General features: G+C 65.6%; 93 protein-coding genes and 2 pseudogenes (1 of these 95 cut by a window edge). 50 read left to right on the forward strand and 45 right to left on the reverse strand.

The genetic code is table 11. The annotated features are described in order from the left end of the window. Together ACT53M_RS06800 and ACT53M_RS06805 are read right to left on the reverse strand one after the other, a co-directional pair. A protein-coding gene (locus ACT53M_RS06800) for an FAD-binding protein (RefSeq protein ID WP_476232410.1) crosses the window boundary here: on the reverse strand, window positions 1-950 show its 5' portion. Its footprint begins 706 nt before the window's first position; only the first 950 of its 1,656 coding nucleotides appear in the window; it begins with the start codon at window positions 948-950; the stop codon falls past the left edge of the window. Between the two features lie 5 nt (window positions 951-955). Beyond that, the gene (locus tag ACT53M_RS06805; RefSeq protein ID WP_476232411.1) at window positions 956-2,278 is read right to left on the reverse strand and encodes an aromatic ring-hydroxylating oxygenase subunit alpha; all 1,323 of its coding nucleotides are present in this window, start codon (window positions 2,276-2,278) and stop codon (window positions 956-958) included. 169 nt (window positions 2,279-2,447) lie between these two features. Between ACT53M_RS06805 and ACT53M_RS06810 the strand changes: the two genes are divergently transcribed. From ACT53M_RS06810 to ACT53M_RS06825, 4 genes are all read left to right on the forward strand, one after another. Further along, window positions 2,448-3,455 (forward strand): acyl-CoA dehydrogenase family protein, encoded by a 1,008-nt coding sequence (locus tag ACT53M_RS06810; protein WP_476232267.1) that lies wholly within the window; start codon window positions 2,448-2,450, stop codon window positions 3,453-3,455. Further along, on the forward strand, window positions 3,452-4,390 hold the full coding sequence (locus ACT53M_RS06815; protein WP_476232269.1) for a DMT family transporter: 939 nt from the start codon (window positions 3,452-3,454) through the stop codon (window positions 4,388-4,390). The genes ACT53M_RS06810 and ACT53M_RS06815 overlap by 4 nt, the downstream gene beginning before the upstream one ends. A 134-nt stretch (window positions 4,391-4,524) precedes the next feature. Next, window positions 4,525-5,667, forward strand: coding sequence for an oxidoreductase (locus ACT53M_RS06820; protein ID WP_476232271.1), 1,143 nt, complete (start codon window positions 4,525-4,527; stop codon window positions 5,665-5,667). Continuing rightward, window positions 5,664-6,239, forward strand: coding sequence for a nuclear transport factor 2 family protein (locus ACT53M_RS06825; RefSeq protein WP_476232273.1), 576 nt, complete (start codon window positions 5,664-5,666; stop codon window positions 6,237-6,239). The genes ACT53M_RS06820 and ACT53M_RS06825 overlap by 4 nt, the downstream gene beginning before the upstream one ends. Before the next feature lie 13 nt (window positions 6,240-6,252). Here the strand turns inward: ACT53M_RS06825 and ACT53M_RS06830 are convergent, their stop codons facing one another. Continuing rightward, window positions 6,253-6,990 (reverse strand): IclR family transcriptional regulator, encoded by a 738-nt coding sequence (locus ACT53M_RS06830; protein ID WP_476232275.1) that lies wholly within the window; start codon window positions 6,988-6,990, stop codon window positions 6,253-6,255. Between the two features lie 260 nt (window positions 6,991-7,250). Between ACT53M_RS06830 and ACT53M_RS06835 the strand changes: the two genes are divergently transcribed. Beyond that, entirely contained in the window at window positions 7,251-8,033 is a 783-nt protein-coding gene (locus ACT53M_RS06835; RefSeq protein ID WP_476232276.1) for an enoyl-CoA hydratase-related protein, read from the forward strand. 30 nt (window positions 8,034-8,063) lie between these two features. On the opposite strand, the gene ACT53M_RS06840 is transcribed toward ACT53M_RS06835, so the two are convergent. Then, window positions 8,064-8,888, reverse strand: a complete 825-nt coding sequence (locus ACT53M_RS06840) for a helix-turn-helix domain-containing protein (protein WP_476232278.1) — start codon at window positions 8,886-8,888, stop codon at window positions 8,064-8,066. Between the two features lie 176 nt (window positions 8,889-9,064). On the opposite strand from ACT53M_RS06840, the gene ACT53M_RS06845 reads away from it, so the two are divergent. The 3 genes from ACT53M_RS06845 to ACT53M_RS06855 are packed head-to-tail and all read left to right on the forward strand — an operon-like array spanning window position 9,065 to window position 11,492. Beyond that, window positions 9,065-9,823 carry an SDR family oxidoreductase gene (locus tag ACT53M_RS06845; protein WP_476232279.1) on the forward strand — a complete coding sequence of 253 codons (759 nt, stop codon included), beginning with the start codon at window positions 9,065-9,067 and terminating at the stop codon, window positions 9,821-9,823. Window positions 9,824-9,834: 11 nt separating this feature from the next. Further along, window positions 9,835-11,010: an acyl-CoA dehydrogenase family protein gene (locus ACT53M_RS06850; RefSeq protein WP_218018034.1), complete on the forward strand. Its 1,176-nt coding sequence runs from the start codon at window positions 9,835-9,837 to the stop codon at window positions 11,008-11,010. Beyond that, window positions 11,007-11,492 carry a MaoC family dehydratase gene (locus tag ACT53M_RS06855; RefSeq protein WP_476232281.1) on the forward strand — a complete coding sequence of 162 codons (486 nt, stop codon included), beginning with the start codon at window positions 11,007-11,009 and terminating at the stop codon, window positions 11,490-11,492. Before ACT53M_RS06850 ends, ACT53M_RS06855 begins: the two co-directional genes overlap by 4 nt. Window positions 11,493-11,562: 70 nt before the next feature. On the opposite strand, the gene ACT53M_RS06860 is transcribed toward ACT53M_RS06855, so the two are convergent. The 3 genes from ACT53M_RS06860 to ACT53M_RS06870 form a co-directional block, all read right to left on the reverse strand. Then, on the reverse strand, window positions 11,563-12,774 hold the full coding sequence (locus ACT53M_RS06860; protein ID WP_476232282.1) for a cytochrome P450: 1,212 nt from the start codon (window positions 12,772-12,774) through the stop codon (window positions 11,563-11,565). A 23-nt stretch (window positions 12,775-12,797) separates the two neighbouring features. Next, the gene (locus tag ACT53M_RS06865) at window positions 12,798-13,604 is read right to left on the reverse strand and encodes an enoyl-CoA hydratase/isomerase family protein (RefSeq protein WP_476232283.1); all 807 of its coding nucleotides are present in this window, start codon (window positions 13,602-13,604) and stop codon (window positions 12,798-12,800) included. A 98-nt stretch (window positions 13,605-13,702) separates the two neighbouring features. Next, window positions 13,703-14,626, reverse strand: a complete 924-nt coding sequence (locus tag ACT53M_RS06870) for an NADP-dependent oxidoreductase (protein WP_476232285.1) — start codon at window positions 14,624-14,626, stop codon at window positions 13,703-13,705. A gap of 189 nt (window positions 14,627-14,815) precedes the next feature. On the opposite strand from ACT53M_RS06870, the gene ACT53M_RS06875 reads away from it, so the two are divergent. From ACT53M_RS06875 to ACT53M_RS06895, 5 genes are all read left to right on the forward strand, one after another. Next, window positions 14,816-15,235, forward strand: a complete 420-nt coding sequence (locus ACT53M_RS06875; protein ID WP_476232287.1) for a carboxymuconolactone decarboxylase family protein — start codon at window positions 14,816-14,818, stop codon at window positions 15,233-15,235. Next, the gene (locus ACT53M_RS06880; protein ID WP_476232289.1) at window positions 15,232-16,230 is read left to right on the forward strand and encodes an SDR family NAD(P)-dependent oxidoreductase; all 999 of its coding nucleotides are present in this window, start codon (window positions 15,232-15,234) and stop codon (window positions 16,228-16,230) included. The genes ACT53M_RS06875 and ACT53M_RS06880 overlap by 4 nt, the downstream gene beginning before the upstream one ends. A gap of 90 nt (window positions 16,231-16,320) precedes the next feature. After that, on the forward strand, window positions 16,321-17,211 hold the full coding sequence (locus ACT53M_RS06885; RefSeq protein WP_476232290.1) for a crotonase/enoyl-CoA hydratase family protein: 891 nt from the start codon (window positions 16,321-16,323) through the stop codon (window positions 17,209-17,211). 50 nt (window positions 17,212-17,261) lie between these two features. Next, window positions 17,262-18,368 (forward strand): NAD(P)H-dependent flavin oxidoreductase, encoded by a 1,107-nt coding sequence (locus ACT53M_RS06890; protein WP_476232292.1) that lies wholly within the window; start codon window positions 17,262-17,264, stop codon window positions 18,366-18,368. A 47-nt stretch (window positions 18,369-18,415) separates the two neighbouring features. After that, the gene (locus tag ACT53M_RS06895) at window positions 18,416-19,060 is read left to right on the forward strand and encodes a TetR/AcrR family transcriptional regulator (protein ID WP_476232293.1); all 645 of its coding nucleotides are present in this window, start codon (window positions 18,416-18,418) and stop codon (window positions 19,058-19,060) included. A gap of 29 nt (window positions 19,061-19,089) precedes the next feature. Here the strand turns inward: ACT53M_RS06895 and ACT53M_RS06900 are convergent, their stop codons facing one another. The 4 genes from ACT53M_RS06900 to ACT53M_RS06915 all read right to left on the reverse strand — a co-directional run bounded on the left by ACT53M_RS06900 (window position 19,090) and on the right by ACT53M_RS06915 (window position 22,133). Further along, entirely contained in the window at window positions 19,090-19,407 is a 318-nt protein-coding gene (locus ACT53M_RS06900; protein ID WP_084581278.1) for a 2Fe-2S iron-sulfur cluster-binding protein, read from the reverse strand. A gap of 13 nt (window positions 19,408-19,420) precedes the next feature. Continuing rightward, window positions 19,421-20,350, reverse strand: a complete 930-nt coding sequence (locus ACT53M_RS06905; RefSeq protein WP_476232294.1) for an electron transfer flavoprotein subunit alpha/FixB family protein — start codon at window positions 20,348-20,350, stop codon at window positions 19,421-19,423. Window positions 20,351-20,377: 27 nt separating this feature from the next. Further along, entirely contained in the window at window positions 20,378-21,124 is a 747-nt protein-coding gene (locus ACT53M_RS06910; RefSeq protein ID WP_476232296.1) for an electron transfer flavoprotein subunit beta/FixA family protein, read from the reverse strand. Between the two features lie 112 nt (window positions 21,125-21,236). After that, window positions 21,237-22,133, reverse strand: a complete 897-nt coding sequence (locus ACT53M_RS06915; protein ID WP_476232297.1) for a helix-turn-helix domain-containing protein — start codon at window positions 22,131-22,133, stop codon at window positions 21,237-21,239. Between the two features lie 257 nt (window positions 22,134-22,390). On the opposite strand from ACT53M_RS06915, the gene ACT53M_RS06920 reads away from it, so the two are divergent. Continuing rightward, the gene (locus tag ACT53M_RS06920) at window positions 22,391-24,688 is read left to right on the forward strand and encodes a TonB-dependent receptor (protein ID WP_476232298.1); all 2,298 of its coding nucleotides are present in this window, start codon (window positions 22,391-22,393) and stop codon (window positions 24,686-24,688) included. 45 nt (window positions 24,689-24,733) lie between these two features. Then, window positions 24,734-25,447 (forward strand): alpha/beta fold hydrolase, encoded by a 714-nt coding sequence (locus ACT53M_RS06925; protein ID WP_476232299.1) that lies wholly within the window; start codon window positions 24,734-24,736, stop codon window positions 25,445-25,447. 74 nt (window positions 25,448-25,521) lie between these two features. Here the strand turns inward: ACT53M_RS06925 and ACT53M_RS06930 are convergent, their stop codons facing one another. The 4 genes from ACT53M_RS06930 to ACT53M_RS06945 all read right to left on the reverse strand — a co-directional run bounded on the left by ACT53M_RS06930 (window position 25,522) and on the right by ACT53M_RS06945 (window position 31,592). Continuing rightward, the gene (locus ACT53M_RS06930) at window positions 25,522-27,873 is read right to left on the reverse strand and encodes a TonB-dependent receptor (RefSeq protein ID WP_476232301.1); all 2,352 of its coding nucleotides are present in this window, start codon (window positions 27,871-27,873) and stop codon (window positions 25,522-25,524) included. A 70-nt stretch (window positions 27,874-27,943) separates the two neighbouring features. Beyond that, window positions 27,944-29,023: a Zn-dependent alcohol dehydrogenase gene (locus tag ACT53M_RS06935; protein WP_476232302.1), complete on the reverse strand. Its 1,080-nt coding sequence runs from the start codon at window positions 29,021-29,023 to the stop codon at window positions 27,944-27,946. 70 nt (window positions 29,024-29,093) lie between these two features. Next, on the reverse strand, window positions 29,094-30,497 hold the full coding sequence (locus ACT53M_RS06940; RefSeq protein ID WP_476232304.1) for an aldehyde dehydrogenase family protein: 1,404 nt from the start codon (window positions 30,495-30,497) through the stop codon (window positions 29,094-29,096). A 465-nt stretch (window positions 30,498-30,962) separates the two neighbouring features. Next, complete coding sequence (locus ACT53M_RS06945) at window positions 30,963-31,592, reverse strand: TetR/AcrR family transcriptional regulator (RefSeq protein ID WP_476232305.1); 630 nt, start codon at window positions 31,590-31,592, stop codon at window positions 30,963-30,965. Between the two features lie 394 nt (window positions 31,593-31,986). Here ACT53M_RS06945 and bktB point away from each other — a divergent pair, with 394 nt between their 5' ends. Continuing rightward, the gene (bktB, locus tag ACT53M_RS06950; protein WP_476232306.1) at window positions 31,987-33,165 is read left to right on the forward strand and encodes a beta-ketothiolase BktB; all 1,179 of its coding nucleotides are present in this window, start codon (window positions 31,987-31,989) and stop codon (window positions 33,163-33,165) included. A 105-nt stretch (window positions 33,166-33,270) separates the two neighbouring features. On the opposite strand, the gene ACT53M_RS06955 is transcribed toward bktB, so the two are convergent. Both ACT53M_RS06955 and ACT53M_RS06960 read right to left on the reverse strand, forming a co-directional pair. Next, the gene (locus ACT53M_RS06955) at window positions 33,271-34,521 is read right to left on the reverse strand and encodes an MFS transporter (RefSeq protein WP_476232308.1); all 1,251 of its coding nucleotides are present in this window, start codon (window positions 34,519-34,521) and stop codon (window positions 33,271-33,273) included. A gap of 263 nt (window positions 34,522-34,784) precedes the next feature. After that, entirely contained in the window at window positions 34,785-35,564 is a 780-nt protein-coding gene (locus ACT53M_RS06960) for a thioesterase family protein (protein ID WP_476232309.1), read from the reverse strand. 249 nt (window positions 35,565-35,813) lie between these two features. Between ACT53M_RS06960 and ACT53M_RS06965 the strand changes: the two genes are divergently transcribed. Next, window positions 35,814-38,396, forward strand: coding sequence for a TonB-dependent receptor (locus ACT53M_RS06965; RefSeq protein ID WP_476232311.1), 2,583 nt, complete (start codon window positions 35,814-35,816; stop codon window positions 38,394-38,396). Between the two features lie 261 nt (window positions 38,397-38,657). Here ACT53M_RS06965 and ACT53M_RS06970 read toward each other — a convergent pair. After that, window positions 38,658-39,392: pseudogene (locus tag ACT53M_RS06970) on the reverse strand (IS5 family transposase). A 151-nt stretch (window positions 39,393-39,543) separates the two neighbouring features. After that, window positions 39,544-39,663 (reverse strand): annotated as a pseudogene (locus ACT53M_RS06975) (transposase); the annotation flags it as partial. 249 nt (window positions 39,664-39,912) lie between these two features. Here ACT53M_RS06975 and ACT53M_RS06980 point away from each other — a divergent pair. From ACT53M_RS06980 to kynA, 9 genes are all read left to right on the forward strand, one after another. Then, the gene (locus tag ACT53M_RS06980; RefSeq protein ID WP_476232312.1) at window positions 39,913-40,890 is read left to right on the forward strand and encodes a LysR substrate-binding domain-containing protein; all 978 of its coding nucleotides are present in this window, start codon (window positions 39,913-39,915) and stop codon (window positions 40,888-40,890) included. Between the two features lie 271 nt (window positions 40,891-41,161). Further along, complete coding sequence (locus ACT53M_RS06985) at window positions 41,162-43,486, forward strand: TonB-dependent siderophore receptor (protein ID WP_476229111.1); 2,325 nt, start codon at window positions 41,162-41,164, stop codon at window positions 43,484-43,486. A 16-nt stretch (window positions 43,487-43,502) separates the two neighbouring features. Further along, the gene (locus ACT53M_RS06990) at window positions 43,503-45,290 is read left to right on the forward strand and encodes an ABC transporter ATP-binding protein/permease (protein ID WP_476232314.1); all 1,788 of its coding nucleotides are present in this window, start codon (window positions 43,503-43,505) and stop codon (window positions 45,288-45,290) included. Beyond that, window positions 45,287-46,639, forward strand: a complete 1,353-nt coding sequence (locus ACT53M_RS06995) for a TldD/PmbA family protein (protein ID WP_476232315.1) — start codon at window positions 45,287-45,289, stop codon at window positions 46,637-46,639. Before ACT53M_RS06990 ends, ACT53M_RS06995 begins: the two co-directional genes overlap by 4 nt. Further along, entirely contained in the window at window positions 46,636-48,084 is a 1,449-nt protein-coding gene (locus ACT53M_RS07000) for a metallopeptidase TldD-related protein (RefSeq protein WP_476229114.1), read from the forward strand. The genes ACT53M_RS06995 and ACT53M_RS07000 overlap by 4 nt, the downstream gene beginning before the upstream one ends. Before the next feature lie 31 nt (window positions 48,085-48,115). After that, window positions 48,116-48,463, forward strand: coding sequence for a thioredoxin family protein (locus ACT53M_RS07005; RefSeq protein ID WP_476232316.1), 348 nt, complete (start codon window positions 48,116-48,118; stop codon window positions 48,461-48,463). After that, window positions 48,460-49,068 carry a hypothetical protein gene (locus ACT53M_RS07010; RefSeq protein ID WP_476232317.1) on the forward strand — a complete coding sequence of 203 codons (609 nt, stop codon included), beginning with the start codon at window positions 48,460-48,462 and terminating at the stop codon, window positions 49,066-49,068. Before ACT53M_RS07005 ends, ACT53M_RS07010 begins: the two co-directional genes overlap by 4 nt. Continuing rightward, complete coding sequence (locus tag ACT53M_RS07015; protein ID WP_476232318.1) at window positions 49,065-51,092, forward strand: M3 family metallopeptidase; 2,028 nt, start codon at window positions 49,065-49,067, stop codon at window positions 51,090-51,092. The genes ACT53M_RS07010 and ACT53M_RS07015 overlap by 4 nt, the downstream gene beginning before the upstream one ends. After that, complete coding sequence (kynA, locus tag ACT53M_RS07020) at window positions 51,089-51,922, forward strand: tryptophan 2,3-dioxygenase (RefSeq protein ID WP_476229118.1); 834 nt, start codon at window positions 51,089-51,091, stop codon at window positions 51,920-51,922. Before ACT53M_RS07015 ends, kynA begins: the two co-directional genes overlap by 4 nt. Before the next feature lie 49 nt (window positions 51,923-51,971). Here the strand turns inward: kynA and ACT53M_RS07025 are convergent, their stop codons facing one another. The 3 genes from ACT53M_RS07025 to ACT53M_RS07035 all read right to left on the reverse strand — a co-directional run bounded on the left by ACT53M_RS07025 (window position 51,972) and on the right by ACT53M_RS07035 (window position 56,869). Continuing rightward, window positions 51,972-54,698, reverse strand: a complete 2,727-nt coding sequence (locus tag ACT53M_RS07025) for a M16 family metallopeptidase (RefSeq protein ID WP_476232319.1) — start codon at window positions 54,696-54,698, stop codon at window positions 51,972-51,974. 408 nt (window positions 54,699-55,106) lie between these two features. Beyond that, complete coding sequence (locus tag ACT53M_RS07030) at window positions 55,107-56,099, reverse strand: FecR family protein (protein WP_476232320.1); 993 nt, start codon at window positions 56,097-56,099, stop codon at window positions 55,107-55,109. After that, window positions 56,096-56,869 (reverse strand): RNA polymerase sigma factor, encoded by a 774-nt coding sequence (locus ACT53M_RS07035; RefSeq protein WP_476232321.1) that lies wholly within the window; start codon window positions 56,867-56,869, stop codon window positions 56,096-56,098. The genes ACT53M_RS07030 and ACT53M_RS07035 overlap by 4 nt, the downstream gene beginning before the upstream one ends. Before the next feature lie 78 nt (window positions 56,870-56,947). Here ACT53M_RS07035 and ACT53M_RS07040 point away from each other — a divergent pair, with 78 nt between their 5' ends. The 3 genes from ACT53M_RS07040 (at window position 56,948) to ACT53M_RS07050 (ending at window position 64,953) form a co-directional block, all read left to right on the forward strand. Next, a complete protein-coding gene (locus ACT53M_RS07040; protein ID WP_476232323.1) occupies window positions 56,948-60,058 on the forward strand; it encodes a TonB-dependent receptor in 3,111 nt (1,036 codons plus the stop codon). A gap of 262 nt (window positions 60,059-60,320) precedes the next feature. After that, window positions 60,321-63,191 (forward strand): M16 family metallopeptidase, encoded by a 2,871-nt coding sequence (locus tag ACT53M_RS07045; protein ID WP_476232324.1) that lies wholly within the window; start codon window positions 60,321-60,323, stop codon window positions 63,189-63,191. 127 nt (window positions 63,192-63,318) lie between these two features. Continuing rightward, entirely contained in the window at window positions 63,319-64,953 is a 1,635-nt protein-coding gene (locus tag ACT53M_RS07050; RefSeq protein ID WP_476232326.1) for a peptide-N4-asparagine amidase, read from the forward strand. Here the strand turns inward: ACT53M_RS07050 and ACT53M_RS07055 are convergent. Next, window positions 64,950-66,698: a DUF6055 domain-containing protein gene (locus tag ACT53M_RS07055; protein ID WP_476232327.1), complete on the reverse strand. Its 1,749-nt coding sequence runs from the start codon at window positions 66,696-66,698 to the stop codon at window positions 64,950-64,952. The genes ACT53M_RS07050 and ACT53M_RS07055 overlap by 4 nt on opposite strands. Before the next feature lie 516 nt (window positions 66,699-67,214). Beyond that, the gene (locus tag ACT53M_RS07060) at window positions 67,215-68,051 is read right to left on the reverse strand and encodes a type 1 glutamine amidotransferase (RefSeq protein WP_476229126.1); all 837 of its coding nucleotides are present in this window, start codon (window positions 68,049-68,051) and stop codon (window positions 67,215-67,217) included. A 99-nt stretch (window positions 68,052-68,150) separates the two neighbouring features. On the opposite strand from ACT53M_RS07060, the gene ACT53M_RS07065 reads away from it, so the two are divergent. Continuing rightward, on the forward strand, window positions 68,151-68,726 hold the full coding sequence (locus ACT53M_RS07065) for a DUF3237 domain-containing protein (protein ID WP_476232329.1): 576 nt from the start codon (window positions 68,151-68,153) through the stop codon (window positions 68,724-68,726). Here the strand turns inward: ACT53M_RS07065 and ACT53M_RS07070 are convergent. Beyond that, window positions 68,711-69,451, reverse strand: a complete 741-nt coding sequence (locus ACT53M_RS07070; RefSeq protein ID WP_476232330.1) for a GntR family transcriptional regulator — start codon at window positions 69,449-69,451, stop codon at window positions 68,711-68,713. The two genes, ACT53M_RS07065 and ACT53M_RS07070, sit on opposite strands and share 16 nt — an antisense overlap. 136 nt (window positions 69,452-69,587) lie before the next feature. Here ACT53M_RS07070 and ACT53M_RS07075 point away from each other — a divergent pair, with 136 nt between their 5' ends. The 6 genes from ACT53M_RS07075 to ACT53M_RS07100 all read left to right on the forward strand — a co-directional run bounded on the left by ACT53M_RS07075 (window position 69,588) and on the right by ACT53M_RS07100 (window position 77,151). Beyond that, the gene (locus ACT53M_RS07075) at window positions 69,588-69,734 is read left to right on the forward strand and encodes a hypothetical protein (protein ID WP_476232331.1); all 147 of its coding nucleotides are present in this window, start codon (window positions 69,588-69,590) and stop codon (window positions 69,732-69,734) included. A gap of 33 nt (window positions 69,735-69,767) precedes the next feature. Then, entirely contained in the window at window positions 69,768-71,138 is a 1,371-nt protein-coding gene (locus tag ACT53M_RS07080) for a glutamine synthetase family protein (protein ID WP_476232333.1), read from the forward strand. Between the two features lie 4 nt (window positions 71,139-71,142). Next, the gene (locus ACT53M_RS07085; RefSeq protein ID WP_476232335.1) at window positions 71,143-72,444 is read left to right on the forward strand and encodes an NAD(P)/FAD-dependent oxidoreductase; all 1,302 of its coding nucleotides are present in this window, start codon (window positions 71,143-71,145) and stop codon (window positions 72,442-72,444) included. A 36-nt stretch (window positions 72,445-72,480) separates the two neighbouring features. Beyond that, window positions 72,481-74,820 (forward strand): TonB-dependent receptor, encoded by a 2,340-nt coding sequence (locus ACT53M_RS07090; RefSeq protein ID WP_476232337.1) that lies wholly within the window; start codon window positions 72,481-72,483, stop codon window positions 74,818-74,820. A gap of 122 nt (window positions 74,821-74,942) precedes the next feature. Next, on the forward strand, window positions 74,943-75,977 hold the full coding sequence (locus ACT53M_RS07095; RefSeq protein WP_476232339.1) for a hypothetical protein: 1,035 nt from the start codon (window positions 74,943-74,945) through the stop codon (window positions 75,975-75,977). An 88-nt stretch (window positions 75,978-76,065) separates the two neighbouring features. After that, window positions 76,066-77,151 carry a serine hydrolase domain-containing protein gene (locus ACT53M_RS07100; protein WP_476232341.1) on the forward strand — a complete coding sequence of 362 codons (1,086 nt, stop codon included), beginning with the start codon at window positions 76,066-76,068 and terminating at the stop codon, window positions 77,149-77,151. Window positions 77,152-77,186: 35 nt separating this feature from the next. On the opposite strand, the gene ACT53M_RS07105 is transcribed toward ACT53M_RS07100, so the two are convergent. From ACT53M_RS07105 to ACT53M_RS07120, 4 genes are all read right to left on the reverse strand, one after another. Beyond that, entirely contained in the window at window positions 77,187-78,626 is a 1,440-nt protein-coding gene (locus ACT53M_RS07105) for an NAD-dependent succinate-semialdehyde dehydrogenase (protein WP_476232343.1), read from the reverse strand. Next, complete coding sequence (gene gabT, locus ACT53M_RS07110; protein ID WP_476232345.1) at window positions 78,623-79,912, reverse strand: 4-aminobutyrate--2-oxoglutarate transaminase; 1,290 nt, start codon at window positions 79,910-79,912, stop codon at window positions 78,623-78,625. The genes ACT53M_RS07105 and gabT overlap by 4 nt, the downstream gene beginning before the upstream one ends. Window positions 79,913-79,986: 74 nt before the next feature. Further along, entirely contained in the window at window positions 79,987-80,949 is a 963-nt protein-coding gene (locus ACT53M_RS07115; protein ID WP_476232347.1) for a LysR substrate-binding domain-containing protein, read from the reverse strand. After that, window positions 80,949-81,137 carry a hypothetical protein gene (locus ACT53M_RS07120; protein ID WP_476232348.1) on the reverse strand — a complete coding sequence of 63 codons (189 nt, stop codon included), beginning with the start codon at window positions 81,135-81,137 and terminating at the stop codon, window positions 80,949-80,951. Before ACT53M_RS07120 ends, ACT53M_RS07115 begins: the two co-directional genes overlap by 1 nt. Window positions 81,138-81,211: 74 nt before the next feature. On the opposite strand from ACT53M_RS07120, the gene ACT53M_RS07125 reads away from it, so the two are divergent. Then, the gene (locus ACT53M_RS07125) at window positions 81,212-81,475 is read left to right on the forward strand and encodes a transposase (protein WP_476232350.1); all 264 of its coding nucleotides are present in this window, start codon (window positions 81,212-81,214) and stop codon (window positions 81,473-81,475) included. Between the two features lie 180 nt (window positions 81,476-81,655). Here ACT53M_RS07125 and ACT53M_RS07130 read toward each other — a convergent pair whose 3' ends face one another. Both ACT53M_RS07130 and ACT53M_RS07135 read right to left on the reverse strand, forming a co-directional pair. After that, window positions 81,656-82,096, reverse strand: coding sequence for a hypothetical protein (locus ACT53M_RS07130; RefSeq protein ID WP_476232352.1), 441 nt, complete (start codon window positions 82,094-82,096; stop codon window positions 81,656-81,658). A 90-nt stretch (window positions 82,097-82,186) separates the two neighbouring features. Then, a complete protein-coding gene (locus tag ACT53M_RS07135; RefSeq protein ID WP_476232354.1) occupies window positions 82,187-82,873 on the reverse strand; it encodes a Crp/Fnr family transcriptional regulator in 687 nt (228 codons plus the stop codon). A 113-nt stretch (window positions 82,874-82,986) separates the two neighbouring features. Here ACT53M_RS07135 and ACT53M_RS07140 point away from each other — a divergent pair, with 113 nt between their 5' ends. Then, entirely contained in the window at window positions 82,987-83,481 is a 495-nt protein-coding gene (locus ACT53M_RS07140) for an Mpo1 family 2-hydroxy fatty acid dioxygenase (RefSeq protein WP_476232355.1), read from the forward strand. Here the strand turns inward: ACT53M_RS07140 and ACT53M_RS07145 are convergent. From ACT53M_RS07145 to ACT53M_RS07165, 5 genes are all read right to left on the reverse strand, one after another. Beyond that, window positions 83,478-84,104, reverse strand: coding sequence for a TetR/AcrR family transcriptional regulator (locus tag ACT53M_RS07145; protein ID WP_476229147.1), 627 nt, complete (start codon window positions 84,102-84,104; stop codon window positions 83,478-83,480). The genes ACT53M_RS07140 and ACT53M_RS07145 overlap by 4 nt on opposite strands. Window positions 84,105-84,166: 62 nt before the next feature. Continuing rightward, entirely contained in the window at window positions 84,167-85,438 is a 1,272-nt protein-coding gene (locus ACT53M_RS07150) for a D-arabinono-1,4-lactone oxidase (protein WP_476232356.1), read from the reverse strand. Beyond that, the gene (locus ACT53M_RS07155) at window positions 85,435-86,583 is read right to left on the reverse strand and encodes an MFS transporter (RefSeq protein ID WP_476232358.1); all 1,149 of its coding nucleotides are present in this window, start codon (window positions 86,581-86,583) and stop codon (window positions 85,435-85,437) included. Before ACT53M_RS07155 ends, ACT53M_RS07150 begins: the two co-directional genes overlap by 4 nt. A gap of 14 nt (window positions 86,584-86,597) precedes the next feature. After that, window positions 86,598-88,844, reverse strand: a complete 2,247-nt coding sequence (locus tag ACT53M_RS07160; protein ID WP_476232359.1) for a TonB-dependent receptor — start codon at window positions 88,842-88,844, stop codon at window positions 86,598-86,600. Between the two features lie 55 nt (window positions 88,845-88,899). Continuing rightward, window positions 88,900-90,135: an amino acid deaminase/aldolase gene (locus ACT53M_RS07165; protein WP_476232360.1), complete on the reverse strand. Its 1,236-nt coding sequence runs from the start codon at window positions 90,133-90,135 to the stop codon at window positions 88,900-88,902. A 167-nt stretch (window positions 90,136-90,302) separates the two neighbouring features. On the opposite strand from ACT53M_RS07165, the gene ACT53M_RS07170 reads away from it, so the two are divergent. Continuing rightward, complete coding sequence (locus tag ACT53M_RS07170; RefSeq protein ID WP_476232361.1) at window positions 90,303-91,709, forward strand: coniferyl aldehyde dehydrogenase; 1,407 nt, start codon at window positions 90,303-90,305, stop codon at window positions 91,707-91,709. A 21-nt stretch (window positions 91,710-91,730) separates the two neighbouring features. Here the strand turns inward: ACT53M_RS07170 and ACT53M_RS07175 are convergent, their stop codons facing one another. Next, window positions 91,731-91,889, reverse strand: a complete 159-nt coding sequence (locus tag ACT53M_RS07175) for a hypothetical protein (protein WP_476232362.1) — start codon at window positions 91,887-91,889, stop codon at window positions 91,731-91,733. Between the two features lie 29 nt (window positions 91,890-91,918). Further along, entirely contained in the window at window positions 91,919-92,632 is a 714-nt protein-coding gene (locus tag ACT53M_RS07180; RefSeq protein ID WP_476232363.1) for an outer membrane protein, read from the reverse strand. Window positions 92,633-92,886: 254 nt separating this feature from the next. Here ACT53M_RS07180 and ACT53M_RS07185 point away from each other — a divergent pair, with 254 nt between their 5' ends. From ACT53M_RS07185 to ACT53M_RS07205, 5 genes are all read left to right on the forward strand, one after another. Then, window positions 92,887-93,072, forward strand: coding sequence for a hypothetical protein (locus ACT53M_RS07185; RefSeq protein WP_476232364.1), 186 nt, complete (start codon window positions 92,887-92,889; stop codon window positions 93,070-93,072). 96 nt (window positions 93,073-93,168) lie between these two features. After that, complete coding sequence (locus ACT53M_RS07190; protein ID WP_476229157.1) at window positions 93,169-93,378, forward strand: hypothetical protein; 210 nt, start codon at window positions 93,169-93,171, stop codon at window positions 93,376-93,378. A 123-nt stretch (window positions 93,379-93,501) separates the two neighbouring features. Next, window positions 93,502-94,017 carry an RNA polymerase sigma factor gene (locus ACT53M_RS07195; RefSeq protein ID WP_476229158.1) on the forward strand — a complete coding sequence of 172 codons (516 nt, stop codon included), beginning with the start codon at window positions 93,502-93,504 and terminating at the stop codon, window positions 94,015-94,017. A gap of 91 nt (window positions 94,018-94,108) precedes the next feature. Continuing rightward, complete coding sequence (locus tag ACT53M_RS07200) at window positions 94,109-95,086, forward strand: FecR family protein (protein WP_476232365.1); 978 nt, start codon at window positions 94,109-94,111, stop codon at window positions 95,084-95,086. A gap of 16 nt (window positions 95,087-95,102) precedes the next feature. Further along, window positions 95,103-97,523 (forward strand): TonB-dependent receptor, encoded by a 2,421-nt coding sequence (locus tag ACT53M_RS07205; protein WP_476232366.1) that lies wholly within the window; start codon window positions 95,103-95,105, stop codon window positions 97,521-97,523. Here ACT53M_RS07205 and ACT53M_RS07210 read toward each other — a convergent pair. The 3 genes from ACT53M_RS07210 to ACT53M_RS07220 all read right to left on the reverse strand — a co-directional run bounded on the left by ACT53M_RS07210 (window position 97,511) and on the right by ACT53M_RS07220 (window position 102,330). Beyond that, window positions 97,511-98,479 carry a glycerophosphodiester phosphodiesterase family protein gene (locus ACT53M_RS07210; RefSeq protein WP_476232368.1) on the reverse strand — a complete coding sequence of 323 codons (969 nt, stop codon included), beginning with the start codon at window positions 98,477-98,479 and terminating at the stop codon, window positions 97,511-97,513. The two genes, ACT53M_RS07205 and ACT53M_RS07210, sit on opposite strands and share 13 nt — an antisense overlap. A gap of 94 nt (window positions 98,480-98,573) precedes the next feature. Then, window positions 98,574-101,078 carry a TonB-dependent receptor gene (locus tag ACT53M_RS07215; RefSeq protein ID WP_476232369.1) on the reverse strand — a complete coding sequence of 835 codons (2,505 nt, stop codon included), beginning with the start codon at window positions 101,076-101,078 and terminating at the stop codon, window positions 98,574-98,576. 94 nt (window positions 101,079-101,172) lie between these two features. Further along, window positions 101,173-102,330 (reverse strand): ROK family protein, encoded by a 1,158-nt coding sequence (locus tag ACT53M_RS07220; protein WP_476232370.1) that lies wholly within the window; start codon window positions 102,328-102,330, stop codon window positions 101,173-101,175. 41 nt (window positions 102,331-102,371) lie between these two features. On the opposite strand from ACT53M_RS07220, the gene ACT53M_RS07225 reads away from it, so the two are divergent. Then, on the forward strand, window positions 102,372-103,688 hold the full coding sequence (locus ACT53M_RS07225; protein WP_476232372.1) for an MFS transporter: 1,317 nt from the start codon (window positions 102,372-102,374) through the stop codon (window positions 103,686-103,688). A gap of 12 nt (window positions 103,689-103,700) precedes the next feature. Here the strand turns inward: ACT53M_RS07225 and ACT53M_RS07230 are convergent, their stop codons facing one another. The 4 genes from ACT53M_RS07230 to ACT53M_RS07245 form a co-directional block, all read right to left on the reverse strand. After that, window positions 103,701-104,801: a hypothetical protein gene (locus ACT53M_RS07230; protein WP_476232373.1), complete on the reverse strand. Its 1,101-nt coding sequence runs from the start codon at window positions 104,799-104,801 to the stop codon at window positions 103,701-103,703. Between the two features lie 2 nt (window positions 104,802-104,803). After that, on the reverse strand, window positions 104,804-107,398 hold the full coding sequence (locus ACT53M_RS07235) for a TonB-dependent receptor (RefSeq protein WP_476232374.1): 2,595 nt from the start codon (window positions 107,396-107,398) through the stop codon (window positions 104,804-104,806). 94 nt (window positions 107,399-107,492) lie between these two features. Beyond that, a complete protein-coding gene (locus ACT53M_RS07240) occupies window positions 107,493-108,428 on the reverse strand; it encodes a FecR family protein (protein WP_476232375.1) in 936 nt (311 codons plus the stop codon). Next, window positions 108,410-108,898, reverse strand: a complete 489-nt coding sequence (locus ACT53M_RS07245) for an RNA polymerase sigma factor (protein WP_476232376.1) — start codon at window positions 108,896-108,898, stop codon at window positions 108,410-108,412. Before ACT53M_RS07245 ends, ACT53M_RS07240 begins: the two co-directional genes overlap by 19 nt. Window positions 108,899-109,156: 258 nt before the next feature. Between ACT53M_RS07245 and ACT53M_RS07250 the strand changes: the two genes are divergently transcribed. From ACT53M_RS07250 to ACT53M_RS07270, 5 genes are all read left to right on the forward strand, one after another. Continuing rightward, entirely contained in the window at window positions 109,157-109,468 is a 312-nt protein-coding gene (locus ACT53M_RS07250; RefSeq protein WP_476232377.1) for an STAS domain-containing protein, read from the forward strand. Beyond that, the gene (locus tag ACT53M_RS07255) at window positions 109,465-109,833 is read left to right on the forward strand and encodes a response regulator (protein WP_476229171.1); all 369 of its coding nucleotides are present in this window, start codon (window positions 109,465-109,467) and stop codon (window positions 109,831-109,833) included. The genes ACT53M_RS07250 and ACT53M_RS07255 overlap by 4 nt, the downstream gene beginning before the upstream one ends. Beyond that, window positions 109,830-111,821, forward strand: a complete 1,992-nt coding sequence (locus tag ACT53M_RS07260) for a chemotaxis protein CheA (protein WP_476232379.1) — start codon at window positions 109,830-109,832, stop codon at window positions 111,819-111,821. The genes ACT53M_RS07255 and ACT53M_RS07260 overlap by 4 nt, the downstream gene beginning before the upstream one ends. Window positions 111,822-111,825: 4 nt before the next feature. After that, window positions 111,826-112,341, forward strand: coding sequence for a chemotaxis protein CheW (locus tag ACT53M_RS07265; protein WP_476229396.1), 516 nt, complete (start codon window positions 111,826-111,828; stop codon window positions 112,339-112,341). Window positions 112,342-112,345: 4 nt separating this feature from the next. Beyond that, the coding region (locus ACT53M_RS07270) for a methyl-accepting chemotaxis protein (RefSeq protein WP_476232381.1) at window positions 112,346-113,439 on the forward strand (1,094 nt) is incomplete at its 3' end.

Here is a 113,439-nt window from a genome sequence, read left to right on the forward strand (position 1 = left end):
CCGGGAATCCACACCGCCTTGTCGAGATTGTCGGTGTCGGCGCCCAGCGCGATCGCCTGTTCCAGCATTTCTCCGGTGTCGCCGGGATTGGCATTGGTCCAGCCGGTCGAGGTAGGCGTGCGGTGGTAGCGGTCGCGCATCGCCTGGTTGCGCGCAAAGCCGCCGATGTTCAGCAACACGCCGTCGCGTGCACAGATCCGCCGCCTCTGGCCATCGATTGCCGCGACGACGCCGATTACGCCGCCGTCCTCGGACAGGATGAATTCCTCCACACCGGCTTCGGTGCGGATGTCGACGTCGTTCTGTAGCGCGGCATAGAGCATCTGCGCCTGGATCGCAGTCCCGGCACTGACCAGATGCTTGCCGGTGATCCGCATCCGCATCATGCGGAACGCCAGCGCCAGCGCGGCAAGGCGCCCTTCCCAGGTCCGTTTCGCGAGCGACACGCGGTGCATTTCGCGCCGCTTGAAGGGGACCGGGAACGGCCCCTTGCGCAGCCGCGCCTCCCATTCGCCGAGCTTTCGCGTATCGAACAGCGTCATGCCGATCGATCTGCCGCGCGGCGCGCCGCCGGGACGGTCGTCATAATAGTCGGACCAGCCGTCGAAGCGGCGGAAACGAACGCCCTTTCGTTCGAGATATTCGACCATCTCGGGGCCGGTTCGCAGATAGGCCTCGGTACGGGCCGGGGTTACGCCCTTGCCGCCGTTGCCGACGGTGTGCGCCAGATATTCCAGTCCGCGCTCGTAGCTGTCCTGAATCCCCTCACGCCGCAGCAATGGATTGTTCGGGATCCACAGCACGCCGCCCGACATGGCGGTCGAGCCGCCGACCTTGTCGGTCTTCTCCAGTATCAGCGGCGTCTTCCCGGCATCCTTGACCGCCAGCGCTGCGGCGAACGAGCCGCCGCCGGAGCCCACGATCAGGAAGTCGACCTCCTCGTCGAACATCTGCTTCACGCCATGAACTCGTGCAGGGCGCGGTGAAAGTTGGAAACCGCCAGTTCCTGCTTCGGGTTGGTCCGCGATCCCTTGAATCCCCGGCTCTTCATGCCCTGCTGGAGATCGGCCATGTTCTGGAAGTCCTGGGTCAGGATCAGGCCCCAGTCGGCGATGCTGGTGATATCGGGCCGGACCGAAAGCGTCGGGCGGGGCTCCTTGCCCTCCGGATAGCGCTCCAGCGCATAGACATCGAAGATGCAGCTGTCGGGATCGTCCCCGTTCGGACGTGCGCGATAGCCGAGCAGATGGCAGGGACCATGGAGGAAGACCATGTTGGGGAAGATGTGCCACGACGTGCCGGCCTTGCCCATCGCCTCCGGGGTCAGGTCGGCGGGCCAGCCCGCGCCCCCCGCCTCATGCTCCTCGCGGTTGAAACGCATGAAGGCGCGGACAACCTCCATCGGCTCGGCGTCCGCAGGCATTTCCGCGCGCAGGCGCTTGGCGGCACGCAGCGTGTGCTCCGTCATCGTCGTGTCGAGCGTCTCGAGCAGCTCCTCGAACACGCGGACCACGGCGTCGCGGACGTCCAGATCCGCCGGCGGATCGCCCAGCCGCGGCGACGGCAGGCCAAGCGGCCGGCCAGGGCCATAGCCGAACATGCCGTGCAGACCGTGCTTGCGGCTGATCGTGTAATCCGAGGTGAATGCGAGCAACTGGCGATGCGTCGTCTGAACGTGATAGCCTTCCGAAAAGGCTTCCAGCGCCACTTTCCAGTTGGCCGGAAGCACCGCCTGGCGCCGCCATTTATAGCGCATCTTGCCGATCTCGAACATGTCGAGATATTCGGGCGCGGGGTCGAGCCACTCCAGCAGCGGCGGCGTCTCCGCGTCGGGACACACGAACACCCAGCCGTTCCACGTATCGACGCGGACCGGCTCCAGCGCGATCTCCGCATCGTCGAGCGTGCCGTCCCAGTCCGCCCGATCGATCACATCGACCGAACGACCGTCCAGGTCCCATTTCCAGCCATGATATTTGCAATGGAACCGTCCCATCCGGCCACAGCCGCTGGTCAGCTTGCGCCCCCGGTGCGGGCAGACATTGAAGAACGCCTTCAACTCTCCCGCGGCGGTCCGCACGATCGTGATCGACTCGTTCGCGATCTCATAGGTGATGAAGTCGCCTGGCGCTTCGAGCTCCTCCTCGCGCCCGGCCATCTGCCAGGCGCGAGTCCAGAGCCGCTCGCGCTCGAGGCGCGCGAAATCCGGCGAGATATAGTCGCTCGCCGGCACGAAATCGTCGCGAACGGGAGAGGTGGCGGATACGGCGGTAAGCATGGTCAATAGGTCCTTCGCCTGGGGCGTCCCTTTGGGCACAAGCTATGGCGCTCGCAGGGGCCGGGCAACCGATCCCGCACGCACTGCACATATGTGATCGCGCGCGCGCACCGGTGGCGCCGGCACGCGATGCCGATAACAGGGAAGCGAGCGCGGGAGAGTAGCAGCGATGGACCAGGAACGTACCGACCGTATCGAGATGATTCGCGACAGCGCCTCGGCGGTGGTTTCCGCCGACGGCGACGTGTCGCGCGTACGCGGCCTCCGCTTCGGTGATCGCGATTTCGATGCGGCGACCTGGCAGGAAATGCTCGCGCTCGGCTGGATCCCGCTGCTGGTGCCCGAAAACGCCGGCGGTGCCGGGCTCGGCATGGGCGAATATTGCGCGCTCGCCGAAATCATGGGGCGCGGCCTGGTTCCCGAGCCCTTCGTCGCCGCGGTTCCCGCCGTCGCCGCCCTGCCGGACGCGGCGCGCGACGCGGTGCTGGGCGGCCAGAGCCTCTACCTGCCGGCGCTGGGCGGGAACATCGCAGTGCGTGACGGAAGGCTGTCCGGTCGCTGCACGGGCGTCCTGTCGGCGCGCCATGCCGATGGGTTCCTGATTTTGGCGGATACCGGCTTCTGGGTCCTCGAGGCCGGCGACGTCACACTGACCAGCGTCGGCGCACAGGACGGGCGGACGATCGCCACCATTACCATGTCCGACTCGCCGGCGCGCCCGGCGACGGGCGACGGATTGGCCGCCGAACGTCTGCGCCTGGGTGTCGCAGCCGAATTGCTGGGCCTCGGCCAGCGCGCGTTCGACATCACGCTCGACCATCTGCGAACGCGCCAGCAGTTCGGCCGCGCGATCGGCAGCTTCCAGGCGCTGCAGCATCGCTGTGCGGATCTGCTCGTGCAGATCGAACTGGCGCGCGCCGCAGTGGATGCCGCCGCCCGTGCTTTCGACTCGGGACGCGAACGCGATGCGATACGGCAGGCAGTCTCCCGAGCGAAGGCCCGCGCCGGAGACATGGCGATGCTGGTGACACGGCAGGGCATCCAGCTCCACGGCGGCATCGGCTTCGCCGACGAAAGCGACATCGGCCTGTATCTCCGCCGCGCCATGGTGCTGGTGAACCAGGGGGGAAGCCCCGGCTGGCACCGCAAGCGCTATGGCACGCTGTTGGCCGCGTGAGCGCCCTCGCGCCACAAGCAGCATCCGGGCCGGCAGCTGCGCAGCGGGACCATACGCTGCGCGGCGCGATGTGGATGCTGGCCGCGGCGATCACCTTCACCCTCGCCATGTCGCTGGTGAAGTTCCTGGGGAACAGCTATCCCCCCGCCGTCCAGACCTTTTGTCGCCAGGTCGTGAGCCTGGTGGTGCTGCTCCCCTTCATCCTCGCGGCGCCCGGACGCGTGCTGCGCACCGCGCGCCCAGCCTATATGCTCAGCCGCTCTGCAGCGAGCAGCCTAGCACTGATCCTCGCCTATACATCGTACCAGCGGCTTGGGCTGGCGCAGGCGAACGCGTTGTCGTTCACCCGCATCCTGTTCATGGTACCGCTGGCGATGCTCATCCTGCGCGAGCATGTCGCGCCGGGCCGCATGCTCAGTACCCTCGTCGGCTTTGGCGGCGTCGTCGTCGTGCTGCAGCCCTGGAGCGCACACTCCATCCTCGACTGGGGGGCCGCAGCGGGGATCGGCGCGGCGCTGCTCGCGGCCTGGGCGCTGATCGGCGTCAAGTCGATGACGCGCGACCACAGCCAGCTTACCCTGCTCGCCTGGTCGGCGATTCTGGGCGTGCTCTTCACCGCGCCCGCGGCCGCGCTGGAATGGAAGACGCCGCACGGCGTGGAACTGATGCTGCTCGGCCTGATGGGGGCGCTGTCGACGGTGACGCAGGCCTGCTACATCAAGGCCATGTCGATGGGCGAGGCCACCGCCATGGCGCCGATCGACTATACCCGGATCGTCTTCGCGTCGCTGTTCGGCTTCGCCTTTTTCGGCGAGGTCCCCGGTGGCGCCACGTTGATCGGGGCGGCGATCATCATCGGCGCCGCGCTGGCGATCACGCTGCAGGCCCGCAGGCGCATCGTACCCCTCGAAGCGGTTCTCACGGAAACGCCTTGAGTCGCACTCCCGCTGCGGCCGTCGACCGCGGCATCGACACTTTCGGGCATCCGATATGCGATGCTTCGCCCCCGAGCGTTCCAATCGGCGCGCCTCGCCTCGCCATGCGGAGCGCCCGCCCATAGGGTGACATCATGCTGAAATCCTTGCTGACCCCCTTGCAGCTTCGCGGCGTGACGCTCGCCAACCGCGTCGTGATGTCGCCCATGTCGCGCTACTTCTGCGCCGGGGGTGTGCCGACGCGCGACGTCGCCGACTATTATCGCCGCCGCGCCGATGGCGGCTTGGGCCTGATCATCACCGAGGGCGTTTCCGTCGACCATCCCCGCGCCGTCGACAATCCGGGCATCCCGCGGTTGCACGGTGAGGACGCGCTCGCCGGCTGGCGCGACGTGGTCGATTCCGTCCACGCCGCCGGCTGCCCGATCTGGCCCCAGCTCTGGCATCAAGGGCCGATGTGGAACGTCGAATTCGCCGGCGCACACGCAGCGGACACGGCGGCCCTGCGCCCGTCAGGCATCTGGGGTCCGCCCGACGGCGTGATCTCCGTCCATCCCGAGCGACGCGTGCAATCGCTGCCCGAAACCGCGCCGATGCGCGAGGAGGAGATCGCCGACGCCATCGCCGCCTATGCGGCGTCGGCGCGCAATGCGGTGGCGGCGGGCTTTGACGGTATCGCCGTCCACGGCGCCCATGGCTATCTGATCGACAGCTTCCTGTGGCAATATACCAACCGGCGTGCCGATCGTTGGGGAGGCGCCCCGGAGGCGCGGGCCCGGTTCGGCGCGGAAGTGATCCGGGCGATCCGTGCGGCGGTGGGCGAATCGGTGCCGATCGCGCTGCGGATCTCGCAGTTCAAGATGCAGGATTACCGGGCGCGCCTGGCCGATACGCCGGAGGAGCTGGCCGAACTGCTCGGCCCGCTGGCCGATGCCGGCGTGGACCTGTTCGATTGCAGCCAGCGCTTCTTCGATACGCCGCTGTTCGAGGGATCGCCGCTGAACCTCGCCGGCTGGGTGAAGGCGTTGACCGGCACGCGGACGATGACCGTCGGCGGCATCGGCCTGGGCAAGAGCGGCAAGCCCGCCGCGCATATCGATCGCGGCCAGCCGTCGGACAACAACCTGCCCAGCCTTGTCGAGCGGTTCGATCGGGGCGAATTCGACCTGGTGGCAGTCGGACGGTCGCTGCTGAACGATCCGGAATGGCTGCGCCGCGCGATCGAGCAGCGGGACTTCCTGCCGTTCGATCCCGCCAATCTGGAGCGCTTGGCGTGAGCGGCGCCGACCTCGCCGCCCGCATCGACCGGATCGAATCGCAACTCGCCATCCAGCAACTGCCGATCCGCTACGCACTGGCGATCGACGCGCGCGACATCGATGCATGGCTGGCGCTGTTCATTGCCGATGTCGACTGCGGCGCTGCAGGAAAGGGCCGAGAGGCACTACGTACCACGATCGAGCCGGGCGTCCGAACCTTCTACCGCTCGATTCATCAGATTTGCGGGCATGCCATCGACTTTGTCGATGCCGATCACGCGACAGGCCGCGTCTATTGCCGCGCGGAGCATGAGGATCGCGGCCGCTGGTACGTGATGGCGATCTGCTATTTCGACGAGTATGTGCGCCGCGACGGCGAGTGGTTCTTCACCCGTCGCCGCGAACGCCATTGGTATGCGGCGGACCTGCTCGAACGTCCCACCGCACCGTTCCGCGGCTGGCCCGGGCACGACCGCAACGCCCCTCGCCTGCCGGCCGCCTTTCCGAGCTGGAGCCGCTTCTGGGCAAAGGTTCCCGACGCCGAGATCGCGACGCTGACGGCGATGCCGGTGGAGAGCGAAACGCGGTGAGACGAAGGGCTTCCTAGCGCGCGAAACGCAGCATCCCGGCAGTCTTTTCCGCGACCTCCGTCAGAACGCGGGAGACCTCCTCGATCCGCTTGTCGAGACGGCCTGTCGGTCCCGCCACGAGCAGCGCAATGCGGCGCCGGTCGAAATCATCATTGCCGGGCAGCGCAGCGGCAATGCCGACCGCGCCGAAAATACCCTCCTGGATGCTGACAGCATAGCCGTCGCTGCGGATGCGTGCCAGCTTCGCTCGCAACCTGTCCGGATCGGTGAGGGTATTGGGGGTAAGCTGCAGGAACTCGGTCTGCGCGATATAGCGTTCCTGCGTGGCGGGCTCCTCATAGGCGAGGATCGCCTGGCCCGCGGCGGTGCAATAGAGCGGCCGGCTCGACCCCAGCGACACGCTGTACCGCACCGTCTGGCGACTATCGACCCCTTCAATATAGGTCACGGTCATCGTTTCCGGATCGAGGCGGGTCAGCACCGCCGTTTCGCCGGTGCGCTCCAGCAATTCCTCGATCGCCTCGTGCAGCACCGGCGACATGCTGGGCCGCGATGCGAGCATTGCGTGCGCCATGCGATAGGCTGCCCCGCCCAAGCGATAGCGCTGGTTGAGGACGGTCAGGTGCTGCGACGCGACCAACCCCTTCAGCATGTTGAGCAGGCTGCTCTTGGGCGTATCGACCAGGAGCGCCAGTTCCGACAGCGATATGCCGTCGCGGCGATCCGCTACGGTCTCCAGTACGCTGAGCACCCTGCCTACGCTGCGGGGTGGATCCTGTATCGGCCGACGATGGTCCTGCACTGGAAGCTCGGCCAGGGGCACCTATTCCTCCGGATTTTCTTTTGCCAAACTCTACGATGTCGCATCCGATGCGCAAGCCGCGCTTCTCATGCCATCGCGGATATGAAGACGTCGGAAAGCACATACGCGATGACGGACAGATGGTTCTTGCCCTTGTGCCCATCTCCTAGGCACATCGCTGGAAACGGCAAGAAGGTGCGGTAGCGAACATGTCGGAACTGATCGAGACGCGAGACGGCCGGGTCGTGACCCTGATGCTGAATCGGCCCGACTCGATGAACGCGCTGACGGACGGCCTGATCGATCAACTGATCGAGGCCTATCATCGTCTTGGACGCGACCAGGACGTCGGCGTCATTGTCCTCACCGGCGCCGGCAAGGCATTTTGCGCCGGCGGCGACGTGAAGGACCTTTCGGGTCGCGCCGAGCGCACGCTGGAGAAGCGCATCGAGGATCTTCGGCACAAGCAGAATGTTGCGCTCGCGATGCATCGTTGCCCGAAGTTGATCGTGGCAGCCGTCAATGGTGCTGCGATGGGCGCCGGCATGAGCATGGCGCTGGCGGCCGATTTCCGCATCGTCGCAGCCTCGGCGACGTTCGGCACCGCCTTCGCCGCCGTGGGCTTCTCGGGCGATTTCGGGATCAGCTGGACGCTGGCGCGGCTGGTCGGGCCTGCCAAGGCGCGCGAGCTCCTGATCCTCAATCCCCGCCTGAAAGCCGAGGAGGCAGACCGGCTCGGACTGGTCACACGCTTGGTCGAGCCCGAGCGCCTGGCTGAGGAAGCAGCGGCCTTCGCGTCCACGCTGGCAGCGGGTCCGCTGATCGCCTGGAGCATGATGAAGCGAAACCTGAACTTTGCCGAGAGCAACGACCTGACAGCGACCCTCGACCTGGAAGCAGCCAATCAGAGCCGATGCGCAATGACGGAGGACCATCTCGAAGCACGCAGTGCATGGATCGAGCGGCGCCCGCCGAACTTCGGCGGGCGTTGAGGATGCCGGTCGAGTCCGTCACGGGGCCGTTCAGCCGGCGACGGCCTGCAGCTGGTGCAGCACTGGCAGCACCGCGCGGTGTCGGTTTGCCTGATTGCGAAACGCCAGCGTGCCGGGGGGCGGGTATGCGCCGTTCAGACGCGCGATACAGTCACGTGCGATGCTGATCGTTTCGGCCAGATGCTCGGCAAGCAGGCCGGACCGGTCGACGATGGCGATCGACACGCTTTCGACACCGTCGCTGGACGGCGTGGTCATCGCCAGCATGGCGGTCCCGCTCTCATCCGAGAACACGTGGCGATCACGACGGATGTCGGCGATCCGGGCGATCAGTTCGGCGGGCGGCACCACGTCGGCGAGATCGGCCACTTCCGCATTCAGTCGGTGGATCAAGGCGCGGACCTGCCGGTCGTCGAGCGAGGCCATCAGGCTCAGCCCCACTGCGGAATGCAGGAGCGACGTCGCGCTGGCGAACACGTCGTCCACCGACATGTCGGTGGTCGTGCATGCAGTCATCCATTGCAGTTTGTTCGCATTGCGTCGTGCGATCCCGACCGCGAAATTGGTCCGGTCCGCGATCTCGCGCGCGACCGTCAATACCGGCCCCTCCTGGAAGAAGGGTTCGCCCAGCCAGCAGCCTAGCAGCGGCAGACGGTGCGTCGGGAGGAATGCCCGCTCGTGCGCATCATAGCTGAGATAGCCGACGGCTACTAGGCTGCGCATCAGTGCCGAGGTGCTCGACTGCGGATAGCCGAGATCGTTCGCCACGTCTCCGACGGTTGCCGCCCCGCGGCGACGATCAAAATATTCCAGAATCTCGAGCACGCGGACGGCCGATTTCACGACCTCCGGCATACGATGCTTGCGAGCGGCGGCCCTTGGGGTGGCAACGTCCATGTCGTTTCCTCCATCTCCTAACGCTGGTTCCAGTGGTTCCGCTGCGCGGCCACAATTCTGTTTACAGAACAGCGTTCATGTATATGAACACTGCCGAGGGACGGTGTCAACGTCCGATTTGGAGAGCAAAATATATGCGCGGTTTGGACGGGAAGGCGATCATCCTGACGGGCGGAGCGAGCGGCATCGGTCGCGACGCGGCCATCCGTCTCGCGGAAGAGGGCGCGACGGTCGGCATTTTCGACCTTAACGAAGCAGGCGCGCAGGAAGTCGTCGACAGCATCGGCGCCGATCGTGCCGCCGCCTATCGCGTCGACATCAGCGATCGCGAGCAAGTCGCAGCCGCCATGGCGGCATTCGAATCGCGCTTCGGGCCGACTCAGGGCTTGGCCAATGTCGCGGGCTGGGACTCGGCGCGCCTGTTCATGGACACCGATCCTGCCGTCTGGGACAAGGTGATCCGCATCAACCTCTATGGTCCGCTGGTGATGCATCACATCATCGTGCGCGGCATGGCCGAGCGTGGTTTCGGGCGGGTCGTCAACATCTCGTCGGATGCGGGCCGCGTCGGCTCCTCCGGCGAATCGGTCTATGCCGCGTGCAAGGGCGGCATCATCGCCTTCACCAAGACGCTCGCGCGCGAGCTGGCGCGCAACGGCGTGACCCTGAACATTCTGTGCCCGGGGCCGACCGATACGCCGCTGTTCAGCGACTTCACCAAGGACATGCCGGGGGGCGATCGACTGGCCGAAGGTCTCGCCAAGGCCATTCCGCTGCGTCGCCTGGGCCGCCCGGATGATTACGCCGGAATGATCGCATTTCTGTTATCCGACGACGCGGCCTTCATCACGGGGCAAACCATCAGTATTTCCGGTGGTCTCACAATGGCCTGATGGGCGGTTCCATGACACAGATGAATGCCCTGTTCGCGTTGGGCGAGCAGCAGATCGCGGTACGTGATCTCGTTCGCCGCGTTGCGCGCGAAAAGGTGGCCCCCCGGGCTGCCGAAATCGACGCGACCGCGGAATACCCGCAGGACATGTTCGACCTGCTGAACGAACTCGGCCTGTTCCTGCTGCCCTTCCCCGAAAGCTATGGCGGGGCGGACGACCTGCTGTCCGGTTGCGTCGCCGTCGAGGAACTGGGGCGGGTCTGCTACAACACCGCCTATATCCTCTTCATGCAATGGCTGCCGATCGGTGCGATCATCGGCGGCGGCACGGCGGAGCAGAAGGATCGCTACCTGCCCGATCTGGCGGCGGGTCGGACGCGCGGCGCCTTCTCGCTGACCGAATCGCAGTCCGGATCGGACGTGTCCGGCATCAAGACCCGCGCCGTTCGCGACGGCGCGGGGTACCGGATCAGCGGCAACAAGATCTGGTGCACCAACGCCGCCAAGTCGGACTTCGTGCTGGTCGCGGCGAAGGTCGACGGTGCGGACAAGGCGGGGATCAACTTCTTCATCGTGCCCACCGACACCCCGGGGTTCGAGATCGGCCGCAAGGAAGACAAGAGCGGTGCACGCGGCGTGCCGTCGAACCCGCTGTTTCTCGACAACGTCGTCGTCGGCGAGGAGCAGCGGATCGGGCCCGAGGGGGATGGCTTCCGCTGCGTCGTCGAAGCGCTGAACAGTTCGCGCCCGATCGTCGCCGCACGCGGCGTCGGGCTGGCCCAGGGCGCCATCGACCACGCGACCGACTTCATCAGCACGCGTCGGGCGTTCGGGCGCACGGTCTCCGATTTCCAGGGCATTCGCTGGATGATCGCCGACATGGAGATCCAGACGGAAGCCGCGCGCCAGCTCACCTATCGCGCCGCGACGATGGTCGACGCCGGGATCACCGGCCAGGCCATGGCCAAGGCCGCGGCGATCGCCAAGACCTTCTCCAGCGACACCGCGATGAAGGTCGCGACGGACGCCGTCCAGCTGTTCGGGGCCGCCGGCATCTCGGCGGAATATCCGATCGGGCGGTATTTCCGCGACGCCAAGGTCTTGCAGATCATCGAAGGCACCAACCAGATCCAGCGCAACCTGATTGCGCGCACGATTCTGGGACGCGAACAGGAAGCGCGATCATGAAAAATACGAACGACGACTATCCGGTGATCGGCCTCGGCTGCGCCTATGAAGATCTACCGCTGGGACGAAAATTCCGCACGATCGGCCGGACCTTGTTCGAAGCCGATCTGGTAGCCTTCACAACCTGCACCGGCATGACCGAAGTGCTGTTCACCAACCTCGAATTCCTGAAGGCCGAAAGCGACATCAAGCGCCAGGTAATCCCCGGCGCGATGGTGTTCACTTTCATCGAAGGGCTGCTGGTCCAGTCGACGATGCAGCACACGGGGTTCGCGTTCCTCGGCATGGACTTCAAGATCGAGGGGCCCACCTTTGTCGGGGACACGATCCACGCCGAATGCGAGGTGATCGAGAGCCGGCGCAGCAGCAGCCGCCCGAACCGTGGCCTGGTCCGCACCCTGAATCGCGTCTTCAAGCAGGACGGCAGCCATGTGCTGACCTACACCCCGCTCCGCATGGTGAAGGCGCGCACCACGGGCTGACGCGGACTGCCAAGGCCGGTAAACAGAAAGAGGGCGGGATCAGACGATCCCGCCCTCTTTCCCTATCCGGTCACCAGACCAACGGCAGATGCTCGAAACTGCCGTTGACGCCGGTCTTGAGCCGCGGCGCATCCGCGGGATCGAGCGCGAAGTCAGGAATGCGCGTCAGCCATTCCTCGAGCAGGATCTTGAGCTCGAGACGCGCCAGCATCGAGCCGGGGCAGACATGCGGCCCTGCGCCGAACGTGGTCTTGCTGCCCGACTTGCGGGTAAAATCGACCGTCAGCGGATCCACATACTCCGCCGGATCGACCGCACCAAGGGGTGTGGACAGCAACACCCGATCCCCGGCGCGCATCTCCACGCCGTGAAAGTCGATGTCTTCGACCACGCCCCGCGCCGGGTTGGTGAGCGCGAAGCGGCGGAGAAATTCCTCGACAGCCGGCTGGATCAACGCAGGCTGCTCGATCAGCTGGCGGCGATGCGCCGGCGAGCAGGCGAGGAACTGCATGATGTGCCCCATCATCGATGCGACCGTATCGAGCCCGCCGATCAGCAACAGCGTCGACAGACCGATCGCCTCGTGCGGCGTGATCGGCCGGCCATCGATCTCGGCCGTCGCGATCCTGCTGATCAGATCCTGGCCCGGGCGGGCCGCACGTTCCATCACGTGGCGTCCGGTATATTCGAACAGCAGCTTGATCGTCTCTTCCTTGGGGCCATCGGCGACGACCTGCGCATTGGCGAGCGGCAGCAACGTCAGGCGATCCTCTTCGGGGAGATCGACCATGCGCATGAAGATCTTGATCGGCAGATGCTGTGCGAAATCCTTGATGAATTCGCAGCCGCCGCGCGGCTTCATGCCGTCGATCAGTTCGATCGCCAGCGCCCTCGCCTCCTTCTCGCGCTCCTTCAATGCCGAGACGATGAAGGCGGAGGCGAACAGCTTGCGAAAGCTTTGCTGGACCGGCGGGTCGAGTTCGATCGGCGCGAGCTTCGGCGCCTCGGGAGGGCGGTTCGGGTTGAGGCTGGCCCCCTTGGTCGACGTGAACCGCTGATAGTCGCCAAAGGCTTCGGAAAGATGATCCCGGCGCGTCAGGATCCAATGACCGCCATTATACGGCGACCAGAAGATGTCGGGCGCCTTGGCGCGCACGGCGAGAAACGCCTCGTGATATTGCTCGTCACCCGTGATCGGACGGTAGGCGTCGAAATCGACGACCAGTTCGGGCGGAACGTGCGCGGGCACGGGATATTTCTGGGCAGGGGCTTTGGAGGTCATGGGCTTGTTCCTGCTAAGGGAGGTCAGACAGCGCTGGTTTCGGGCCAGGCCGGGCTGCGCTTCTCCCGGTGGGAACGCACCCCCTCCTGCGGCTCGAGGCCGGCAAATCCGAGGAATTCGAGCGCCAGGCTGGCGTCGAAGGTCGGCCCCATCTGGCGCAGCCAGTTGTTGAGCGAATGCTTGGTCCAGCGGATGGCGGATTGCGCGCCGGTGGCGAGCCGCGTCGCCAGTTCTACCGCCTTGTCGTCCAGCTCGCTGTCCTCGACCGCCAGCGAGATCAGACCGATGTCCGCGGCCTGCTCGCCGAGCAGCGTATCGCACAGCAGCAGCCAGTATTTGGCCCGCGCCATCCCGCAGAGGAGCGGCCAGATGATCGCCGCATGATCGCCGGCCGCGACGCCCAGGCGGGTATGGCCGTCGATGATCCGGCAATCCTTCGTCGCCACCGAGATGTCGGCGAGGATGCCGGTGACGAGCCCCGCCCCCACCGCCACGCCGCGCATGGCGCTGACGACCGGCTTGTTGCAGTTGATGAGGTTGTAGACGATCGCCCGCGCTTCCTTCCAGCCGCGCGCGCGCGCCTCGGGATCGTTCATCAGATCTTCCACCATCGCGAAATCGCCGCCGGCGGAGAAAAACCGGTCGTTGCCCGTGATGATCGCGGCGTTAACGTCGGGATCGGCGTCGAGATCGTTCCAGATCTCCGCCAGTTCCCAGTGCATCCGGTGATCGGCGGTATTCATCTTGCCATTGTCGAGGCGGATGCGCAGCACCTTGGGGTGCGGGCGGTCGAAACTAAGTCGTTCGTATTTGGCGTAACGATCGGTCATCACATGCTCCGGAAACGGGTCAGGCGCCGGTGATACCATGCGCCGCCCGCACCGCACCGGCGCGGCACCGCATTTCATATTCTTGATGCGTGCGCCGATCAGGGTATCAGCACGACCTTCCCGCCACCGGATCCGGCATCCACCAGCCGCTGGGCATCGGCAGCCTGCGCCAGGGGGAAGCGCGCCGCGATCGCCACGTCCAACGCGCCGGCACCCGCTGCCTGGGCCAGCCGGGCGAGCCGATCGGCATCCGCGTGCACGCCGAAAAAGCTGGGCGTGCACGGCAGCCCCTCCGCCGGGATGGGCGTGGTGGAGACGGTGCGGATCCGCCCGCCGGCCCGCACGTGCCGGCAGAGATCGGCAACCAGCGCGCCGCCCACGGTATCGGCGACATGATCGAACGGCGCGCCGGTCCATGCCTGCTCGCCCAGCACGATCGCCTGCGCTGCGCCCAGTGCGACCGCAGTATCGACATGCTTCGCGCGGACCGCCGCCACCACCCGGGCACCCCGCGCCCGCGCCGCGTGGACCGCGAAGCGGCCAACGGCGCCGGTTGCGCCCGTCAGCAACACCGTCTCGCCCGGCTGGACATCGAGCTGCTCCTCGATCAGCTGCACCCCGGTGAGCCCGGGAGTCGGCAATGCGGCCGCCACCTCGAACGACAGCGTGTCGGGGATCGGCGCGGCGGACGTAGGTGCGACGGCGGCATATTCGGCATAGGCACCCTGCACCAGCGCATCGAGCATCAAGGCCACCCGCGTACCCGGCGGCATCGCGGCGTCTTCTGAGTGCACGACCTCGCCGGCGACATCGTAGCCCGGAACCTGCGGGAATTGCAGCGGACGGGAGCGGGCGAACATCCCGGAGCGCCATTTGCCGTCGGCCGGGTTAACTCCGATCGCGCGCACCCGGACGAGCATCTGCCCAGGTTGCGGCACCGGGCGAGGCAGCCGCGCCTCACGCAGCACAGAGGCATCGCCGTAACGGTCGAACACGATCGCCCGCATGGTTTCCGCTGACATACGCTGCCTCCTTGGATGCTGTTCGCGACACCGTGACCGCCGCGACTACGCCATCACATAGAAGCGGCCGCACCTGTATCGATTCCGGCATCACAAACCTGATGAGTGCCGCGTGCATTGCGCATGCGTGTCGTCCTTCGCCACATAGGGCCGGCACGGTCACCGGTGCACCCAGGAGAGAGAAGCAGAATGACGGACTATCGCGCCAGCGGACTGGCAACCTTCACCGCGATGATGGGCGAAGAGGTCGCGCAGCGGCTGGCCAGCCAGGCCGATGCCGGAGGATTTCTCTCCGGGACCTCGGCGCTGGCACTGGATTTCGCGTTCGGCGGCGTCTGGTCGCGGCCCGGGCTGGAGATGAAACAGCGCAGCCTGATCGTCATCGCGATCCTGATAGCCACGCGCCAATATTCCGAGCTGAAGAACCATGTGCGCATCGGCATCCGCAATGGCCTGACCGCGCGCGAGATCGAGGAAGCGCTGATCCAGTGCGTGCCCTATATCGGCTTTCCGGCGGTCGCCTCCGCCCAGGGCCCGGTGATCGAAGTTCTGCGCGAACTCGGCCTCGATCCGTCGGTTCAAACTCCGGAAGAGCGAGGCGTGCTGTGATCGGCGCGGCAGTGCATTCGCCGATCGACTTCCGCGATCGTGTCGTCGTCGTCACCGGCGGCGGCGGTGCGCTCGGTGCGGCCTTTTCGAAAGAGCTCGCGCGGCGCGGCGCAGCCGTGGTCGTGAACGATCTGGGCGGCGACACAACCGGCCAGGGCGCCGCCGCCGATTATGCCGATGTCGTGGTACGCGAGATCGAAGCGGCCGGCGGCCGCGCCCTAGCCAACTATGATACGGTCGCGACCGAGGCCGGCGGCGAGGCCATCATCGATGCCGCGCTTTCGCAGTTCGGGCGCGTCGATGCGGTCATCAGCAACGCCGGCAACCAACGCAATGCGGGCTTCGGCGCGCTTTCGGCCGAGGACATCGACGCCGTGCTGGCCGTGCATGTGAAGGGCGCGTTCTTCGTGTGCCAGCCCGCCTACCGCGCGATGCTGCGGCAAGGATATGGCCGCTTGCTGCTGATCGGATCGCAGTCCGGCGTATTCGGCAATCCCTTCCGGGCCAATTATGGTGCGGCGAAGACGGCGATGATCGGCCTGATGAACGTCATCGCGCAGGAAGCCCCGGCCGAAATCTCGGTCAATTGCCTCTTCCCCAATGCGCGCGGCGGCCGACTGGGGGGAACGCCGCTTGCCGAACGGCCGGACGGCGCGTTCCTGAAGGCGGCGGGCGAGCGGAGCCGGCACTATGCCGACGCGATGACGCCCGAGTCGGTCGCGGCGATGGCCTGCTACCTCGTCAGCAACGCCTGCACGACGTCGCAGAACATGTACTCGGTGCTCGGCGGCAAGTTCGCCCGGATCTTCATCGGCCTCACCCAAGGCTGGTGCCAGCCGGGAAGCGAAGCCCCCACCAGCGAGGACATTCTCGATCATCTCGCCGCCATCGACGATTGCACGCGCTTCGACATGCCGCGCAGCGGCCTGGAGGAAATGGACACGGTGGTCGCCGCGCGCCTGGCGCAGAACGACACCCGGGAGCCGGGAGAATAATTTCTTTAACGATCGTTTGAATAATGCTATGTCGCTCGGAAACGGCGCTGTGGAACGCATTCGCGAGAAGCGCATGAGGAGCGGATACGCATGGGTTTCGAGACGATCCTGTATGAGGTGAACGACAACATCGCGACGATCACGCTGAACCGTCCCGAGGTGATGAACGCCATGGGCGGCGGGATGCGCGAAGAGCTGATCGCGGCGTTCGACCTGACCGACGGTGACGACGATGTGCGCGCCGTCGTCGTTACCGGAGCGGGCAAGGCGTTTTGTGGGGGTGCCGACTTTTCGAAGGGCGCTGCCGTGTTCGACAAGAACCGGGATCCCGCCCATAGCCCGGTCCGCCCGGACGGCAGCATCGACTATAGCAATCCCTTGTCGCGTGACGGGGGCGGCCTGCTGGCGCTCCGCATCTTCCGCAGCCTGAAACCGGTGATCGCCGCCATCAACGGCGCGGCCGCCGGCGTCGGCGCGTCGATGACGCTGCCGATGGACATCCGCATCGGCAGCGAGAAGGCGCGGATGGGCTTCGTCTATGCACGGCGCGGCATCGTCCATGAATGCTGCTCCTCCTGGTTCCTCCCCCGCGCCGTCGGCATCAACAAGGCGCTCGAGTGGAGCTTCAGCGGGCGGATCATTCCGGCCGACGAGCTCAAGGCGGCGGGGCTGCTCAGCCAGGTCGTGCCGCCGGAAGAATTGCTGCCAGCGGCCTATGCCATCGGCCGCGAGATCGCCGAGAACACCGCGCCGGTGTCGATCGCGCTGATGCGGCAGATGCTGTGGCGGGGGCTGGGCATGCCCGATCCGATGGACGCGCACCGGATCGAAAGCCGCGGCATTTCGACCCGCGGGCGGACGCCGGACGCGAAGGAAGGCGTGAAATCCTTCATCGAGCGCCGCCTGCCGGCATTCGAGTGCAAAGTCTCGAGCGACATGCCCGATTTTTATCCCTGGTGGGAGGAGCCGGTGTACGGCTGACTCCGTCCGTCATCTAGCATCGCCGGTACGGTCGGCGAGAGAGGTGGATCATGAAGACCGCGATTACCGAACTATTCGATATCCAGCACCCGATCCTGAACGCCGGCATGGGCCGCATCGCCTATCCTGAAATGGTGATCGCCGTGTGCAACGCCGGCGGGCTGGGCGTGTACGGCGCCGGCTCGAACCCGCCCGAGCGGGTGCGCGAGGATATTCGCCGCATCCGCGCCGCGACCGACCGCCCGTTCGGCATCAACGCGCCGCTTGCACTGCCGAACGCGCTGGAGAATGTGAAGGTCGCGCTGGAAGAAGAGGTGCCGGTCATCAACTATTCGATGGGCCGCGGCGACTGGATCGTGAAGCGGGCGCGCACCTATGGCGGCAAGGTCATAGCGTCGGTCAACAGCGTGAAGCTGGCGGTCAGCGCGCAGAAGCACGGCGCCGATGCCGTGATCGCCGCCGGACACGAGGCCGCCGGCCATGCCGGTGACATCACAACGTTCGTGCTGGTCCCGCGGCTCGCCGAACTGCTCGACATTCCGATCATCGCGGCGGGCGGCGTCGCCAACGGCGCGGGCCTGGTGGGGGCGCTCGCACTCGGTGCGGAGGGCGTGTCGATGGGAACGCGGATGCTGCTGACCAACGAAGGCGTCGTCCACGACAATTTCAAGCAGCGGGCCGTCGAATCCGACGTCGACCGGACGCTCTATTCGAACAAGTTCGACGGGCATATGTGCCGCGTGCTCAACACGCCGGGGCCGGAGCGGATCTATAACGGCAAGCAGTCGCTGAACCCGATTTCGATCTTTCTGCAGTCCTTCGCGATCGCCCGCGAGCTCGAGCAGCCGTATCTCAAGATGTTCTCCGACGTCTTGCGAAAGGGGCCCAAGGAGACCTTCGCGATGATGCGGATGGCGCGGATGCTCAAGATGGGCACGCTCGCGCGCGACACCGGCGACCTGGAACACGGCCAGTGCGGCGCGGGCATGTCGGTCGGGCTGGTCCACGACATTCCCTCGATCGCCGAGGTGATCGAACGGGTGGTCGCTGAGGCAGAGGAAAGCTTCGGCAGGCTGGCGGGCCTGATGGAGCGCGACGTCGTGGCACGGGAGGCAGCTGCGGCAGCCGGGCGGAGCACCTCCTCCGTCGCGGCTTGATCGGCGGCGCGCCTTGTGCGAGCGCGCAGGCATGGAGCTGACGGGACATGAACGCCATGGCGCCCCCCGGCGCTGAACTGGCGCCGGTGCGGGGGCGGGGACGCCCCCCGTCCGCCACGCGCCGTACCGAGCTGCTGGACGTCGCCGCCGCCATGTTCGCGCGCGAAGGCTATCACGGCACGAGCATGCGGGCGCTGGCGGAGCGCGCCGGGGTCAACCCGGCGAGCCTCTATCATTACTTCCGGTCGAAGGAAGACGCACTGCTGGAAGTATGCCTGACCGGCATTCGCGATTCAGCGGAGCGGCTGGACGGGATCCTCGCCTCCCGGGCCGCGATGGCCGCGCGCATTCGCCTTTTCGTCGAGGCGAACATCACCGACCTCGAACGGCGTGCCGATTACCGCCACGCCTATTACGAACAGCGCGAACATCTGAGCGCCGAACAGCGCGAGACGATCGATCATGAAAGCCGCCGGATACGACGCCTGCTGGATCGCATGTTCGAGGAAGCACGCGCAGCGGGCGAACTCCACGCCACGCTCGACGCGCGCCAAGCCAGCCTTGCCACCGCGTCTATCATGCAAGCGATCACGCGCTATTATATCGACGGGCCGATCCGCGACTTTCGTCTGGTCGCCAAGGGCATGACCGAAACGCTGATCCGCGGGCTGCAGGCCGATAGCGCGCGATAGCGCGCTATCGGCCTGCAGCCCGCTGCGCATCAGTCTTCGGCGGCGACGCGCACCGTCAGGCCGTCCAGCGCAGCCGTAATCGGGATCTGACAGGAAAGCCGGGAGTGCTCGTCGCGGTCTCCCGAGCTGTCCAGCAGGTCGCTCTCGTCGTCGCCGAGCGGCGGGAGCGCCGCTTCGAACCCCGGCTCGACATGGACATGGCAGGTCGCGCACGAGCAGCAACCGCCACACAGCGCGAGCAACTCGTCGATGCCCGCATTGCGGATTGCCTCCATCAGCGACCCATCCTCGTTCGCTTGGACCGGCACAGTCGTTCCATCGCGCCGGACGACGTTGATCGTGATCATGCTCTCGGATCCTTCAAAGCTTTTCGGTGAGTTCGGGAACGACCTTGAACAGGTCGCCCACCAGGCCGATGTCCGCCACCTGGAAGATCGGTGCGTCCTCGTCCTTGTTGATCGCGACGATCGTCTTGGAATCCTTCATGCCGGCAAGGTGCTGGATCGCCCCGGAGATGCCGACCGCGACATAGACTTCGGGTGCGACGATCTTGCCGGTCTGGCCGACCTGATAATCGTTGGGCGCATAGCCGGCGTCCACCGCCGCGCGGCTCGCGCCGACGCCTGCGCCGAGCTTGTCGGCCAGCGGATCGATCACCGCATGGAACTGTTCGGACGAACCGAGCGCCCGGCCGCCCGATACGATCACCTTCGCGCTGGTGAGTTCGGGCCGTGCGCTCTTGGCGATCTCGGCGCCCTCGAACACCGACAGCCCCTGATCGCCGGTCGACTCGACGGGCGCGATCACGGCGGTACCGCCCTCGCCCGCCGCCTTTTCGAACGCGGTACCGCGCACGGTGATGACCTTCTTGGCGTCGCGGGTCCGCACCTTGGCAATCGCGTTGCCGGCGTAGATCGGGCGGGTAAACGTGTCTTCGCCTTCCACCGAAAGGATGTCGCTGATCTGCATGACGTCGAGCAGCGCGGCGACGCGAGGGGCGAGGTTCTTGCCGGTGGTGGTCGCCGGCGCGACAAAGGCGTCGTGGTCGGCCATGAGCTTGACGACGAGCGGCGCTACGTTCTCGGCGAGCGCATGCGCATAGGCGGCATCGTCGGCGACATGCACCGTGCCGACACCAACGATTCCGGCCGCGCGCTGCGCGACGCCCTGAACGTTGCTCCCGGCCACGAGGAGGTCCACCGCCCCCAATTGCGCTGCTGCGGCAACCGCCGCGAGCGTGACGTCCTTGACGGCGTTGCCGTCATGTTCGACCCAAACCAGTGTCTTCATCTGTTTCGTTCTCCAAGTCGGCCGGGATTAGTTAGCGACGCCCATCGCCTTCAGCTTGCCGACCAGCTCGTCTACGTCCGCGACACGGATCCCCGCCTGGCGCTTGGCGGGTTCGCGCACCTCCAGGGTGGTGAGCCGCGGCGACACGTCGACGCCATAGTCCGCCGCCGTCTTCTGAACGAGCGGCTTGGACTTTGCCTTCATGATGTTGGGCAGCGAGGCATAGCGCGGTTCGTTGAGCCGCAGGTCGGTGGTGATGATCGCCGGGAGCACCAGCTTTTCCGTTTCGAGCCCGCCATCGACCTCGCGGGTCACGGTGACACTGCCATCCGCCAGTTCGACCTTGGAGGCGAAGGTCCCCTGGCCAACGCCGAGCAGCCCCGCCAGCATCTGCCCGGTCTGGTTGTTGTCGCCGTCGATCGCCTGCTTGCCCAGGATGATCAGACCGGGCTTCTCTTCATCGGCAATAGCCCTGAGGATCTTGGCGACGCCAAGCGGCTCGACTGCCTCCTCGCTCGTCACCAGAATGGCGCGGTCGGCCCCCATCGCCAGCGCCGTGCGCAGCGTTTCCTGCGCCTTGGCGTCCCCCACCGACACCACTAAGATCTCAGCGACGCCCTTGTCCTTCAGCCGGATCGCCTCTTCGACGGCGATCTCGTCGAACGGGTTCATGCTCATCTTGACATTGGCGAGATCGACGCCGCTGCCATCGGTCTTCACCCGGGGCTTCACATTATAATCCAGCACCCGCTTGACCGCTACCAGCACCTTCATCGGGATTCCTTCTCGCTTCGCAACGGCGCACACGCAGCGCCGCATTCCTGCATGCGTCCGTCATTGCCGCGTGTCGCGACCGGAGCAATCCTCCTACCGGACGTCGCGTGGGTTATCGCGTTTGTGAAATGCGCGACGGCACCGATCCGTCGTGGGCCGCCTGGTACCCGTTGGGTCGTCGCTCCCGACGATAGCGCGCGGGCGTGGTCTTATAGACCTCGCGAAAGGCATGGGTGAACTTGGCCTGATCGTAGAAGCAGTAGAGCGTCGCGATGTCCGCGATCGACATGTCCGACGCCTCCAGAACGGCACGCGCGCGCGCAAGTCGCCTAGAGCGCAGATACCGGCTGGGCGAGGTGCCGAATACGCTTTCGAAATATAGAAACAGCGCGCGGATCGGCACATCGAGCGCGGCGGCCATTGCGATCGTCGAAACCGGTTCGGTCAACTTCGATTCGATGAACGCCTCGACCCTGGCACGGTCGAGCTGGTAGCGCCCTTGCTCCTCGCGCGGCGCGCCATACAGCGCGGCGAGGCGCCGGCAAATCGCGAAAGCAACATGATCCGCATAGATTGGGTCGCGCACCATGGCAGACGCCGGTGCGAGCGCATCGAGGCACGCGAGCAGCCTTTCGTCGGCCAGTTCGGCAATACGGATGTCGGCCATCAGGCCCGCCGAATGGATGTCGATCGCCTGCGAGAGAAAGTGTTTGTCGATCGCGAGAAACTGCGCCGTCCAACGCCCGCTGACGCGCGAACCGCCCCATTCCACGTCATAGCCCGAGGCGTGGATCTCGCGGGGTCGTATCCGGGTGGAGCGAGCGGCGCCTTCGCCGTGGATCGCATGCCCCACGACCAAGAAGGAGGGCGCCGGCGCGACGAAGGTCGGCCCGTCCCAAAAATCCGCCTGCAGCGCGACTACCGACTCGCTCCAGCGAAACACATCATGCACGCGGCCGGCTCGCGTCGCGGCGGCGAGCCAGGAATCGAGGGGCGACGGTGCGGTCATTGTCCTTTCCTCTCCCCCCTGTCGTGGATCGCGTGCCGTTATCCAGCGCCCAGCATCTGCGCGCAGGCCGGTCCCGTTCGCGCAGGCGCACGCGCGATCATGCTCCAAATCGCCGCCGATACAAGGCTCCCCCTGCATCGGCGATGGTCTTGCATTTTCGGACAATCGCCATCGCAAATGGGCAAGATACCATCGACATCCTGCCGCAAGGTCGATCGGTGGCGGCCGCAAAGAGCCGCATCGTTGGGAAGGATAGCATGAAAAACTGGATCATCGGCATTTCGCTGAACGCCCTAGGCGTAGCGCTGTTGCCCGCCCCGGTTGCGGCGCAAACTGCGGAGAAGCCCGACAGCCCGGCCGCGGATGCCGGCATCACCGACATCGTCGTCACGGCGCGCAAGAGCGACGAGCGGCTCCAGACGGTGCCCATCACCATCAATGCCATTTCCGGGGACGATCTGGAGAAGAAGCGAATCCAGACGGTCACCGACATCCAGTTCTACGCCCCCGGCGTGGTGATCAATCCCGAAGCGCAGGGCGGCGCCCCCGATTTTTCCATTCGCGGCGCGCGGCAGAACGGCGTCGTCAGTTCCCAGGGCGGGGTGGCCACCTATCTCGGCTATGTTCCGATCCCGTCGACCTATTCCGTCGCCTATGCCGCCTATGATCTTCAGAACGTGCAGGTCCTGAAGGGGCCGCAAGGCACGTTGTTCGGAAAGAACACCACTGGCGGCGCGGTCATCTTCCTACCCAATGACCCCACGGACGTTTTCGCGGGCGGCCTCAAGGCCGGCTATGGCAACTATCATCGCAGCGAAATGGAAGGCTTTCTGAACGTACCGGTGTCGGACCGGCTCGCGCTACGGATTTCCGGCAACTGGGTAGATCGTGACGGCTTCACCAAGAATCTGGTAGGGCCGGACCTCGATGCCGAGCGCCATTGGTCAGCACGCGGGATTGTCCGCTGGTCGCCCGTCGATGCGATCACCAACACGACGATGGTCGACTATGTCAAAGTCTACCAGACGCCGAATACCGGCAAGCTGGTCGCCTTTGGCGGCAGCTGCTATCTCTATTCGAATTGCACGACGCTGGGCACGCGCGAATTGGCACTCGGTTCGCGCGAGACCTACATGCCCGAAAATCTCTACCAGAACGCCAAGAATCTGGGCATCACCAACACGACGACGATCGATCTTGGCGGCCCCACGCTCCGCAACGTCTTCGGCTATCGCCACGACCAGTTCGATGACAATGCGAACTATGCCGGGCTGCCTCTTCCCCTGCTCAACATCGCGAACTTCAATCGTACCCACCAGTACACGAACGAACTGACGCTGCAGGGAAAGCGCCTGTTTGACAGGATTGATTACACCATCGGCCTCTACTATTCGCAGAACAACTTCTTCCAGGGCAGCCATATCGATGTTCTCGCGCTGACGCCGACGGGCGGTCTGCCGCCCTTCCTGCGCATCAGCCCGAGCAACATCCGGAATACCTTCCGCACCCGCGAGGAAGCGGTGTTCGGACAAGCCAATTACCACTTCACCGATCGTCTGACCCTCACGGCGGGCGCCCGCTATTCCTCCTCCAAGCTGCGCGTGACCGGGCAGACCTATAGTGGCACGGTTTCGCCCACGGACAACAGCCCCGCCTGCGCGAATGCGCTGTTCTACAACCCCGCAACCCAGACGTTCGACCCGGCGACGTGCACGTTGCGCGGCGCCACCCAGTCGAACCTGTTCACCTACAATGCCGCGCTCAGTTTCCAAATCACGTCCACCGCGCTGATCTTCGTCAACGCGGGGCGGGGCGCGCAGGCGGGGGGCATCAACCTGCGCGTGATCGAGCCCGCCTATCAGGTCTACAAACCGGAGCGGGTGAACAACTACGAGGCGGGCGCGAAGGTGGACTGGAAGCTTTTCGGACGCCCGATTCGGACCAATCTCACGCTGTTCTACGCCCAATATGAAAATCAGCAGCGCGTGGAGAACGGAACCTATATCGTCCCGCAGGGGCAGACTTTCATCGCCACGTTCAACGCGGCCTCTTCGACCAATTATGGCGCCGAGGCGGAGATCAACTATCGCCCCGCGACGCGCGTCGAACTGTCCGGATTCTATTCCTTTATCCACGCGCGGTACGATCGCTTCCGGTCGCCCCAGCTCAACGCGATCGGCTTCCAGACGGGCGAAGACCTTTCCGGTCTGGCGATCGCAGCGACGCCGACACATACCGCGAACATCACCGCGAGCTACACCGCACCGGTCAACCGCGGATCGGCAAAATTCTCGGCCACAGGCTATTATCGGTCCGGGGCGTATACTCAGGACATCCTCCAGAACAGCAATACCTACATCCCGCAATATGCGCTGCTCAATGCGCGAATTGATCTGATCGGCGCACTTCCGGTCAACATAGGCTTCTGGATGAACAATGCTTTGAACAAGCAGTACAAACTGCTTGGCCAGGACAACCTGACATCGACGGGATATGTCACCTATGTCTATGGCGCACCGCGAACCTTCGGCGCCGACGTCTCCTTCAAATTTTAAGCATGGCCGGACAATTTCCGAAATATCGGGGGAGTTAGGGATAATATGACGGCGCAACCTGGCAATATCGTGCTCGTGCACGGTGCCTATCATGGCGGCTGGTGCTGGCGACGCGTGGCGGACCGGCTGCAACGGCGCGGCCATCGCGTCTTCACGCCGACGCTCACTGGCCTGGCCGATCGCGCGCACCTGTTGCGCCCGGACGTCACGCTTTCCACGCACGTTAAGGACGTGGTGAACCTCCTTCTTTGGGAGGATCTGGAGGACGTGGTGCTGTGCGGGCACTCCTATGGCGGCATGGTGATCACCGGCGTTGCCGAGCAATTGGCGCAGCGCATCCGCACCATCGTCTATCTGGATGCGCTGAAACCCGAAGCTGGGCAGTGTCTGCTCGACTATGCCGACCCGGCGGCGCGGCCCCATATGGAGGCGGCGGTGCGAGCCGGGCCGCTGCGCCCGTTGGCAGCCACCGCCTTCAACGTCAACGAAGCGGACCTGGCCTGGGTCGATGCGAAGATGACGCCGCATCCGCCGTTGACCTTCACCGAGAGTCTGCCGTCCGTCCACGGACGGGAGTCCATCGCCCGGAAGATCTATGTCTATGCCACAGGCTATGACTCGCGCCTGTTCCGGAAATTCGCCGAAGAAGCGGCCCGCGATCCCTCGTGGCAGTGCCTCGGCATGCAGGGCGGGCATGATCTGATGATTGACTCGCCCGACGACGTCGCCGCAATACTGGACGGCGCAGCATCGGATTAAGGGCAACCGTGAAAAATAACGCCGTCCTTCCCTCGGAGGGGAAGGACGGCGCTTCGGTATGGGATCGTGCGCCGTCAGAACTTGAACGTGACGTCCGCGCCGAAGGTACGGGGAGCGCCATATTGGGCGGTGGCGTAGCCGAGCGAATTGGTCAGCGTGTCGAAGCCGAACACCTTGTACAGCTTATTGGTGACGTTGTTCATCCACAGCCCGATATCGACAGGGGCGAGCTTCAGCACATCGATCCGGGCGTTGAGCAGCGTATAGCCCGGCAGGCGGGTGTAGGAGGTCTGGACGAGATCGTTGGCGTAGGTGCTCGAACGATAATAGCCGCTTAGCGATCCGCGGATCTTGCCGTGCGACCCGACCGCAACCGTATACGCGATCGTGCCACTGAGCGTCTGCTTGGGCGTGGAGGAAATGGCCGAATCGGAAAGGTTCTGCCCTCCGTTCACGCCAATGGGGGGGCTGAGAAAATTGTCGTACTTGGCGTGGATATAGGAGTAGAACCCCGACAGCTCGAGCGCTGGCGTCGGCAGATAGTTTACCTCTAGCTCGGCGCCATAAATGGTCGATTTCGCCGCATTGAACGTTGCGATGAACGTCCTGCCCCCGGGCAGCGTATCGTTGATGACGCGCTGCTGGTTGTCATATTTGGACAGGAACACCGAGAGGTTGGTACGGATCGGCCGCCCGCCGAGATGCCAGTCGGACTTCACGCCCGTCTCGTAGCTCGTCACCGTCTCAGCCGCGTAGGACTGGTACTGCGCCATCGGGATCTGGGTGTTGAAGCCGCCCGCCTGGAATCCGCGGCCGACGCTGGCATAGAGCAGCGTCGTGGGCTGCACCTGGTAGTTGAGGCTGACGTTCCAGGTGACGGGATCGAAATCCTGCTCACGCCGGACGACACAGGCGGCGCTGTCGAGCCCCGGATTGCCGGCGAAGAATTCCGAGGTCTGGCAGCGCAGCGCGTTGTTGGTCGGCGAAATCGTGCCCATGAACTGCTGCGTGATCGCGCGCTGATGCTCGTGCGTGTAGCGCGTGCCCGCGGTGATCGTGAAACGGTCAGTCACATGGTAGTTGAGCTGGCCGAACACCGCCTTTTGCTGGGTGTAGAAGGTGTTGTTCGCTATCGACGGCGAAGCGCCGAAATAGGAGGGCAGCCCGCCCGTCACCGCACCGGCGGCATTGAATTGCAGGTCGAAGACGCCGACGTTGAAGTGCTGGTCGAACCGGCTGTCCGAATAATAGAAGCCAAGCGTATAATCGAGCTTGTCGTCGAACAACTTGCCGATGAAATCCAGCTCGTTGATGACGGATCGACCACGAGTATGGTTCTCACCGCTCAGCACCGGTACCGTTGACAACCCGTCATTGTCTTCCAGATCGTCGTTCTTGTTGCGCTGATAGCTGAAGATGTTGCGGATCGTCAGCGGGCCAAGATCATAGGTTGCGGTGTCGGCGAGGCCCCAGTTCTGCGACCGTTCGAACTGCGCGTTGACGAAATCGACCTTACGCGCGCCGAGGCTCTGCTGCTCGGCAAGGGCCGACGCGCAATTGGCATAGAGCAGCGTGCAAGGCGCGGCGACCGCGACGGTGATGCCCTTGATCGGATTGTTGTGGATATGGGTATATTCGGCGACCAGATCATTGGTGAACTGGTCGGTTGGCGACCAGCGCAGGATCGCGCGCCCGGATTCGTGGCGCTCATTGTCGAGGCTGGAGGGACCGCTTCCGGTGGTCGCCACATTTTCGGTATAGCCATCGCGGCGGACAAAGCTGCCGGAGACGCGCGCGACCAGCGTCTCCGTGAGCGGCACGTTCAGCATGCCAGTCAGTTCGGTGCGGTTGTAGTTGCCGTAGCTGCCGGTAACGAAGCCTTCGAATTGCTGCGTCGGCTTGTTCGGCGCGAAGATGATCGCACCGCCGGTAGTATTCTTGCCGAACAGCGTTCCTTGCGGCCCCTTCAGCACCTGGATCGACTGCATGTCGTAGGTCGAATAGGCGATGGCGTTGGTCGACAGCAGCGGGGTATAGTCCATGTATACCGCAACACCGCCCTGGCTGCCGATGGCGCCCTGCTGGCGCGTGCCGCGGATCGCAAAGTCCGGCTGTCCACCCTGCGGCTCCGGCGATTGCACCAGGCCGGCAACGTGGAACTGGACATCGTTGGTGGTCTGGATGGTCTGTTGCCGGATCCCTTCCGAGCTGAGCGCGGTTACCGTGATCGGCACCCGTTGCAGCTTCTCCTCGGTCTTGCGTGCGGTCACGACGATGTCGGCGATGCCATCGGCCTGCGACGCGGGAGGCGCCTTACCGGCATCCTGGGCTTTGACGGCGCCACTCGCCGGCGGACTGTCCTGCCCGAAGGCCGGGCTCGCGATACCGATGGCCGCAACGCCGGCCATCCATAGCCATTTCTGCATCCCACTCTCCAAATATGATTGTTTGTTGTTGATTGCTTGTCGTCGTTGATCCGACGCTGGCGCGTTCCGCTCAGTCCATCAGGATCACCGATCGTGCGCTCGCGCCGCCCCGCAGTTCGTCGAAGGCGGTCTCGATCTCGTCGAGGCGGATGTGATGCGAGACGAGCTCGTCGAGCTTGAGCCGTCCCTGAAGGTAGAACTCCACATAGCGCGGGATATCGACCGGGAAGTGATTGGATCCCATGTTCGAACCCTGCAGGCGGCGTTCCTGCAACAGCGCCAGCCCGTCGATCTCAACCTTGGCGCCGATCGGCATCATCCCGCACACGGTGGCCGTGCCGCCGGCGCGGAGCATGTAGAAGGCGGCCGCGACCGTCTGCGGCAAGCCGATCGCCTCGATCGCATGGTCGACACCGCCGGCGGTCATCTCCAGCACTTCGCCGACCATATTGTCCGATGCGACGACGATATCGGTGGCGCCGAACCGGCGCGCGAGTTCGCACTTGGCCGGCTGCCGATCGATCGCGATGATCCGGCCCGCACCCGCCAGCGCGGCACCGTTGACCGCCGACAGGCCGACGCCGCCGCAGCCGATAACCGCCACCGTCTGCCCGGGCCGGATGCCCGCGGTGTTGATCGCGGCCCCCGCCCCCGTCGTCACCGCGCAGCCGAGCACCGCGGCGCGATCGAAGGGCATGTCACGCGAGATGGCGACGCACGCATTCTCGTGCACCAGCGACTCCTCGGCGAAGGAGGACAGGTTGACGAACTGGTGGATCACTTCCCCGCCCTGCGAGAGCCGCGGCGGCGCCTCGGGCGGTCGCAGCGTTTCGCCCGTATTGCAGTTCACCAGCCGCCCGGTGACACAGTTCGGGCAATGCCCGCAAAAGGCGGACAGGCAGGTGACGACATGGTCGCCCGGCTTCACCGAGCGAACCTCCGAGCCGACAGCCAGCACGATGCCGGCCGCCTCATGGCCCAGGACGGCGGGCAGCGGATAGGGAACCGCCCCCTCGGCGAAGTGCAGATCGGAGTGGCAGACGCCGACGGCACGATTGGCGATGCGGACTTCACGCGGTCTGACATCGGCGAGGGTGACATCCTCGATCGACAGCGGCTTGCCGATTTCGCGCAGGACAGCGGCCTTCATCGGGCGGTCTCCGCGGTCGGCGTGGGAGAAAGGGTCATGGCAACAGCTTCCTGATGGGTGGGATCGATTGTCATTTCGCGATGTTCACGACATGCGCCTGGGTGAATTCGCGCAGCCCCTCGACGCCGAATTCGACGCCTATTCCCGAGGCCTTGGCGCCGCCGAACTGGACGGTGGGGCCATAGTCTAGATGCTTGTTGACCCAGGCAGTGCCGCTATCCAGCCGCGCCGCGATGGCGGCCGCCCGCTTGGGATCGGAGGACCAGACAGATCCGCCCAGGCCGTAGGGAGAGGCGTTGGCGCGGCGCAGCGCGTCTTCCGCATCCTGTACCCGGATGACCGGCAGCACCGGGCCGAACTGCTCCTCGTCGACGAGGCGCGCGCCATCCTCGATGTCGCGAACCACCGTCAGGGGGATGAAATAGCCAGGCCCTTCGGGAACGTCACCGCCGGCGACCACGGTACCCTGCTCGCGCGCGTCGTCGAGCAGCGCGCGTACGCGGCGATACTGGTCCCGATTCTGCACCGGCCCGAACTGGACGCCCTGTTCGAGCCCGTTGCCGACCACCGCGTCGCGGGCAAGCGCCGCCAGGCCATCGACGATCGCGTCGTACGCTTCACTTTCCACGTACACGCGCTTGATCGCGCTGCACACCTGGCCGCTGTTGATGAACGCGCTCTGGAACAGCGCCGGCACGACCTTGTCGGGCTCGACATCGTTCAACACGATCGCGGCGTCGTTGCCGCCCAGTTCCAGGGTGATCCGCTTCAGGTCGTCGGCGGCGGTCGCCATGACCTTGCGGCCGGTTGCCGAAGAGCCGGTGAAGGAGATTTTGCGCACGTCCGGATGGCCGGTCAGGACATTGCCCAGATCATTGGCATCGGCCACAATGTTGAGCACGCCGGCGGGCACCAGATCCCACACCAGCGCCCCCAGCCTCAGGGTGGTCAGGGGCGTCGTCGCAGCGGGCTTGGCGACCACGGTGTTGCCGGTGATCAGCGCCGCGCCGATCTTGGTGGCGACCATCACCAACGGGAAGTTCCACGGGACGATCGCCGCGACCACACCGAGCGGGCGCCGGTGAATCTCGACACGGCGCTGCGGCCCGTCCTCGATTTCCTCCACGGGCAATTCCACGCTGGCATAATAGCGCAGCATGCCGACCGCACCTGCGACTTCCCATTGCGCCTGCGGGATCGGCTTGCCCTGCTCGAGCGTGAGCAGCCTCGCCAGTTCGTCGCGGCCGGCCTCGATCGCATCCGCAATCGCGGTGATCACGGCTGCACGTTCGGCAAAGGAACGGGCGGCCCATGCCGGGAACGCCCGCTTCGCGGCGGCGACCGCGGCACCGATCTGTGCGGTATCCGCCCGCGCCGCCGCCGCCACCACTTGTTCGGTCGCCGGGTTCAACACGGGAAGGTCGGCGGCCCCGGCAACCAGGGCGCCGTCGATCAGCATCGGAAAATCAGACATGCAAACTCCCATCTGCCCAGCCACGCGCTGACCAGGCGGTTCAGGTTCGAAAAATTGGTTGGATGGCCGACACTCGGCTCCAGTCATGTCGCGCGACGTCGCTGAAAGGAGGCGCTTCCGCCCTCTTCCTCTCCCGTCCTGCGGTCAGCGTGGGCGTCGCATCGGCCCTAGTCGCGGCTGCACGGTACAGACGAAACGCGGTTCGCCGGCAATTGCATCATGCAATCAAGAATATGCGGTTCGCTCGCCGGGGAGTGTCGAAGGCATTGGAAAAGAAGCACCGATGCGTGGGCGCACAAAGATCTTGCGCACTACGCTTTCATTCGCTGGCACGACGGCCGGCACATGCACCCGGTCCTGGACCACGCCCATCACACCCTCGCCTCACGTTTCGATTTCTTGTTACGATACTTGTTAGTATCAATTAGCGAACGAGGCAAGGGTCGGGCATCGTGCAGAGGCGCATCAGCTTGCGGGCACGCTCGCGATTCCAGCGCCCGCGAGGAATAATTTGGCCGCATCATCGGCCCATTCGAACGTATCCGCCTCGGGCGACCCCAGCAATTTCAGAAATCCGCCGGTAGTCATCGTCATTAATAGCTTCGCATGCCGCATCGCATGCTCGAACGAAATCGGCACGGGGGTAACATGCTGCAAGTAAAGTGCGATTGGCTGCATGACCGACTCTACCCGCTCCAGCATTTTTTTCGGTAAACCCGGAAACCGGCGAGCCTCAGCGATTCCGAGCCGCAGCATCTCCATTACCTCACCAGAGGAGGTCTCGCGGCCAATTTGTGCGATTTTCCGAATGGTTTCTTGCGGAGAATCACCCTCATCGATTATTTTCTGGTAGATGGAAGTGATCTGAACAACAGATTCGGATAAGGCAAGGTTGAATAGCGATTCCTTGTCCCCGATCTGCCGATAGATCGTCATCTTGCTAATTCCGCACTCGGAAGCAATCCGGTCAAGATTGGCACCGGCAAATCCATGCTGAAGAAATTCGGCGTAGGATATTTTCAACAAAAGGGATCGGCGGCGCTTTGCCTCTTCCGCACCTATCCGCCCCGATCGCAATTTCGATCTGGCTTCCATCCATTACACCCCTTTTGCTGCAAGCAATGCACGTTCCCCATGCGCCCCCGGGGACAGCAGCATCACCGCCTCCACATATGTGATGCCCGCTGCGCGTGCCAAGCCCCGCCGGCATAACCGCCCGATCGTGGCCTGATCCGCCGCTTCCATGAGTCGCCCCGGGCGATCCGGAAAGCCGGGATTACCCGTACGGACCCGGCTCGCGGCAGATCCTTCACAAGCGTGATGGCGCAGGTGCTTCCATTGCCGGAACCTCCCTTGGAAGGAATAGCCGGCCATGACAGCCCGGCGCTGCGCATCGACCTCGCTCTCCCTGCGTGCGGACCTCGTGCCGAGCAGGACCAGGCCGACGGGCGCAGTTCGGCGCGATCGGCAGATGCGGGAGTTCGTGACGATGAGCGATGTTTTCTTGATTTCTGGTGCGCGGACTGCGGTAGGAAGCTTCGGCGGATCGCTGAAGGACGTCTCGGCCGCCACGCTCGGCGAAATCGTCATCCGCGAGGCGCTGGCGCGCGCCAGTCTCGCGCCGGAAACGGTCGGGCACGTCGTGCTGGGCAACGTCATTCCCTCCACGCCCGCCGACGCCTATATCGCGCGGGTCGCCGCGGTAAACGCCGGCGTGCCGGTAACCACCCCCGCGCTGACGGTAAATCGCCTGTGCGGCTCGGGCCTGCAGGCGATCGTCTCCGCGGCCCAGGGAATCCTGCTGGGCGAATATGAAGTCGCCGTCGGCGGCGGCGCGGAGAATATGAGCCAGGCGCCCTTTTATGTGACGGACCTGCGGTTCGGCCGCAAAATGGGCGACGCGGCGATGCTCGACGCACTGACGCGCTCGCTCTCGGACCCGTTCGAGGGATCGCACATGGGCGTGACCGCGGAAAACGTCGCCGTGCAATGCGGCATCGCGCGCGAGGCGCAGGACGCGCTGGCGATCGAGAGCCACCGGCGCGCCGCACACGCCATCGCCGAGGGGCGCTTCGCCACGCAGATCGTGCCGGTACCGGTCCGCCGGCGCGGCGAGACGACGCTGTTCGACACGGACGAGCATGTCCGCGGCGACACCTCGCTGGAGGATCTCGCCCGGCTGCGCCCGGTGTTCCGCAAGGACGGCAGCGTGACTGCCGGCAACGCCTCCGGCATCAACGATGGCGCAGCGGCCGTCGTGCTCGCCTCGCGCGCTGCCGCCGATCGGCTGGGCCTCCAGCCCTGGGCGCGCATTCTCGGCTGGGGCCATGCCGGCGTCGAACCCAGCGTCATGGGGCTGGGGCCGGTGCAGGCGGTGCCGATCGCCCTGGCGCGGGCGGGCGTGGCGCTCGACGCCATCGACGTGATCGAATCCAACGAAGCCTTCGCAGCCCAGGCGTGCGCGGTCGCGTCCCAGCTCGGCTTCGATCCGGCCCGCACGAACATCAACGGCTCGGGCATCGCGCTCGGCCATCCCGTGGGGGCAACCGGCGCCATCCTGACGGTCAAGACGCTCTATGAACTGGAACGCAGCGGCGGCAGGCTCGGCCTGATCACGATGTGCATCGGCGGCGGACAGGGAATCGCCATGGTGATCCAGCGACTCTGATTCCGCTGCTCGAGAGGCGGCACGCTGACCGGGCGTGCCGCCGGGAGACGGGCCACCGATCGTGCCTGGTGCGCCCCGCTGGCGATGGCAGGCTGGCAGTCTTGACTACGCCTTGCGTATCGAGGCGGCGAAACGAGGGATGGCCCGCATGCTCAAGGTGGCGATTAGCACGACGGCGCCGATCATCGCATAGGTCCGCCAGATCCACTCATACGCACCGGTGCGATCGAAGATCCAGCCCGCCAGGAGCGGCAAGGTGAAGGTCAAGGGCGTCATCGCCATGCGCGACAGGCCGAGCGCACGCCCATACACGCGCTGCTCGAACAGACGCGCGGTTATCGCCCCCCATAATGGCAGTTGCCCGCCCATGCTCAGGCCGATCAGTGTGGCGCATATCGCCCATAATCCGAACCCGCCGCGCACAAGGCCGAGCAGCCCCAGTGCGAGCGAACACAACAGGATCGCCCCGCGCAACGCCCAGCGCAAATCGACACGGTCGGCGATCATGCTGGCCAGCAACTTGCCGACCACCGCGCCTGCGCCGAAAATGGACATCAGCGTCGCCGCATCGACCGTGGAGGTGCCGCGCGAGATCGCAAAGGGCACCAGCGAGATGATGACGCCCGTGTTGACGGCGGCGAGCAGGCCTACCGCCACCGCCAGGATCCAGAATTCCCGTACCGCCAGGATTGCCATCGCCCCAGTCCGCGAGTCTGCCCGCGGTGCGGACGGCATTCGTTCGATCGCCGGCATGCCGTTCCGGGGCGTCGTCGCGAAGAACCACACCGGGACGGCAAGCGCCAGCACGCTCGACGCAAGGCCAAGATAACTTGCGCGCCAGCCATAGTGTTCGATGAGAAAGCCGGTAAGCGGCGGATAGAGGATGGACCCACTCGAAGCACCGAGCGCCGCCAATCCGATGACGAGTCCGCGACGACGGTCAAACCATTTCGACAGCAGCAGGTTCGCGAACATCACGCCCAGCAAGGTATCGGCGGCGGCGATCAACGTGCCGTAGAGCAGCACGACCTGCCACATCGAGGTGGTCAGCGACACCAGCGCCAATCCGGTTGCTGTGCCGACCGCGCCGCAGAGCAACAAGGGGCGCAAGGGATAGCGATCCGCCAGCCAGCCTATCGGGCCAGAACCAAGGCTGCTCATCAGCATGGTCAGGGTCAGCCCCAGGCTGATCAGCGTTCGGGGTGCGCCGAAGCTATGTGCGAACGGCATCGCGAACAGGCCAAAGGAATAATATACCGGCCCCGTGCTCACGCACAGCATCAGTACGCAGAATGCCAGGACCGCCCAGCCGCGATATACACCCGCAAAGCGCGGATAGGGCGCTTCACTTTCCATGGACGGCGCTCACGTCGAACATCCTTGCAGGATCGGTCGCGCCGGCATGCGCGCTGCGGCACGTTCGGATGACCCATCGCGCAATAGCCAACATGCGATCCTCCCTCGGCGGCATGGTTGCGTCGCTGCCTCGTCGCCGAAGCGCGCGCCCTGTTTCGGCCGCGGATCGACGGGTAACAGCCGGACCCCGCCCGCCACCAGAGGCAACGATATGGCACCACATCCGTGATTTCGTGGCCCCGCAACCCCGCCCGCTCCGAGCATCAGCGGTCGGCCGATCGGCGATCGATGAACAGCGTCTGCCCGGACCGCCCGTACAGACCGGCGTCGTCATACAGGGCAAGGGCCGTCATCGCGGCGCCCCGCCCCGCGCTGCAGGATTCCGCCTCCAGCAGGTGCCAGCCCGGCAGCGGTGGACGCAACAGCATGAGGTTCAGACTGACATTGGCGTACGACCATTCGCGTTTGTTCACGCCCGCCGCCAATCCGCTGGCGAAGTCGGAAAGGACAGCCGCCTGGCTCAAGGCCGATGCCCGTACCCCCGCCACGATGTCGCCGGTCATGCGCGCCCAGCCGGCGCCGCGCCCGGGCGCCGACGGGATCTCCTCGAGCAAATACGCCTCGGCGCAGGTAGCCATCGGACCTGCCGCGATCGGTTGCCATGGCGTTGTCGAGCGCGGCGACCGAGGCGTGGCCGGAACGCCATAGTCCGGCGTTTCCGCCAGTCTTGTAGAAACGACCGTCGCAGTCGCGAAGGGGCGCCCATGCTGCACCAGCGCGACTTCGTTGATCGCAAGTCGAGAACCGGTGCGGATCTGGCGATAGGAGGCCGTCATCGCCTCCATCCGGCCCGGACTCAGGATGGCGATCGACAATTGCGCGATCATCATGCCGTTCCCGCATTGCTTCTCGGCCAGGTGCGCAAGCAACCCTGCGAAGGCGGCCCCGTTCTGGTGATCCGGATGCCAAGGCCCCTGCGCTGGCGGATTGGGCAGGAAGGCCTCCCGCTCGCAACGGTACAGCGCCTGACGCAGCACCGTCACGCCCGGCAGGCCGCGCCGTGCCGTGGTCGCGGCTTGTCCCCTTCAGCCCGAACTTCCAACCTCCCGCCAGGCAGCGCCAGTGCGCAACCACCACGAACAGGCAGTGCGAAGGGATCGTGTTGCGTGGACATGCGCCTGCCCTTGAATGGTTACCCCCGCACGATGCATCGACATCGCATCGACGATGCAGCGCCGACACCGAAACAGATGCGGCGTGCGCGGGCAACGTAGGAAGAACGGACATCATGGATGTGCGGCGCGCGCGACCCTCGCCTGCGCCGCGCAAATAGCGCATCGGGTAGGTCCCGCCGTCTGCGCGCACATCTCGATCACAAGCGTGATCACACCGCGCCCACTATTGTTACGCCGAATGCGTCGTTGCACCCCGTAGCTGAGGCGGACGGAGATCCGCCCTCAAACCAATCATGGAGGGGGTGCGAGATGGCATCACGATTCGCGTTGCTTCTTTCGGCAGCCGGAAGCGGCCTTGTTCCGTTCGCGGCACAGGCACAGGCTACGAGTGTCCGTACAGCGCCGGCTTCGCCAACGCAGGAGTCTTCCGCTGCAGGGGCCGCCGATGGCGCGCAGCAAGCCCAGACCGCAACCGATGAAATTGTCGTGACAGCGCAGAAGCGGACCGAGCGGCTGGAAGATGTCCCGCTATCGGTGGCGGTCCTGACCTCCGATCGGCTCGCGGCAGCCGGCGTTTCCAACTTGCGGGATCTGGCGAACGTGACGTCCGGCTATCAGCTCGGCAACGCGGGCGTGAGCACCCAGCCGGCGATCCGCGGCATCACGACGACGCTGACCGGCAGTTTCGAGAACAACGTGGCGGTGTACATCGACGGGCTGTACCAGCCACTGCCGATCTCGCTCAACATCGACATTCCCAACATCAGCGAGGTGGAGGTACTGAAGGGCCCCCAGGGCACGCTGTACGGCCGCAACGCGACGGGCGGCGCCATGCTGCTGAACACGATCAACCCAGGGCGCGACTGGAAGGGGCGCGGCGAGCTGACCTATGCCAGCTTCAATGATCGGCGCGCCAGCGGATATGTCGCGGGGCCCGTCACCAATAGCATCGGCATCAGCCTGGCCGGCTATAGCCGCCGCAGCGACGGGTATGTGAAGCTGGCCAGCCGTACCACCCCGGGCGCGACCGATGGCAACGCGGCGCCCCTCGAGCAGGACCTGGCGCGGGTCAAGCTGCGGTACGATGCAGGCGGCGCGTTTTCTGCGAACTTGTTCTATTCCTATGCCCGCGTGCGCGACGAGCGGATGAATATCTACAGTCCGATCGAGAACACGGCACTCCTCTTCGCCAACTATCCCGCAGCCGCTACCCGGCCCACGCAGCTCGGCGTCGGGGCATATGACCCGCAGGCGGTGCTGCGCTCGCGCCAGAACGAGATCGGACTGAGCTGGCAGTTGGACACCGGCATCGGCCTGCTGCGATCGGTGACCGGATATTCGAGCATCAACGCGCACAACCTGCTGGACTTTGACGGCACCTACGCGCCGCTGACGCTGACGATCAAGGATCAACAAGAGAAGACGTTCCAGCAATCATTGGATTACGCAATCAAGGTTCGCCACGGGTTCGATCTGCTGGTCGGCGGAACCTATTTCAACGACCGCCTGGACCAAACGCTGGAGAATTTGCGCGGTCGCGACACCTCCGTATCGGCGCAGACGCCGCTGGGCCTGAGCGAGTATGTACAGACGTCGCTGGCACCGTTCCTGGGCAAGAAGCGCGCATGGGGTGCATTCGCGGAAGCAACGATACAGCCGCTGGACAAATGGACGCTGGCGTTCGGCGGGCGATATAATTCGGAGACGCAGGACGTTTCGTTACGCACCGTGTCTGCAACGCCGGCACTGGCCCGTCCGCAACGGGACGCATCCGTCACGTTCCACCGGTTCACACCGCGGGCGACGATCCGCTATGCCTTCGCGCCGCGCTCCAACGTCTATGCTAGCTATTCGCAAGGCTTCAAAAGCGGCGGCTTCGACAGTGCGCAGCCCGCATGCGTGCTGACGACACCGCAATGTTTTTTCCCGGTGAAGGAGGAAACAATCTCGGCCTTCGAGGCCGGCCTGAAGACGGTTCGATCGCATGCCCGCTTCGAACTCGCCGGCTTCCATTACAATTATCGCAACTTGCAGGTCGGACAGACGCAGGTGTTCAACGGCGCACCGGTCGTGGTGCTCGCCAACGCCCCCAAGGCACGGATTTACGGCATCGAAGGCAATGCAGAAGTCGAGCCGATCGACCATCTCACGCTTCGCGCCAGCGCAACCTGGCTGCATGCGCGCTACGGTGATAACTTCATCCTGAGCGGCCTCGGCGTCGCCAATGCGGGGCCGGGCGGCGGCATCAGCCTCACGCGTAACGCCGACCCGCTCAAGACCTATCTCAACATAACCCAGGACCAAAATCTTTCGGGTCTGCCAATGGCACGTGCGCCCGATTTCACCGGAACCGTGGGCGCAGACTACGATATCCCGGTCCGGGACGGTGGACTGCGCTTGGCGGCCAATCTCCGCTACACAAGCCGCTACGTGCTGACCAACCCGTCGGTCTGGGGTGCCAATCCGGGCGTGCCTGTCGATCGCCAGCGCGAGCAACGCTTCACCCAGGCGGGCTTCGCACTGTTGAATGCATCGGTGACATGGACCGATCCCAGCGGCCATTTCTATGGTCGCGTGTGGTCGAACAACCTCACCGATCACCGCTATCGCCTGCATTACACCGGGTCTTCGGCCTATGGCACCTACTCGCCCATGGCCGAGCCGCGCACCGTCGGCCTCACCTTGGGGGCGAAGATCTGAAAGCCATGCCGGGTTTGGCGGGGCAGGCCCGAACGGCCCGCCAAGCCCGGCCATTGCCAGAGGTTGCTGGCCCCATCGACGGAATTCTGCGGACGGATCCCGAAGCATCCGTGGCGCACACGACTTCGAACTCACAAGCGCTTCCCCTTGTAAATCCGGCGGAGAAGACGAAGGTTTCCGGAGAATTGCCCCGTCGCGTGCCCCGGAAATTTTTGGCGCGCCAAATCACTGTGATAGCATATTCCTTCCTAAGGCTGGGACTCACAAAAACCACATGACGCGGGCGGCGAGATGGATGTTGCCGAGGAAGACGGCGGCGGTGCGGTCATAGTGCGTAGCGAGGCGTCGGCAGTCCTTGAGGCGGCAGAACATGTGCTCGATGGCATTGCGCCCCTTGTAGAGGCTGCGGCTGAAACAGCTTTTCCAGCGTCGATTGGCCTGGCAGGATGTTGGGAACGGCACCCTGTTGCTCAATCAGGTCGCGGATGCGGTTGGTGTCATAGGCGCGGTCCGCATGGACGATGCAGCGCGTTGGCAGGCTGCCCAGCAATGCTTCGGCCGCTCGACAGTCCGCAACCTGACCCGGCGTCAGGTGGAAGGCGAGCAGCTCGCCTTGGGCGTTGGCAATGGCGTGGATCTTGGTGTTGCGCCCGCCGCAGCTGATGCCGATCACCTGGGCACGCCCCCCCCTTTTCCGCCTGCTGCCGACCGATGGGCTTTCACATGCGTGCTGTCGATCAGCACTTCGGCCGGTGGTCCGCCGGCAGCGGCGAGCGCTTCGAACACTGCCTGCCACACGCCCTTTTCCGACCAGCGTTTATGTCGATTGTACAGCGTCTTGTAGGGACCGTACGCGCTTGACGCATCCTTCCAGCGGCAGCCCGCCTGCAGCACGTGGACGATGCCTCTGATTACGCGACGGTCGTCCACCCGCGGCACACTTCTCGGCTTGTTGGGCAGCAGCGGCTGTAGCCGTTCCCACTGCTCGTCACTCAGCCAGAACTATCCCGGCAACTCAACCTCCACATAAACGGGGAGGGCGAATCACATTTCTCACGCCGACGGAATCCCGTTAATGGGTCCCAGCCCTAGGGTCAGGACTCCTTGATCACAGCCAGAAAATGAAGGTGGCAGCAAGAGCGACGGCGGAGAAGAAGGTCTGCTCCGCCATCCCCATCCGGCGGATCACCTCGGCAACCGGCGTGCCCGTCTCCGCCTGCTTCAGCGCAAACGCAATCTGCTCTTCCGTGTACCGCGATTTCTTCATGTCCCAGCTCCTTGCCAAAAGGCTTCAAAGGCCGGAAAACTCTCGCTCAAAACGGGCCAATAAACAGGCGGACGTCAAGCATCAAGCTGGCGGCGGGGACCGCCTCGCAATGGGTACGCCGGGCGGTGGTAGTTTTGGTACCGCCAAGGCCCCGTGGCGCCACGACTTGCGGGGAAGGCCCAGGCGCTGCACGATGGCTTCTCGATAGCCCGTCCCGCACGAACCGATGCCGGCGAAAGGGAGAACGCATTGAATCTTCCCGACCAGAACCCGGCCCCGCATCAGGTGGGCCCCCGGCTGCGCCGCCTGAACATCAACCTGCTCTATGCGCTCGATGCGGTGCTGCGGTCGCATACGCTTACCGCCGCCGCCCATTCGATCGCGCTCAGTCAGCCGGCCATGAGCGCGAAGCTGCGTCAGTTGCGCCAGCATTTCGGCGATGAACTGGTAGTCTATGGCGAGCGCCGGCGTCTGACCGCGCTGGGCGAGGCGCTGCTGCCGCGCACGGGACGGCTGCTGCGCGAAGTGGACGACACGTTCAACCTGACGCTCGATTTCGATCCGGCCACGGCCACCCAAACCGTGACGATCACCGCCCCCGAAGCCATCGAGCTAATGTTTCTGGGCCGAGTGATTCCCGACATTCGCGCTAGGGCGCCGGGTATCAAGATCAGGATGCTGCCCTTCGTGCACGGTTCTGCGCGGCGCCTGTTCGATTCGGGCGCCGATGTTGCAATCTTACCCGAGGCCATGGTCGATGATGGGCTATGCGCAGAGCCCCTGTTTCGCCAGCGGCTGACCGGACTGGTTTGCAGCCGCCACCCCTTTGCGGGTCAGGTCGTGTCGGAGGATGCGTATCTTGCTGCGCAGCACGTGGCCGTCTCCGAAGAAATCGAGAAGGCTATGTTTGGCGAATATGGCCCAGAGCACGTCTTGGCCCGGCGGACCGTTGCTGTGCGCACCAGCCTCTATTCGATGCTGCCGCTCCTCGCACTCGGCTCCGATCTGGTGGTGACCACCAGCGACTGGTTTGCGCAGCACAATGCAGCCAACCTGTCGATGAGCCTCGCGGAACTACCGTTCCTGAAGCTGTCGTCGCAGGCCGTAGCACAGTGGCAACCGTATCGCGCGCGCGAGCCGATGATCAAGTGGCTGGTCGAGGAATTGAAGCGGGGCTGGCAGGCAATCGCCCGTCCGGTGGCATCCAGGAATCAGATGGCTACATAAGATTTTACAATTTGATGACTTCCCGGCTTCCGCGCAGTCTCAACCCACGGTCGAGCCGAGCCAGCGCAACGGGGAAATCCCGCAAAAGACGATGGCCATCGACCCCGCAGAAGAACCTTCGGCGGGCCAGTGCGCGCTGCCGATGAACGGTCGCCCTGCATTACCAGGGCGCGTCACTGCATCAACGTGCCACGGACAACCCGTCGGGCAACTGCGACCGCTGCCGGTCGCAGCCCGGGTCTGTGCGTCGCACGCAATGGGAGGGATAAAAATGAACGCGAGTCGCGGAATCTTCCTGTCGGGTGTCGCCATGGTTGCGACGGCGTCGGCAGCAATTGCCCTGATAACCCCGATCGCTGCGATGGCGCAGGATCAGCAGCATGCGATTTCGCTGCCGTCGATGCCGCTGAAGGACGCCCTGGCGCGCATCCGGGAGCAGACCGGCACCACGATCGATGTCGATCCGGATGCTGTCGCCGGCGTTTCCTCCAATCCGGTCAAGCACGCAAAGGATGCGCTGGACGCAGTGCGCCAGGCAACGCACGGCAAGCCCGTCGGTGTAGAGACCGACCATGGCCGGATCGTCGTCGTCAACGAGGTGCTGGTCGTTGCCCAGCGTGACGAGGCGGAAGACAATGTGCTGGTTCGCGGCGAAACCAGCTCCAGCCGCACCGGCGAATCGCTCCGCGACCAGCCGCGCAACACGCAGGTGATCTCGGCCAAGCTGCTGGCCGAGCAGCAGGCGCAGAGCCTGCCGGACGCGCTGCGCAATGCCGGCGGGGTGACGGTCAACACTGCGACGGTGCAGGGGGGCGCCTCGTACAGCGTGCGCGGCTTTTCCACCGGCGGCGCCGTAAACGGGCTGCCGACGCCGTCGAGCAGCACCTTCGCGGCCGGCAGCACCCAGCCCCTGGCAAATGTCGAGCGGCTCGAGGTGCTGAAGGGCCCCGACGCGATCCTGCTGGGCGGCGACAGCCTGGGCGGTACGGTGAACATCGTCACCAAGAAACCGAGCGCCGAGGAACGGCTCTACGTTTCAATCGAGGGCGGTTCGTTCACCTCGGGACGGATCACCGTCGACGCCAACGATGCGATCACTGCCGACAAGCATCTGAGCGCGCGCATCGTCGCCACGGCGGCGGACGCCGACCACAATGCCGGTGGCTATCGCGGCAACGGCGATTATCTGTTCGCGCCTTCCCTCCGCTTCAAGAACGCGCATACCGATATCATCGCCAGCGTGACGCTGGGCAACCAGATCATGGGCATGACGCCCTATACGATCTTCAACCCGAAGACGCTCCAGCCCTATCCGCTCGATCCCTCCCAGCCGGTTATCGGGGGCAGAGACCAGTATGTGCAGATCCAGGGCACGACCTATGATCTGCAGGCCAAGCAGGAAATCGGTTCATGGCTGACGGCTTCGGCCCATTACCAGCACCAGAAGACGACGTTGTTCCTGAACCAGTATTCGCCGCTCGGAGTGATCGATCCGGCAGGAGTCGCGATGGTGTTGACCAGCGGGGTCAGCCAGATCAGCAGGAACGACGCGGTCGACGGCTATCTGCGTGCCAAGGTCACGACCGGGCCGATCCAGCACAAGCTGGTCGTGGGCGCGATGTACTACAAGTACGACATCACGGCCGAGCAGCCGCCTGCGGGAACCATGATCCCGTACAACTTCCTCACGCGGACGCCGACGCTGCCGGCGCTTCCCACCAATTATGTTTTCGCCAATCGCGCGACGGGTAACCAGACCAGCTTCTATGCCCAGTATCTGGCGAAATTCTGGAAGCTGGCGCTCATGGCAAGCGTCCGCAAGACCGATGCCGATGCAGTCAGCATCATTCCGGGGCGGCCCGCGCCGACCATCCATTCGAACGGGGCGACCACGCCCAGCTTCGGCGCGGTGCTGGAGATCACGAAGAACCTGTCGGCCTATGGCCTGCTCGCTTATGGTTTCTCGCCAAGCCTGACGTTCGACTATACGCGGGTCAACCTGCTGCCCGACATCCGTACGCGCAATGCGGAAGGCGGCTTCAAGCTCGACCTGTTCCACAAGCGGGTGCTGATCAATGCTTCCTATTTCAAGCTCCGTCAGAGCAATGTGCGCGCGCCGGATCCGCAGCATCGCGGCTTTTCGATCGCACTGCCAGGGCAGGTGGGCGAAGGCGTCGACCTGAACGTCTCGGGCGAAGTACTGAAGGGCTGGCTGGTGAGCAGCAGCTTCACGCGCACCGAATATAGCTATCTCGTCCCCCAGCCGAGCTTCAACACGGTCACGCTGGCGCCCCGCGATCAGTACAGCCTCTACACTTCCTACCACCACCGCGTCGGCAACGGCGTGACGGCGGGCGTGGGGGCCGGCGTCTATGGGCGGTCGAGCGCAGCAGTCGACAAGCTCGGCAAGGTGTGGATCGGGCCCACCAACCAGGTCGATCTCAACACCTTTCTCACGATCGGCAAGCTGGACGTCAATTTCGGCGTGCGCAATGTCCTCGATCGCGTGAACTACGGCGTCACCGCCGGCACCAACTATGTCCCGCTCGGCGAGCCGCGTACCTGGCGGCTGACGCTTGGGTATCGCTTCCGTTGAAGAAGGTTCGTTGACGATGCAGCCCCAGCCCGCTTCTTCCGATTCCTCCCGTCGCAAGACGGGGGGAACCCCTTCGCAATCGGCCTCTGGCGGCTGGCGGCATGCATGGCATTTCTACACCAGCTACTGGACGTCGCGGCACTGGAAGACCGCCTGGGCACTGCTGCTCGTTATGATCGCCTTCCAGTTCAGCGGCGTCTATGTGTTCGTGCTGATGAACCGCTGGCAGCAGCGTTTCTTCAACAGCGTCGAGCAGCATCAGGTGTCGGCATTCGGCGGGTTCATCCTAACCTTTGTCGGTATCCTCGCGCTGCAGATGACCTACGTCGTCATCTCACCGATGGTGAAGCGGCTTCTGTGCCTGCACTGGCGCGTCTATCTCACCGAAAAATATGTCGACCGCTGGCTCGACCGGAACCGCTACGCGGAAATCGAGCGGCTGCGAATGATCGACAATCCCGATCAGCGCATCGCCGACGATCTGCGCTTCATCACCGATCCCGAACTCGGATCGATGCCGGTTTTTCTCGAAGCCATCCACTCGGCCGTTTCGATCTGGGCGATCGTCCACATCCTGCTCGAAACTGCGCCGCCGCTCGTCCTCGCCGCCTTCGGCCACTCGGTTTCGATCCCCGGCAGCACCATCTGGTACGCGCTCGCCTATGTGCTCGTCAGCAGCGTCGTCATTGTGCTGCTAGGCAAGCCCTATGTCCGCGCGATGATGTGGTGGCAGCATCGCGAAGCCGATTTCCGCTCGAATCTGGTGCATGTCCGGCGCAACGCGGCACAGATCGGGCTGGCCGATGCGGTGCCGATCGAACGCGCATCGCTGCGCACCCACATTCGCGAGATCCGGCGTAGCTGGCGATCGGTCATCATGGCGCAGATCGGGCTCAACACTGCTAACGGCCTCTACGAACGGCTGGCCTCGATCATCCCGCTGTTCATCCTGGTACCGCGCTATTTCGCCGGGGCTATCACCTTCGGCCAGGTGATGGGCGGGCGCGACGCATTCGCGAACCTGATCCCGGCGCTGGGCTTCTTCGTACAGCTCTATCCGCGCATCGCGACTCAGGTCTCGTACGTCAATCGTATCCGCGCGCTAGATCAGGCCATCGACCATGAGCGCGTTGCCGGCATCGCCACCGGTGCAGGTGCGCCCGCCGATATCGCGCTCGCCACGTCGAACCTGCTGATCCGCCGGCCGCATGGCGAGCCGCTGGTTGCAGTCGGTGACTGGCAGATCCGCGCAGGCGAGCGCTGGGTGATCCGCGGCGCATCGGGGGCGGGCAAGAGCACGCTGCTGCGCTCGCTCGCCGGGCTGTGGCCCGATGGCGAGGGGCAGGTCGCGCTTGCTGATCGCACCACCGCGATGTTCGTGCCGCAGCGGCTGTATCTGCCTATGGGCACGCTGAAGGCGGCGATCTGCTTCCCAGACGCAGCGGATATGCACGAGGATGGCGAGATACTGGCGCTGCTAGATGCCGTGCACCTCGCCCACCTCGCCGACGATCTCCACGCCGAGCGGATGTGGCAGGAGGAATTGTCGCCCGGCGAGCAGCAGCGGGTGGCGCTGGCGCGAATACTGCTTCAACGGCCAGCGCTGTTGATCCTGGACGAGGCGACCAGCGCGCTCGATCCCGCCAATACCCTGCATTTCCACCAGCAGATCGACAAATATCTGCCGGACGTAACACTGGTCAGCGTGGTCCATGACGAGCGGCTCCATCGCTATCATGACCATGCGCTGGTGATCGAAGCGGGGCGCGCCACCGCAGGCCCCCTCGCGGAGGCGGCGCGGTGAGCTTGCTCGCCACCGATCCAGCGGAAATGGAAGCCGTCGCGCGCGAGGCAATCGCGTCGGCGCAGACGCTCGGTGCCGATCATGCGGTGGCATCGGTCCGCGCCACGGCCAGCATTCGGGTTACTGCGCGCGGTGGCGCGGTCGAAACGGCACTGCGTGACGCGCAGCAATCGCTGACGCTCAAACTGTATCGCGGCGGCCGGATGGGCGTCGCGACCACCGCCGCACTGGATCGGGGGGCCATGCGGCGGGCAGCCGAAGAGGCATTCGCGCTCGCCGCGCTGATGCAGGAGGATGCCGATGGTCTGCCAGCCGCGCTGGCGGACATGGCGGTCGATACGGTGCTGCCGCCCCTTTATGCCCCGGCGGGTCGCGATCCGGGCGCCTTGCGTGCAATGGCGCTGGCAGGCGATGCCGCAATCCGTGGCGCCGTGACACCTCCCGGCGTGACGGCAGAGACAGTCGCGATGGGCGTGTCTTCGAGCGAAGGCGTGCTCGCACTTGCGACCAGCGCCGGATTCTGCCGGACACAGACTTATTCAAACCAGGGCGCGTGGGCGGTCGCGCTTACCCGCGACGCCGGGGGCGCAGTGAACGACCATGCCGACAGCTATGACCGCCGGTTCGACGTGCTCGATCCGGTCGAGGTGCTTGCTGCAAGGGCCGTCGATCGGGCAGCGCGGCAGCTCGGCGCCCGTGCGGTGCCCAGCCACCGCGGCCCGGTGCTGTTCGAGGCGCGGGTGGCGACGGCGCTCATGGGCGAGCTGGTGGGCGCGCTGTCCGGTACCCCCCAGCATCAGGGGCGCACATTCCTTCCCGCCGCATTGGGAAAGAAGGTCGCCGCCGATCATCTCGACCTTGCGGAAGATCCTTTCGAGCCGTTCGGTCTGAACAGCGGCGCGTTCGACAGCGAAGGCGTGCCCGGGCAGCGCCGGGCAATTCTGCACGGCGGGATGGCGCTCGGCTATTTCCTCGGCACGCGCTCGGCTCGCCGGCTGGGCATGGTTTCGACCGGCAATGCCGATGGCCCCTGGAATCTGCGGCTCACCAGCCGCGCGCCGGGCGGTGACTTCGCCGCCTTGTGCCGACGGCTGGGGCGCGGGCTGGTGGTCACGCGGCTGAACGGCGGCGCCGCCGACCCGGTCAGTGGCAACTGGACCTATGCCGTCGCGGGGCTGTGGGTGGAAGATGGCGTGCCAGTCCATGCCGTCAGCGACGTTACGGTGGGGGGCAATCTGCGCGACATGCTGATGGCGATCGACGCCGTGGGCGAGGATGTGCACCGCAGCGGCGCGTTCCGCACCGGCTCTATCCTGATCGACGGGATGCAGATCGGAGGCGCGGCATGAGCGGCGACAAGCGCTTCGACGCGGTGGCGGCGCGCATCCTGACGCCGGCCGGGCTGGAACCGGCGGATCTGGCGCGGACGCTGGGCGCGCTGGGAATGGCGGGCACCGATCTTGCCGATCTCTATTTCGAATCGAAGCGGTCGCGCACCTTCCGGCTGGAGGAGGGGCGTGTTGCCGGCGGTTCCTTCAAGATCGATCAGGGCGTCGGCGCGCGGGCGGCGCGCGGCGGGCAGGTGGCGTTCGCCCATTCGGCCGACATGCGCCGCAGTGCGCTGGCGACGCTGGCCGAGGCCGTGCGTGCGCTGGACGGCGGTACTGGCGGTGAGGCGGAGGTGCCGCTCGCGTCGCCCGCCAAGGACCACGCCCTGTATCCGGCAATCGATCTGGACAGCGCGGGGGATGCCGCCGAATGGATCGCGCTGCTGGCATCGATCGATGCCCGGGCGCGGGCGCGCGATGCCCGCATCGTGCGCGTGAACGGCTTTCTGCGCGTGGTCGATCAGGCCGTGCTCGTCGCCGATCTCGACGGTCGCTTCGCCACCGATCTGCGCCCGACGGTGCAGTTGTTCGTCGACGTGATCGCCGAAGCCGGCGGTCGCCGCGCGCGCGGCCAAGCCGGGCTGGGCGGCCGCCACGGCGCGGGCGAACTGGCGGAGACGAGCGTCGATGCCATGATCGCCCGGGCCGTCGGCATGGCGATCACCAATCTCGAGGCGCGCCCCGCGCCCACCGGCACCATGCCGGTGGTGCTGGGGCCGGGCTATCCCGGCGTGCTTTTCCATGAAGCCGTGGGGCACGGGCTGGAAGGCGACCATCATCGCAAGAAGCTGTCGGCATTTGACGGCAAGATGGGCGAGCGGATCGCCGCGCCCGGAGTCACCGTGGTGGACGACGGCAGCCTGCCAGGTCGCATCGGTTCGCTGGGCGTCGACGATGAAGGCACGGCGGGCGCCCCCACCACCCTCATCGAAGACGGCATGTTAACGGGGCTGTTGCAGGACCGGCTGAACGCCGGGCTGATGAATGCGCGGCCGACCGGCAATGGCCGTCGACAGTCCTATGCGCATCTGCCGTTGCCGCGGATGACGAACACGTTTCTCAAGGGCGGCAAGGACGATCCGGCAGACATCGTCGCGTCGGTGAAGGACGGAATCTATGCCACGGCCTTTGGCGGCGGCAGGGTCGACATCGTCAGCGGGCGGTTCAACTTCACCACCACGGAGGCCTGGCTGATCGAGAACGGCCGCATCACGGCTCCCGTCGAAGGCGCGACGCTGATCGGTGTCGGGCACGAAGCGCTGCAGCACATCTCGATGATCGGCAACGATCTGGCGCTGGACGAAGGTGTCGCCAGTTGCAGCAAGCAGGGCCAGCATCTCGACGTGGGTGTCGGCCAACCTACCATCCGCATCGACCGCATCATGGTCGGCGGCGCCACCGCATGATTTCCTCCCTTCCACAACGAAAGAACCGGCCGTGACTTCTGTTATTACCCAGATCAACGACGACAGCCTGGCACCGATCGATGCCGTTGCGGGCGACAGGCTGCAGATGCTGGTGTTCAGTGCAACCTGGTGCGGGCCGTGCAAGGCGATGGCGCCCGTAGTCGAGGAAATCGCCAGTGCCTATGCGCAGGAAGTCGCGGTCGCAAAGATCGATATCGAACAGTCGCCCGGTATCGCCAAGGCGTTCGAGGTGCGCGGTGTGCCCACGCTGGTGGTGCGCCGGGGGGACGAGCTGGACCGCCATGTCGGCGCGCTCACCCGCACGCGGCTGGCGATGATGCTCGATGCCGCGTTGGAAAAGGGGGATGCGGCGGCATGATCGGCGTACAGGTGTCGCCGGCCATGGCAGCGCTGCGCCAGGCACTCGCGCTGACGGAAGCCGGGACACATTACGTCCCCGAAGACACCGACGTTCGGCTGGCCTGCTGGATGATCACGCAGACGCAGCCCTGGCCGGAAGCTGCGCGGGATACCCTGGAGGCGCTCGTCGATGCGCATCGCAGCGGTATGGCCGACGCTGCGGGGTGGCGAAAGCTGCGGCGCGATGCCGTGGCGCTGGGCGATCACGCCGACCGCGAGATCAGGGCGCTGGGAGCGGTGGCAGAGGCGGCCGCATGGCCGCTGGGCACCTCGATCGCCGGATTGACCGAGCTGATGCGTGCGGTCTGCCACTTGCGGGCACAACGCGCCTCGGTCGGGACCGGCTGGACTGCGGAAGCAGAGGCGGAGGCAACCGAGACACTGAACGGCATTGCGAAGGGCGACGGCACGAAGGCACCCGAACGTCACGAGATTCCCGCACTGTTCGAGGCCGTCCATCCGGCACTTGCCCGGCGTTTTGTCGCGCAGCTCAATGCCTCGAACGCGGCATTCGGATCGTTTCGCGCCGAAGTGGCGGCCTGGATTGCGGGAGCGACGCGATGACGCTTGCAACGCTGACCGATCCGACCGGTTTGCCGCCCTTCGCGGCGCTGACGCCCGAGACCATCCTGCCAGCGCTCGGACAGGCGATCGCCGATCAGGATGCGGTGATCGACGCACTGGTCCGCACCCGGCCGACCAGCTTTGCTGCGGTGTGGATGCCGCTCGAGCGCGCGGCCAACGCAATCGACGCGCTGTGGTCGGCGGTGTCGCACCTGAAGAGCGCGGCCGACAGTCCCACACTGCGGACGGTGCATGCGGAAGGAAACCGGTTGCTGGTGGCGGCTGGGACGCGGCTGCGCCAGAACCGTGATCTCTATGACGTGCTCGTCGCTCTGGCCGCCACCCCCGGTTTTGCCGATCTGCCGCTGGCCGATCGCGCGGCCGTGGAACACGCGATTCGCGACTTCACGCTTGCCGGCGTTGCGCTGGAGCCCGAGCAGCGCGCGCGCTATGCCGACATTTCGCTGGAGCTGTCGCAGCTCGCGACCGATTTCGGGAGCGCGGTGCTCGACGCAACCGACGCCTGGTTCGAGCAGATCACCGATCCCGCCCAGCTGGCCGGCGTCCCGGAAGCGGATCTTGCCATGTTCGCCGACGCGGCGCGAGCCAAGGGGATTGAGGGCTGGGTGGTCACGCTCCATCATCCGAGTGTCCGCGCGATCCTGACCTTCGCCGATGATCGCGATTTGCGCGCGCGCGTCTATGCGGCGTTCGGCACCCGTGCCTCGGATCGCGGGCCGCAGGCCGGCCAGTTCGACAATGGCCCGCGCATCGCACGCACCTTGGCGCTGCGACACGAGCTGTCGCATCTGCTCGGCTTCGTCGACCCGGTCGCATGGTCGCTCGCCACCAAGATGGCGCCGGACGCGACGACGGTGCTCGAATTCCTGCGTGACCTTGCCGACCGCGCGCGCCCGATCGCGGCAGCGGAGCTGGCGCGGTTGCGCGACTTTGCCGCCAGCGAGCTGGGCATAGACGATCTCCAGCCCTGGGACATCGACTATGCGAGCGAGCATCGACGGGCATCCTGTTATGCGCTCGACGAACAGGCGGTGCGCGCGCACTTCCCGGTAGAGGCGGTGCTGCGCGGGTGGCGCGCGCTGATCGAACGGCTGTTCGGCATCCGTCTGCGGCGGCGCGAGGATGTCGCGCTTTGGCATCCGGATGCCGCCTATTACGATCTCATCGATGAGGCCGGCACGGTGTTTGCCGGCATCTATCTCGACCTGCATGCGCGCGCCGGCAAGCGCGGCGGCGCGTGGATGTCGGAGGCGCGCCCGCGGCTGCGCGACGGCAACGAAATCGGCCTGCCCGTAGCCTATATGGTATGCAATTTCGCGCCACGCGGGGAAGATGTGCCGGCGCTCCTCTCCCACAGCGACGTGCTGACGCTGCTGCACGAGACGGGGCATTGCCTGCACCATTTGTGCACCCGCGTCGATCGTCCCAGCATCGGCGGTGTCACCGGCTTCGAATGGGACGCGGTGGAACTGCCAAGCCAGTTGATGGAGGATTTCGCCTGGGATCAGGCGGTCCTCACCAGCATGTCGGAGCATTATCGCACGGGCACTCCCCTGCCGGCGGCGATGTTCGAGAAGCTGCTCGCCGCCCGGCGTTTCCAGTCGGGCATGGCGGTGGTGCGCCAGATCGAGTTCGCCCTGTTCGACCTGCTGCTCCATCTCGGCACGCTGGGCGGCGACCCGATGGAGGTTCTGGAAATCGTTCGCGAGGAAGTCGCGGTGGTGCGCCCGCCCGAATGGCACCGCTTCCCGCATGCGTTCACCCACATCTTCGCGGGCGGCTACGCTGCGGGCTATTACAGCTATCTGTGGGCAGAGGTGCTGGCGGCCGATGCGTTCCAGCGCTTTGTCGAGGCCGGGGTGGTCGACCGCGCGACCGGCGATGCGCTTCGCGACCAGATTCTCGCGCGGGGTGCCAGTCGACCGGCTGCAGAGAGCTTCCGGGCGTTTCGCGGTCGCGATCCGGACGTGGGGGCACTGCTGATCCGGCGGGGGCTCGCATGAGCAACACTCCTTTCGATCCGGTCACCGACGGCGCGGAAACCGCCTTTGGAGCGCGCATGTCCTATGGCGACTATCTGTCGCTTGATGGCATTCTGAATGCACAGCATCCGCTTTCGACGGCGCACGACGAACTGCTGTTCATCGTGCAGCACCAGACAAGCGAGCTGTGGTTGAAGCTGGCGTTGCACGAATTGCGCGCGGCAGCCGCGGCGATTGCCGGAGACCGGCCGCGCGTGGCGTTCAAGAATCTGAGCCGGGTCACGCGGATATTCGAACAGTTGAACGGCGCCTGGGACGTTTTGCGGACCATGACGCCCAGCGAATACTCGGATTTCCGGCGGTCGCTGGGCCAGTCGTCCGGCTTCCAGTCGTTCCAGTATCGTGCGGTTGAGTTCACCGTCGGCAACCGCAATCCGGCGATGCTGAAGCCGCACAGCCACCGCCCCGACCTGGAAGAACAGCTTCGAGCGATCCTTGCGGCGCCCAGCCTGTATGACGAGGCGCTGCGGCTGCTCGCGCGGCGCGGCTTTGCGGTGGGGGAAGAACGCACCGACCTGACCAGCCAGCGCACCGCCAACGATGCCGTGGTCGATACCTGGGCGCGCATCTATGCCGATCCCGAGGCGCATTGGGATCTCTATGAGCTTGCCGAGAAGCTGGTCGACTTCGAGGATTATTTCCGCCGCTGGCGGTTCAACCACCTAACCACGGTGGAACGGGTGATCGGCTTCAAGCGCGGTACCGGCGGCACGTCCGGCGTCGCCTATCTCCAGCGGATGCTCGAAGTCGTGCTCTTCCCCGAACTGTGGCGGGTACGCACGATCCTTTGAAGAACGCGGCGTGCAGGGGTGCGGGAACCGGCCCGCACCCCCTGCACCGTCACTTGTCCTGCACGCGGATGACTGTCGGCACCCCGAGGCCGAGCCCCTGGAACTGGTCGCGGATCTTCTGCCAGTCGCCTACCACAATCCAGTGCAACACCGACGGGTCGGCCAGCGTCTGCGCAGCAGCGCGCACCTGATCGAGCGTCAAGGCCCGGTACCGTGCGGGATCGCGAACGACCGAATCATAGGGGCGGCCATAGCTTTGCGCGTTGGCCATCGCCTGCAGCAGGTCCGCACCATCCTCCAGCCGTGCCGCAGTCTGGTTGATGCTGGCTGCCGCGATCCGGTCGAGCTCCGCCTGCGCGGGCGGGTGGTCCTTGCCGAGCGCGCGGAGTTCCGCGATCAGTTCGGCGATGGCGGCGGCGCTGTGATCGGGTGACACACTGCCCGCGATCTGCCACAGCCGCTGCCCACGCGCATCCTGGGTTCCCGAGCCGATGCCGTAGGTCCAGCCCTTGCTCTGCCGCAGATTGGCGCTGATCCGTGACGTGTTGTTGCCGCCATAGACTTCGTTCGCGGCGTCGAGCGCGATGTCGCCCGCAGGCGTGCTGGGCGGCAACAGACGCGCCGCTGCGATGAAGGTCTGCGACGCACCGGGCTTGTCGAGCACGGTCAGTGTCGGCGCGGGCTGTGCCGGGGCCGTGGGGATGGCGGCTATCGGCGCGGCCGGTCCGTCCGCCTTCCATCGGCCCAGCGCCGCTTCGAGCAGCGGGCGCAGCGTCGCCATGTCGGTATCCGCTGCGACATAGAGCGTGGCGCGGTCGGGGCGGACATGTCCGCGATCCCAGGCGCGGAGTGCGGCCACGTCCAGCGCCTGTATGGCGCGCACGTCGTCACCAGGGGTTGCGGGCTCGCCATAGGGATGGTTCGCACCATAGACGCTGTTGCGGAGCACGCGCTGTGCGCTGGTCCATGGCCGCATTTCCTCGCCGTGCAGCGCTACCAGGCGGCGCTGCTGCTGGATCTTGAGAGCCGCCGGGTCCGGATCGGTTTGCGCCAGGACATCGCCGAGCAGGGCGATGCCTTTTGCCAGTTCGGCGGTGTCCACCGAAAGCATGAAGTCGGTATAATCGGCTGCGACCCGGCGGCTGAACTGGCCGCCCAGCGCTTCGGCCCGGCCCGGCAGCGTCTTGTCCTCGGCCATCAGCGTCACTGCAGTATCGGCAATCGGCCAGGCCGCGCTCGCCGATCCGGCATCGATCCGCAGCAACAGGTTGGCTGCACCCGATCCGGCGCGCGGCACAAACACCACCGCCAGCCCGTTCGACAGGCGTGCCTGCGTGACCGCCGGAAAGGCGATCGGCTGGACAGGCGCCATGGCCGGCGGCCCCTTGGCGAGATCATACCCCCCCGTTTCGGCCTTGAACGGCGGTATCGGGCTGGCAATCAGCAGATGGCCCGGCTTGCCATAGACCGCTGCGGCCGTGGCCCGCACCCGTTCCGGCGTCGCGCTGCGCAACTGGCGCAGATAGGTAGCGTCATAGTCCGCATCGTCGGTGAGGGACACGCCGCGCATCAGCGCGAAGGCCTCGCCGAACGTGCTTTCCTGCAACTGCTTGATGTGGCGGATGCGGGCCTCACGCGCGCGGTCGAGCTCGGCGGCCGTCGGGCCTTCCGCCACGAAGGTCGCCAGTGCACGATCAAGCTCCGCCTCCACGCGCGCCGTCTGGTCCGGGCGCACGCCGTCGACGACGAACCCCATCTCGCTCGACAGCAGCCTCTCATCAAAGGTCACCATCACCGATCCTGCGATGCCGAGTTCGTCGACCAGCCGCTTCTTCAGCCGTGATGCTGGCGCGTTCGCCATGATCTGCGCGATCAGGTCGAGATCGGCGATGGCGGGCGTGCCGGCGGGCGGCGCGCGGAAGGTGGCATAGAGGCGCGCGGCGGGCACGGCATAGAAGGTTTGCCGCCGGATCGGCCCGGGCAGCGGCGCAGTGTCGGTCAGCAGTCGGTCGACCGGCTGGCGCGGCGCGAGGCCGCCGAAATAGCGCTCGGCAAGCACGCGCGCCGCCTCGACGGTAAGGTCGCCGGTCAGGATCAGCGTGGCGTTGGCCGGGCCGTAAAAGTCGTGGAACCATTGTCGCGCCTGATCGACCGTAACCGCCCGAAGATCGCGCTCGGTGCCGATCACACTGTGGTGATAGGGGTGGTCGGCCGGGTAGAGATCGGCATGGATCGCCGCCCAGTCCTCGCCATGGGGGGCATCACCTCGCAGGCGCTTCTCGTTGAGCACGACCTCGACCTCGCGCGCCACGCGCTCGGGCGTCAGCGCCTCTGCCAGGAAGCCCATCCGGTCCGCTTCGAGGAACAGGGCACGGTCCAGCGCAACGCTGGGTACCGTCGCGTAGAAGATCGTCCTGTCCTCGGTCGTTGTCGCATTGGCCCCGGGCGCGCCCATGTCGTGGTAAGAGCGGGTGGCATCCTGATTCCAGTGCAGGCTGCCCTGCAGCATGAGATGCTCGAACAGATGCGCGTAGCCGAACTGCCCCGGCTTTTCGTCCTTCGACCCGACATTGTACACCAATGCGACGGTGACGATCGGGACGCGCCCATCGGGCTGGACGACAACGCGCAGTCCGTTGGACAAGGTGAATGCCGTTACGCGCGGCGTCGCTTCCGCCTGCAGGCCCCCGGCAGGCGAGCTGCTGGCCTGCGCTGGCGCGGTTATCAGGGAGGCGCCAAATGCTGCCATCAGGAAGACGCGTGAAACAGTTGTCATGGTCATATGTTGACGCGACGACCGGCGTCGCGCTAGCAGCTGACCTATCGATAGATTTTATGGCCACATAACAACATCAGATAGTTGTGACGAGCTCTGTTCCGCCCCCTCTGGCCGGGACGGTTGATCCGACGTGTATTGTCCGGGGTAACCCGGCCAATGAAGCAAGTCCGGCCACCGTCAGGAATCCCCGGGATATGTCGGGGCATGACACGGGCTTCCGCTGGCACGTCGACGCCGGGCTCGGCTATGCGCTGACCGGCAAGACCACCGTCGAACTCGCACGCCATGCGGAAAGTTGGGGCCGGACTTCACCGGGCGCATCCCGCTCGCCGCCAGCGGAACCGGCGCCGGCTCCGACCTTTCCGGCAGCGCGTACGCTGCCGGTCGTCGCGCGTGGTCGTGACTTCAGGGTTCGATTACGATCGAATCCCCGTCCGGCCGTATCTCCAGCCCGTAGGCGGAGTGGAGAAGGTCGAGGAAGCCGGCGCTGTTGCTGATCTGGAAGGTTCCGCCGATTCGGATGTTCGCCACGGCGGGGTCGTCGATGCGGATCGGACGGTTGGTATAGCGGTTGAAATCCGCAATGGCATCGGCGAGCCGTTCGTTCTGGAACACCAGAACACCCTCGCGCCAGCCGGCCATTGCATCGACGCGGGATGGCGCCGCAAGCGCGACGAGCGTGCCGGGCGACTGCGCATAGGCGATGTCCCCCTGGCCGATAACCGCCGCGCGCGTGCTCGCGCCTTCGGTCGCATCTTCGATCCGGACACGTCCGGAGAGCACTGCGACCGTCACCTTTTCGCCCTCGCGGCGGACGATGAAGCGGGTGCCGAGCACAGTGACGGTGCGGGGCCCGGCATGCACCACGAAAGGATCGTCAGGCCGATGCGCGATGTCGAAATAGGCCTCGCCCTTGTCGAGCCAGACTTCGCGTTCATGCTCTCCTGTTGCCGTGCGTACAACCGTAGCGGTGTTGAGTTCGATCCGGCTGCCGTCACGCAGGGCGATCGTCCGCTGGGTGCCGACCGGTGTCCGGACCACCGCTGGCGCCGGTGACGGCGGAGCCTGTGGCGAGGACAGCAAGGCGAAGCTGCCGATACCGATGGTGAGCGCGAGGCCCGCAGCGATGGCGCTTGCGGCGGCACGGGGACGCCCCTGTACCCAGGTGCGCCAGGATCGAATGCGACGGATCCGGGGCGCGGCGGCCTGGAAACCGAGCGCGCCGATGCGGTCCGCAGCCGCCCAGCCGTGCCGCAGCCGCCAGAACGCGGCCTTGTGCGCCATGTGCTCGTCCAGCCATGCCGCCAGCGCAGAGTCATCCTCTGTGGACCACTCTCCGCTCTCCTGTCTGACGATCCAGAGCGCGGCGGCATCCTCGATCTCCACCGCCCGGTTCATTGGCGACGCGCCTTGCGCAGGCGGGAGGGAGCTTCGCGCCGGATCTTACCAGCGCCGCCGAGCATCGCATCGGCCATCGCCCGGACACCCAGCACCAGTTGCCGCTCAATGGTATCGATCCCGACACCCATCTGCGCTGCGGCTTCGCGGGTCGACAACCCCTCGATCTTGCGCAGGCGCACGACCTCGCGGCAGCGCGGGGGAAGCCGTTCGATTCCTTCCTGCGCGCGCCGCAATGCGTCGCGCGCCTCGAGGTGGCGGTCGGTCGCCGACATATCGACCGCCTGTTCCACCCCCTCCATGTCCGCAAACTGTTCGAACTGAACGATCCGTTCGCGCTTAGATCGGTTCACGAGGATATTGCGCGCAATGGTGAAGACATAGCCGGCCGTATTGGTCGGCAGCGCCTGCCGCCCCCCGGTCAGTGCCGCTTCATATATGTCCTGACGGATGTCCATGATCTGCTCGGCGGTACGCCAGTTGCGGCGCAGATAGCGGGTCAGCGACGCTTCCAGCGGAAGCACCTCGTCACAAAACCAACGCTCCAACTGCGCATCGCTTACCATCGTCCGTCCAAAGCACTCCTTTGCCAGAGGTGTTTCATCCTCAAGGACAATCCGCAATGGCAAAGCCGTAACGGGAAAAATGCCCAGAGCCACCCGACAGACCGAATTTAGCCAAAAGTTCCAACATCTCCAAATTTTTTGAAATCTGATGTTACGGATTTGTGGCCGAGGAATGACAATCTTCTCGAGCGGTGTGACACGCACGTCGCTCGGGGGAAGGGCAAGCAGATGAAAAAGAATTTTGTCGCAATCGCCTTGGGGGCGACCGTTTTGAGTCCGTTGATGCCGAGCTATGCGGCGGCACAAGCCGCGCAGAAGGCTCGCGAAACGCAGCATTTCGAAATTCCGGCGGGTGGGCTGGCCGAGGCCTTGCAGGCCTGGAGCAAGATAGCGAAGCGCGAGATCGTGTACCGGATGGACGATGTCGGTAACAAGCGTACGCATGGCGCGCAGGGTGATTTGCCGCCGCTGTTCGCGTTGCACGTCCTGCTCATCGACACTGGCCTGAAGGTCGTGACGACGGAGGATGGCGCGATCGCTCTCCGCCCTTTGGCGGAAGAAGACACCAGCGTCACTCCTGACATTCTCGTCACCCGCAAGCTGAACTGGTCGCTCAACGCCGGTATCGAACGGACGCAGGACGACAGCCAGCCGTTCATCGTGATGAGCCGCAAGGAGATCGAGCAGAGCGGCGCGCCGAACCTGGAAGCATTCCTGCGCAACCAGCTCAACGTCAACACCTCGCCGATCATGGGCGACCAGGCGATGGGCGGCGCCAACGATTCCAACCGGGCGGTCGGCGTCAGCTCGATCAACCTGCGCGGCATCGGCGTGCGCGACACGCTGATCCTGATCGACGGCCGTCGCCAGCCGGGCATCAACATCGGCAGCGGCGACATCAGTCAGCCGTCGATCACCGGCATCCCGATCTCGGCGGTGGAGCGCATCGAGGTGCTCGCATCCTCGGCCTCCGGCATCTATGGCAGCGGCGCCTCGGGCGGCGTGATCAACATCGTGCTGCGCCGCGACTTCAAGGGCGCCGACCTCTCGGTCAATTACGACAACACCACCGATTTCGCGGCAGGCCGCAAGACGGTGGACCTCGTCGGCGGCCTGCCGATCGAGGGCGGGCGGACCCGCATCTCGTTCACCGGCAACTGGACCCAGGGCGACGCACTTAGCTATGGCGACCGCGAAAACATCCGCCAGCGCGGGATCAAGGCACAGCTGGCGAACGATCCCTACGCCTTTTACGGCAGCTACGTTCAGGCCCCGCAGGGAACGGCCGTCAACTACAAGACCGACGACGGTTCGATGCTGCAGCTCAAGCCGCAATATGGGGGGCAGACGCTGACGACGAGCCTGGGAACGATCCCGATCGGCTATGCCGGTCTGCAGACCGCGGGCGTGGCGCCGCTGCTGGCGTCGGTCGGCAAGTACAATCTCGACCAGCCCAACACCGCATCGGGCTATGGCGCGCGGGCACCGCTGATCTATCCGGTGGATCAATATAGCGGATCGCTGGCGATCCGCCGCGAGTTCAGCCGCTGGCTGACGATGTATGCCGAAGTCGGCGTCACGTCGTCGACGGCGTACAACACCTATTCGAACACCATCAATTCCTATACGCTGGATGCGAGCGCGCCCAACAACCCCTTCACCCAGTCGATCGCGGTGACCTTCCCGGCGAATGCGCAGTTCGACACGCGGGTAAAGAGAAAGGCATCGACCTTCCGCAGCCTTGCCGGTGCCATCATCAAGCTGCCCGAGGATTGGCAGGCCATCGCCGAACTGGCCTATTCCACCTCATCCTATCAATCGCAGGACAGCCCGCCGAATGCCAGCGTGAATGCGACCTACAATCTCCAGGACGGAACGATCAACGGCTTTCTCGACACGACATCGTTCCCGCTGAAGCTGCCCTATAACACCACGCCCTATTCCAACCGCAATGCAGACGGCAAGGCATCGAACCTCGCCCCCTCCCTGCGGCTCGCCGGCCCGCTGCCGCTGACGCTGCCGGGCGGCAAGGTGCGCATTACCGCCAATACCGAAATCAATACCGCTCGGATCGAAGCAACAGCCAACACGATGCTGAACGACGATACCGCGCTCACCAACTATATTCCCAGGGCGATGCAGACCACCAAATCGGTTTATGCCGAGATCCTGTTCCCGCTGCTGGGCGAAAAGCATCAGCTTCCGCTGGTCAAGTTGCTGGAACTGCGCCTTTCCGCCCGCCATGAATCCTACCGGGGCGACGGGGCCGACCCCTATCCATGCCAAGTGCCGACCGTGCCCAACCAGAGCGATTATTTTTCGAGCTGCCCGCCGGCGGGAACGATCATCCCGCGCTCAATCACCAGCAATGCCCATACCGATCCCAGCGTCAGCCTGCTCTGGACGCCGATCGACGGCATCACGCTGCGCGGCTCCTACACCACGGGCTATCTGCCGCCACAGCTCAACCAGCTCGTCCGCACCCCGCAGCCGTTCATGATCGTGAACATGCGGGATTCCGCCCGCGGTGGCGAACTGATCGGCATGGACCTCGGATTCGGCCTGAGCGCCATCCCCGGCTTTTCGGGCGGCAATCCGAACCTGAAGCCGGAATCGTCGAAGACCTGGACGGGCGGCGTGATCCTGAAGCCCCATTTCCTCGATGGCTTCCGCTTCTCGGTCGACTGGACGCATTTGAAGAAGCGCGATCTCTACTTCGATCCGTCCATCCTGCTCGGCACCATTTTCGGCAGCTCGCAGCTGCAGTTCGATGAATTCCTCAAATATAACCCGGGTCGCGTCGTCCGCGGGCCCGCGTCCGGCGGCTATGCCGTGGGGCCGATCACGTCGCTCGACGTTTCGATGATCAACCTCAAGTCGATGGAAACCCAGGCCTTCGACTTCACGATGAACTACGATACGACGCTGTTCGGCGGCACGCTGTCCGCCGTGGGCCGCGCGACCTATGTCGATATGCTCACCATCGCCCCCTTCGCCGACTCCCCGGCCACCAATTACGCCGGCGTTGCGACGACCGCGTTCTCGGCCGGCAGCGGCGGGCAGGGATCGCTGCGCTTCCGCGGCAGCGCTTCGGTGCAATGGAGCAAGAACCGGCTCAGCCTGGGCTGGCAGACGCGTTACATGAGCGGCTATTATCTGCTTGCGGACCATTCCGTCGTCACCGCACAAGGCTCGGCCAAGGTCGACAGCCAGATGTATCACGACATGAACATCAGCTACCGGCTGCCGATCAAGATGACGGTATATTTCGGCATCAACAACGTCTTCAACAAGATGCCGCCGCTCGACGTCTCGCAAAGGCCGCTCTTCTACAGCGCCTATGGCGATCCGCGACTGCGTAACTTCTATCTGCGATTGACCAAGTCGTTCTGATTTACCTTCGCCGTACCGCTCTCATCCCTTGCGGCGGGGCGGCGGGGCACTCCGCGCCCAGCGATTCCGTACCCGGAATCGCTGGGCGCGTCATTTCGATGGCAGCGATCCCGTGCCGGCGCGCCGGCGGCGGTGAAAACTTTCCCGGTCGTTACGGGTTTGCGCCGGCCGATTGTCTTCAACCAAGACGAACCACAGTTTTTCCCATCCGGGCGAACCGGCATTCCAGCGGCGCCAGCCGCATCTCGATCAAGGATATGTTATGACATTGCGTACGATGTTGATGGCCGGTACCGCGCTGCTGCTGGCGCCCGCCGCCGCGAACGCGGCGCCGCACTCGGCCGCCGGCGCACCTTCGGCGGAGGCGGTGACGGCCACGGCAACAGCGCCGGCTGAGCTCGTCAGGCTGGTCAAGGACTTCACCATCCCGTACCAGACCTTCACGCTGCCTAACGGCCTGAAGGTCATCGTCCTTACCGACCACAGCGTTCCCATCGTTTTTACCAGCATCAACTATGCCGTCGGCTCGACCTTCGAACCCGCCGGGCGCAGTGGCTTCGCGCATCTGTTCGAACATCTGATGTTCAACGGCAGCGAGAATGCCCCAGGCGACTATTTCCAATATCTGCGGGACGCCGGTTCGATCAGCATGAACGGCAGCACCGGCTATGACTTCACCAACTATTATGAGGCGGTGCCCACCGGCAGCCTCGATCGCGTCCTGTTCCTGGAAAGCGACCGGATGGGGCATCTGCTCGGCGCCGTAACGCAAGCCGTGCTCGACGAGCAGCGCGGCGTGGTGCAGAACGAGAAGCGCAATGGCGACAATAACCCGGCCAGCATCCTGAGCTACAGCCGCCGCAGCGCCATCTATCCGGCCTCGCATCCCTATGGCCACAGCGTCATCGGATCGATGAAGGATCTGAACGCCGCATCGCTGGCCGATGTGCACCAGTGGTTCAAAGACTATTACGGCCCCAACAACGCGACGCTGCTGCTGGCCGGCGACATCGATCTCGCCACCGCCAAGGCCAAGGTGATGCAGTATTTCGGCGACATTCCGCGCGGGCGCGCGATCACGGAGCCGGTGGCATCGGTGCCGGTGCTGAAGGCGCCGATCAACCAGACGCTGACCGGTCCCGTCTCCACCGTCCAGATCGCGCGGACCTGGCCGGTACCGGGGGGACGCGACAAGGCCAATTTCGCGCTCGATGCGATTTCCGGCCTGATGACCGGCATCGATGGCGCGCCACTGACCGACAAGCTGGTGCGCGAGCAGAAGCTGTTCAACTATCTGAGCGCCGACAACTCCACCTATCGTGGCGTCGGCGAGTTCACTGTCTATGGCTCGGTGCGTCAGGGGGTCGATCCCGCGCTCGCGGCGAAGGCACTGGACGAGGCGATCGCCGCCTTCCTGAAGAGCACCCCCTCGATTGACGCACTGAACCGCTACAAGAGCACGCGGATCATCCCGCTGATCCGCAACAACGAGACGATCGAGGCGCGCGGGGGCCTGTTGATGCAGGCCAATTCGGTGCTCGGTTCGCCCGACAGGTACAAGGACGACCTCGAGGCCTATCTGGCGCTGACGCCCCAGTCGGTAATGGCGGCCGCCCGCGAATGGCTGGGCCGCCCCGGCTATCGCGCGACGCTGAAGCCAGGCGAGCGCATGACTCCGCCGGGTGACGAAAGCGTCGCCGGCGTCGAGGTGCCGGATGCGCCGAAGGCCGCAGTGGTGCCTGCGCAGCACGGCACTCGCGGGCCGGTGCCCGGCATCGGCGCGCCCGACGCCGCCCGCTTCCCGGCGGTGCAGCACGCCAAGCTCGCCAACGGCATTCCCGTCCTGTATGTCCAGCACGCCACCGTGCCCTTCACAACCGCAGAACTGACGTTCGACGTGGGCCGCGTCGACGATCCGGCGGACAAGCGCGGCGTGATCGGCTGGATGTTCCAGATGCTGGCCGAAGGTGCCGGCGGCCATGACGATCACTGGTTCAGCCAGATGCGCGAGCGGACCGGCGCATCGATCTATGGCAGCGCCCAGAACACCGACTCCGGCATCAGCCTTGCGGCGCCCAGCGCCAGCCTGGAATCGGCGCTGGACACGATGATGCTGATGCTGACCAAGCCCGATTTTCCCCAGGATCGGCTGGAGGATCTGCGGCGGGAAGAAATGGCGCGCGTGAACGCTGCACCGAAGAGCCCCGCAGCGCTGCTCAACGAGGCGTTCACCCAGGCGCTCGCGCCCGGCACGCTGCTCGCCAAGGCGGCCGAGGTGCCGACTGCGGCCGAGGTACAGGCGATCACCCGCGCCGATCTCGAGACCGCTTTCCACCGCTGGATGCGTCCGGACGAGGCCAGCCTGGTCATCGTCTCCGACGAGCCGCTCGCAACCCTGCTACCCAAGCTCAATGCGACGCTGGGCGCCTGGAGCGCGGCGGGGCGTGGTCCTGCGCCCGAGGCGCTGAAGGTTAAGCCTGCGCTCGCCACCGGCCCGGCCAAGATCGTGCTGGTCGACATGCCCGGCCAGGTCCAGGCGATCGTCACGGGCGGGCAACTCATCGATCTGCCGCGCACCGACGAAGGTCTCGCCCCGCGCGTCGCGAACCTCGCGCTTGGCGGCGAGTTCATGTCACGCATCAACATGAACCTGCGCGAGGACAAGCACTGGACCTATGGCGCGTCCGCCAGCTTCGATACCGACGATCTCGGCTCGAGCTACCAGTTCGAGGGGCAGATCCAGCCGGACAAGGTGGGGCCCGCCATTGCCGAGGTGCAGCGCGAACTGAACGCGATCCTTACCGACAAGCCGATCACGCGCGAGGAGTTCGAAAGCGGCGTCGTCAACATCCTGCGCAAGAACGTCGCTTCTTTCCGCTTCGGCGCGCAGGTCATGGGCGCCGCGTCGATACTCCGCCGCAACGGTTGGCCCGACGATTTCTTCAACACCTTCAACGCACGGCTGCGTGCGCTGACTCTCGACGAGGCCAATGCGTCGCTGCGTCACTATCTGCAACCGTCGAAATGGGTGTGGGGCGTCGTCGGGGACGCCAAGACGATCCGCCCGCAGCTCGAAAAACTGGGCCTGCCGATCGAGGTCGTAACGCCGGCGCAAATCCTCGCCAAGAACTGAGCGATAGCGGGGCGGGGGTATTACCCCCGCCCCTTTCCGTCTGGACACCCCGAAAGTGTCGACCGTTTCCCAAACTGATTAGGCCGTTGCTGTGGACATTCCGGCGCACCCCGCTTCCCGCAAAAGGATGAAGGCTCGCGGCGCGCTGCTCGCCCCGCTGCTCCTCACGAGCACGCAAGCCGCGGCACAGGCGGCGTCCGAGTCCATCGGCAACGGCGTCGTTGCGCCGGCGCCCGCCCTTGCGCGGCCGGCCAGCAAGCGCTGCGTCGTCGAATTGTTCGGGCGTCGCGCATTCCAGGGCGATACCCCGCTGCCGATCACCTATCGCCCGCCCGCCGATTGTCCGGGAACATGGAGCAAGGTGGTGCTCGAAGCAGATTTCGACGTCACCACCGGCACCCAGTTCGATCGCACCGCCGATCTGACGCTGGGCGGCACCACGCTGTTCGTCGGTACCACGATGGAGCCGGATGCAACCTATGCCCCGCACTGGCATGTCGAGCGCGACCTGACCGACTATGCCGCACTCCTGCACCAGCCGGCGGACGGTGCGGCGACGCTGATCAACTATGTCGATGCGGAGCATGATGCGCAGGCATTCTGGAGCGCACGGCTGGTCTTCTACGCCGGCGACGCACCGGACCCGAACCGCATCCTCGTGCCCGTGACCGCCGGATTTGCCCGCCTCGATCCGCAGCAGCGGATGGTAGCGCGCACCCTCACCCTGCCGCGCAACCTCACGCGGGTCGCGATCGACCTGTTCGCGATCGGACAGGAGCGCGAGGAATTCTGGTATGATTGCGCGCCCGGCAACCTTGCCCTGCGCAACGTGTTCGGCCCGCCCCCCTGCGCCGCGCCCTTTCGCGAAGTGGAGGTGCGGATCGACGGGCAGCTCGCGGGCGTCCGCTCGGTCCAGCCGGCGATCTTCACCGGCGGCATCAACCCCGCCCTTTGGCGCCGCGCGCCGGCGCTCGATGCGCTCAACCTGCCCTCGGCGCGAGTGGACCTGACGCCGTTCGCCGGGCTGCTCAACGACGGAAAGCCCCACGTCGTCGCGCTCGCCATGCCGATGGCGGGCAGCTTCTTCCGCGTCTCGGCCACCCTGATCGGCGAGGTCGATCCTGAACGTGCCGTCGTACCGGGCGGGCTGATCGCGAGCACGCTCGCGCCGGCAAAGGCGCCGACGCGGCAGGTCCGGCCGCCCCGCGCGCCCGGCGCGATCGGCACGATCGAGACGGTCGCCACCCGGGCAGCGTTCGCCGAAGGCTATGTCGAGACCAGCCGCGGGCGCGTGACAACGCGCGTCGCCTACGCGCTCGACCAGCGGCTGGTTACCACCCGCGACGCCGGCAAGTCGAGCAAACGCTACGACGCGCACCAGTCGATCACCATCACCACACACGGCGGCGAACCGACGCGCCGCCGCATCGACGAACACGACACGCTGGCGATCGATATCGGCGTGAAGCCGCCACTCTATGGCGTGAAAAACGGAACCCGGATCACCCAGTCGAGCGAACGGACCGTCACCGGCGCGGGCGATCGCGACACGCACACGCTCCAGACGATCACCAGCTTCGCGCCGAGCTTCTCGGTCTTCACCGATGCCAAGCCGACACCGAACCGCGTGACCGTGACCTCGCTGGTCGAGGATGCGAATGGCCGCCGCCAGCTGGATGCCGTGGTAGCCGATGACCATGTCACACGGTCCGAACGGAATTTGGGCTCAAGCCCGACAGCCGGTGTGCCGGCGAAGCCCTAGCAGTCGCGCGGCGCCTGCCCCGCGAGCAGCAGTTCGGGCCTGGCGCAATCGACCTCCCCCTTCAGCCGCGGTTTTGCGCCGGTGATCTCCAGCACATAGGGGAAGCGGGCACCTGCCGCCGATCCGGGCTCCTGCCAGCCGAGCGACTCATACACGCCGGGTGTCGCGGTGATCGCCAGATAGAGGCGTGCATCTGGGGGGACGCGATAGCGGAGGGTGGCGCTGCCGGTCCCCTCAACACTGCCCAGCCGGGAATAGGACGCCTCCGCCTCGCCGCGCACCGCCACCAGCGCGAAGCGCCATGCCGCATCCCTCGCGGTCGTGCCGCCGGTGAGCCGCACGGTCACCATGGTGCCATGCCCGGTTACCGCAAGCGGGACGAGATCGCTGCCGAACTGGTGCAGCATTTGCTCTGGCTGCGGCACGAAGCGGCCCGGCCGGTCGCCGGGAACCAGCGACGCCCAGCGCGTGCCGCCGAACAGAAAACGCGTGGCGGCGGCGGCGTCGAGCAGCGCGCGCTGGTTCATGAAGTCCAGCGTCACGAGCCGCGCACCATACCAGCCCATGTCGTCGGCGAAGGAGCGCATGCCTCGGGGATAGGCCCCAGATGCCAGCCCGAGCCGGAGGAGCGTCGGCACGAAATCCTCGGTGGAGGCGCCACCGGCAGCGCGGGCGTTCTGGGTCCAGACGCCCCAGACCAGCGGGCGCGTCCGCCGGCCTTCGAACAGCATGTTGATGAACGGAAAGGCGCCGTAGCGCGCATCGGACCAGAGCGGCCCGCGGTTGAGATGGCTGCCATAGTTGGCGATCCAGCTCGTCGCCGCCGGCACCAGCAAATCGCCGAGCCAGTTGGCGGTGGATTCCCAGATCGGCCCGGCGCTGGGCGTTTCGCGCAGCCCCCCCGAATAATATTCGATCACATGGCCGAACTCGTGCGCGACTGCCTGCGGCCGCGCCGAGAGCACCTCCGCGCTCATCCACATCGCCGGTGAGGCGTTGGGAATGTGCGTGGTCAGGTCGCCGTCCTGCACATGGGGGCGGCCGGTGCCGTAGATATAGATGGCGATGCGGCGGCGATCGCCCGGGGGCGCATCGGCATAGGGCATCGGCGCGCGCGTAAGGTCGCGGCTCCAGTGCCACACGCGTTCTGCCCAGTCGCCGGCGCGCTTCAGGAAGGTCTGCCAATCCTCTCCCTTCTCGCGCACGAATGCGTAGCTCTCCCCGGCCGGGTTGGTGCCGTACCAGAAGACGAAATGCTGCGTCTCGTACTTGCCGACCCTGCCGGTCTCCAGGTCTCCCGGTTCCACCTGCCCCGGCTCGAGCACCGTGACGTACGTCTCGGGATCCGGCGCAGTGGGATGCCGCGCGATCTCGGCATCGACGAACGCGCGGTCCGCAGGCGAAAAGGAATCGGCGCGGAACGCGCGATAGCAGCCCGCCGCCGTCACCACCTCCACCATCCGGCGCGCGTCGCCCTGGTCGACGCCATAGGCCTGCACCAGCCGCGCGCGGAATGGCGCACCGGTTGCCATGCCGGCGGTCGCGTGGCTGTCCTCGTCGAGCTTCGGCGGCCCGGGTGCGATCTGCACCGGCGTCCAGCGGCGCAGCGGATAGCGGCCCCAGGGCGCCGCGTCCGTCCGGCTGCGGCAACCGTCCGCCGGAGCAGCAAGGGCTCCGTTCCCCCATGAGGATACCGCGCAGGCGAGCAACGGCAGCAGCGCGAACCCGGCAATCCTCTTCTTCATCGGCAAGATATCAAGCACCTTCCTGTTCGGGGCCATGGCAGAGGCCGTGCATCGTCTACCTTTCGCCCCGCAGAAGCGTGGCGGGGCGGAACGGATCGGAAGCAGGAAGCCCGCCGGCGGGCACCACAACCGCCTCCATCGCTGCCAGACAATCGAGCAGCGAAAACCCGTAACGGGCAGCCCCTTGAGCCGAGCGGAACCGCGTCGGGCGGCGGGCGCACGATGCAGGCGGCGCGTTTTCTGCGAACTTGTTCTATTCCTATGCACGCGTGCGCGACGAGCGGATGAATATCTACAGTCCGATCGAAAACACGGCACTCCTCTTCGCCAACTATCCCGCAGCCGCTACCCGGCCCACGCAGCTCGGCGTCGGGCCATATGACCCGCAGGCGGTGCCGCTGGTTTGCCAAGTTTGCCGATCGGGAGGGTATAAGCGACGCTTGTTGCCGCCATCGATCGAGCCAGTCGCGATCCAGACTTCGATAGTGGATGTGCCACTCAGAAGGAGCAGCTCACTTACATGACGCCCAGATATTGCAACCAGTTGCGGATCTCGGTGCGGCGGCGTGCGGGGTCGAGCAGATCCGCGTCAAGCCCTAGTTGCCAGGCGGCGGCGCTGTGGGGGCCGCCGGCGTTCGCGGCCTGCAGTGCTGCGATATGCCCTGCCAGCGCGGCTGCATCCTCGAAAAACCCACCCGCTACCAAGTCCGTGGCATAATAGGCGTAGAGATCAGCGATATGCGGCAGATCGAACTCGGGATGATATTGCACCCCCCACACCGCGCTGCGCCCAAGTGGAATCACTGCCGCCTGCACCGGGCAATGGTCATTGCCGGCAATCAGCGTGCTGCCTTCCGGCAAGCGCACAACATCATCATAATGGATGCACGGTGCATCGAATGCCGCGCCCCGGCCCCGAAGCAAGGGGTGGTCGCGTCCCGCCTGCGTAGGAACGATCTTGCGGGCGATGCCGAGTTCGCCTCGTCCGGGATTGCGCGCGACCATGCCTCCGCCCGCTATCGCGGCGATCTGCAAACCCCAGCAACTGCCGAGGATGGGCAGGCCGGCGTCGGCGGCTGCGCGGACCATTTCGATCTGGCGCCGCACCGCCGGCTCTGCATCATAGGCGTGGAGCGATGAGCCGGTGACAACGAAGCCCGCATAGTCGCCTAAACTGCGGCCGGGCGGCAGCGCAGCGCATGCATCTGCGCCGAAATAGGTATCGATCTGCACGTGCGGAGCGACGCCGCAGATCGCCTCTGCATAGGTCTCCCCCGGCGTCCGGACGCCGCTCGCCTGGGCGCGTTCGCGCGCCGCACGAGGGTTTCCCTCCATCATCAACAGACGAACCATTATGCATGCCCTGAAAATGTGATCACATAATACCATAGCCCGACATTGACAGATGACAAGGCACATGATCCATTATGTGATCACAATGTGAGGAATGCGATGTCGTATGTGTCGCGGCGAACTGCGCTGGGCGTAGCAGCGGCTCTGGGGGCCGGCGCACCCGCTTTCGGTCAGGATGCGGGGGGTGTGCAGGATGGCGGGGCAAAGGCAGCCTGGGCCATGCTGCCCCCCGCCACGCGCCCGGCCGTGCCACGCCTGCAATTTGTGTACGACGCGCTGGTCTGGCTTGCCGACACCGTTCCCCATGGCACCACTCCGGTGGGCAAGCGTTTCCGCGCCCCGATCACGGGCGGTGCCTTTGCCGGACCCGGCTTTCGCGGGCGGATCGTCCCCGGCGGAGCCGACTGGCAGCTGCAACGCACAGACCGCTATTTCGAGCTGTGCGCCGACTATTTCATGGAGACAGACGATCGCGTGCAGATCCACGTCGTCAATCGCGGCCTTTGGTACGGCAAAACCGACGACTGGCCAGCGGACTATGCGGTTTCCACCCCCAGCTTCGAAGTGCAGGAGGGGCGCTATGCCTGGCTCAACCGCCACATTTTCACCGGTACGATTGGGCCGGTGGAAGGTTCGCGGCCCGGCGTGCGGATTGCAGTTTACAAGTTGGCCTGAGCGGCGCGACGGCGGGGCTGGGTCCGCTTCGCTTCCTCGCGGATCAACAGGTTGCCGATGTGCGAAATGCCATCGCGAATGTCTGCTTCGATAGCGATCCGCAGCGCCGTACGGTTCCGGTCACGGATTGCGTTCAAGGCCTCTGCGTGACGATCCTCGGGATAATGTTCGTCGATCTGGATCAGGGCCTGGCGCATGAATGGCCCCAGTTGAAGCCACACCGATTCGATCAGCGCGCGAAATGCGGAACCCGGTCGCGCGTCGTATATGCAGGCGTGAAACGCGAAATTGCGGTCCATCCAACGGTCATATTGCTCACCATGGGTGGCTTCGTTCACTTCCTGATCGATCTGCTCGAGCAGCCGCAGCCGCGCCTGATCGATATAGGGGAGCGCCCGTTCGGCGGCTTCGGTTTCCAGCGTGACGCGCGCGGCAAGCAGATCCTCGAATCGTTCGATCGTCATCGCCGGAATACGGACGCGACGATTGTCCTGCATCTCCAGTGCCTGCTCAGCAATCAGGCGACGCAGCGCCTCGCGCACCGGCATGGCGCTGACGCCCATCTGCTCGGCCAATCCACGGATCGTCAACGATTGGCCGGGAGCGATGCGGCCAAGCAATATATCCTCGCGGAGCTGGTGAAACACCCGATTGGCGACGGTTTCCGCGCGCGCGCCGATGTCGTTGTCGCCTTGCCGGTCGGCGGCAATGTCCCTGATGCCCATGGGAGCCAGATAGTGATCACTAGTTGCCGTTGCAAGCGCCGCCGCCCCGACGCGCATGGCCATTGCGATTCTTCAGGAATCGCTAGAATCCCTCTCTGTCTTGCGGTGTTGCCCATAACGGGAGGGGCGGACATTTGTGATCACGAAAAATACATTGCTGCCGCAAGCGGGAAAAGACGGGCAATTTCAATGCGCGAGCGGCGGTAAGATCGGCGCATATGCGTCGGCGACAGAAGAAATGATCACTTTATTTCCGTGCGAGATCGCCGGGCGATCTGCTTGACGGTGCATAATGGGCGCGATATGTGATCACAATATGACACGCAGCGATGCTACCTCCTCTTTCCTTGAAGCGCTGGACGCCTGTGGGCCCGTGGAGCGAGTCGAGGCGTTTCTGGTCGACGTGAACGGCGTGCCGCGCGGCAAATGGGTGCCGGCAGCAAAAGCGCGCGGGCTGGCCGAAAAGGGCCTGCCACTGCCCCGCTCGCTGTACGCCCAGGACATCTGGGGTTGCGACGTCGAGGCCGCAGGTCTCGCCTTTGGAACGGGCGACCCGGATGGCCTTTGCTTTCCGGTTGCAAGTTCGGTCGCCCAGCTTCCCTGGGCAGCCGTGCCGACCGCACAGGTGCTGCTTACGATGCGTGAAGCGAGCGGTGCGCCCTATTTCGCCGATCCGCGCGCAATCCTCGCGCGTCAGGTGTCCCGGCTCGCCGAGCGCGGCCTGACCGCCATCGCTGCGGTCGAACTCGAATTCTACCTCCTGGCAGACGCGCCCGGCGCGCCGCGCCCCTTTCGCGCTGCCCTGCCCGGCGATGGCGAGCAGCCCGAGGCCGCAGGCAACATCCTGTCGGTCGAATTGCTCGGCGAGCACGAAGCCTTCATGAACGAAGTGGTTGCGGCGTGCCGGATGCAGCGCATCCCGTCCGAAGCGATCCTGCACGAAAACAGCCCCGGCCAGTTCGAGATCAACCTCGAACATGTCGCAGACCCGTGCCTCGCCGCCGACCACGCCGTGTTGCTGAAGCGCATCGTCAAGGCCGTGGCGCGGCGACACGGCATGCGCGCATGCTTCATGGCAAAGCCGTTCGGCGCGCTGGCCGGCAGCGGGATGCACGTCCATGTAAGCCTGTTGAATGCACAGGGGGCACCGCATTTTGCGGCAGCGGACGGCGGCGCCACCCCGGCGCTGCTCCATGCCGCCGGCGGCGTCGTCGGGTCGATGGCCGACGCGATGCTGCTGTTCGCGCCGCATGGCAATTCCTATCGCCGCTTCCGCCGCAACAGCCACGCGCCGACCGCCGCCGCCTGGGGCTGGGGCGATCGCACCGCCGCGCTGCGCCTGATCGATGGCGATCCGCGTGCGATCCGCATGGAGCTTCGCGTACCCGGTGCCGACGCCAATCCGTATCTGGTGCTCGCGGCGCTGCTCGCAGGTGTGCATGATGGTCTGGAGCACCGGCTAGACCCCGGCGTACCGCAGGATGCTGCAGCAACCGCGCCGCAAGGCACGCCGCTGCCGCTCGACTGGCGCAGTGCGATCACGCGCTTCGAGCAATCCGATTTCATTGCGCGCCAGTTCGGCACGGACGTCCGGCACGTCATCGCCGCGTGCAAGTGGCAGGATTTTGACGGCCTGCTCGCCCGCGTGACCGACGCCGAATACGAAACCTATCTGGGGACCGTGTAAAACCATGGAGCATCAGCCGATCCGCCTGCCCTATGCGGGCCTGCCCTCCTATTACGCCGCATCGGCCAATCCGGCCCCTGAGCGCCCCGAGCTTCTGGGCGACGAACGGTGCGACATTGCGGTCGTGGGTGCCGGCTTCACCGGCATGTCGGCGGCGCTCGAACTGGCGGAGCGCGGCTACAAAGTAATCGTGGTCGAAGGCGAGCGCGCTGGCTGGGGCGCATCGGGCCGCAATGGCGGCCAGCTCGTCAACGGATACAGCCGAAAGCTCGCTGAAGTCCGCAAACATTATGGCGTCGAGGCCGAAAAGCGGTTCGGCGAAATGGCGCGCGAAGGATCGGATATCATCCGCGCCCGCGTGGCGAAATACGGCATCGCGTGCGACCTGCGCGACGGCAACAGCATCGTCGGCATGCACGAGGCGCATATGCGCTTCCTGCGCGGGCGCGTGGAAGAATGGCACCGCCACGGCTTCACCGATGTCCAGTTGCTAGAAGGCGATGCAATCCGCAGCGTGGTCAACAGCGACCGCTATGTCGGCGGCTATCTCGATCCGCGTGGCGGCCATATGCACCCGCTCAACTATGTGCTGGGCGAAGCGGCCGCGTTCGAGGCGCTGGGCGGCCGCATCTTCGAAGGATCGCGCGTCACCCATGTGGATCGCGGCGCTCAACCGGTGGTCCACACCGCCAAGGGGCGCGTGTTCGCCAACAAGGTGCTGGTGTGCGGTAACGCCTATCTGGGGGATGCGGCGCCCGATCTATCCGGCCGTGTCCTTCCGGTCTCCAGCCAGATCATCGCCACCGAAGTGTTGGGTGAGGAGCTGGTGAACCAGCTCATCCCCTCGAACGCGGCGATGGAAGATACCCGCTACATTCCGGACTATTACCGCCGCTCGGCCGATCATCGCATCCTCTATGGCGGCGGCTCGGTCTATGGCGGCGTCGATCCGGCCAATATCAAGGGCAAGATCCTGCCCCAGCTTTACAAGACGTTCCCACAACTGCGCGGTGTGCAGGTCGATTTCGTGTGGAGCGGCAATTTCGCGCTGACGATGACCCGATATCCGCAAGTCGGGCGAGTCTCCGAATCCGTTTACTATTCGCAGGGGGATAGTGGGCACGGCGTAACTACCACGCAAATGCTAGGACGCAGGTTGGCGGAAGCGATTGATAATCAGCTGACTAAATTCGATGTATTTGCAAATCTTCCCCACATTCCGTTTGTGGGAGGAAAGGTGTTTCGCGTTCCATATTGTGTGCTTGGCTCGTGGTATTACGGGCTGAGAGACAAGCTGGGCATCTAAAATATTGGAGCCTGGTTTCATGAAGGGGAGAGTGCAATGCGCCATCTTTTGGCATCCGTATCCTTTTTATCCCTCTTCGCTCAACCGGCACTAGCGCAGAAGAGCGACGCCCCGGCCAGCGACCAGGAAATCGTCGTCACGGCGCAAAAGCGCGAACAGAATGTTCAAGCCGTGCCGATCGCGATCACCGCCATCTCTGGCGACGCCTTGCGCGAACAGTCGGTCCGTACGGTCGACGAAATCGGCAAAGGCGTCAGCAATACCCAGATTTACCAGGACAAGGGTGGCAGCCAGCCCAACTGGACCATCCGCGGCGTTTCGCTGTTCGACTTCAACGTCAACAACAGCCCGTCAACGGCGATCTACATTGACGATGTCTACCAGCCTTCGCTCGTGATGGGCGCCGGCGGCATCTTCGACCTGCAGCGCGTCGAAGTGCTGAAGGGGCCGCAATCGGGCCTGTACGGCCGCAACGCCATTGGCGGCGCGGTGCAGATCCTGTCGCACGAGGCCCGGCCGGGCGACAAGGACGGCTATGTCAACATCGACTATGGCTCCTGGAACCGCTATCGCATCGAAGCGGCTCAGTCGCTGACGCTGAGCGACACTACGGCAGTCCGTCTGTCGTTCCTGAGCGACGGCAGTCTGGGCGGCGGTTGGCAGACCAGCCTCGCCGGCGGTCGTAAATGGGGCGAACCTGACCGTATCGCCGCGCGCGGCCTGCTCCACAGCGAGTTGGGACCGATCACCGCCAAGTTGAAGCTCTATTATTCGCGTGACAAGAGCGACACGACGCTCGCGACAGCAGAAGGCGCCTACGCGACCGCCTACACGGCCGGCTCGGCAACGGCTCCGGCCTTTTGTTCTGCCATTCTGGCCGGCCGGCTGGATCAGGCCAATTGCCTCACCTTCGCGCAAGCAGTGCAACCGGGATTGGCAGGCGCGGCGGCACAGTCGAACAATGGCAGCCGCGTATTGTCGCAGACCGGCAACCGGCTGGACAATGAGGAATTCGCCGCCACACTGAACCTCTCGGCCGATCTGGGAAGCACGACGCTCACCTCGATCACCGGGTTCGACAGCTTCAATTTCGGCTTCAACTTCGACTACGACGCCACCCAGCTTCGGCTCGGCGGCTGGACGGAGCGCGCCAAGCTGCGCAACTTCAATCAGGAACTGCGCCTCTCTTCTGCGGGGAAAGGACCGCTGCGGTGGCAATTCGGCGCGCTGTACACCAACTACCGCTTCGGCGAGTTCAAGCAGTTCGACTGGACGCAGAACCCGCTGCTTTTCGATACTTTCAATCCTATCTTCGGGCTGAACCTGCAGGATCTGTACCTCGACGTAACCTACCGCCAGAAGACCGAATATTGGGGTCTTTACGGCCAGTTCGATTATGATCTGGCGTCGAAGCTGACGTTCAGCGGTTCGCTGCGCTATTCGGACGAGAAGACCAGCTATCGCGACGGCCGCACCGGCTTTCGCAGGATCACCAGCTTTCCCGCTCCGAACGGAATCGATCTGATCCCCATCGGCACGATCGACCGCGATTATAAGCTGGGCGATCACTGGACCGGCTCGGCGACGCTCAGCTACACGCCGATCGACCACAAGATGCTCTATCTGACCATCTCGCGGGGCTACAAGTCAGGTGGCATTCCCGGCGGCTTCCCCCAGACCACCGACGACACGCTGCCGTACAAGGAAGAAACGATCCTCAACTTCGAGGGTGGCTTCAAGACCGAATGGCTGGACCGCAAGCTGCAAGTGAACGGATCGGTCTTCTATTACGACCACAAGAACATCCAGGCATTCACGACACTGCCAAGCACGCTGACGCCTGGCCAATTTGCCTTCCGCCTCACCAACATCGGCGATGGCTATAATTTTGGTGCGGAGTTGGGCATCGTGGCACGCCCCGTTACCGGGCTGCGGCTGGGGGCCGACATCGGCTACCTCAAGACCAAGATCACCAATTCGGACAAGGTCCAGTTCTCGTTCGATAATCAGTCGATTCCCTGGCAAGGGCAACGCCTCGATTATGCCCCGACCTGGAGCGGCAACCTTACCGCCAGCTATACCCGGCCGGTAGGCACGGGGCTGTCGCTGACCGGCGCGTTCGACTATAACTTCCGCTCGACACTGCGCCAGGGGCTCACTGCGGTCGACCATGCCCTGCGCGGCGTGCCCGGCTATGGCATTGGCAATGCCCGGTTGTCGCTTGAATCCCAGCAGCATTGGACGGTGTCGCTGTGGTCGAAGAACATTTTCGATAAGGCCTATATCACCGATGCCGGCAATGACGGCGTGGGCAGTTACTACAGAGTCTATGGCGAGCCGCGTTCGATCGGCATCAGCCTTGGTTACAAGTGGTGAGCGGCGGTGGCAGCGGCCTTCTTCAGGGCCCCGCGAGGGGGGATGTAGCAGCGGCGCTCCTGTGCGGGCTCGCCGGTGTCATCATCCTCTCGCTACAGCCGCTGGCGTTCGGCCCCCTGGTTGTGCAGGGGACCATCACGGAAAGCCAGCTCGGGCAGATCGCCGGGCTGGAGACGGCCGGCATTGCGCTGACCTCGGCAGTTCTCCCCGGTTGGTTCAGCCGGGGATCACTCCACCTCAAGCTGACCGTGGTGGCGGCGATTATGGCGTTGTGTAACCTCGTGACGCCCTATTTGCCCCATCCACTGCTGCTGTTGCCAATCCGGATGCTGTGCGGGCTGGCGGAAGGCGCGATTCTCGCCGGCTGCTTCGTCGTGCTGTTCTCGGGGGGCGATCCGGAGCGGATGAACGCGCTCTTTCTTGCCGTGTCGAACAGCATCGTCGCAGTGGTTTCTTATCTGATCCCGACGCACATCCTGCCGGCGTTCGGCGCCGCGGGCAGCTTTCTCCTTATGGCTGCGGTGGGAATCGCGGGCGCTGTGGCGGCGCTGGCGATCCGGCACCGACCTGTGCCGATGCGGATGCCCATCACCGGTTGGAGGCGATGGCCGGTCGGTGCCTATCTGGTACTGCTGGCGATCGTCGCGCAGAATGCGGCTGTCATTTCAGGCTGGGTGTTCCTCGACTCTACAGCGCGTGCGCACGGCTTTGGCGCCGATACGCTGGCGATTTCGGCGGCACTGGGCATTCTGGCGCAAGTGGGCGGAGCGACCAGCGTGGCGGTGTTCGGTTATCGGCTTCCCGCAGGGCCTGCGCTGTTACTGGGCAGCCTGACGCTCGCGGCATCGGTGTTCTGGCTGGGACATCCGGGCAACGCGCTGCAATTCGTGCTGGCCAATATGGTGATGGGCTATTGCTGGCTGGCGCTGCTGCCGCTGAGTATCAAGCTGATCTGCGAGATCGAGCACGAGAAGCAGGCCCTGTACCTGACGGCTGCCGCGCAGATGATCGGGCTCAGCTTGGGGCCGCTCGTGGCTGCCAATTTTGTGTCGGCGGATACGGTCCGGCCGGCCTATCTGGTGGGCCTGTTGTTCGGGCTGGTTGCCGTGCTGCTGTTCGCTGCAGCCTGCCGCTCGCCCGAGCGTGCCCACGCCTGATCTTTCTGGGACACTGAAAAGCATGGCCTGGCTGACCAAAGATCCCGAACTGTTTCGGGGCGTCCCGCAGGTGGAAAATTTCCGCCGCATGGGCACTATTCACCCCTCGCGCCGCATTGAGCGGGCACGAACAGCGCACCGCCCGGCGGAGGCCCGAGACAGTTTCGTCCTGCCCGGCAGCTTCGTATGCGACGGGGAGACACTCGACACCCAGGCGTTCCTGGAATCGGTGACGACCACCGGACTGATGGTGCTGCACCGGGGAGCACTGGTGCATGCGCAGAACTGGCACGGCTATGCGCCCGATACCCAGGCGTCGATCTTCTCCTGCACCAAAAGCTTTATCTCAACGCTGATCGCCGTTGCGCTGCGCGACGGGGCGATCGGATCGGTCGAGGATCCAGTCGACCTGTACGCGCCTGAGCTCAAGGGATCGGGCTATGCAGGCGTGCGGCTGCACGATGTGCTCAACATGTCATCAGGCGTGCGCTGGAACGAGGATTATGGCGATCCGCATTCGGACGTTGCGCGCTTCGCAGCCGCGCTGGCCGGCGGACCGGGTTTCGACAGCGTTTGCGCATCGCTGCCGCGCGAGTTCGAACCCGGCACCTTCAACCGTTACAATAGCTGCGACACCCATGTGCTCGGCATGGTGCTGGTGCGTGCCACCGGCACGTCACTGTCGGAATATCTCCAGCGCTCGTTGTGGGAACCGCTGGGAATGGAGGACGACGCCTTCATCGCCGTGGACGCGACCGGCATGGAAGCGGCGGGCATGGGCCTCAGCGTCAGCCTGCGCGACATGGCCAAGCTGGGCGAAATGATGCGACGTGGGGGTTGCACACCCAACGGCCGGCTATTGCTGCAAGCCGGCTGGCCCGATGCCTGCTCGACCGTGACTGCGCCGCATCTGAAACCCGGTCGCCGCGCCTCCGCCAACTATCCTTGGGGCTATGCCTATCAGTGGTGGCTGCCCGACGAGAGCGGCGTGTTCAGCGCGCTGGGTGTCTATCACCAGATGATCTGGGTCGATCGCGCCCACGATGTGGTGATCGCCAAGACCACGGCGCACGCGCCCTATGGCCAGGACCATGATGAGGAAGAACTGGTCGATCGCCGCCACTTCGCGCTCTGCCACGCCATCGGCGAAGCGGCGACGGCACAGCGGGGATAAGGAAACGGGCGGGGAAAAGCCCCCGCCCGCGCTACTCATGCCACAGGATCTGCGTCGCAGACCAGCTTCAGTTCGGCATAGTCATCGAGCCCGAAGTGCGAGCCTTCGCGGCCGATGCCTGATTCCTTCACGCCACCGAACGGCGCGACTTCGGACGAGATCAGCCCGGTGTTGATCCCCACCATGCCATATTCAAGCGCCCGGCTGATGCGCCAGATGCGGCGATGGTCGCTGGTGAAACAATAGGCGGCAAGGCCCGCGCTGGTATCGTTCGCCAACCGGATTGCATCTGCCTCGTCGTCAAACACCACCAGCCCGGCGACTGGCGCGAACGTCTCTTCGCGGCAGAGCAGCGCATCGGCAGGCACGCCGTCGATCACCGTCGGTGCGAAAAAGCTACCCGGCCGATCGAGCCGTGTACCACCCAGCATCAGTTTGCCGCCACGCGCTACTGCATCGGCGACGTGCCGCTCGGCCTTTTCCACGGCAGCGGTGTTGATCAGCGGCCCTTGGTTGACACCCGGGACAATTCCCTCGCCCGGCTGCAACTTCGCGACGGCGCGTGCCAGTGCCTCGGCGAACCGGGCATGGATGCCGCGCTGGACATAGATGCGGTTGGCGCAGACGCAGGTCTGGCCACTGTTGCGGAATTTCGAAGCGATCAGCCCCGCCACCGCCGCATCCAGATCGGCATCGTCGAACACCAGGAACGGCGCATTGCCGCCGAGTTCGAGCGACACCCGCTTCACCGTGCCCATGCACCGCGCCGCGAGCAGCTTGCCCACCGGCGTCGATCCGGTGAAAGTGAACTTGCGGACCCGCGGGTCGTCGGTCAGTACAGTGCCGATCGCCTGCGGCGCCCCCGTCACTAGGTTGAACACACCGCCCGGAATGCCGGCCTCTGCGCCCAGTTGCGCAAGCGCGAGTGCCGTGAACGGCGTCAGTTCGGAAGGTTTGAGGACCACGGTGCAGCCCATCGCCAGCGCGGGCGCCACCTTGCGGGTGATCATCGCTGCGGGGAAATTCCACGGCGTTACTGCCGCGACCACCCCCACAGCCTCGCGCAGCACCAGCAACCGTCTATCATCGCTCGACGGAATGATCTCGCCATAGGTGCGCCGTGCTTCCTCGGCGAACCAGCGGACGTAGGAGGCAGCATAGGCAATCTCGCCAGTCGCCTCGGCCAGGGGTTTACCCTGTTCTGCCACCATCAGCCGGGCGAGTGCATCCTGATGCGCGACGATCGCATCATACCAGCGGCGGAGCATTTCGGCGCGCGCAGCCGGCGGCGTCGCGCGCCAGCCGGGCAGCGCCCTGTGCGCGGCATCGACCGCCGCTTCCGCGCCGGCCGCGCCCAGATCGGGCACAGACCCGATCGTTTCGCCCGTCGCCGGATTGGTAACGGTGATGCGCGCTGCGCCATCGACCCATACGCCATCGATGAAGCCGGCTTCGTTCCGCAGCGGCAGACTCATGCCGCCGCTCCCGCACGAACCAGCGCCTGTTCGAGGATCGCCAGCCCCTCGTCGAGCACGTCGTCCTCAATCGTCAGCGGCATCAGCAGGCGAATGGTGTGGCCATAGACGCCGCATGACAGCAGGATCAGCCCTGCCTCGCGGGCATGGGCGAGCACCTCCTTGACCAGTTGCGGCGCAGGCTCGCCAGTAGCGCGGTCAACCACGTCGAATGCCGTCATCGCGCCCAGCGTTCGGATGCCACTGATCGCCACCATGTCATTACGCTGCGCAAAACCCTGGAGCCGCGCGACCAGCGTGTCGCCGATTACCAGCGCCCGCGCGAGCAGTCCTTCTTCCTCGATCACATCGAGCACCGCCAGGGCAGCCGCGCAGGCCACCGGAGATCCGGCATAGGTGCCGCCCAGCCCGCCGGGCGCGACTGCGTCCATCACGTCGGCCCGACCGGTCACGCCTGAAATCGGAAAGCCGCCCCCAAGCGACTTTGCCATCGCGATCAGATCAGGCTTCACGTCGCTATGCTCCACTGCGAACAGCTTTCCGGTACGGGCAAAGCCGGTCTGCACTTCATCGGCGATCAGCAGAATGCCGTGTGCGTCGCAGATTGCGCGCAGCTTGCGGAGGAACTCCGGCGGGGCGATGTAGAAGCCGCCCTCACCCTGTACCGGCTCCAGGATGATCGCTGCGACGGAGCTGGGGGACACATCGGCGCGAAACACGAAGTCGAGGGCCTTCAGACTGTCCTCAATCGTGAGGCCGGCTTCGGCGGCCGGATAAGGCACGTGATATACGCCCGCCGCCATGCCGCCAAACGGCGCTTTGTACGGCTCGACCTTTCCAGTCAGCGCTGAGGCATAGAGGCTGCGGCCGTGAAAGCCGCCGGCGAAGGCGATCACCACGTCGCGGCCCGTGGCGGCGCGGGCGATCTTCACTGAATTTTCGGCCGCCTCGGCACCAGTGGTGAAGAAGATCGTCTTGGCCGGCCCGGCAACGGGCGCGCGCGCGTTGATCCGCTCGGCCAACGCGACATAGCCGTCATAGGGCATCACCTGAAACGCGGTGTGGCTGAAGCGTTCGAGCTGCGCCGTCACCGCCGCCATCACGCGCGGATGGCGATGGCCGACATTGAGCACGGCGATGCCGCCGGCAAAATCGATATAGCGCTTGCCTTCTATATCCCAGATCTCTGCGTTCAGCGCGCGATCGGCATAGAGCGTTGTGGCCGTTGCCACACCGCGCGGAATGGCATGGGCGTGGCGAGCGGCGAGTGCAGTATTGGTCGACATGGGATTCTCCTCAGCGAATTCCATGCACGCGCTACAGGCCGGTGCGTAGATGTCGGGGTGGTCGCAATCGGTGACTAAGAGTCACCACCCTCCCGAAACCGGCGCATTTCGCGCTCGATCCAGCTACGGAAGCCAGCGACGCTGCGCTCGTTCCAGCGATCCCGCCGACCGGTAAGGACATAGGCGCCAAGGCGCGTTTGGACAAAGGCACCGTGCTCCGGCGCGATCCGCACCAATCGCCCGGCGGTGAGGTCGTCACCGAGTAGATAGGCATTGGCGAGCGCGATGCCGTGCCCCGCCCGGGCAGCATCGAGCACCAGATGGGCGTGCCAAAGCCGCGGGCCGGGCAGCGCATCGTCCGCAGGATTGACGCCCTGCGCCGCGAACCACAGCCGCCATTCGAGGTCGCTTTCCTCGTGGAGCAGCCGCAGAGTGGAGAGCGCAGCCGCATTGGTCGGTGGCAAGCCGCTGGCCACGAGAAAGCCTGGGCTACAAACCGGGAAGACCGGCGGTCGGGCAAGTGCCACCTGCCGAGTCTCGTCGGTCGGTGGCGCATCGCCATCGCGGACATAGCGCAAGTCGGCATCCACCTGGCTGGTCTGAAAAGCGGGCGGAGAATCGCTAGGCCGCAGTTCCAGCGATATGTCCGGATGCGCGTCGGTAAATCCGTTCAGCCTGGGCGCCAGCCACTGAAAGGCAAGGCCAGGCACGCACCAGAGCGTAAGCCGGCCGTCGTCCCGGCGACGCAGTCGGCGCGTCTCGCCAGCGATCTCCGCCAGCGCGCCGGCGACAATCGCATGATAGCGCGTACCATCTTCGGTTAGCCTATGGCCGCCAGGGGTGTCGCGATCGACCAAGGCGGTACCGACAAAATCTTCCAGCGCGCGCAGATGTCGGCTCACGGCGGCATGGTCGACGCCCAGCGCCTCGGCCGCCTTGCGGATGCCGCCGGTCCGCCCAAATGCATCAAAGGCGCGCAGCATTGCCAGCGGGGGCACCGCGCTGGCATCGGGCAGGGTATGAGGCGGCGCGGGCATCACCCGATTATGGCCTGCCGCGCTACCCACGGGAAGAGCTCGATTACTTGGTTGAAGGGATTGACCTTGCCAGGAAGCGGCAGCACCGCATCCGGCTCCACCAAGCCTTCCGACAGCACTCCCGCCCAGAGTTCCTCCAGTTCGCGCCGCCGTTCCATATAGGCCGCGCGATTATAGGCGCCCTCCACCTTGTTTGTCGGGATATGCCCCCCGTTGGCTCCCTCGCTTTGATGTAGACGCTGCACCAGGAAGGAGCAGACGAATGAGGAAGAGCCGTTTTTCCGAGGAACAGATCATCGGGATGATCAAGGAGCAGGAGACAGGGCTGCCGACAGCGGAAGTCTGCCGCAAGCATGCGGCTGAGCCCGGCGACGTTTTACAAGCTGCAGGCGAAGTATGGCGGGATGGAGGTGTCGGACGCCGGCGGCTGCGGCAGCTCGAGGACGAGAACGGGAAGCTGAAGCGGCTTTTGGCGGAGAGCGTGCTGAATAAAGCGATCTTGAAGGATCTGTTGGGAAAAGTCTGACGACGCCGTAGCAGCGACGGGATGCGGTGCTTGGCGTGATGCGGGATACCAGGTCTAGCAGCGCCATGCCTGCATACTGCTCGGTGTCGATCCGAAGACGGTTCGGCGAGAACGTCCGCCCGACTATGCCGAGATCCGCGCGGAGATGCGCGAGATCGCCGCCACGCGCCGCCGTTTCGGTTATCGGCGCGTCGGCGTCATGCTCGAACGCAAGGGCATGTCATGAACCACAAGCAGCTCTACCGGTTGTACCGGGAAGAAGGGCTGTCCGTGCGCCGGCGGTGAGGGCGCAAGCACGCCTGCGGCAGCCGCACGACAATGCCGCTGCCGCTGCGGCCGAACGACCGCTGATCGATGGACTTCGTTGCCGACACGTTCGGAGCTTCGCGGCGACTGCGTATCCTGGCGATCAATGACGATTGCTGCCGCGAAATCCTGTGCCTGATGGGCGACACCAGCATCTCCAGCGTGCGGGTTGCCCGGGAGTTGGACACGCTGGTGCGGCTCTGCAGCAAACCGACTTGCATAACGGCTCGAACGCGACGGCTTCGCCTTGACGAACAGGACGAAGGCAAGCGCAAGCAGCGCCATGACGCCACCCTGCAACAGGGCTTCCAGCATAGGCAAAACTGGTCTTCCCGGGGACCGATCGTTCCGGCGCTGAAGCATCCGGCGCGCAACCTGTCCAACGGGAAGTGGCGCTGGGCGCGCTCAGGCAAGCGGATCGGGCGACGCCCCCGCTTCGCCATTGCACAGGCTACGCAGTGGCGTCGCATCGAGAATCTCGATCGTGCCGGGTCGCAGCGCGACGGCGTCCATCGCCTCGAAGCGGTTGAGGATGCGGTTCACCGTCTGGCGCGAGAGCGCGACCATCGTGGCGAGCTGCTCCTGCGACAGGCGCAGCGTCGATTGGCGCACACCCGTGCCGTCATAGCCGCCGGCAATCATCAGCAGCCGGGCCGCAAGCCGTTGCGGCGCATCCAGCAGCGCGTTGGCCTCCGCCAGCTGGAAGGAAAGGCGCAGCTTTTCGGTCGCCAGCCAGGCAAGCGCTCGCCACCAGCCGGGCTCACGATCGAGCAGCGCCAGCAGCGGCGCGCGGGGGACCAGCAGCAGCACGGTCGCGCGCGCCGCGCGCGCATCATGGGTACGCGGCATCCTATCGAGGATAGCGATTTCACCAAACCACATGCCCGCTTGCACATGAGTCAAGATTGCCGCGCGCCCGGCGGAATCGACCGCGCCGATTTCCACTGCCCCCTCCAGCACTGCGTACAGGCCATCGGCGGCATCCCCCCGCCAGAAGATCGGCGCGCCCGCCGGAAGATGCACCAGACGCGCATCGGCGAGAAGTGCGGCGCGGAAGTCCGGCGTGAGGCGGCGAAACCATGCCCCTTGCATCAGGATCTCATGAAACGCCGCAGGCGTCATCGCGCACCCCCGATGTCGCGCGCGCGACAGTCGGCGCGATGCCGAGCGTATATCATCGCGAAAAAAGAAGGAGGAGAAGGAGTATGACCGATCTGGTCCGGCATCTCGCCGCCTATGGCGACTATCATCGCGACCCGCGCAACATCGCGACCCATATGCTCGGTATTCCGCTGATCGTGTTCGCGGTTGCCGTGCTCGCATCGCGTCCTGCCCTCGCCATAGAGGGCACCGCGTGGCTGACGCCGGCGATGCTGCTGTCTGCGGCGGCCGCCGCCTTCTATCTCCGCCTCGATCTGCGCTTCGGTCTGGTCATGACCGCGCTGCTCGCGCTCGCCTGCTGGGCGGGCATCGCCATTGCCGCTCTGCCAACCGCTACGTGGCTGGCGGTGGGGATCGGCGCGTTCGTGATCGGTTGGGCGATCCAATTTCTCGGCCATTATTTCGAGGGGCGCAAACCCGCCTTTCTCGACGATCTCTCCGGGCTGATCGTGGGGCCACTGTTCGTGGTGGCCGAACTCGCCTTTCTCGCCGGCATGCGGCGCGAGGTTCGGCGGGGCATGGCGGCCCAGCAACGTTAGTCCGGCTCGCGATTGGCTTCGAGCACCGCGATCACCATCGTCTTGAACTGCGCAATGATTCCGTCGGTAAGCGGCGGCGGCACTGCGAGCGCGAGCCGGATCGCGTGCCCGGCGAGTTCGGTGATGAGCAGGGCGAGCGACAGGATCCGTTCGCGGTCGGACGAGGACAGCAGCACCATCATCGGTGCGACCATGAACTCCGCGGTCGCATGCGTATCGACCACGTTGAGGCGGCGCAGCTCGAGATCGGCCTGCGCCGCCGCCCATACAGCCACCGCTTCGGGATGGCTGCGATAATGGTCGACATAGGCATCGATCATCCAGTTGACAGCCTGGGCGATGGTCGGCCGTCCGGCATGATCCGCCAATAGCGACTGGACTTCCCGCCGCAGCAATTCGCCGACCTTTTCCAGGTTGCGCATCACCAGCGCGCGCAGGATCGCGGGCTTGGATGGGAAATACTGATAGAGCGAGCCGATCGAAATGCCGGCGCGGCGGGCGACCTCGCGCATTGCCAGGTCTTCCGGGTTCTCGGTGACGAGCAGTTCCTGCGCCGCGACGAGGATTGCGTCGCGGCGACGGAGGCTGCGCTCCTGCATCGGTTGTCGGCGCGGTTGAACCATGTCCACTTCGCTGTGGCGCAGCGCGCTGCCAAAGGCAAACCCGCGTTCGCGCCTCGGCCACGTCAATCCCGGATGTCGAACAGCGTGCCGAAATGCGCGTTGACGAACTTTCCTTCAGGATCGACCGCGCGCCGCACCGAGAGGAAGTCTGGCAGGCGAGGATAGAGGCGGTGCGCGTCTGCGGCCGTAAGGCTGTGGCGCTTCGCCCAGTGCGGGCGACCACCGGCGCCGGCCAGAATGGCCTCGACTTCGGCAAATTCCCGCTGCCACGGCATCCCGGCATATTGGTGCACCGAAATGGACAGGCACGGGCCGGCATGAAACGGGCTCAGCCAGATATCGTCCGCCGCCACCGTGCGCACCTCGAACGGGAAGGCGAGCGGCAGCCGCGCCTTGCGGACATGGTCCAGCGCCTCGCGCAGCGTCTCCAGACCTGCGGTGCGCGGAACCTCATATTCCATTTCCTCGAAGCGCACCGTCCGCTCCTGCGCGAAAATCCGATAGGCGGGCCCGATGCGCCGCTTGGCACCACCGATCGCACACATCATGCCGCGCTGGAGCGTTGGAATCAGCCCCGGCACGCGCCTGGAAATGTTGCACGCGACCCGAAACGCCCCTTCATTAACGTCGTTGACGTGGCGATAGGGGCCGTCCGGCTCGGCCGGATGCAGCCGCTTGAGGATCACGTGGCGGGCATAGGGAAAGACCCAGAATTCCATGTGCCGCGATGCCGCCGCCAGTTCGTCGAACTGTTCGAGCGCCTGGTCGAGCGGCCACCGCTCCACCCGCTCTTCAAGGTGATAGGCAGGCAGCACTTCGATCCGCATCGCGACGACGACACCGAGCAGGCCGAGGCCGAGCCGCTGCGCCTGGAACAAGGCCGGCTCGGTCTGTGCGTCGCAGGTGACGATCGTGCCGTCGGCGCGCATCAGGCGGACGGCGCTCACCTGGGTCGAGATGCTGCCCAGCGTTTCGCCGGTGCCGTGCGTGCCTGTGGCCGTCGCCCCCGCCAACGACTGCGGGTTCACGTCGCCCTGGTTGTAGAGCGACAGGCCTGCCTGCCACAGCGCTTCGGTAAGTCGCGCCAGGCTCCAGCCGGCCGGCGCCCATACCGATCGGCGATCGGCCGCGATCTCGATCTCGCCTTCGAGGTCGGACAGCGACAGCAGCGTCCCCCCGGTTTCGCAGAGGGGCATGAACGAATGCCCCGCCCCCACCATGCGCACGCAATTCGACGTCGCCACGATCCCGGCCAGTTCGTCGAGCCCGCGCGGGCGCGCGATACGATTGGGGCGTGCGACGACACTGCCCGACCAGTTGCTCCACTCAGTCATGATCGGCCTTTCGCTTGCAGAGCGGTGGTCGGAGCCACGCGCCGGAGAAGGGGGAGAATGAGCACGATGCCGCCCGAAAGGGTAAGGAAAGCTGTGCCCAGCGCCAGACAGCCGCGCACATCGACATCATTGACGGCCAGTGCCGCCATCGTAGGGCCGGCCGCGCAGCCGAGCAGCAGCGCTGCGGAACCCAACAGGGCCGCCCGCTGGCTGGGATCGACCTCGATCAGCAGCCGGGTGAAATAGGGGCTGGCAAAGGCCCAGACCACGCCGAAGCCGATTGCGGTGGCGAGGAACAGGGCCGGTCCCGGCAGCGCCGCGAACAACGCCGCCGCGCCGGCCAGGGCAAGGACCGATCCGAGCAAGGCGACACGACACGGCCAGTTCGGCACGGTCGTCGTTCCGATCACGCCGCCCAAGACCTGCCCGGCCAGCGCCAGCGCGACGGCCATGCTGCCGGTGGGCGGCGAAAGACCCGCCTGATGGGCCAGCGGCTCGACATAGATCCAGATGGCGAGAATGCCCGCGAAGAAGCAGAAGGCGGCGACCAGTCCCAGCCATCCATGCGCATCGGGAAGGGCAAGTCGTTGCGCGTCGCGATGCACGGCGAGCCGCACCGGACTGCCCAGCGCGGCGAGCGCAACAGGCACGCCGAGTGCCGCCAGCGCCGCGAACCCGCCGGCGCCGCCGAAGCGCGGGGTGACGAACCCGCCGATCACTGCCGCACAAAGCAGTTGCGCCACTGTCTGCAGCGTCAGGTAGAGCCCGGCCTGCCGCGCCGGCTGCGCCGTGCGAATGATTGCCGCAGTGACAAGGCCGATCAGGCTGCCGCTCGGCAATCCCGCCAGCGCACGCAGCAGGATGATACCGCCACCGCGCGCGCGGCACGTCGCCAGGTCGAGGGCAATGATCGCAGCGACGCTTGCCAAAGCGAGCAGCCGCGGCGATTGGCGCTCGACCAGCAGGCCCGCACCCCCGGCAGCAAGCCCCATCGTCACCAGTTCGGCAGTGCCGGCGAGCCCAAGCTGCACGGCCGACAAATGCCCCTCGTCGACCAGTGTACCGAGCAGCAGCGGCGCCAGTCCCGCCATCAGGACGCCGTAAATCCCCGGGACGAAGGTGGCGACATAGGCGCCCCGGGGCATATCGGCCGGCGCCATCAATAATGTGCCCGGAGCGATAGGCCCCAGGTCCGGGGACGGCCGACGATGATTGCGTCGAAGCCGAGCGCGGGCAGCGGCGTCATGTCGGAAATGACCGGCACGTCGAAGAGGTTGCGGACCCACAGGGCCGCCTCATAATGGCCGCCCGCAAACTGCCAGCCGATGCGCCCGTCGACAAAGGCGCGGGCGCGATCGCCGAGCCGTGCCGCGTTAGACGTGTCGAAGAAGACATGGCTGCGATAGGAGAGGTCAGCGCGCGCCACCAGCGCGCCGCGGCCGATGGGCTTGCGATATTCGGCGCTCGCCTGCCCGCTGAACTTGGGCGCCGAAGGCAGCCGGTTGCCCGAATAGTCGCTGCCCTGCGAAATGAAGTTGCGATAGGTCGCGTCGAGCAGCGAGGCCGAAGCGCTGAGGTTGAGCCCGTCGATCGGCCGCGCGGTCATCTCCAGCTCGGCGCCATAGACACGCGCCGCCGAGGCATTGGTGAAGAGCTGGGTGGTGATCAGCCCCTGAACGATCGTGGTGTATACCTGCAGGTTGCGGTAATCATAATAAAAGGTCGAAAGGTTGAGGCCCAGCCGGCGATCGAGCCACTGCGTCTTGGCGCCGGCCTCATAGGCATCGACCGTCTCGTCGCGATAGGGGCCGAGCAGCGACGGATCCTGCGCGAAGCCGCTGAAGAAACCGCCGCTCTTGGTGCCGCGATTATAGCTGGCATAGAGATTGGCGGCGTCGGACACGCGATACGCGATTCCCGCGCGGCCGGACCAGGAGCGGAAGGTCTTGGTATCGGCGAAAGTAAACAGTGTGATCGTGTCGCTCGCGGCATCGGCGCGATAGCTGAACTGCTTGCGATCGGCCGACCAGCGCAGCCCTGCCGTCAGCGTAACGCGCGGCACAATCGTATAATCGAGCTGCCCGAACACGGCATAGCTGTTCGTCACCTGCCGCGAGGGCCAGGCGAAGTCGCCGATTCCGGCCGCGATGTTGATGCCGGAGGGATTGTCCGGGGTCGGCGTGCGCAACACGGGCAGCACGTCGAGCGACGATCCGTTGCGGATCACGTCATGCGCATAATAGAGGCCGGCAACGTAGCGGAGGCGGTCCTCGCCGTTCGACTGCAGACGCAGCTCCTGGCTGAACGTGTCCTGCTTGGTGATATAGGATGCCGCTAAGACCGGAACCGGGCTGGCGTCGGTATCTTCCTGGTCGTTGCGACTGGCGTGCTGGAAGCCTGTGACCGAAAAAAGGCTGATGCCGCCGAAATCGGTCGACAGGGTGTTGCCGAAGCCGGCGAGGTCGACCCGGTCCTTGCCCTCGAAGCGATAGGCGCCCTCATAGAGGTTACGGCTGGTATTGGCGTACCCCAGGATGTTGGTGCACTGCCCCGAGGTATAGAAAGCGGGGGCGCACAGCCCGTCCGGGCCGGTGGCCGCCGCGGTCTGTGGGGTCAGTGTCCGCAGATAGGGCTGCAGCGACCCGCCATTCGATCGACTGACGTTGACGGTAAGGTCGTCGGTGATCGCGCTCGACGGCGTGAAATGGACGCTGCCCCGGATCGCCCAACGGTCGACATTGTTGCCGCTGTTGCCGGTAAGGCTGTTGCGCACATAGCCGTCGTCACGCTGATAGAGCCCGGCAAGTCGCACCGCCAGCAGGTCCCGTGCGATCGGCGCGCTCACGCCGCCCTCCACCGTCAGCGCGTTGAACCGGCCATAGTCGATCGACAGATCGGCTTCGGGGGTGGAACCGGGCTTGCGCGTCGTGACGTTGACCGCGCCGCCGGTGGTGTTGCGGCCGTACAGCGTCCCCTGCGGACCGCGCAACACCTCCACCTGCGCCAGGTCGAAAAACGCATCCCGCTGCGCGAGTGAGGAAGCAACATAGACGCCGTTGACGTAAATGCCGACCGCGCTTGCCGTCGCCGGGTTGAAGTCGTTGAGCCCCACCCCGCGAATGAAGATGCGCGGATTGGCGCCATTGTCTGCCGAACGGATCTGAAGCCCCGGCACGCGGTTCGACAAGTCGAGGACATCGGCGACGCCGCGGTCGCGCGCGTCATCACCGGTGATGGCTGTCACGGCGATCGGCACATCTTGCAGCCGTTCGGATCGGCGTTGTGCCGTGACGACAATATCCCCTTCGGAGGCAGGTGCGCTTTGATCCGACGTTTGCGCGCGTGCCTGGGTCGTGCCGACCAGCGCAAGGAGGACCAAACCGTGCCGCAATTTGTGCCGTTTCATCGTGACCCCTCTCCTATAGGTTGACTTCCGTCCTCTCAGTTTCGGTTGCGGCGCGTCAGAAGAAGCACTGGCCAGCGCCCCGATAGGTCGGCACCCGGTCGACAATCGTGTCGCCGCGCACCAGCAGCAGCGTGTCGAACCGCTCGCAAAGCTCCCCGGCCTTGGCGTGGCGGAAGAACACCGGCGCGCCGATTGCCGGCGTGTCCTGCACGGCGATCCGCACCGGCGTCTGCACCTCGCCGCCGCCCTCGTTGGCGATCAGCGTGGTACCTTCCGGCAACCAGGGGCGGGGCAGCCGATCCGGCCCGATCGGCCCCGATGCGGGGTATCCCCCCCCCGCGCAGGTCACGATCCCCGGCTGCGGGCGGCGCGTCACCGGCAGCGCGAACCCTGCCGCGGGCTCGCCGAGATGCACCGTATAATGGTCGAACAGGCCCGGCAGGTAGAAACCGGAGCCCGCCGCCAGTTCGGTGACGCTCGGGTCGCACGCCGTACTCTCGAAGCTGCCCGTGCCGCCGCCATTGACGAAGCGCAGGCGATGGCCTGCTTCCGTCAGAGCCGCGACGATCGCGCCGCGCCGCCGGTGCACGTCGCGGATCGAACGCGCCTTGAGCGAACGGATGATGCGGTTGCGGAGATATTGGCCGGGAATCGCATCACCAAGGCCGGCAATCTGGCCCTCATAGCCCATCAAACCATCGAGCCGCAGATGCGGGCGCCGCGCGATCGCGGCGGCAAGCGCAAGCGCCGCCGCGGGCGTGCCGACCGGCGAACGATAGACACCGAAATGCAGACCGGGAAAGCGCGTCGACGCATCCATATCGATCGCCAGCGGCAGGACCGTGCCGGCCGCGGCCGCGCAGCGCTCGATCACGTCCAGCTGGGCGGCATCGTCCACCATCAAGGTGATCGACGCGCCGCCCCGCACTGCGGCCGCGACCAGCGCGATCTCGCTCGGTTCCACGGTGGGATAGGCGACGACGATGTCGTCAAACCCCTGTTCGGCCAACCACGCCGCTTCGGCGGGCGAGAAGCAGAGTAGCCCCTGCAGATAGGCGAAGCGGGCCTGCAGGTGCCGAAGCACTGAAACCGAACGCACCGATTTTGTGACCAGGCGGACCGGCAGACCCTGCGCCCGCACACCCAGCAGTGCGCCGTTCCGTTCCAGCGCGTCGAGATCGACAAAGGCCGCGGGCAGGCGCTCGCCGCGCAGCGCGTCCGCATAGCGCAGATAGTGACCGGCCGCAGACGCATCCATTCGTACAGGCGCACCGCTGTCGCGGTCGGCCATGCCGCCCCTCCCTCATTTGATCGCTCGATCCCGAGTCGACTCGACGAACGTAACAGTTTTTATGCACAGTACCACACTTAAATATGAGCATTGATCTTGTTTGGTCGGAAAGCCTGTCATAGGATCGCCCAACGCCGCGAAAGGAAGTGGCGGTGGAGAGGACCAGGATGACCGCCGATCTGCAGGCCCTGCACACCATCTTCGACCGGCAGCACCGGGCCGCACGGGAGGCGCCCGCGCCGGATCATGCGACGCGCCGGGCCTTGCTCGAGACGCTGCGCGGGCTTCTCGTCGATGGACGTGCGGCGCTGGCAGAAGCGATCGCGGAGGATTTTGGCGGGCGCTCTCCCGACGAAACCGATCTTCTGGAATTCGTGCCGCTGCTCACGGCGCTGCGACACGCCCGGGCCCACCTCAAGCGTTGGATGCGGGATGAGCCGCGACGTGTCGATCTCAGCATGCAGCCGGGTCGCGGCTGGATCCGGTACGAGCCCCTCGGCGTCATCGGGGTGATCGCTCCCTGGAACTATCCCTTGCTGCTCGCGCTGGGGCCGGCGGTCGATGCCCTGGCGGCGGGCAACCGCGTGCTGATCAAGCCATCCGAATCTGCGCCCGCGTTCACGGCGCTGCTGGCACGGCTCGTCGCTGACCGCTTCGAAGCTGATCGCCTGGCCGTAGTTTCGGGCGGGGTGGAGGTGTCGCAGGCACTGGCGAGCCTGCCGCTCGACCATCTCGTCTTTACCGGTTCGACGGCGGTGGGCCGCCACATACTGCGCGCCGCCGCCGAGCACCTGACGCCGGTGACGCTCGAACTGGGCGGCAAGTCGCCGGCGATCGTCGCACCGGACTTCGCGATCGACCGCGCCGCCGCCTCGATTGCCTTCGGCCGCTATCTCAACGCGGGCCAGACCTGCGTCGCCCCCGATTATGCGCTGGTGCCTGCCGCATCGGCTCGCGCGTTCGCCGAAAGCGTGCTGGCCGCCGCGATCCGTCGCTATCCCAGCATCGACGGCAACGGCGACTACAGCAACGTCATCAACGCGCGCCAGCATCAGCGCCTGACCGAGGCGATCGAAGAAGCCCGCCACCGCGGCGCCGAGATACTGACTCATCCGGCAGGCGCGAAGGACGGCCGACGCATTGCCCCCACCGTCGTGCTGGGGGCGCCCGAAGACAGCATCCTGATGCGCGACGAGATCTTCGGACCGGTTCTCCCCGTCCGCGGCTATGACTCGCTCGACGCAGCGCTTGCCTTTGTCCGCGCCCGCCCGCGGCCCCTGGCGCTATATTGCTTCGCCACCAGCACACGCCTGCAGCGCACGATTCTCGATGGTGCGACCTCGGGCGGCGCGACCATCAACGGCACATTGCTGCATGTCGGCCAGCACAACCTGCCCTTCGGCGGGATTGGCGCCAGCGGCATGGGAGCCTATCACGGCCATGACGGCTTCCACCGGTTCAGCCATGCGCGCGGCGTCCACAAGGCGGGGCCGCTGAACATGTTCGAACGCATCGGGCCGCCCTGGGGCGCCGCCGCACGCCTGACCGTGCGGCTGCTCACGGGACGCGGCTGAGGCAGCCGACCGCTGCAGCGGCTAGCCGTCCAGCGCCGCCACGCCCGGCGCGACGCTGAATTCGGCGCCTTTCACGTTGCGCAGGTGCGATATCGTGATTCCGGGCGCGCATTCGACGAGCGTCAGTCCCTGAGCGAAACCAACGGCGCTCAGCCATAATTGGGGCCGGCGGTCCACCATGGGGGACGCGAGACCGCCGGCCCCCACCATCAGAAGTGCTGACGCAGTCCGACGGTGATCGAAGTCGCCGAAAGCTTCGGCCGATAGGTGGCGGCGCCGCTGCCGCCTGCTGCGAGCGGCATGCGGCCGGCGAACCCCAGGCCCGAGCTTTCTGCGTAGCGCGCGGCCAGTTCGACGGTTGTCTTGCTGGTGAGCGCGTAACCGACACCGGCATCAAGGTGCCAGCGGAAGCCCCAGTCACGCCCCGACAGGCTGCTGCCCTGCCCGGTTGCGGCAGATACGCGGGACAGGCGCTCCGTCACGCGCACTGCATCGATTCCGCCGCCGACAAAGGGACGAAGGCGCGTGCCCGTGTCGATGTCGTAATAGCCGGCAACGCCGATGCTCAGCGTCTTGGTACGGCCGCGGGTTACGAGACCACCGGTGTTGAGCGAGGAAGCGTCGACATTTGCTGCCGTGTAACCGATCGTGCTTTCCAGCCGGAAATGGTTGAACGCATAGCCCACGCCGCCCTCGAACGCCTGCCCCGCGCGGAGATCGACATTGTTCGGCAGCGTCGAAGGCGAACGTGCATCCTTGCCCTTGAACTTGAGGTCGGCATCGATCTGCGAACCGATCCGCCCGACGACATAGGGGCCCGCTTCCTCGCCCTGCCCTGCGTCCTGCGCCAGGGCCGGCATCGCCGCTCCGATCGTCAGGCCGAACGCCGCCATCTGTACCGCACGCTTGTACACCAAGTTCATATCTGCACCTTGTTCTGAAGAACGGCCCCGCTTGCTGCGGGCCTCCGCTTCCTCGACGAAGCCTCGACCACGGCACCGCAATGGCGGACGCGATTTTTTCCAGTCGCCCCGCCGTGCCCTCCCGTCGCACGATGGCAACATCGCCCATGCGAAAAAAAATGCGCTGCGCGCTTCCGGTGCCCGGGCGACCGCTTCGTCATGGGATCGGAAGCGCTGCGCAAAGCGCGATCCGAACCAGCAAGGAAGGGTCTGCCATGAAGTCTATCGGATGGATGTTCGCCGCTGCCGTCGCAGTGAGCCTGGGTTCCCCCGCCCTGGCGCAATCGACCAAGCCGGCCGCTCCCGCGCAGAAAGCGGTCCCCCCGTCGCATCTGTCGAAGCCGCACAAGCCGGCGAAGCAGAGTCAGGCGAAGCCTCCGGTCGCCTCGCCGAAGCGCTGAGGCGGGCGCCCGCCCGTGCTCCTTCGGGCGGGCGCTTACCCTGTCCCTGCGGATCATCGCTGCTTCGTTCGCAGCCCCCCAAAGCGGAACGAGACCGTGCATTACGACATCAAGCCTGACTGGAAATCGGAAGGCCGTGCAGCACCCCCCTGGGGTCCGCCCGTGCCGGACGAGCAACCGACGGAGAAGCTGCCCCCTCGCACCAGGTTGCTCATCCTGGCAGCCGGCGTGATGACGTCGTGGGCGCTGGCGCTTGCGGCAGGCTGGGGCATCCTGATGCTGCTCGGCGCAGCACGGGAGCGTTGAGCCTTGTCCCCGCTCCGCACCGCCGCCCGCCCCCGAAACATCCCGCACTTGGCGCCCTGTGGATCGGCACCTATGCGCAGACAGGATAGCCCCAGTTTAAGCGGAAAGGCGCGATCCCGGTCCATGACCCACCATTCTGCGCTGGTCGCAGCGTTCCTGATGCGACGCGCAGCGCTGCTCCATTACTTTGCCAGGCGGACCGGCGAAGCCGATGCCGAAGATATCGTGCAGGAAATCTACCTCCGCATCGCCAATCTGCCGGACGAGGATATCCGCAACCACGGCGGCTATCTCTACCGGCTGGGCAACAACATCATGCTCGACCGGTTGCGGCAGAACCAGTCGCGCGCCGCGCGCGACGATGCGTGGCGCGATACCCATCACGTCGTAACCCCGACCGGCGAGGATGTGAGCGATACCGTGCCCGCCGACGAGGCACTGATCGCCCGCGACCAGGTGGCGCGGCTGGCAGCGGCTCTGAAAGAATTGCCGGAGGCTGTGCAGCGCAGCTTTCGAATGCACAAGCTCGAAGGGCTGTCGCATGCCGAAGTGGCCGAACGCATGGGCGTTTCGCGCAGCCTGATTGAAAAACACATGATGCGCGCTTTGCGCCATCTGATGGCGAGGGTCGGCCGATGACGCGGTCGATCGCAAATCAATATTGCAGCGCACGGCGCCCGGCCTCGGCCCATGGCGTGCCGTGGCAGCCAGTCGATAGGACGAAAAGCTAATGGCACGGGTGGATCCGGAACAGGCAGCGGTCGAATGGTTCGTCCGGCTGCAGAATTGCGAAGACGAGCAGCTCTGGCTCGACCATCTTGCCTGGATCGAAGCAGATCCGGCACATGCCGAAGCCTATGCGAAGGTCGAGCGCCTCTGGGTGGCGGCCGATGCGCTGCCGACGGAAGCGGCGCCCGCCGCGCCCATGGCTGAGGCCGTGATCGTATCGCTCGATGCGCACCGCGCGAAACGAACCGCGCCCCGCTGGTGGCTGCCCGCATCGGCCGCCGTTGCCGCTGCCGTGACGGCCATCGTCGCCCTTCCCCAACTGATGCCCTGGTCGGCACCTGCCACGGAGACCTATCGCACCGACGGTAGCAGCACGCGCGTCGTTGCGCTGGCCGATGGATCGCGGCTGACGCTCAACCGCAATACCGAGATCGTGGTGACGCTTGGCGACAAGACCCGCTCGGCCGAGCTTCGCGCAGGCGAGGCAATTTTCGACGTGCATCACGAGCCCTCGCGCCCCTTCACCGTCGCCGCGGCGGGCCGCGAAGTGCGGGTACTCGGTACCGAATTCGACGTACTCAACCAGGACGGCACGTTCGGCGTGAACGTGCGGCGCGGCCTGGTGGCGGTCTCGTCGGGGCAGGAAGGGCAGGCATTGACTCGTCTGCCGGCCGGTACCGGCCTGCTCCGCACGCCGGCTGACAAGGCCGACCGGGTGCGACCGATCCAGCCGAACGATATGCTCGCCTGGGCGCAGGGCAGGCTGGTGTATGCCGACAGCACGATCGACGATCTCGCCCGTGACCTGCAGCGCTATTCGGGTACGCCCGTGCGCGTGGCGCCGGAACTGCGGGGCCTTCGCTTCAGCGGCGTGCTCACCATCGGCAACCCGGCGGCGCTGGACCGCCAGATTGAGGCGCTGCTACCAATCCGCGTGGTGAAGGCGAATGGCGAACGGAGGCTCGTCCGCGCCCCGTGAAACGAAGCGTAGCAGCATGAAGCATGCCCCCTGGTTCCACCGCCGTGCACTTGCCGGCGCACTCGTCGCGAGCATGGCGCTGGCGATCGGGGGCGCGCATGCGCAGGCCGCAGGCGAGCGGCGCGACTATCGCATTCCGGCGGGCACGCTCGCCAGCGCGATCATTGCGATCGGCAGCCAGGCGGGCATCAGCGTTGCGACCACCGATCCCAGGCTGACGCACCGCCGGCTCGCGAAACCGGTCCAGGGATGGATGACGGTGGAGGAAGCACTGGCGCGGGTGCTACGCGGCAGCGGCCTGCATGCCGTACGGGTGGCACGCGGCCTCTACCGCATCGAAACTGTTCCGCTGCCCCGCCCTGCGCACCCCGCGCCACCGCCTGCCGAAAAGGCGCCGCCACCGCCCGCGGAACCTGCCGAAGTCGTCGTTACCGCCACCAAGCGCGGGACAGCCCTGCGCCAATATCCCGGCTCGGCCTGGATACTCGATGCGGACCAGCTGACGCTCGGCGGCGGTATTGCCCGCGACAGCCGCGCAATCGTCGCCGCGCTACCGATACTTGCCGCCACCAATTTGGGGCCGGGTCGCGAAAAGCTGTTCGTACGCGGCGTTGCCGACAGCAGCTTTACCGGCGCCAGCCAGGCGACGGTCGGGCAATATCTGGGTGATGTGCAGCTCAACTACAGCGCGCCGGACCCCAATCTGGCGCTGTACGACATGGCCCGCGTGGAACTGCTCGAAGGGCCTCAGGGCACGCTCTACGGCGCCGGCGCACTGGGGGGCATCGTGCGCATCACGCCGCGTGCGCCCAGGACGGGCCGTTGGGAAGGGGAAGTAGCCGCCGGGGCTACTGCCGTGACGCATGGCGGCGTTGGCGGGGATGCCATGGCGATGGTCAATATCCCGATCGGCGACCGAATGGCGCTGCGACTGGTCGGCTATGGCGGCCGCGATCCGGGCTATATTGACGATACGCTGCGCCATCGCCGCAATGTCAATCGCACCGATCTCGCCGGCGGCCGCGCCACCTTGCGCCTGGAGGCGGGCAATGCCTGGACCGTCGACCTGGGCGCCGTCTATCAGCGCCTCTATCATGCCGACGGCCAATATGCGGAGGCCGACCAGCCCCCGCTCGCCCATGCCGCGGCGATTGCCCAGCCCGCGCTCAACGACTTTCGTCTTGGCTATGTGACCGCAATGCATCGCTGGGCCGATGGGCAGACGCTGACGGCAGCCCTGTCCGTCATCGAGAACCATCTGACCGCATTGTACGATTCGACCCGGCTCGGCGGCGACGGTCAGATTCTCGGCATCGCCACCGACAATCGCGTACGCGTGTATAATGGCGAAGTGCGTCTTGCCCGCCATGGCAGGGACGGTACCGGGCTCGTGCTAGGTGCCTATGCCACGCTCAGCGACGACCGCCTGACCCAGTCGGCGACGGTCGGCGGCTTCACCCAGCCCTTTCGCGGCGTCGGCAACAAGGCGATCGACATCGCACTGTTCGGCGAAGCGACGTTCCGCCTGTTGCCGCGGCTGAATGTGACGCTCGGCGGCCGGGCCGCCTATACCGACCTGCAAGGCACCAACATCCTCCCCGACGGGGACCAGGATCTTGCGACGATCGACGTGCCCGGCGCGGGCAATGTCAGCGTTCTGCCCAGCGCCGCGCTGAGCTGGCAACGCTCACCGCGCACTACCGTCTATCTGCGCTACCAGCGCGGCTATCGGCTCGGCGGTTATGCGCTGACCGAACTGTCCGTCACCGATCCCGGTACGTCGGCGGCGAACGGCTTTGTCGTCTATCGTCCGGACACGCTCGATACCGTCGAAGCGGGTATGCGGTTACGCGAAGGCGATGACGGACTGTCCGGCAACATCGCCCTTTCCACGACCGACTGGCGACACATCCAGTCCGATCTCTACGGCGTTTCGGGGCCGGTCACCGCCAATATCGGCAGCGGCCGAATCCACGGGCTGGAAGCCAGTCTCCAGTGGCACTCGCCCGGCGGTCTGCGCCTGTCGGGGGCGATGTTCCTGACCCGGGCAGTGCTCGACCGGCCGAACCCGGAATTCGCGCGCGACAGTCTGCAGGCGCTGCCGAACACCCCGGCCATCACGCTGCGCGGCGCCGCAGAACGCGAATGGGCGCTGCCCGACGGTGCGCATCTGCTGCTACGCGGCACGGCGCATTATGTCGGGCGAACCTGGCTGGGCGTCGGCGACCTGCACATTCCGCAAGGCAAGTATGCCACGCTGAATGCTGCACTCGCCTGGTCGAAGGGGCCGCTTACCCTGACGCTCGATGCCGCAAATCTGCTCGACGGGCGCGGCAACCGCTTCTCGCTGGGGAATCCGCTGACCGTAACCGATGGCAACCAGCGCACCCCCCAGCAACCCAGAACGCTGCGGATCGGGGCGAGCTATCGCTTCTGAGCCGCACGCATGCAGTCGCGCCCCCGTTCCGCGCGGAACCGGAGCAGCGCTTCCGGTTCGTCGGTCTGGAAGATCGACACGCCGGCGCGGCACAGCCGGCCCCATACCGCATCGGGATCGCGCAACGCGTCGAGATCGCTGAAACCGCCGCGGACAAAACCGTCGAACAGCGTGTTCACCCATAGCCGAACGCCCTGCGCCCGCGTGCGCGCAGCGATCGGCGCGACGCGCGGTTCATCGAGATAGGGCAGCTCGAAGGCGATCGGGTGAACCCGGCCCGCCATTTGCGCATCGACGATCGCCGGCACATCGGCAGCGCTGCCGTCGCCACTGACCGGAATCACCGCGAACGGCACGCCGTCATAGGGCGGGATCGAGGCGAGCGGCAGCGAGCCCGTCCCGGCAAAGGTCTTCACGATCACCCCGCCCTGCATGCCGGCACGCGCCACCTCGGCGACCACTTCGCCATAGATCGCGTCCTTGACGTCCAGGTTGAGCAGGATGCGGCCCTTGGCGTGCGCCAGCATCTCGGCCAGCGTCGGCACGGTCTGGTCGGTCAGCGGCTGGCCGGCGCCGCCCATGTCCTGCCGCAGGTGCAGCGCCTTGATCTGCGCCAGCGTGAGATCGCTGATCCTGCCATGGCCATCGGTGGTGCGGTCGACGCTGTCGTCATGGACCATCACCAGATAGCCGTCGCGGGTGCGATGAACGTCGGTCTCCATCACTTCCACCCCCAGCGCGACGCACTGATCGAGCGCGGCAAAGGAGTTTTCGGGTGTGTTGCCGAGCCCCTTGTACGGCGCTGCGCGGTGGCAGCCGCGATGCGCGACCACGATGATGCCGCCCCTGGGGTCGCGCAGGCGGAGCATCATCTCGGCGGCGTCGCCGGCATGCGCATTCGGGACCAGCGGAGCGGCGAGCAGCAGGGCAAGCAGGAAACGGGTTAGCGATTTCATGGGCATGGGCCTCGGGCAAGGAAAAAAAGCGGGGAAGCCCGGCGCCCGGCCAGACTTCCCCCAGGGACGATTCAGCAGGAAGGGAAGGCCTGCCTCACCACTTCTTGGTGACGGACAGGCGGACGCTGCGGCCGAACAGCGGGCGGCCAAAGATCGCCGTCGGCGTCCCCTGCCCCGCCAGCCGGTCGCCGGCGGTGTTGCCTTCGGTCAGGCCGTGCGCATTGGTGATGTTGTCGCCTGCCAGCTGGAAACGCCAGCTGCCATGGTCGAGCATCGCGCCCAGGCTGAAATAGCCATAGGCAGGCAGCGCCGTGTTGTTGAAGAAGTCGACATAGCGCCGGCTGATATAGTCATAGCGGCCATAGACGCTCAGCTTGTCGGCGCCGAGGTGGAAATCCAGGTTTGGCCGAACGTTGAGGTACAGCTTCGGCTCGCGCAAGATCTGCTTGCCGTTCGCCAGGCTGCCGTCGGCGCCGGTGTTGCTGCTGAAGTTCAGATATTTCGGATTCTGGACCGTGAACGAGCCCGCGATCGACAACGGCCCGGCGATGTGGAGCTGGCCGTCGGTTTCGATACCCTTGCTCTCCGCCGTGCCGACGAAATTCACCGTCTGGTCGCTGCGACCCGTCTGCGGGTTGAAGGCCGTGAAACTGGCATTGAGCGGATCGAACTTGGTGTAGAAACCGGTGATGTAGAGATAGGACCGGCCAGAGGCGAGTTTGAGCCCGGCCTCGTACATCCGCGCCTTGGTGGGCGCGAGCGAAGGCGTCGGATAGGTGGTCGTCACCGATGCCACCGCCGGGATCTCGAGCCGCGACGCGCGGGCATAGATGCCGATATGCCGGCTGAAATCGTAGTTGCTGCCCAGCGTCCAGTTGGTTGCCTGGAAGTCGAGCTTGCTGGTGCCCACCTGGCCGGTAAAGGCGCGGGTCGCATCGTCGGCGAGCGTGGTCGGATCGCCGAGATTGGCCGTGCCGGTGATCAGGCCGAAGCCGTCATAATGGTACCATTCCTTGCGCAGGCCGGCGTCGATACGCAGCCGGTCGGTCACATCCCAGGTATCGGCAGCATAGAGCGCGATCACCTTGGCATCGAAGCCGCCGGCATTGAGCGAGGCCGCGTCATTGAGCGACCCGCGATCGGTAACATAGCCCTTGATCGACCCGTCCGCGCCATAGGCAACGAGGTCGAGCAGTTGCGGCTTCGACTGCACCTGCATCAGATAGTTCTGATAGACCGAGAAATTGGTGTTGCCCCACAGCGCGCCATAGGCGCCGACGCGGATGTCGTGGCTGCCCAGCCCGGTTTCGAACTTGCGGGTAACGCTCAGATCGCCCTGGCCCGAATAAAAGCTCGAGCTGATCGAGCGATATTGCGCCTGGACGACCAGGCCGGACGCGGTGGCCGGATCATAGGCAGTCGCGCCGTTCGTACCGGCAATCGCATACCCCATCCGCGTCACGCCGGCGCCGAACGCCGCCTGCGACTTGGCGAGATAGCTATTGGCAAAGGCGACGCCATCGGCCGGATTCGAGGTCGAGTAGAGCGCGTCAAAATCGTTGCGACCATCGGTATAGCTCGCCTTGGCGGAGACGTGCCAGGCGTCGAAATCGCCTTCATAATCGAGCGCGACATTGCCGAACCGGATGTGCCGGCCGTTCGAAAGATCGCCGGTGCGGGTCTCGATCGCACCCGCGCCGTCGCGATATTTGATCGTCGCCGCGCGCAGGGCCGGCGTGTTCAGCGTGCCGGTGAAATAGTCGATATAGTTGTTGAGGCTGACCGAGGGGTTGCGCGGGTCGGCGGTCGGGATCGACAGATAGAAGAGGTTGTGATCGTTGGTGTACTGGCCCGACACCTTCAGATAGCCATTGTCGAACTCGCGCTTGATGTTGCCGCGGATCTGGCCGCCCTTGTCCGAGGGGAAGCCATTGTCGCGATAGCCGTCATTGTAGCGATAGAAGCCGCCCACGGCATAGGTCGTGCGCGCACCGAGCGGGCCGGACTGATACGCCTCGAGCCGATAGAGGCCGGTCGTGCCCAGCGTCACTTCCGCCGCGCCATGCGGCGTCTGCTCGCCGCTGACCGTGATGACGTTGACGATCGCCGCCGCACCCGATGCATAGATCGGCGCCGGGCCGCCGCGCACCACTTCCATGCGCTCGGTCATCAGGTCGAAGCGGTTCATGCCGTCGCCCTGGTTGAAGAAATAGCCGTCCGTCTCGTGATAGAGCGGCAGACCGTCCTGCTGATAATAGAGATAACCGCGATCGGTCGGGATGCCGCGCACGCGGGTGATGTTCTGCACCTCGCCGCCGGTCTGCTCGACATGGATGCCGGGCAGCGCACCGACCAGGTCGGTCATGCTCTTGGGCGCCAGCTTCTGCACATCGTCCTTGGACAGCGTGTTGACCGCATAGGAAACGTCGAAGCGGCGCTGCGCACGCGCCGAGCCGGTAATGACGATATCCTGCGGCTGGTCGTCGGTCGCGGCGGACGTGGTTTCCGCCGGTTGCTGCTGTTGCTGGGCGAGGGCGGGGATTGCCGCCATGCACAAGGCGGGCATCGCCACGCCGGCCAGCCAAGCTCGCTTCATCATGTCTGTATTACCCCCATTCCGGTTTCGATGGGGGGGCGCTTGGCGGTGTTTTGTGACTCTTTTATTTGCTTACATGAAATTAAATCGCGCAGCTTCATGCCACTGCCGTAATGGCATGAATCGGGGCGAGGGCCGCGCCGATCACGACGGCCCGGCTGCCCAGCGGCGAGGGCAAAATGGCAGGCGTCGGCGCCTGATAGCCGCGGTGTCGAGGCGCACTGAGCTCTGCGATTCGCGCTGCGAGCCGCTCCAGTATTTCCGCAGGCAAAGCCCCCGATATAACCACCGCACCAGGATCGAGCCATACCACGCCGCCGGTGACGGCCTGTTCGAGCTGCCCCGCCACCCGCTCGATCCAGGTATCAACGGTGGCGCGGTGCGGTTCGATCAGCGCCGCCACTTCTGAGAGCGATGCAATGCTGACGCCCGCCGCGCGCAGCGTTTCGATCAGGTCGATTCCCGAGGGCCGGGGGCCGGTGCCGGGGAACAGCTTGCCGATTTCACCGGCATTGCCATGGTCGCCGCGAAACAGGTCGCGCACGGCAACCAGCCCGCCGCCGATGCCATGCCCCAGAAACAGCACCAGGATCGAGCTATAGCGATCAATGATGCCGGGCTGGTAATATTCGGCAAGCGCCGCCGCGGTTGCGTCATTCTCGATCCAGATCGGCATGTCGAGCACATCGCCCAGCGTTTCCGCCAGTGGGATATCGCTCCACCCGGCGAGGCGCTGTACCACCGCCCGTCGGTTCAGATCGCCATCCAGCGCGTAGCCGGGAACTGCTACGCCCAGGCCGAGGAAGCGCCCGCGCAAGAAGCCATGCTGCGCCACCAGCGCGCGCAGCCTGGCATCGAGCGCGCGGGCGAACATCCGCGGGTCCGGATCGTCAAAAGGCTGCGTATCGTGCAGTACCGGTCGCCCGGCAAAATCGACCAGCACCAGTTCCAGCCAGCCGGGTTGCGCCGTCGCCCCCACCGACCAGCCGCCCCGCCCGGAAATGGCCAGCGGTACCGTGGGACGCCCGCGAATGCCCTGCTCGGTGGGTTGTTCCTCGGCGATCAGATCGAGCGCAACGAGTTGCTGGGTGACGCGCGTGATCGTCGCGCTGTTCGTGTCGAGCGCGAGCGCAAGCTGGATGCGCGGCATCGCCCCGGCGATCCGCAAATGCAGCAGCACACGCTTCTGCATTTCGGTGAGCAGCAATTGCGGGCGGGGCGAAAGCGGCATGGTGCTGACATATATTTTCATCATGTCAAAAAAACGAAAGCCTCTTATGGCTATCGCCCGCATCCATGATCGCCTCGCTCTGCACCCGAATCCGTTCGATCACCCCGCTGGGGGTGCAGATCGGCTATGCCAGCGGCAATCTCGGCAAGAGCATCCTCTGGTCGAGCTTCGAGAGCTTCCTGCTCTTCTATCTCGTCACCATCGCAGGCTTCTCCGCCTGGCTGGCTGGTGCCGTACTCGCGGCCGCGATGCTATGGGACGGGATGGCCGATCTGGGCGTCGCCTATCTTACCGACCGCCATGGCAGATCGAGCTCGCTCGCGCGGTTGGTATTATGGGGGGCGCCGCTGGGCGCGGCGGGGTTCTGGCTGACCTTCGCCCCCCTGGGCGGCAATAGCTGGATCGCCGTGGTGGCCGCGATTCTGCTGTGCCGGATTGGCTATACGCTGTGCGACATCGGCCACAACACGCTTCTGGTCCGCGTCGCCACCAGCGAGCGTGACGCCTCGATCGTATCAGGACTGCGGCTGATCTTCAGCGCGGCGGGCGGCGCGACCGTGGGGCTCGCGGCGGCGCGGCTGCTCGCCGTCGCTGATCCGGCCGCACAGCAGCGCATGTTCGGCGACTATGCGGCGGTCGCCGGCGGCATCTATATGGCGACCTTGTTCTGCGCGATCGGCGTCACGCGCAGGCTTCCGGGCGGCGAACGCCCGGCGGGAGGCACAGCGGCGACGGGCCTGTTCCGCGCGCTGTGGGGCAATCGCCGCTTCCGGCTGCTGCTGGTAATCATTGCCCTGCAGGCGAGCATGTTGCCGGCCTTCAACCGCGCGCTGCCCTTTTTCGGCGCGACGGTGAAGGGAAACGCGGCATGGGCGGGCTATGCACTGGCGACGATAACACTCGCCCAGTCGCTGTCGCTGCCGGCCTGGATGCTGCTGTCGCGCCGTTACGGACCGGCCTTGCTGCTGGCTGGCGCCCATATTCTGGCCATGGTGTCGATGGGCATGATGGCAGCGGTCGCGCATACCCCACTTGCCCAGCTCGCATTGCTGCTGCTCGGCGTCGCACAGGCAGGGATGAACATGGCGATCTGGGCATTGCTGGCGCTTTGCGTCCATGCCCCGCAACATCGCGAAGCGCGGCTGGAGGCTTTGCCGGTAGGGCTGTTCCTTGCCGTTCTGAAATTTTCTTCCGGGCTGGGCAATGCTCTGCTCGCCTGGCTGGTGGGCGCCTCTGGCACACCGGGGGGCACCGGCTTCCCCCCGGTGGCGATTGCCGCGCTCGCCCTTCCCGCTATCGGCTGTTGCGGCATTCTCGCGCTACTCGCCAGGCAATGGCTGCAAGAGCGGCAGGGACGCGGTCTGGCCGACCAGCGCCCCTGAGACCCCGACCCCTTATCGCACGAAAGGCAGCGGCGCGGCGGCGAGCAACGTCGGCTGATCGGCCACCGGGTGAAAGCCGTGCCAGTCGAGCCCCAGAAGCGTCAGGATGCTGGCCGGCGTCTGCGCCTGCAGCACGCATTGCCCGGCCGCCGGAAGCGCCGTGCGGTCGATGCCCGGCCCGATCGCCCCGAACCAGATCGCGCCTGAGCCCACTGCGCCCGTGGCGTTGTATTCGGGCGCTTCCTTGGGCGCGAGCTGATAGGACCGTGCCGATCCATGCTCGCGCCACGATGCGAGCGGCGTTTCCCCGCGGCCGTGGTCGGTCAACACGATCAGCGTGGTCTGGCCGCGATACCAGGGATCCGACTGAAGATAGTCCCAGACGCGCCGGAGGAACTCATCCCCCCGCTCCAGCGCCATCAGATAATGGGCATAGTCGCCGGCATGGGCGAACTCATCGGTATCGCCGAACGCGATATAGCTGACCCGACGATGCTGCTGCAGCATCCGCATCCCCTCACGCTCAGTCTTCACATCGGTGGGATAGCCTTCGATGGTGGCATTCACCGGCAGATGGCTACGCGCAGTATTCAGGATGAACGGAAACACGTCCCAAGTGCCTACCATCCCGACCTTACCATGAAAGGCAGGCAGATGATCGAGATATTCGAGCACGGAAATGTTCGAATTGGGCTTCTTGTCGTTGCTGGTGATCGTCGGATCGGGATGGCCGGTAAGCAACTCGTTATAGCCGGGATAGGAAAACCACAGGTCGTTCGCCACGCGCGCGCACTCGCCCTTATCGCGATTGCCATAGAGCACGCCCTGGTTGGCGAGGACGTTGTGCAGGAACGGCATCAGCGCAACCGCCCGGTCAGCCGGGGCGACATAGGCGGGGTCGAGCACGTCGGATTTAATATCGGGCTTCACGAAACGCGGATCGTCGATCAGTGCGGGATCGGCTCCGCGAAAAATCTCGCGCCAGCGCACGCCGTCAAACGTGACCAGCACCACCTTGGGTTCGGCGACCGGCGCATGCGCGCGCACAGGATTGGCCGACGCAAGTGCGAGGAGCGCCGCGCCCAACACGGCCGGCAAGAAGCGGTTCTTCATGATCAGAAACTCCGGGTCAGGGTGATGCCGAAGGTGCGTGGCGTCAGCCGGGTGTCGCGCAGCGCCAGCGGCGTAGTGTTGCTGCTGTCGCGATAGCGGTAGAGCGAGGTGTGGCTATCCAACGCGTTGCGGATATAGAACGCCACCTCCCAGGCAGCAGTGCTTGCCCCCAGCCGCAAGTCCAGCGTCGTGATCGAAGGCTGCTGGAGCAGCAGCGGGTCGGCGCCGTAAATCTGGTCCGAGCCGACGCGCGGATAGCCTTCGGCATATTGGGCATCGACACGGATATAACCCAGCACGGTACGCGACGGATGCACGCGGTATTCCGCACCACCGGTAGCGGTCCAACGCGGAATTGCGAGTTGGTCGCCGCGATGCGCGAGCAGATTGCCAGTGACCAATACCGTCTCGCGATTTTCGGCTTCGGTATAGCCGACGGTCCCTGACAGGCTCAGATCCCGAAGGGGGCGGACTTCCCATTGCAGGTCAAACCCGCGACTGCGCGCGCGCCCCAGATTGGCAACATAGCTATAGCCGCACTGCGACAGATAAACCGACTGCTGAATCTGATTCCAGTCGATCCAATAGGCGCTCCCGTCGACCTTCAGCCGACCGCCGAACCAACGGCTCTTGGCGCCCGCCTCATAGCTCCACACGCTATCTGCGCCATACGCCGTAGGCGCGCTGGTCAGCCCCAGCGTCGCGAGATCGGCCTGGCAGAGATTGGCCGGCACGATGGGATTGACGCCGCCCATGCGAAAGCCCTTGGCAACAGTGGCATAGAGCATCCCGGTACCGGGCAGGTCGTAGCTGAGATTGAAGCGGGGAAGTAGGGCAGGATCGCTCGTACGGCCGGCACGGCTGGTCGGAGCGGCTGGTCCCCATGGGCCGTCCTGGAAGTCCGTGAAGGCGAAACGGCTGCGCGACACGCGCACCCCCGCCGCCGCCCGCAGCCGCGGCAGAAGAAGTAGGGTCGCATTGGCATATCCAGCCACTTCCTCGACCTGATCGGAGTAGCTGCGGACATAGGAATAGCGGCCATCGATCGGCGCCTCGCCAAACTGCGTGGCAGCATTAGCCGGGCCATTGCCGTTCCGCTGCGACACGAAATTGGCGAGATCGTCGATCGTATCGGCATAGCGACCGCCATAATGTTCATGCATCTTCTGATAGAAGAAGCCGGCCACCCAGCTGAGCGGAACATCCCGCCCGCCGCGAGAGGTAAGGCGCACCTCCTGCGAAAAGCTGCGCTGGGTCGAGGGGTAGGTCGCCGTTACCAGATAGTCGGGTTTGGTCGGCAGATAGGTGATGTCGGGCGCGTAGGACGCAAACTGATATTGGGTCGAATCATAGGTGTAGGTGACGTCGCGGACGATCCAGGCGGTGATCGACCGCAGCTCCACTCCGCCCAGGTCATAGGCAGCGGTGAGGCTGGGGAGCAGCATCCTGTCGCGCTGCCGCGCGGGGATGCGCGAGGCGATAGCATAGTCGCCCCCGGCGCGCTCCCAGAACAGCCCTCGGTCCTGCTGCACGGTGCTCTGGAAGAAGAAGGACGGGGTCAGCGTCAGCGGCCCGAATACCGCCTTCAGGCTGGCATGGCCCACAGTCGCCAGGCTGCCGTTGACATTGTTGGCCGTCGTGGTGCCGGTCACAGGGTCCACGCGCCGCGCATAGCCTCCGTCGTTCTGGTGCCAAAGGCTGACGCGCAACCCGACCTTGTCCGCTACCAGCGGCATGCCGATCGCCCCGCCCAGCTGGCCACCGGGCGCACCGCCCTGTGTCACTTCGGCGCCGGCGCGTACAAAGCCCTCGCGTTTCGTCAGGCTTGCCTCCGGCGTGATGAACCGCACCGCACCGCCTTCGGAGCTGCCGCCGAAGAACGTCCCTTGCGGTCCCCGCAGGATTTCGACGCGGTCGAGGTCGAAGATGCGCGGGAACGGATCGCTCCACACACCCGCATCCTTGCGGACATGCACCGGCACATCATCGATATAGATGCCCGTTGTCGGCGCCCCTACCGACGAAATGATGCCGCGGATCGTGAGATTGACGTCGCCGGAATCGTCCGTGCCTTGCAAGTTCACGCCCGGCGCCAGTCTTGCTAGGTCAGCAATGTCCTGCACGCCCTGGCGCTCCAGTTGCTTGCCGGTTAGGGCCAGCGCGCTGACCGGTACCTTGGCGAGCGGCTCGGCGCGCTTCTGGGCCGTTACCACGACTTCCTCGGGCATGTCGGCTACCGACGCCACGGCGGGCGTGGCCTCAGCCTGTCTCGCGGCAGCCGCCCGCCGCAAGACGAAGCGGCTGCCGCCCTGCGCCTCGACCGCAATGGGGTTATGGCCGATCAGCCGCTGGATTGCCTCACGCGGCGTCAACCGCCCGTCGACCGCAGGCGCGCGCAGCCCGGCAACCGCCTCCGGCGTGAACAGAACGTCGATATGCAGCTGCCCCGCGAGTTGCTCCAGCGCGGCACCCAGCGGCTGGGCCGGCAGATGCACCGGCATCGGCGCAGTCTGTGCCAAGCTCGAGGCAGGCGCCATCGCTAGCGCCGCCCCCAACGCCATCAACGACCAGCCGGGCCGCATCGAAACTCGTCGCATCGGTCTTCTCCCCAATGGCGTGCGTGGCACGCCCCCGCGGTTCCGATGTCGGCGGGTCGATTTTCCCCACCCCCTGACGAAAAAATTTTCGCGCTCAGGCGCGATAGAGCAGCAGACGCTCACGGTCGGCGCGCACGCGCACCGGCAACAGCGCGGCGATACCCTCGGCGAAAGCCCGGCTGTCGCCCACCCGGTAGGACCCGCTGACACGCAGATTGGCAATGTCGGGAGCCACGACCAGCGGCACCGGGCCATAGCGGTTCATTTCGTCCACCGCGCGCGCCAACGTATCGGCGCGGAACACCAGCCGCCCTTCCTGCCAAGCCGTGGCATCGGCGAGATCGACGGCTTCCACGCGCGCCACGCGGCCGTCATCGGCGAACCGCTCGCCGGCCCGCACATGTCGCGCCACGCTATCGTCACCACCGACCTGCGCCGCGCCGCGCATCAGCACCACGCTCACCCGATCTGGGTCGAGGCGGACGTCGAGTTCGGCACCTTCGGCCAGAATGCGTTGGCGCGCCGCCTGGATGACCAGGGGTTGCGGTGCGGAAGCGACCAGGAAATTCGCCTGCCCCCTGTTGAGGTCGATATACCGGCCGCTGCTGCTGAAACGCGCCCGTACCTCACTGTCGGTATCGAGCATCATCCGCGTGCCATCGGCCAGTGTGAAGCGGCGCATCTCGCCCAGCGCGGTGCGATAGACGGTACCGCTTGGCATCAGCGTGAAAGTCGCGCCACCGCCCGCTACGCAAAGCGCCACAACCCCGCCGGCCAGCACCCGGCGCCGATCCCAGTGGCGCGCAGGCGGAAAATCGCTGCTCTGGAGCCCCCCTGCCACGTCCCAGGCATCTACAAGCCGTTCGAACGCGGCCGCATTTTCCGGATCGGCGCGCCAGCCGTGGAACGGCGTCTTCCAGGCGCTGCCTTCGGACGAGCGCAGCCGCGACAGCCACAGGGCCGCCTGTTCCTCGCGATCTGCGTTGCCCATCCCGTCGGCCATAACCGGCGTCACCATTCCCTTGAACATTCGGCGAGCGCGCGGGCGGCCCTGGCGATATGCTTTTCCACCGCGCTTTCGCTGATGCCAAGACTAGTGGCAATCTCGCGGTATCTCAAACCTTCCAGCCGGTTGAGCAGAAATACTTCGCGGGTCCGTGGGGTTAGCGCAGCGATGGCGCTGCGCACCTGGGCTAGCCGCTCCCGCGCCATCAATATCTCTTCCGGCCCGGGACTGAAATCGGCAAGCGCATGGATTGGCGCCTCCTCCAGCGTATCGGTGGGGTGCCGTCGCGCCGTCCGCCTTTCTCCATTCGCGCTATTGACGGCGGAACGGACCAGAAAGGCCTCAGCATTGCGCACCGGTTCGGACCGCTTCTGGCGCAGCAGCGAAACCAGCGCACTATGAAGATGATCCTCGGCATCGCGCGTGCCGGCGACGCGCCGCACCTGTCTGGCCAGCCGCTGCCAGACCTGCTCCGGCCATGGAAGTTCCGCCATTCCGTCCACTTTCCCCCGCGGACGCGCTCCGACGCGCCTCGCGTACATGCCGCGCCGCCCGCTAGCAGCGCGGCGGGTCGGTTTCGTGACGGGAAAGGCGATTCGCCTGCCAAGGCGTCACCCGGTAACGAAAGCACCAATTTTTACGCATGAATCCCTGTTCACCATAGCGTCCTCCTAAAATGGTCATGAAACAGCCAACCGACCGGCCGTGAGCACTGCTCCGGTCGCTCCGGGCGGCGTCACCGGAGGACAAGCATGCCCGTTATTGTGGAGGTTCCCCCGTCGCTCACGGTCCGCACGGCCGCGGCGCTCCGCCAGGCTCTGTTGGACGGTTTTGAAGCCGACGACCAGATCGACGTCGATGCCTCGGCCGTGGCCGAAGTCGACCTGAGCTTCCTGCAGCTGATGCACGCGGCGCGCGAACAGGCGCGGCGCAGCGGCAAGGCGATCCGCCTGCGCGAGCCTGCTGGCCCTGCGATCGCGGCGCTGCTCGAGCGCGCCGGCTTCCTGACGGCGCTTGCGCCCGAAGATCTCGAATTCTGGTTCCACGGAGAACGTGCGCAATGACCGCCTCAATCCTCACCGTTGACGACTCCCCCAGCCTGCGGATGGCGATCAAGATCGCGCTCACCGGCGCGGGCTACAGCGTCACCGAAGCCGGCGACGGCGTCGAAGGCCTGAACAAGGCCAAGGGCAGCCGCTTCGACCTGATCATCACGGACCTCAACATGCCCAACATGGACGGGCTGACGATGATCCGCGAGCTCCGCAAGGATCCCGCACAGTGCGGCACGCCGATCATCTTCCTCACCACGGAAAGCGATGATTCGATGAAGCAGCAGGCCAAGACCGCCGGCGCGACCGGCTGGCTGGTGAAGCCGTTCGTGCCCGAACAGCTCATCAAGGTCTCGCGAAAGGTGCTCGGTCGATGAGCGGCGGCGATCCCATTGCCGCCTTCCGCGTAGAGGCGGGCGACCTGCTCGACCAGATCGAACAGGGCCTGCTCGACCTGAGCCACCGGCTCGACGACCGCAATCTGGTCGACGCCGTGTTCCGCGGGCTGCACACGCTCAAGGGCTCGGGCGCGATGTTCGGCTTCGATGCGCTGGCGAGCTTCACCCACCACTGCGAAACCGCATTCGACCGCGTCCGCAAGGGCCTCGCACCGGCGACCGAAGGCCTGGTGGCGGTAATCCTTTCCGCCAAGGACCATATGCGCGCGCTGGTCGATGGCGACGGGAGCGGCCTGGAAGCGGCGGGCGACGCGATCCTCGCCGCCTTGCAACGCGAAGTCGATGCCGCATCGGGCGCCGCTCCGGCCGCGCCGGCGGAAGCCGCGCGGCAGGGCTGGCGGCTGTCGTTCCGGCTGCCGCCCGAATCGATGGCGAACGGCACCAACCCGCTGACGCTGCTCGACGAGCTGCGCGAACTCGGCGAATGCCGGATCGTCGCCCGGACCGACCGGGTGCCGCCGCTCGACGAACTGGTGCCGGTCGAATGCCATATCGGCTGGGACGTCGAGCTGTACGGCGACATCTCACGCGACGACATCGACGAGGTGTTCATCTTCGTGATGGACGACATGGAATTGTCGGTCGAGGCGCTGGGCAGCGATGCCACCGCCCCTGCAGAGACGGCAGTCGATACCCCGGCCGACGCCGCACCGGTCACCCCGGTTGCCCGCGCCGAAGCCCCGGAGCAGGCTGCCGCGGCAGGCCCGGCCGGCAAGGCCGCCGCCAAGACCGGCGAGAGCGTCCGCGTTCCTGCCGAGCGGCTCGACGAACTGATGGACCGGGTGGGCGAGCTGGTGATCGTGCACAGCCGGCTGTCGCAGCTCGCCAACGGCAGTGCCGCCGATCTCGCCCTGCGTTCGATCTCCGAGGAAATCGAGCGGCTGGTCAGCGAACTGCGCGACACGATGATGGTGCTGCGCATGGTGCCCGTCGCCAGCCTGTTCGGCCGCTTCCGTCGCCTGATTCATGACTTGGCGCGCGAAACCGGCAAGACCATCGAACTGTCCACCGAAGGCGAGACGACCGAAGTCGACAAAACCGTCATCGAGCGGCTCGCCGACCCGATGGTCCATCTGATCCGCAATGCCTGCGACCATGGGCTGGAGCCGGAGGAAGAACGTCTGGCAGCCGGCAAGCCGGCGGCGGGCCATGTCCGCCTCTCCGCCAGCCAGGCCGGCGGCGAAGTGCTGATCACGATCCGCGACGACGGCCGGGGCATCAATCGCGAGCGTGTGCGCGCCAAGGCGGAATCGCAGGGGCTGATCCAGCCAGGGCAGCAGCTGAGCGACAGCGAATTGCTGCAGATGATCTTCCACCCCGGCTTCTCCACCGCCGCGCAGGTGACGAACCTGTCGGGCCGCGGGGTCGGCATGGATGTGGTCAAGCGCACGATCGAAAGCCTGCGCGGCGCGATCGACATCACCTCCACGCCCGGCGAGGGTTCTACCGTGGTGCTGCGCATCCCGCTCACCCTGGCGATCATCGACGGGCTGCTCGTCCGCGTCGGCGAGGGGCGCTATGTGATCCCGCTGGCTGCGGTCGAGGAATGCCTCGAGCTGAGCCTGGAAGAGGATCTGCGCTCGCGCGGCCGCAGCTTCATTACGCTGCGCGACCGGCTGGTGCCGTTCCTGCGTCTGCGCGAGATGTTCGAGACGGGCACGCGCCCCGATCCGCACCAGAAGATCGTCGTCATCGCCACCGGCGCCGAGCGCGTCGGGCTAGTCGTCGACCAGATCATCGGCAGCCACCAGACCGTCATCAAGTCGATGTCGCCGCTGCACCGTGACGTCGCCACCTTCGCGGGGGCGACGATCCTGGGCGATGGCGGGGTCGCCCTGATCCTCGACGTCGTCCAGCTCGTGACGACCGGCCAGCACCAGGAGGAGCGGCTGCGTGCAGCCGGATAAGACCATGCAGGAAGCACACACCACCACCACCCAGTGGGACGAGGCCGGCAATCTGGAGGTTCTGACCTTCGATCTGGGCGAAGAGACTTTCGCGATCGAGGCGATGCTGGTCCGCGAAATCCTGGACCTGCTGCCCGAAACCATGGTGCCCGGTGCGCCGCCACTGGTGCGCAGTGTCGTCAATTTCCGCGGGAAGATCATTCCGATCGCCGATCTGCGGCTGGCCTTCGCCATGCAGCAGGCCGAGGCCACGGTAGACAGCCGGATTGTCGTCATCGAAATCGAGCTGGACGGCGAGCCGACCCAGATCGGAATCCGCACCGACAAGGTGCACGAAGTGACGACGCTCAGCCAGGCGGCCAGCGAGGCACCGCCGGCTGTCGGCATGCGCTGGCGCCGCGAGTTCGTCCGGGAACTGGTCCGCCGGACCAGCGGCGTCGTCGTCCTGCCCGATCTCCAGACGATTTTCGCGTCTCACCACAGCGGCGGCGAACCGGCCCTCGCACATAGCAGGGGCTGATCCCATGCGCTTCACCATCAAAGCCAAACTCGCCCTCGCCTTTGCGGCGCTGGTACTGCTGACCGCGACGCTGGGCGTCGTGGGCATCACCAAGATGTCGGCCATCAACGCCAAGTCGACCGAGATCACCGACAACTGGATGCCCAGCATCGACGATGTCCACCGGCTAAACACCGGCTTCGCCGACCTGCGCGTGACGCAATATGCCCATGTCGCGACCACCGACGAAGCCGAAATGCGCAAGCTGGAAGGCGAGATCGAGAAACTTCTCGCCAGCATCAAGGAAACCCGCGTCCGCTACGAAAAGCTGATCTCTTCGGACGAGGAGCGCGCACTCTACACGCGCTTTGGCGAGAAGTTCCAGCGCTACCAGCAGACGGTCGATCAGGTGCTCGCGCTGTCGCGGCAGAACCGCAATGCGGACGCCGCCGCCGCACTGGCGAGCAGCAAGCCGCTTTACGACGATCTCGCGAACGACCTGCTCGCGCTGGTGAAGCTGAACACCGAGGGCGGCGCCAACGCCTCACGCCAGGGCGACGAAATCTATGCTGCGGCACGGAGCCTGTTCATCGGCCTTGTCGTCGTAGTGCTGGTGATCGGCATAGGCGCGGCCCTGTGGATCGCGCGGACCGTTTCGACCGGCTTGCGTCGCGTCTCCGTCGCCGTGAGTGCGGTGGCCGAAGGTGATCTCAACCAGCGGGTCGAAATCCGGAGCCATGACGAGATTCGCGATCTGGTCGATACCGTCAACGGAATGGTCGATCGCCTGCGCGGCGTAATCGGCGATGCCTCGGCCGCCTCCGAGAACGTCTCGGCCGGCAGCCAGCAACTCTCGTCGAGCGCCGAGCAGGTGTCGCAGGGCGCCACCGAGCAGGCCGCCGCTGCCGAACAGGCATCCGCATCGATGGAAGAGATGGCGGCGAACATCAAGCAGAACGCCGATAATGCCGCCCAGACCGAGAAGATCGCCCGCCAGTCGGCCAAGGATGCCGAAGTCAGCGGCGTCGCCGTCGATCGTGCGGTGGGCGCGATGCGGACGATCGCCGACAAGATCGGCATCGTTCAGGAAATCGCCCGCCAGACCGACCTGCTCGCGCT

The organism is Sphingomonas sp. DMC6, assembly GCF_056314225.1.

Coding starts and splice junctions, on each gene's coding strand:
- ACT53M_RS06805 (WP_476232411.1), bottom strand. CDS start 2,278: ATGCTTACCGCCGTATCCGCCACCTCTCCCGTTCGCGACGATTTCGTG.
- ACT53M_RS06810 (WP_476232267.1), top strand. CDS start 2,448: ATGGACCAGGAACGTACCGACCGTATCGAGATGATTCGCGACAGCGCC.
- ACT53M_RS06820 (WP_476232271.1), top strand. CDS start 4,525: ATGCTGAAATCCTTGCTGACCCCCTTGCAGCTTCGCGGCGTGACGCTC.
- ACT53M_RS06835 (WP_476232276.1), top strand. CDS start 7,251: ATGTCGGAACTGATCGAGACGCGAGACGGCCGGGTCGTGACCCTGATG.
- ACT53M_RS06840 (WP_476232278.1), bottom strand. CDS start 8,888: ATGCCGGAGGTCGTGAAATCGGCCGTCCGCGTGCTCGAGATTCTGGAA.
- ACT53M_RS06845 (WP_476232279.1), top strand. CDS start 9,065: ATGCGCGGTTTGGACGGGAAGGCGATCATCCTGACGGGCGGAGCGAGC.
- ACT53M_RS06850 (WP_218018034.1), top strand. CDS start 9,835: ATGACACAGATGAATGCCCTGTTCGCGTTGGGCGAGCAGCAGATCGCG.
- ACT53M_RS06855 (WP_476232281.1), top strand. CDS start 11,007: ATGAAAAATACGAACGACGACTATCCGGTGATCGGCCTCGGCTGCGCC.
- ACT53M_RS06860 (WP_476232282.1), bottom strand. CDS start 12,774: ATGACCTCCAAAGCCCCTGCCCAGAAATATCCCGTGCCCGCGCACGTT.
- ACT53M_RS06865 (WP_476232283.1), bottom strand. CDS start 13,604: ATGACCGATCGTTACGCCAAATACGAACGACTTAGTTTCGACCGCCCG.
- ACT53M_RS06870 (WP_476232285.1), bottom strand. CDS start 14,626: ATGTCAGCGGAAACCATGCGGGCGATCGTGTTCGACCGTTACGGCGAT.
- ACT53M_RS06875 (WP_476232287.1), top strand. CDS start 14,816: ATGACGGACTATCGCGCCAGCGGACTGGCAACCTTCACCGCGATGATG.
- ACT53M_RS06885 (WP_476232290.1), top strand. CDS start 16,321: ATGGGTTTCGAGACGATCCTGTATGAGGTGAACGACAACATCGCGACG.
- ACT53M_RS06890 (WP_476232292.1), top strand. CDS start 17,262: ATGAAGACCGCGATTACCGAACTATTCGATATCCAGCACCCGATCCTG.
- ACT53M_RS06895 (WP_476232293.1), top strand. CDS start 18,416: ATGAACGCCATGGCGCCCCCCGGCGCTGAACTGGCGCCGGTGCGGGGG.
- ACT53M_RS06900 (WP_084581278.1), bottom strand. CDS start 19,407: ATGATCACGATCAACGTCGTCCGGCGCGATGGAACGACTGTGCCGGTC.
- ACT53M_RS06905 (WP_476232294.1), bottom strand. CDS start 20,350: ATGAAGACACTGGTTTGGGTCGAACATGACGGCAACGCCGTCAAGGAC.
- ACT53M_RS06910 (WP_476232296.1), bottom strand. CDS start 21,124: ATGAAGGTGCTGGTAGCGGTCAAGCGGGTGCTGGATTATAATGTGAAG.
- ACT53M_RS06915 (WP_476232297.1), bottom strand. CDS start 22,133: ATGACCGCACCGTCGCCCCTCGATTCCTGGCTCGCCGCCGCGACGCGA.
- ACT53M_RS06920 (WP_476232298.1), top strand. CDS start 22,391: ATGAAAAACTGGATCATCGGCATTTCGCTGAACGCCCTAGGCGTAGCG.
- ACT53M_RS06925 (WP_476232299.1), top strand. CDS start 24,734: ATGACGGCGCAACCTGGCAATATCGTGCTCGTGCACGGTGCCTATCAT.
- ACT53M_RS06930 (WP_476232301.1), bottom strand. CDS start 27,873: ATGCAGAAATGGCTATGGATGGCCGGCGTTGCGGCCATCGGTATCGCG.
- ACT53M_RS06935 (WP_476232302.1), bottom strand. CDS start 29,023: ATGAAGGCCGCTGTCCTGCGCGAAATCGGCAAGCCGCTGTCGATCGAG.
- ACT53M_RS06940 (WP_476232304.1), bottom strand. CDS start 30,497: ATGTCTGATTTTCCGATGCTGATCGACGGCGCCCTGGTTGCCGGGGCC.
- ACT53M_RS06945 (WP_476232305.1), bottom strand. CDS start 31,592: ATGGAAGCCAGATCGAAATTGCGATCGGGGCGGATAGGTGCGGAAGAG.
- bktB (WP_476232306.1), top strand. CDS start 31,987: ATGAGCGATGTTTTCTTGATTTCTGGTGCGCGGACTGCGGTAGGAAGC.
- ACT53M_RS06955 (WP_476232308.1), bottom strand. CDS start 34,521: ATGGAAAGTGAAGCGCCCTATCCGCGCTTTGCGGGTGTATATCGCGGC.
- ACT53M_RS06965 (WP_476232311.1), top strand. CDS start 35,814: ATGTGCGGCGCGCGCGACCCTCGCCTGCGCCGCGCAAATAGCGCATCG.
- ACT53M_RS06985 (WP_476229111.1), top strand. CDS start 41,162: ATGAACGCGAGTCGCGGAATCTTCCTGTCGGGTGTCGCCATGGTTGCG.
- ACT53M_RS06990 (WP_476232314.1), top strand. CDS start 43,503: ATGCAGCCCCAGCCCGCTTCTTCCGATTCCTCCCGTCGCAAGACGGGG.
- ACT53M_RS07000 (WP_476229114.1), top strand. CDS start 46,636: ATGAGCGGCGACAAGCGCTTCGACGCGGTGGCGGCGCGCATCCTGACG.
- ACT53M_RS07010 (WP_476232317.1), top strand. CDS start 48,460: ATGATCGGCGTACAGGTGTCGCCGGCCATGGCAGCGCTGCGCCAGGCA.
- ACT53M_RS07015 (WP_476232318.1), top strand. CDS start 49,065: ATGACGCTTGCAACGCTGACCGATCCGACCGGTTTGCCGCCCTTCGCG.
- kynA (WP_476229118.1), top strand. CDS start 51,089: ATGAGCAACACTCCTTTCGATCCGGTCACCGACGGCGCGGAAACCGCC.
- ACT53M_RS07025 (WP_476232319.1), bottom strand. CDS start 54,698: ATGACAACTGTTTCACGCGTCTTCCTGATGGCAGCATTTGGCGCCTCC.
- ACT53M_RS07030 (WP_476232320.1), bottom strand. CDS start 56,099: ATGAACCGGGCGGTGGAGATCGAGGATGCCGCCGCGCTCTGGATCGTC.
- ACT53M_RS07040 (WP_476232323.1), top strand. CDS start 56,948: ATGCCGAGCTATGCGGCGGCACAAGCCGCGCAGAAGGCTCGCGAAACG.
- ACT53M_RS07045 (WP_476232324.1), top strand. CDS start 60,321: ATGACATTGCGTACGATGTTGATGGCCGGTACCGCGCTGCTGCTGGCG.
- ACT53M_RS07050 (WP_476232326.1), top strand. CDS start 63,319: ATGAAGGCTCGCGGCGCGCTGCTCGCCCCGCTGCTCCTCACGAGCACG.
- ACT53M_RS07055 (WP_476232327.1), bottom strand. CDS start 66,698: ATGAAGAAGAGGATTGCCGGGTTCGCGCTGCTGCCGTTGCTCGCCTGC.
- ACT53M_RS07060 (WP_476229126.1), bottom strand. CDS start 68,051: ATGGTTCGTCTGTTGATGATGGAGGGAAACCCTCGTGCGGCGCGCGAA.
- ACT53M_RS07065 (WP_476232329.1), top strand. CDS start 68,151: ATGTCGTATGTGTCGCGGCGAACTGCGCTGGGCGTAGCAGCGGCTCTG.
- ACT53M_RS07070 (WP_476232330.1), bottom strand. CDS start 69,451: ATGGGCATCAGGGACATTGCCGCCGACCGGCAAGGCGACAACGACATC.
- ACT53M_RS07080 (WP_476232333.1), top strand. CDS start 69,768: ATGACACGCAGCGATGCTACCTCCTCTTTCCTTGAAGCGCTGGACGCC.
- ACT53M_RS07085 (WP_476232335.1), top strand. CDS start 71,143: ATGGAGCATCAGCCGATCCGCCTGCCCTATGCGGGCCTGCCCTCCTAT.
- ACT53M_RS07090 (WP_476232337.1), top strand. CDS start 72,481: ATGCGCCATCTTTTGGCATCCGTATCCTTTTTATCCCTCTTCGCTCAA.
- ACT53M_RS07100 (WP_476232341.1), top strand. CDS start 76,066: ATGGGCACTATTCACCCCTCGCGCCGCATTGAGCGGGCACGAACAGCG.
- ACT53M_RS07105 (WP_476232343.1), bottom strand. CDS start 78,626: ATGAGTCTGCCGCTGCGGAACGAAGCCGGCTTCATCGATGGCGTATGG.
- gabT (WP_476232345.1), bottom strand. CDS start 79,912: ATGTCGACCAATACTGCACTCGCCGCTCGCCACGCCCATGCCATTCCG.
- ACT53M_RS07115 (WP_476232347.1), bottom strand. CDS start 80,949: ATGCCCGCGCCGCCTCATACCCTGCCCGATGCCAGCGCGGTGCCCCCG.
- ACT53M_RS07125 (WP_476232350.1), top strand. CDS start 81,212: ATGAGGAAGAGCCGTTTTTCCGAGGAACAGATCATCGGGATGATCAAG.
- ACT53M_RS07130 (WP_476232352.1), bottom strand. CDS start 82,096: ATGCTGGAAGCCCTGTTGCAGGGTGGCGTCATGGCGCTGCTTGCGCTT.
- ACT53M_RS07135 (WP_476232354.1), bottom strand. CDS start 82,873: ATGCAAGGGGCATGGTTTCGCCGCCTCACGCCGGACTTCCGCGCCGCA.
- ACT53M_RS07140 (WP_476232355.1), top strand. CDS start 82,987: ATGACCGATCTGGTCCGGCATCTCGCCGCCTATGGCGACTATCATCGC.
- ACT53M_RS07145 (WP_476229147.1), bottom strand. CDS start 84,104: ATGGTTCAACCGCGCCGACAACCGATGCAGGAGCGCAGCCTCCGTCGC.
- ACT53M_RS07150 (WP_476232356.1), bottom strand. CDS start 85,438: ATGACTGAGTGGAGCAACTGGTCGGGCAGTGTCGTCGCACGCCCCAAT.
- ACT53M_RS07155 (WP_476232358.1), bottom strand. CDS start 86,583: ATGCCCCGGGGCGCCTATGTCGCCACCTTCGTCCCGGGGATTTACGGC.
- ACT53M_RS07160 (WP_476232359.1), bottom strand. CDS start 88,844: ATGAAACGGCACAAATTGCGGCACGGTTTGGTCCTCCTTGCGCTGGTC.
- ACT53M_RS07165 (WP_476232360.1), bottom strand. CDS start 90,135: ATGGCCGACCGCGACAGCGGTGCGCCTGTACGAATGGATGCGTCTGCG.
- ACT53M_RS07170 (WP_476232361.1), top strand. CDS start 90,303: ATGACCGCCGATCTGCAGGCCCTGCACACCATCTTCGACCGGCAGCAC.
- ACT53M_RS07175 (WP_476232362.1), bottom strand. CDS start 91,889: ATGGTGGACCGCCGGCCCCAATTATGGCTGAGCGCCGTTGGTTTCGCT.
- ACT53M_RS07180 (WP_476232363.1), bottom strand. CDS start 92,632: ATGAACTTGGTGTACAAGCGTGCGGTACAGATGGCGGCGTTCGGCCTG.
- ACT53M_RS07185 (WP_476232364.1), top strand. CDS start 92,887: ATGAAGTCTATCGGATGGATGTTCGCCGCTGCCGTCGCAGTGAGCCTG.
- ACT53M_RS07195 (WP_476229158.1), top strand. CDS start 93,502: ATGACCCACCATTCTGCGCTGGTCGCAGCGTTCCTGATGCGACGCGCA.
- ACT53M_RS07200 (WP_476232365.1), top strand. CDS start 94,109: ATGGCACGGGTGGATCCGGAACAGGCAGCGGTCGAATGGTTCGTCCGG.
- ACT53M_RS07205 (WP_476232366.1), top strand. CDS start 95,103: ATGAAGCATGCCCCCTGGTTCCACCGCCGTGCACTTGCCGGCGCACTC.
- ACT53M_RS07210 (WP_476232368.1), bottom strand. CDS start 98,479: ATGAAATCGCTAACCCGTTTCCTGCTTGCCCTGCTGCTCGCCGCTCCG.
- ACT53M_RS07215 (WP_476232369.1), bottom strand. CDS start 101,078: ATGATGAAGCGAGCTTGGCTGGCCGGCGTGGCGATGCCCGCCTTGTGC.
- ACT53M_RS07220 (WP_476232370.1), bottom strand. CDS start 102,330: ATGATGAAAATATATGTCAGCACCATGCCGCTTTCGCCCCGCCCGCAA.
- ACT53M_RS07225 (WP_476232372.1), top strand. CDS start 102,372: ATGATCGCCTCGCTCTGCACCCGAATCCGTTCGATCACCCCGCTGGGG.
- ACT53M_RS07230 (WP_476232373.1), bottom strand. CDS start 104,801: ATGAAGAACCGCTTCTTGCCGGCCGTGTTGGGCGCGGCGCTCCTCGCA.
- ACT53M_RS07235 (WP_476232374.1), bottom strand. CDS start 107,398: ATGCGACGAGTTTCGATGCGGCCCGGCTGGTCGTTGATGGCGTTGGGG.
- ACT53M_RS07240 (WP_476232375.1), bottom strand. CDS start 108,428: ATGTTCAAGGGAATGGTGACGCCGGTTATGGCCGACGGGATGGGCAAC.
- ACT53M_RS07245 (WP_476232376.1), bottom strand. CDS start 108,898: ATGGCGGAACTTCCATGGCCGGAGCAGGTCTGGCAGCGGCTGGCCAGA.
- ACT53M_RS07250 (WP_476232377.1), top strand. CDS start 109,157: ATGCCCGTTATTGTGGAGGTTCCCCCGTCGCTCACGGTCCGCACGGCC.
- ACT53M_RS07255 (WP_476229171.1), top strand. CDS start 109,465: ATGACCGCCTCAATCCTCACCGTTGACGACTCCCCCAGCCTGCGGATG.
- ACT53M_RS07260 (WP_476232379.1), top strand. CDS start 109,830: ATGAGCGGCGGCGATCCCATTGCCGCCTTCCGCGTAGAGGCGGGCGAC.
- ACT53M_RS07265 (WP_476229396.1), top strand. CDS start 111,826: ATGCAGGAAGCACACACCACCACCACCCAGTGGGACGAGGCCGGCAAT.